General features: G+C 68.3%; 107 protein-coding genes, 1 tRNA gene and 1 pseudogene. 63 read left to right on the top strand and 46 right to left on the bottom strand.

The features are described from left to right. Positions 1 to 58: 58 nt before the first annotated feature. Complete coding sequence (locus tag E3O18_RS09105; RefSeq protein ID WP_134417942.1) at positions 59 to 391, bottom strand: helix-turn-helix domain-containing protein; 333 nt, start codon at positions 389 to 391, stop codon at positions 59 to 61. 211 nt (positions 392 to 602) lie between these two features. Here E3O18_RS09105 and E3O18_RS09100 point away from each other — a divergent pair, with 211 nt between their 5' ends. Together E3O18_RS09100 and E3O18_RS09095 are read left to right on the top strand one after the other, a co-directional pair. Beyond that, positions 603 to 1,235 carry a hypothetical protein gene (locus E3O18_RS09100; RefSeq protein WP_134396001.1) on the top strand — a complete coding sequence of 211 codons (633 nt, stop codon included), beginning with the start codon at positions 603 to 605 and terminating at the stop codon, positions 1,233 to 1,235. A gap of 2 nt (positions 1,236 to 1,237) precedes the next feature. Beyond that, positions 1,238 to 2,494 (top strand): regulator, encoded by a 1,257-nt coding sequence (locus tag E3O18_RS09095; RefSeq protein WP_174722043.1) that lies wholly within the window; start codon positions 1,238 to 1,240, stop codon positions 2,492 to 2,494. An 81-nt stretch (positions 2,495 to 2,575) separates the two neighbouring features. Here the strand turns inward: E3O18_RS09095 and E3O18_RS09090 are convergent, their stop codons facing one another. Together E3O18_RS09090 and E3O18_RS09085 are read right to left on the bottom strand one after the other, a co-directional pair. Then, on the bottom strand, positions 2,576 to 4,282 hold the full coding sequence (locus tag E3O18_RS09090; protein ID WP_241978159.1) for a DUF5671 domain-containing protein: 1,707 nt from the start codon (positions 4,280 to 4,282) through the stop codon (positions 2,576 to 2,578). Then, the gene (locus E3O18_RS09085; protein WP_134396000.1) at positions 4,282 to 4,746 is read right to left on the bottom strand and encodes a hypothetical protein; all 465 of its coding nucleotides are present in this window, start codon (positions 4,744 to 4,746) and stop codon (positions 4,282 to 4,284) included. The genes E3O18_RS09090 and E3O18_RS09085 overlap by 1 nt, the downstream gene beginning before the upstream one ends. Before the next feature lie 76 nt (positions 4,747 to 4,822). Here E3O18_RS09085 and E3O18_RS09080 point away from each other — a divergent pair, with 76 nt between their 5' ends. Continuing rightward, a complete protein-coding gene (locus E3O18_RS09080; RefSeq protein ID WP_134395999.1) occupies positions 4,823 to 6,316 on the top strand; it encodes a PAS domain-containing sensor histidine kinase in 1,494 nt (497 codons plus the stop codon). Between the two features lie 153 nt (positions 6,317 to 6,469). Here the strand turns inward: E3O18_RS09080 and E3O18_RS09075 are convergent, their stop codons facing one another. Further along, on the bottom strand, positions 6,470 to 6,718 hold the full coding sequence (locus E3O18_RS09075; protein WP_035837005.1) for a WhiB family transcriptional regulator: 249 nt from the start codon (positions 6,716 to 6,718) through the stop codon (positions 6,470 to 6,472). Between the two features lie 183 nt (positions 6,719 to 6,901). On the opposite strand from E3O18_RS09075, the gene E3O18_RS09070 reads away from it, so the two are divergent. Next, positions 6,902 to 7,357, top strand: coding sequence for a hypothetical protein (locus tag E3O18_RS09070; protein ID WP_241976529.1), 456 nt, complete (start codon positions 6,902 to 6,904; stop codon positions 7,355 to 7,357). Positions 7,358 to 7,523: 166 nt separating this feature from the next. Here E3O18_RS09070 and bcp read toward each other — a convergent pair whose 3' ends face one another. From bcp to aroA, 3 genes are all read right to left on the bottom strand, one after another. After that, on the bottom strand, positions 7,524 to 8,003 hold the full coding sequence (gene bcp / locus E3O18_RS09065; protein WP_174722042.1) for a thioredoxin-dependent thiol peroxidase: 480 nt from the start codon (positions 8,001 to 8,003) through the stop codon (positions 7,524 to 7,526). A gap of 174 nt (positions 8,004 to 8,177) precedes the next feature. Continuing rightward, on the bottom strand, positions 8,178 to 9,227 hold the full coding sequence (gene rsgA / locus E3O18_RS09060) for a ribosome small subunit-dependent GTPase A (protein ID WP_134395998.1): 1,050 nt from the start codon (positions 9,225 to 9,227) through the stop codon (positions 8,178 to 8,180). Continuing rightward, the gene (gene aroA, locus E3O18_RS09055) at positions 9,224 to 10,582 is read right to left on the bottom strand and encodes a 3-phosphoshikimate 1-carboxyvinyltransferase (protein ID WP_134395997.1); all 1,359 of its coding nucleotides are present in this window, start codon (positions 10,580 to 10,582) and stop codon (positions 9,224 to 9,226) included. Before aroA ends, rsgA begins: the two co-directional genes overlap by 4 nt. A gap of 110 nt (positions 10,583 to 10,692) precedes the next feature. Between aroA and E3O18_RS09050 the strand changes: the two genes are divergently transcribed. Both E3O18_RS09050 and E3O18_RS09045 read left to right on the top strand, forming a co-directional pair. Continuing rightward, positions 10,693 to 11,298 (top strand): sigma-70 family RNA polymerase sigma factor, encoded by a 606-nt coding sequence (locus tag E3O18_RS09050; protein WP_241973274.1) that lies wholly within the window; start codon positions 10,693 to 10,695, stop codon positions 11,296 to 11,298. Next, positions 11,295 to 11,537, top strand: coding sequence for a zf-HC2 domain-containing protein (locus tag E3O18_RS09045; protein WP_134395996.1), 243 nt, complete (start codon positions 11,295 to 11,297; stop codon positions 11,535 to 11,537). Before E3O18_RS09050 ends, E3O18_RS09045 begins: the two co-directional genes overlap by 4 nt. On the opposite strand, the gene E3O18_RS09040 is transcribed toward E3O18_RS09045, so the two are convergent. After that, positions 11,534 to 12,370, bottom strand: coding sequence for a VOC family protein (locus E3O18_RS09040; protein ID WP_134395995.1), 837 nt, complete (start codon positions 12,368 to 12,370; stop codon positions 11,534 to 11,536). The genes E3O18_RS09045 and E3O18_RS09040 overlap by 4 nt on opposite strands. Positions 12,371 to 12,613: 243 nt before the next feature. Then, positions 12,614 to 16,426 (bottom strand): multifunctional oxoglutarate decarboxylase/oxoglutarate dehydrogenase thiamine pyrophosphate-binding subunit/dihydrolipoyllysine-residue succinyltransferase subunit, encoded by a 3,813-nt coding sequence (locus E3O18_RS09035; RefSeq protein WP_134417940.1) that lies wholly within the window; start codon positions 16,424 to 16,426, stop codon positions 12,614 to 12,616. A 132-nt stretch (positions 16,427 to 16,558) separates the two neighbouring features. Here E3O18_RS09035 and E3O18_RS09030 point away from each other — a divergent pair, with 132 nt between their 5' ends. The 3 genes from E3O18_RS09030 (at position 16,559) to E3O18_RS09020 (ending at position 20,692) form a co-directional block, all read left to right on the top strand. Beyond that, on the top strand, positions 16,559 to 17,998 hold the full coding sequence (locus E3O18_RS09030) for a GuaB1 family IMP dehydrogenase-related protein (protein WP_134397393.1): 1,440 nt from the start codon (positions 16,559 to 16,561) through the stop codon (positions 17,996 to 17,998). A 179-nt stretch (positions 17,999 to 18,177) separates the two neighbouring features. Next, entirely contained in the window at positions 18,178 to 19,638 is a 1,461-nt protein-coding gene (locus E3O18_RS09025) for a hemolysin family protein (RefSeq protein ID WP_134395992.1), read from the top strand. Then, the gene (locus tag E3O18_RS09020; RefSeq protein ID WP_134395991.1) at positions 19,631 to 20,692 is read left to right on the top strand and encodes a hemolysin family protein; all 1,062 of its coding nucleotides are present in this window, start codon (positions 19,631 to 19,633) and stop codon (positions 20,690 to 20,692) included. The genes E3O18_RS09025 and E3O18_RS09020 overlap by 8 nt, the downstream gene beginning before the upstream one ends. 22 nt (positions 20,693 to 20,714) lie before the next feature. On the opposite strand, the gene E3O18_RS09015 is transcribed toward E3O18_RS09020, so the two are convergent. Continuing rightward, the gene (locus E3O18_RS09015; protein WP_134395990.1) at positions 20,715 to 21,806 is read right to left on the bottom strand and encodes an NADH:flavin oxidoreductase/NADH oxidase; all 1,092 of its coding nucleotides are present in this window, start codon (positions 21,804 to 21,806) and stop codon (positions 20,715 to 20,717) included. A gap of 74 nt (positions 21,807 to 21,880) precedes the next feature. On the opposite strand from E3O18_RS09015, the gene E3O18_RS09010 reads away from it, so the two are divergent. From E3O18_RS09010 to E3O18_RS09000, 3 genes are read left to right on the top strand one after another with little or no spacing between them, the layout of a single operon-like run. Then, positions 21,881 to 22,741 carry an ADP/ATP-dependent (S)-NAD(P)H-hydrate dehydratase gene (locus E3O18_RS09010; RefSeq protein WP_134395989.1) on the top strand — a complete coding sequence of 287 codons (861 nt, stop codon included), beginning with the start codon at positions 21,881 to 21,883 and terminating at the stop codon, positions 22,739 to 22,741. A 57-nt stretch (positions 22,742 to 22,798) separates the two neighbouring features. Continuing rightward, positions 22,799 to 24,037: a glycosyltransferase 87 family protein gene (locus E3O18_RS09005; RefSeq protein ID WP_166784910.1), complete on the top strand. Its 1,239-nt coding sequence runs from the start codon at positions 22,799 to 22,801 to the stop codon at positions 24,035 to 24,037. A gap of 4 nt (positions 24,038 to 24,041) precedes the next feature. Continuing rightward, positions 24,042 to 24,377 (top strand): thiamine-binding protein, encoded by a 336-nt coding sequence (locus E3O18_RS09000; protein WP_134395987.1) that lies wholly within the window; start codon positions 24,042 to 24,044, stop codon positions 24,375 to 24,377. Between the two features lie 359 nt (positions 24,378 to 24,736). Here the strand turns inward: E3O18_RS09000 and E3O18_RS08995 are convergent, their stop codons facing one another. The 7 genes from E3O18_RS08995 to E3O18_RS08965 form a co-directional block, all read right to left on the bottom strand. Then, a complete protein-coding gene (locus E3O18_RS08995; protein WP_255570043.1) occupies positions 24,737 to 25,414 on the bottom strand; it encodes a response regulator transcription factor in 678 nt (225 codons plus the stop codon). 69 nt (positions 25,415 to 25,483) lie between these two features. After that, a complete protein-coding gene (locus tag E3O18_RS08990; RefSeq protein WP_134417939.1) occupies positions 25,484 to 26,779 on the bottom strand; it encodes a hypothetical protein in 1,296 nt (431 codons plus the stop codon). Continuing rightward, complete coding sequence (locus E3O18_RS08985; protein ID WP_134395985.1) at positions 26,776 to 27,945, bottom strand: ATP-binding protein; 1,170 nt, start codon at positions 27,943 to 27,945, stop codon at positions 26,776 to 26,778. The genes E3O18_RS08990 and E3O18_RS08985 overlap by 4 nt, the downstream gene beginning before the upstream one ends. Before the next feature lie 130 nt (positions 27,946 to 28,075). Continuing rightward, complete coding sequence (locus E3O18_RS08980) at positions 28,076 to 29,563, bottom strand: DUF4389 domain-containing protein (RefSeq protein WP_134395984.1); 1,488 nt, start codon at positions 29,561 to 29,563, stop codon at positions 28,076 to 28,078. A gap of 126 nt (positions 29,564 to 29,689) precedes the next feature. Continuing rightward, complete coding sequence (locus E3O18_RS08975; RefSeq protein ID WP_134397386.1) at positions 29,690 to 30,916, bottom strand: homoserine O-acetyltransferase; 1,227 nt, start codon at positions 30,914 to 30,916, stop codon at positions 29,690 to 29,692. A 274-nt stretch (positions 30,917 to 31,190) separates the two neighbouring features. Further along, positions 31,191 to 32,522, bottom strand: coding sequence for a bifunctional o-acetylhomoserine/o-acetylserine sulfhydrylase (locus E3O18_RS08970; protein ID WP_134417938.1), 1,332 nt, complete (start codon positions 32,520 to 32,522; stop codon positions 31,191 to 31,193). Positions 32,523 to 32,639: 117 nt separating this feature from the next. After that, positions 32,640 to 33,836 (bottom strand): acyltransferase family protein, encoded by a 1,197-nt coding sequence (locus tag E3O18_RS08965; protein ID WP_134417937.1) that lies wholly within the window; start codon positions 33,834 to 33,836, stop codon positions 32,640 to 32,642. A 26-nt stretch (positions 33,837 to 33,862) separates the two neighbouring features. On the opposite strand from E3O18_RS08965, the gene E3O18_RS08960 reads away from it, so the two are divergent. Continuing rightward, positions 33,863 to 34,642, top strand: coding sequence for an SDR family oxidoreductase (locus E3O18_RS08960; RefSeq protein ID WP_134395980.1), 780 nt, complete (start codon positions 33,863 to 33,865; stop codon positions 34,640 to 34,642). 18 nt (positions 34,643 to 34,660) lie between these two features. Here the strand turns inward: E3O18_RS08960 and E3O18_RS08955 are convergent, their stop codons facing one another. The 4 genes from E3O18_RS08955 to E3O18_RS08940 all read right to left on the bottom strand — a co-directional run bounded on the left by E3O18_RS08955 (position 34,661) and on the right by E3O18_RS08940 (position 39,866). Next, entirely contained in the window at positions 34,661 to 35,716 is a 1,056-nt protein-coding gene (locus tag E3O18_RS08955) for a 2,3-butanediol dehydrogenase (protein WP_134417936.1), read from the bottom strand. 137 nt (positions 35,717 to 35,853) lie between these two features. After that, positions 35,854 to 37,497 carry a cation acetate symporter gene (locus tag E3O18_RS08950; RefSeq protein WP_134395978.1) on the bottom strand — a complete coding sequence of 548 codons (1,644 nt, stop codon included), beginning with the start codon at positions 37,495 to 37,497 and terminating at the stop codon, positions 35,854 to 35,856. Further along, positions 37,494 to 37,853 carry a DUF485 domain-containing protein gene (locus E3O18_RS08945; RefSeq protein ID WP_104099874.1) on the bottom strand — a complete coding sequence of 120 codons (360 nt, stop codon included), beginning with the start codon at positions 37,851 to 37,853 and terminating at the stop codon, positions 37,494 to 37,496. The genes E3O18_RS08950 and E3O18_RS08945 overlap by 4 nt, the downstream gene beginning before the upstream one ends. A gap of 78 nt (positions 37,854 to 37,931) precedes the next feature. Beyond that, positions 37,932 to 39,866: an AMP-binding protein gene (locus tag E3O18_RS08940; RefSeq protein ID WP_134417935.1), complete on the bottom strand. Its 1,935-nt coding sequence runs from the start codon at positions 39,864 to 39,866 to the stop codon at positions 37,932 to 37,934. 87 nt (positions 39,867 to 39,953) lie between these two features. Between E3O18_RS08940 and E3O18_RS08935 the strand changes: the two genes are divergently transcribed. Genes E3O18_RS08935 through E3O18_RS08890 form a run of 10 tightly spaced genes read left to right on the top strand, consistent with a single transcriptional unit; the run spans position 39,954 to position 48,914 of the window. Next, positions 39,954 to 40,670: a GntR family transcriptional regulator gene (locus E3O18_RS08935; protein ID WP_134417933.1), complete on the top strand. Its 717-nt coding sequence runs from the start codon at positions 39,954 to 39,956 to the stop codon at positions 40,668 to 40,670. Between the two features lie 42 nt (positions 40,671 to 40,712). Further along, positions 40,713 to 42,248: an MmgE/PrpD family protein gene (locus E3O18_RS08930; RefSeq protein ID WP_134397382.1), complete on the top strand. Its 1,536-nt coding sequence runs from the start codon at positions 40,713 to 40,715 to the stop codon at positions 42,246 to 42,248. Next, the gene (gene prpB, locus E3O18_RS08925; protein ID WP_134397381.1) at positions 42,248 to 43,159 is read left to right on the top strand and encodes a methylisocitrate lyase; all 912 of its coding nucleotides are present in this window, start codon (positions 42,248 to 42,250) and stop codon (positions 43,157 to 43,159) included. The genes E3O18_RS08930 and prpB overlap by 1 nt, the downstream gene beginning before the upstream one ends. Positions 43,160 to 43,205: 46 nt before the next feature. Beyond that, positions 43,206 to 44,336: a bifunctional 2-methylcitrate synthase/citrate synthase gene (locus E3O18_RS08920; RefSeq protein ID WP_134395973.1), complete on the top strand. Its 1,131-nt coding sequence runs from the start codon at positions 43,206 to 43,208 to the stop codon at positions 44,334 to 44,336. Between the two features lie 36 nt (positions 44,337 to 44,372). Continuing rightward, positions 44,373 to 44,990, top strand: coding sequence for a phosphoribosyltransferase (locus E3O18_RS08915; RefSeq protein WP_104170202.1), 618 nt, complete (start codon positions 44,373 to 44,375; stop codon positions 44,988 to 44,990). Beyond that, on the top strand, positions 44,987 to 45,706 hold the full coding sequence (locus tag E3O18_RS08910) for a Type 1 glutamine amidotransferase-like domain-containing protein (protein ID WP_134417932.1): 720 nt from the start codon (positions 44,987 to 44,989) through the stop codon (positions 45,704 to 45,706). The genes E3O18_RS08915 and E3O18_RS08910 overlap by 4 nt, the downstream gene beginning before the upstream one ends. 10 nt (positions 45,707 to 45,716) lie before the next feature. Continuing rightward, on the top strand, positions 45,717 to 46,403 hold the full coding sequence (locus tag E3O18_RS08905; protein ID WP_134417931.1) for a uracil-DNA glycosylase: 687 nt from the start codon (positions 45,717 to 45,719) through the stop codon (positions 46,401 to 46,403). A gap of 26 nt (positions 46,404 to 46,429) precedes the next feature. After that, entirely contained in the window at positions 46,430 to 47,008 is a 579-nt protein-coding gene (locus tag E3O18_RS08900) for a GNAT family N-acetyltransferase (protein WP_174720098.1), read from the top strand. A 44-nt stretch (positions 47,009 to 47,052) separates the two neighbouring features. Then, positions 47,053 to 47,415, top strand: coding sequence for a hypothetical protein (locus tag E3O18_RS08895; RefSeq protein WP_134395970.1), 363 nt, complete (start codon positions 47,053 to 47,055; stop codon positions 47,413 to 47,415). A 44-nt stretch (positions 47,416 to 47,459) separates the two neighbouring features. Beyond that, positions 47,460 to 48,914 carry an amidase gene (locus tag E3O18_RS08890; protein ID WP_134395969.1) on the top strand — a complete coding sequence of 485 codons (1,455 nt, stop codon included), beginning with the start codon at positions 47,460 to 47,462 and terminating at the stop codon, positions 48,912 to 48,914. Between the two features lie 64 nt (positions 48,915 to 48,978). Here E3O18_RS08890 and E3O18_RS08885 read toward each other — a convergent pair whose 3' ends face one another. After that, the gene (locus tag E3O18_RS08885; protein ID WP_134417930.1) at positions 48,979 to 51,045 is read right to left on the bottom strand and encodes an MMPL family transporter; all 2,067 of its coding nucleotides are present in this window, start codon (positions 51,043 to 51,045) and stop codon (positions 48,979 to 48,981) included. A 61-nt stretch (positions 51,046 to 51,106) separates the two neighbouring features. Here E3O18_RS08885 and E3O18_RS08880 point away from each other — a divergent pair, with 61 nt between their 5' ends. From E3O18_RS08880 to E3O18_RS08870, 3 genes are all read left to right on the top strand, one after another. After that, entirely contained in the window at positions 51,107 to 51,631 is a 525-nt protein-coding gene (locus E3O18_RS08880; protein WP_241978158.1) for a MarR family transcriptional regulator, read from the top strand. Between the two features lie 92 nt (positions 51,632 to 51,723). Further along, positions 51,724 to 52,224: a Fur family transcriptional regulator gene (locus tag E3O18_RS08875; protein ID WP_241973268.1), complete on the top strand. Its 501-nt coding sequence runs from the start codon at positions 51,724 to 51,726 to the stop codon at positions 52,222 to 52,224. Next, positions 52,221 to 53,717 carry a catalase gene (locus tag E3O18_RS08870; RefSeq protein WP_134417929.1) on the top strand — a complete coding sequence of 499 codons (1,497 nt, stop codon included), beginning with the start codon at positions 52,221 to 52,223 and terminating at the stop codon, positions 53,715 to 53,717. Before E3O18_RS08875 ends, E3O18_RS08870 begins: the two co-directional genes overlap by 4 nt. A gap of 102 nt (positions 53,718 to 53,819) precedes the next feature. Here the strand turns inward: E3O18_RS08870 and E3O18_RS08865 are convergent, their stop codons facing one another. The 10 genes from E3O18_RS08865 to E3O18_RS08820 all read right to left on the bottom strand — a co-directional run bounded on the left by E3O18_RS08865 (position 53,820) and on the right by E3O18_RS08820 (position 63,889). Then, the gene (locus E3O18_RS08865; RefSeq protein ID WP_134417928.1) at positions 53,820 to 54,401 is read right to left on the bottom strand and encodes a hypothetical protein; all 582 of its coding nucleotides are present in this window, start codon (positions 54,399 to 54,401) and stop codon (positions 53,820 to 53,822) included. Positions 54,402 to 54,517: 116 nt separating this feature from the next. After that, positions 54,518 to 54,937 carry a DUF302 domain-containing protein gene (locus E3O18_RS08860; RefSeq protein ID WP_134395965.1) on the bottom strand — a complete coding sequence of 140 codons (420 nt, stop codon included), beginning with the start codon at positions 54,935 to 54,937 and terminating at the stop codon, positions 54,518 to 54,520. A gap of 619 nt (positions 54,938 to 55,556) precedes the next feature. Then, positions 55,557 to 56,399 carry an SDR family NAD(P)-dependent oxidoreductase gene (locus tag E3O18_RS08855; RefSeq protein ID WP_134395964.1) on the bottom strand — a complete coding sequence of 281 codons (843 nt, stop codon included), beginning with the start codon at positions 56,397 to 56,399 and terminating at the stop codon, positions 55,557 to 55,559. Between the two features lie 16 nt (positions 56,400 to 56,415). Further along, the gene (locus E3O18_RS08850; RefSeq protein ID WP_134395963.1) at positions 56,416 to 56,799 is read right to left on the bottom strand and encodes a Fe-S oxidoreductase; all 384 of its coding nucleotides are present in this window, start codon (positions 56,797 to 56,799) and stop codon (positions 56,416 to 56,418) included. Positions 56,800 to 56,924: 125 nt separating this feature from the next. Further along, positions 56,925 to 58,397: an NAD(P)/FAD-dependent oxidoreductase gene (locus E3O18_RS08845; protein ID WP_134397378.1), complete on the bottom strand. Its 1,473-nt coding sequence runs from the start codon at positions 58,395 to 58,397 to the stop codon at positions 56,925 to 56,927. 67 nt (positions 58,398 to 58,464) lie between these two features. After that, on the bottom strand, positions 58,465 to 59,271 hold the full coding sequence (locus E3O18_RS08840; RefSeq protein WP_241973267.1) for a crotonase/enoyl-CoA hydratase family protein: 807 nt from the start codon (positions 59,269 to 59,271) through the stop codon (positions 58,465 to 58,467). A 44-nt stretch (positions 59,272 to 59,315) separates the two neighbouring features. Beyond that, entirely contained in the window at positions 59,316 to 60,161 is an 846-nt protein-coding gene (locus E3O18_RS08835; protein ID WP_134395961.1) for an arginase family protein, read from the bottom strand. Between the two features lie 73 nt (positions 60,162 to 60,234). After that, positions 60,235 to 60,882 (bottom strand): NAD(P)-binding domain-containing protein, encoded by a 648-nt coding sequence (locus tag E3O18_RS08830; RefSeq protein WP_134395960.1) that lies wholly within the window; start codon positions 60,880 to 60,882, stop codon positions 60,235 to 60,237. A 60-nt stretch (positions 60,883 to 60,942) separates the two neighbouring features. After that, a complete protein-coding gene (locus E3O18_RS08825) occupies positions 60,943 to 61,674 on the bottom strand; it encodes a PspA/IM30 family protein (RefSeq protein ID WP_134395959.1) in 732 nt (243 codons plus the stop codon). Between the two features lie 151 nt (positions 61,675 to 61,825). Next, positions 61,826 to 63,889, bottom strand: coding sequence for a TPM domain-containing protein (locus tag E3O18_RS08820; RefSeq protein ID WP_134417926.1), 2,064 nt, complete (start codon positions 63,887 to 63,889; stop codon positions 61,826 to 61,828). 325 nt (positions 63,890 to 64,214) lie between these two features. On the opposite strand from E3O18_RS08820, the gene E3O18_RS08815 reads away from it, so the two are divergent. The 6 genes from E3O18_RS08815 to E3O18_RS08790 all read left to right on the top strand — a co-directional run bounded on the left by E3O18_RS08815 (position 64,215) and on the right by E3O18_RS08790 (position 69,243). Continuing rightward, positions 64,215 to 65,063 carry an aldo/keto reductase gene (locus tag E3O18_RS08815; RefSeq protein ID WP_134395957.1) on the top strand — a complete coding sequence of 283 codons (849 nt, stop codon included), beginning with the start codon at positions 64,215 to 64,217 and terminating at the stop codon, positions 65,061 to 65,063. 35 nt (positions 65,064 to 65,098) lie between these two features. Next, positions 65,099 to 65,671: a GNAT family N-acetyltransferase gene (locus E3O18_RS08810; RefSeq protein ID WP_134395956.1), complete on the top strand. Its 573-nt coding sequence runs from the start codon at positions 65,099 to 65,101 to the stop codon at positions 65,669 to 65,671. A 76-nt stretch (positions 65,672 to 65,747) separates the two neighbouring features. Further along, positions 65,748 to 67,079: a M20/M25/M40 family metallo-hydrolase gene (locus tag E3O18_RS08805; protein WP_134397374.1), complete on the top strand. Its 1,332-nt coding sequence runs from the start codon at positions 65,748 to 65,750 to the stop codon at positions 67,077 to 67,079. Positions 67,080 to 67,102: 23 nt separating this feature from the next. Next, positions 67,103 to 67,549: a DUF1294 domain-containing protein gene (locus E3O18_RS08800; RefSeq protein WP_134417925.1), complete on the top strand. Its 447-nt coding sequence runs from the start codon at positions 67,103 to 67,105 to the stop codon at positions 67,547 to 67,549. 393 nt (positions 67,550 to 67,942) lie between these two features. Further along, positions 67,943 to 68,890, top strand: coding sequence for a hypothetical protein (locus E3O18_RS08795; RefSeq protein ID WP_134395953.1), 948 nt, complete (start codon positions 67,943 to 67,945; stop codon positions 68,888 to 68,890). Further along, complete coding sequence (locus tag E3O18_RS08790; protein WP_134417924.1) at positions 68,887 to 69,243, top strand: GntR family transcriptional regulator; 357 nt, start codon at positions 68,887 to 68,889, stop codon at positions 69,241 to 69,243. The genes E3O18_RS08795 and E3O18_RS08790 overlap by 4 nt, the downstream gene beginning before the upstream one ends. 60 nt (positions 69,244 to 69,303) lie before the next feature. On the opposite strand, the gene E3O18_RS16860 is transcribed toward E3O18_RS08790, so the two are convergent. Both E3O18_RS16860 and E3O18_RS16855 read right to left on the bottom strand, forming a co-directional pair. Further along, the gene (locus E3O18_RS16860; protein WP_347232341.1) at positions 69,304 to 69,639 is read right to left on the bottom strand and encodes a hypothetical protein; all 336 of its coding nucleotides are present in this window, start codon (positions 69,637 to 69,639) and stop codon (positions 69,304 to 69,306) included. Positions 69,640 to 69,767: 128 nt separating this feature from the next. Further along, positions 69,768 to 69,932, bottom strand: a pseudogene (locus E3O18_RS16855) (AAA family ATPase); the annotation flags it as partial. A gap of 77 nt (positions 69,933 to 70,009) precedes the next feature. Here E3O18_RS16855 and E3O18_RS16790 point away from each other — a divergent pair. Together E3O18_RS16790 and E3O18_RS08780 are read left to right on the top strand one after the other, a co-directional pair. Continuing rightward, positions 70,010 to 70,135, top strand: a complete 126-nt coding sequence (locus tag E3O18_RS16790) for a hypothetical protein (RefSeq protein WP_277870890.1) — start codon at positions 70,010 to 70,012, stop codon at positions 70,133 to 70,135. Positions 70,136 to 70,261: 126 nt separating this feature from the next. Next, positions 70,262 to 70,459 (top strand): hypothetical protein, encoded by a 198-nt coding sequence (locus E3O18_RS08780; protein WP_134417923.1) that lies wholly within the window; start codon positions 70,262 to 70,264, stop codon positions 70,457 to 70,459. Between the two features lie 93 nt (positions 70,460 to 70,552). Here E3O18_RS08780 and E3O18_RS08775 read toward each other — a convergent pair whose 3' ends face one another. Beyond that, a complete protein-coding gene (locus tag E3O18_RS08775; RefSeq protein ID WP_134417922.1) occupies positions 70,553 to 71,461 on the bottom strand; it encodes a hypothetical protein in 909 nt (302 codons plus the stop codon). A gap of 474 nt (positions 71,462 to 71,935) precedes the next feature. Next, positions 71,936 to 72,199, bottom strand: a complete 264-nt coding sequence (locus E3O18_RS16580; RefSeq protein WP_241976526.1) for a hypothetical protein — start codon at positions 72,197 to 72,199, stop codon at positions 71,936 to 71,938. A gap of 82 nt (positions 72,200 to 72,281) precedes the next feature. Between E3O18_RS16580 and E3O18_RS08765 the strand changes: the two genes are divergently transcribed. Beyond that, positions 72,282 to 73,742 (top strand): DUF222 domain-containing protein, encoded by a 1,461-nt coding sequence (locus tag E3O18_RS08765; RefSeq protein WP_166784909.1) that lies wholly within the window; start codon positions 72,282 to 72,284, stop codon positions 73,740 to 73,742. A gap of 714 nt (positions 73,743 to 74,456) precedes the next feature. On the opposite strand, the gene E3O18_RS08760 is transcribed toward E3O18_RS08765, so the two are convergent. Both E3O18_RS08760 and E3O18_RS08755 read right to left on the bottom strand, forming a co-directional pair. Further along, positions 74,457 to 74,528 (bottom strand) — tRNA-Arg (locus E3O18_RS08760). A 168-nt stretch (positions 74,529 to 74,696) separates the two neighbouring features. Next, complete coding sequence (locus E3O18_RS08755) at positions 74,697 to 75,350, bottom strand: iron ABC transporter ATP-binding protein (protein ID WP_134395759.1); 654 nt, start codon at positions 75,348 to 75,350, stop codon at positions 74,697 to 74,699. A gap of 53 nt (positions 75,351 to 75,403) precedes the next feature. Here E3O18_RS08755 and argS point away from each other — a divergent pair, with 53 nt between their 5' ends. From argS to pdxH, 10 genes are all read left to right on the top strand, one after another. After that, positions 75,404 to 77,080, top strand: coding sequence for an arginine--tRNA ligase (gene argS / locus E3O18_RS08750; RefSeq protein ID WP_134395757.1), 1,677 nt, complete (start codon positions 75,404 to 75,406; stop codon positions 77,078 to 77,080). A 2-nt stretch (positions 77,081 to 77,082) separates the two neighbouring features. Beyond that, entirely contained in the window at positions 77,083 to 77,862 is a 780-nt protein-coding gene (locus E3O18_RS08745; protein WP_134395756.1) for a DUF2993 domain-containing protein, read from the top strand. 131 nt (positions 77,863 to 77,993) lie between these two features. Further along, positions 77,994 to 78,281: a hypothetical protein gene (locus tag E3O18_RS08740; protein ID WP_134395754.1), complete on the top strand. Its 288-nt coding sequence runs from the start codon at positions 77,994 to 77,996 to the stop codon at positions 78,279 to 78,281. 207 nt (positions 78,282 to 78,488) lie between these two features. Continuing rightward, positions 78,489 to 79,949, top strand: a complete 1,461-nt coding sequence (lysA, locus tag E3O18_RS08735) for a diaminopimelate decarboxylase (RefSeq protein ID WP_134395752.1) — start codon at positions 78,489 to 78,491, stop codon at positions 79,947 to 79,949. Further along, the gene (locus E3O18_RS08730) at positions 79,946 to 81,283 is read left to right on the top strand and encodes a homoserine dehydrogenase (protein ID WP_134397573.1); all 1,338 of its coding nucleotides are present in this window, start codon (positions 79,946 to 79,948) and stop codon (positions 81,281 to 81,283) included. Before lysA ends, E3O18_RS08730 begins: the two co-directional genes overlap by 4 nt. Further along, a complete protein-coding gene (gene thrC / locus E3O18_RS08725; protein WP_134395748.1) occupies positions 81,283 to 82,404 on the top strand; it encodes a threonine synthase in 1,122 nt (373 codons plus the stop codon). The genes E3O18_RS08730 and thrC overlap by 1 nt, the downstream gene beginning before the upstream one ends. Further along, a complete protein-coding gene (gene thrB / locus E3O18_RS08720; protein WP_134395746.1) occupies positions 82,401 to 83,354 on the top strand; it encodes a homoserine kinase in 954 nt (317 codons plus the stop codon). Before thrC ends, thrB begins: the two co-directional genes overlap by 4 nt. A gap of 400 nt (positions 83,355 to 83,754) precedes the next feature. Next, a complete protein-coding gene (rho, locus tag E3O18_RS08715) occupies positions 83,755 to 86,238 on the top strand; it encodes a transcription termination factor Rho (protein ID WP_134417919.1) in 2,484 nt (827 codons plus the stop codon). Then, positions 86,238 to 87,317, top strand: coding sequence for a peptide chain release factor 1 (prfA, locus tag E3O18_RS08710; protein ID WP_104194084.1), 1,080 nt, complete (start codon positions 86,238 to 86,240; stop codon positions 87,315 to 87,317). The genes rho and prfA overlap by 1 nt, the downstream gene beginning before the upstream one ends. 106 nt (positions 87,318 to 87,423) lie before the next feature. Beyond that, positions 87,424 to 88,065 (top strand): pyridoxamine 5'-phosphate oxidase, encoded by a 642-nt coding sequence (gene pdxH / locus E3O18_RS08705; RefSeq protein ID WP_241978157.1) that lies wholly within the window; start codon positions 87,424 to 87,426, stop codon positions 88,063 to 88,065. 54 nt (positions 88,066 to 88,119) lie between these two features. On the opposite strand, the gene E3O18_RS08700 is transcribed toward pdxH, so the two are convergent. From E3O18_RS08700 to cysK, 3 genes are read right to left on the bottom strand one after another with little or no spacing between them, the layout of a single operon-like run. Continuing rightward, on the bottom strand, positions 88,120 to 89,130 hold the full coding sequence (locus tag E3O18_RS08700) for a 2-oxoglutarate and iron-dependent oxygenase domain-containing protein (protein WP_134395742.1): 1,011 nt from the start codon (positions 89,128 to 89,130) through the stop codon (positions 88,120 to 88,122). Positions 89,131 to 89,143: 13 nt separating this feature from the next. Next, positions 89,144 to 89,722 carry a serine O-acetyltransferase EpsC gene (gene epsC, locus E3O18_RS08695; protein ID WP_134395740.1) on the bottom strand — a complete coding sequence of 193 codons (579 nt, stop codon included), beginning with the start codon at positions 89,720 to 89,722 and terminating at the stop codon, positions 89,144 to 89,146. Positions 89,723 to 89,751: 29 nt separating this feature from the next. Beyond that, positions 89,752 to 90,690, bottom strand: coding sequence for a cysteine synthase A (gene cysK / locus E3O18_RS08690; RefSeq protein WP_134417918.1), 939 nt, complete (start codon positions 90,688 to 90,690; stop codon positions 89,752 to 89,754). A 140-nt stretch (positions 90,691 to 90,830) separates the two neighbouring features. Here cysK and prmC point away from each other — a divergent pair, with 140 nt between their 5' ends. From prmC to E3O18_RS08620, 14 genes are all read left to right on the top strand, one after another. Further along, positions 90,831 to 91,712: a peptide chain release factor N(5)-glutamine methyltransferase gene (prmC, locus tag E3O18_RS08685; RefSeq protein WP_241978160.1), complete on the top strand. Its 882-nt coding sequence runs from the start codon at positions 90,831 to 90,833 to the stop codon at positions 91,710 to 91,712. A 40-nt stretch (positions 91,713 to 91,752) separates the two neighbouring features. Then, positions 91,753 to 92,556, top strand: coding sequence for an L-threonylcarbamoyladenylate synthase (locus E3O18_RS08680; RefSeq protein ID WP_134395737.1), 804 nt, complete (start codon positions 91,753 to 91,755; stop codon positions 92,554 to 92,556). Positions 92,557 to 92,558: 2 nt separating this feature from the next. Beyond that, the gene (locus tag E3O18_RS08675) at positions 92,559 to 93,782 is read left to right on the top strand and encodes an MraY family glycosyltransferase (RefSeq protein ID WP_134395735.1); all 1,224 of its coding nucleotides are present in this window, start codon (positions 92,559 to 92,561) and stop codon (positions 93,780 to 93,782) included. Beyond that, the gene (locus E3O18_RS08670) at positions 93,779 to 94,264 is read left to right on the top strand and encodes a hypothetical protein (RefSeq protein ID WP_134395734.1); all 486 of its coding nucleotides are present in this window, start codon (positions 93,779 to 93,781) and stop codon (positions 94,262 to 94,264) included. The genes E3O18_RS08675 and E3O18_RS08670 overlap by 4 nt, the downstream gene beginning before the upstream one ends. Positions 94,265 to 94,443: 179 nt before the next feature. Next, entirely contained in the window at positions 94,444 to 95,226 is a 783-nt protein-coding gene (atpB, locus tag E3O18_RS08665) for a F0F1 ATP synthase subunit A (RefSeq protein WP_104099701.1), read from the top strand. Between the two features lie 51 nt (positions 95,227 to 95,277). After that, on the top strand, positions 95,278 to 95,508 hold the full coding sequence (gene atpE / locus E3O18_RS08660; RefSeq protein WP_174720104.1) for an ATP synthase F0 subunit C: 231 nt from the start codon (positions 95,278 to 95,280) through the stop codon (positions 95,506 to 95,508). Positions 95,509 to 95,519: 11 nt separating this feature from the next. After that, positions 95,520 to 96,062: a F0F1 ATP synthase subunit B gene (locus tag E3O18_RS08655; RefSeq protein ID WP_134395733.1), complete on the top strand. Its 543-nt coding sequence runs from the start codon at positions 95,520 to 95,522 to the stop codon at positions 96,060 to 96,062. After that, entirely contained in the window at positions 96,062 to 96,859 is a 798-nt protein-coding gene (locus tag E3O18_RS08650) for a F0F1 ATP synthase subunit delta (RefSeq protein WP_134395732.1), read from the top strand. Before E3O18_RS08655 ends, E3O18_RS08650 begins: the two co-directional genes overlap by 1 nt. A gap of 86 nt (positions 96,860 to 96,945) precedes the next feature. Continuing rightward, positions 96,946 to 98,583: a F0F1 ATP synthase subunit alpha gene (gene atpA / locus E3O18_RS08645; protein ID WP_104099721.1), complete on the top strand. Its 1,638-nt coding sequence runs from the start codon at positions 96,946 to 96,948 to the stop codon at positions 98,581 to 98,583. Between the two features lie 103 nt (positions 98,584 to 98,686). Beyond that, the gene (locus tag E3O18_RS08640) at positions 98,687 to 99,589 is read left to right on the top strand and encodes a F0F1 ATP synthase subunit gamma (RefSeq protein ID WP_134417917.1); all 903 of its coding nucleotides are present in this window, start codon (positions 98,687 to 98,689) and stop codon (positions 99,587 to 99,589) included. An 18-nt stretch (positions 99,590 to 99,607) separates the two neighbouring features. Further along, entirely contained in the window at positions 99,608 to 101,071 is a 1,464-nt protein-coding gene (atpD, locus tag E3O18_RS08635; protein ID WP_104099706.1) for a F0F1 ATP synthase subunit beta, read from the top strand. Positions 101,072 to 101,073: 2 nt separating this feature from the next. Then, the gene (locus E3O18_RS08630) at positions 101,074 to 101,340 is read left to right on the top strand and encodes a F0F1 ATP synthase subunit epsilon (RefSeq protein WP_134395731.1); all 267 of its coding nucleotides are present in this window, start codon (positions 101,074 to 101,076) and stop codon (positions 101,338 to 101,340) included. 5 nt (positions 101,341 to 101,345) lie between these two features. Next, positions 101,346 to 102,116 carry a peroxide stress protein YaaA gene (locus E3O18_RS08625; RefSeq protein WP_134343227.1) on the top strand — a complete coding sequence of 257 codons (771 nt, stop codon included), beginning with the start codon at positions 101,346 to 101,348 and terminating at the stop codon, positions 102,114 to 102,116. A gap of 44 nt (positions 102,117 to 102,160) precedes the next feature. Next, on the top strand, positions 102,161 to 103,141 hold the full coding sequence (locus E3O18_RS08620) for a malate dehydrogenase (RefSeq protein ID WP_134395762.1): 981 nt from the start codon (positions 102,161 to 102,163) through the stop codon (positions 103,139 to 103,141). A 484-nt stretch (positions 103,142 to 103,625) separates the two neighbouring features. Here E3O18_RS08620 and E3O18_RS08615 read toward each other — a convergent pair whose 3' ends face one another. From E3O18_RS08615 to E3O18_RS08605, 3 genes are all read right to left on the bottom strand, one after another. Beyond that, positions 103,626 to 104,246: a DNA-3-methyladenine glycosylase I gene (locus E3O18_RS08615; protein WP_134395728.1), complete on the bottom strand. Its 621-nt coding sequence runs from the start codon at positions 104,244 to 104,246 to the stop codon at positions 103,626 to 103,628. Beyond that, positions 104,243 to 104,743 carry a methylated-DNA--[protein]-cysteine S-methyltransferase gene (locus E3O18_RS08610; RefSeq protein WP_104099711.1) on the bottom strand — a complete coding sequence of 167 codons (501 nt, stop codon included), beginning with the start codon at positions 104,741 to 104,743 and terminating at the stop codon, positions 104,243 to 104,245. The genes E3O18_RS08615 and E3O18_RS08610 overlap by 4 nt, the downstream gene beginning before the upstream one ends. A gap of 96 nt (positions 104,744 to 104,839) precedes the next feature. Further along, positions 104,840 to 105,958, bottom strand: a complete 1,119-nt coding sequence (locus tag E3O18_RS08605; protein WP_198410908.1) for a N(5)-(carboxyethyl)ornithine synthase — start codon at positions 105,956 to 105,958, stop codon at positions 104,840 to 104,842. Between the two features lie 83 nt (positions 105,959 to 106,041). Between E3O18_RS08605 and E3O18_RS08600 the strand changes: the two genes are divergently transcribed. From E3O18_RS08600 to E3O18_RS08585, 4 genes are all read left to right on the top strand, one after another. Further along, positions 106,042 to 107,004: an aldo/keto reductase gene (locus E3O18_RS08600; RefSeq protein WP_134417915.1), complete on the top strand. Its 963-nt coding sequence runs from the start codon at positions 106,042 to 106,044 to the stop codon at positions 107,002 to 107,004. A 68-nt stretch (positions 107,005 to 107,072) separates the two neighbouring features. Further along, positions 107,073 to 107,663 carry a TetR/AcrR family transcriptional regulator gene (locus E3O18_RS08595; RefSeq protein WP_134417914.1) on the top strand — a complete coding sequence of 197 codons (591 nt, stop codon included), beginning with the start codon at positions 107,073 to 107,075 and terminating at the stop codon, positions 107,661 to 107,663. Between the two features lie 8 nt (positions 107,664 to 107,671). Then, positions 107,672 to 109,405 carry an ABC transporter ATP-binding protein gene (locus tag E3O18_RS08590; RefSeq protein ID WP_134417912.1) on the top strand — a complete coding sequence of 578 codons (1,734 nt, stop codon included), beginning with the start codon at positions 107,672 to 107,674 and terminating at the stop codon, positions 109,403 to 109,405. Further along, on the top strand, positions 109,402 to 111,366 hold the full coding sequence (locus E3O18_RS08585; RefSeq protein WP_134417911.1) for an ABC transporter ATP-binding protein: 1,965 nt from the start codon (positions 109,402 to 109,404) through the stop codon (positions 111,364 to 111,366). The genes E3O18_RS08590 and E3O18_RS08585 overlap by 4 nt, the downstream gene beginning before the upstream one ends. 127 nt (positions 111,367 to 111,493) lie before the next feature. On the opposite strand, the gene E3O18_RS08580 is transcribed toward E3O18_RS08585, so the two are convergent. Together E3O18_RS08580 and E3O18_RS08575 are read right to left on the bottom strand one after the other, a co-directional pair. After that, positions 111,494 to 111,886, bottom strand: a complete 393-nt coding sequence (locus E3O18_RS08580; protein WP_134395716.1) for a TraR/DksA C4-type zinc finger protein — start codon at positions 111,884 to 111,886, stop codon at positions 111,494 to 111,496. 190 nt (positions 111,887 to 112,076) lie between these two features. After that, a partial coding sequence (locus E3O18_RS08575; protein ID WP_241978156.1) for a molybdopterin-dependent oxidoreductase occupies positions 112,077 to 113,598 on the bottom strand: 1,522 nt, incomplete at its 5' end.

The following is a 113,598-nucleotide window of genomic DNA, read 5'->3' as shown; positions in this document are numbered from 1 at the left end:
AGCCCTGACCCTCCGGGAGCGACACAACCACACGACGATATTTATCAATCTCGCCGGGTCAGTCGTCGGGACGGATGATCGTGCCGCCGGACAGCTCGGGGATGTTCCCGAAGTCGGACTGCTGCCACAGCGACATGCGCCGCGCCTCCTCGTACTTGGCCTCGATGAAAGACTCGAGCACGACCCGTTCGACCCGCCACACGCCCGCCCTGCCGAACCCGATCGTGCCCGCGCCGCCCGCCGGGGTGCTCTGGGTGCCGAGCCGGATGGCCGGCAGCTCACCGGTGCGCACCAGCTCCAGTACCTCGGCCACCGTCAGCAAAAGGATCTCAGCGGTGTCGGCCAGGGTGAGGAACCGACCCACACTGGGGGCAGCCTCGGAATCGTTCATGGATCGATTATCCGTCGGCGGGCGGGCCCTAATCGGGGCGGAGTGAGGCTGTGGATAACTTTCCCGCGTGGGGGCGAAGACGACCACGATGGAGGTCGAGGCGGATTCCCGGGTCAAACGGAGTTTCGAGTCGAAACTATTGAGTCGGCTCCATCGATCCAGCTCCATCGAGTCAGCACCAATTGAGTCAGTATTGGGGAGGCAGGCGCCCGTGAACACGACCGCCAGGAACGCACGACCGAGATTCTGGTTCGACCCGCGATTCGCGATCGGGCTGGTGCTCGTGGTCGCCGCCGTCGGAGGCGTCTATCTGATCGTCTCCGCCGCCGACCGGACCACGGCGGTGTTCACCGCGCGCTCGGCGCTCGCCGTGGGGGACCGAGTGGAGGCATCCGACCTCGTGGCCACGCAGGTGCGGCTTGGTGTAACGGGAGACCTGTACGTGACCCCCGACGGGCTGCCGGATGACGGGCTGGTCGTCACCCGCACGATCGCCGCCGGGGAACTCGTGCCGGCGTCCGCGGTCGGGAGCACCGCCGGCACCGAGGTCACGAGCGTGGTCGTTGAGCTGACCAGCGCCCTGGCCTCGAACATCGGTCCCGGCTCCGTGGTCGACGTCTGGTCCGCCCGCAAAACGGACCCGAACACGTTCGGGCCGCCGACGGTGCTCGTCGACCAGGCCGCGGTCGTGCGTCTGGTCGAGCCCACGGGGCTCGTGGCGGGCGGCGGCATCCGAACACTTGAGATCCTGGTGCCGAAGGGAGCCGTCGCGGCGGTGCTGGAGTCCATCGCGAACCGTGATGCCATCGCGGTCGTGCCCGTCAACGCACCGCTGGAGAAGTAAACGTGGCCACCATCGCACTGGCACTCGACCGGAACACCGAAGACCGTCTGCTGATCGACATCATCGAGCAGGGCCATGTGATTGTGGCTCGTTCGACGACTGCTGGCGAAGTGATCCTCGCCCTGCGGCAGCGCGCGCCCGAGGTGGTGATCGTCGGAGCCGGCCGCAGCACGCTCACGGCCGAGCTGATCACCGCCTGCGACGCCCATGGCGCCCGGGTGATCGCGCTCGCCGCCAACGACCAGGACCGACGCAATGCGGCCGTGCTCGGCCTCTTCGACGTGGTCGACGCCGCCGCCGACTGGGCCGAGACTGAAGCGCTGATCGGCGCCGGGGTCGCCATTCCGCTGCGTGTCGGTGATCCGGCGGGCTTGCCCGGCACAAAACGGCAGGGCACGGTCATCGCCGTCTGGGGGCCGGCCGGCGCCCCGGGGCGCACCACCCTGGCGATCAACATCGCGGCGGAAATCGCCGCTGCCGGGCATACCGTCGCCCTGGCGGACATCGACACCTACAGCGGTTCGGTGGCGCCGTGCCTGGGGATGCTCGACGAGGCGCCGGGCTTCGCCGCCGCGTGCCGCCTGGCCGGCTCGGACAGCTTCACCCGGTCCGAGTTCGAGCGCATCGCGCAGCGCTACAACTCACCGCAGGGAGCCTTCTGGGTGCTCACCGGCATCGGGCGGCCATCCCGCTGGCCCGAGCTCTCCACCGAGCGGGTGACGCGCACCATCAACGCGCTCCGCATCTGGGTCGACTACGTCGTGCTCGACACCGGTTTCAGTCTTGAGAGCGACGAGGAGATCTCCAGTGACCTGTTCGCCCCGCGCCGCAACGCGGCCACCCTGACGGGCCTCGGACTGGCTGACCACGTCGTCGCCTGCGGCCTCGCCGACCCGGTCGGGATGGCCCGGTTCCTGCGCGCCTGGGTGGACCTGGCCGAGGTGGTCACGACCGAACAGGTCAGCGTGGTCATGAACCGGGTGCGCCGGGGTGCGGTCGGGCTGGATGCGAACGGGCAGGTCGTGTCGGCGCTCCGCCGGTTCGGCGGTATCGAGTCGCCGATCCTGGTGCCGCAGGACCAGGTGTCCACGGATGCGGCCATCGTCGCCGGGCGCACGCTGCGGGATGCCGCGCCGAAGTCCCCGGCGCGCACCAGCATCCGTCGCTTCGTGCGCACTGAGCTGCTGCCGGTGCCCGCGCCCGCCACGGGGCGACGGCGCCGGGAATCGAGATGGCGCCGGCCGGCGGTGGCCACCTGAGCCCACCGTCGGCGTCGAACCCCGCGTCGAACCCCGCGTCGACTTGTGCGCCGACCCCGGTGCGGGAGGCCGCACCGCCGCTCATTCCTGAAGCGGGATCACCTCAACCCGGTCGCCGGGGCCGGTGACGACCAACACCCGCTTTCCGGTTACGCCGGTGAGGGCCTGGGCGAGATGCTCCGCCGTTGCCGAGCTACCGGCGCCGTCGGCGCGCTTCAGCACCGAGACGGCCGCGCCTCCGGTCGCTGCGCAGATTGCGAGGCTGAGGGGTTCCGGGTCGACGTCCGTGACCAGGAGCACGCGGCCGATGGTGCGCGCCGGCTGCGGGGCCTCTGCACTCACCGCGCGGTCGCGTCGCCAGACAGAGAAGTGGTACCCGGCTGCGAGGCCGGTGGCTACCAGCAGCCCCAGCGGGGCTCGCACCCGGTCGATCAGGCTGTCTCCGGTGAAGTCACCGAGGGCGAACTCGAAGAGCCGGTAGCCGATCACCAGAAGCGTCACGATGGCGACGACCGCGCTCACGCCGAACACCAGGATCAGGTACACCCGTCGTACCGCGGAGCGGACCTCCGCGGGGGAGAGCGGCGTCGTCGGCTGCCAGGCCAGCCACCATACCGGGCCGCCGACGATGAGGGCGCTGATGCCGCCCAGCAGGAGGGTTCGGGTTCCTGAACCGGCGAGCGGGGTGGTCGTGGCGGCGAGGATCGCGTTCACGACCACGCCCAGCCCGGAGGCCGCGGCAACGAGACCCACGCCGGAGGTCATAAGCTTCGTCGCAACCCTCGTCGTGTCCGACCGGGCCAGGGTCAGGCCCCGGTGGTAGCTCCAGACGAGCGCGCCGATGAAGGCGACCGAGATGCCGAAACCCAGTAGGTCGAGGATGTCGGTGACCGGTTCGGTGCGGTCGAAGGCCAGTCTGAGCAGCAGGAACAGTACGGTTCCGGCCCCGCTCAGCGTCAGGATGGCCGCCCCGGCCACGCCGACGGCCACGACCGCCAGATCGGCGAGGCCGCCGCGCAGGTCGCGGGCCTGGCTGCGGATCCAGTGCCACCACCAGATGACCAGCCCGCCGGCGAACCAGATGAGCGCCTGGAGGGTCAACTCCCACCAGGGTTCGCCCGGGGTAAGGCTCGGTGCGGCGTTGACGACGGCGTCGACGGCGGCGTCGAGCAGAGGGCGGAGGGCCGTGACGGCGCCGCCCACCGAGATCACGAGACCGAAGACGGAACCGAGGATCGGGGCCACGGTGACCAGCTGGGTGGGGCTCTTCTCCTGGTGCCGGGACATCCACAGGTGCCAGACCCACACGCCGGCCCAGACCACTCCGGTGGCGAAGAGACGCGGTTGCCAATCCCCGCGTACGAGCACGGCCGCCGTGGTCAGCAGGGCGGTGCTGAACGTGACAAGGGAGACCGTATACAGGCCGGCCAGGTAGAGCCCCCAGGCGAAGGATGATCGTTCCGCGCCGTCCATTCGGCGCCACAGCACCCACCAGAGTACGGCCGCGAACGGGCCGGCGATGAGGGTGAACGCGAGTGAGCGGGCGAGCCCGGTGACGTCGCTGGAGGCAAGTGCGTTGCCGGCGTCGAGGAGGCGCCCGAGCAGCCCGCTCACTCCGATAGCGGCAATCACGACCAGGGCGAAGAGCAGAATGTATACGATCACCCGGCGTACCGTTGGCTGGGCCGCACTCTCCCCGGACGGCGTCGATTTGCGCACCGCGATGACGATGCCGGCGATACCGCCGCCGATCACGAGGACGGCAACCAGCAGCACCACGCTGACCATCAGGAACCGGCCTTCGGGTTCGGGCAGATGCTGAGTTCGTAGGGGGCGTCATCGATCAACCACGTGCCGTCGACGGCCACCAGGTCGAAGACGCCCTGGGTCTCGTACTCGTCCGCTCCGAAGGGGCCGCTGCCGTAGGAGGTGACGATGGACACCTTCACGTCAGCGGACTCGGCCCGCTCGGTGGTCGACACGAGGGTGACCCGCATGTTGTCGGTGGGGCCCCGGTCGAAGTCCTCGCAGCCATCGAACGCGTCCTCGGTGAGGTACGCGCCTGCGGCCTGCTCGTCGCCGTCGATGACGGCCGCGGAATAGTCCTGGACGAGGCCTTCCGGGGTGTCGGCGTCAAGCTGTTCGGGTTCGCCGCCGGAGAAGACGATGATGAGGGCGATGACCACCAGCGCTCCGATCACGGACAGTAGGACAACCAGGGTCCGATCGGGCTTTCCACTTGCTGTGCTCATCTGTTCAGCATGGCCCAAACTAAGCGACGGCACCACGACGACGGTGGCACGTGTCCGGGGGACCTAGGCTATTGCTGTGTCGACGCTCAGTAATCTTGTACTTGCCCAGGGCCGCAGCAGTGCGGAGGATGTGGACTGGCTCCATATGCTCGTCGCGGATGGCCAGCTCCTGGCCGACCTCGCCTTCGCGGACATCGTCGTGTGGGTGCCCAGCAGTACCGGGAGCTTCGTGGCCGTGGCCCACGCCAGGCCGTCGAGCGCCGCCACCCTCTTCTATCGTGACTTCGTCGGGCAGAGCATCAAGGTCGAGTGGCGCCAGCAGGTCACCGAGGCTTTCGAAACGGCGAAGATCGTCGACACCACGGCTCCCGACTGGTACGAGGAGACCCCTACCCGGGTGCGCGCGATCCCGGTGCGGCGGCGGCTCAGTTCCACGGGTTCCCAGATCTCGGACAAGCCGGTGGCGGTGCTCACCCGGCACACCAACCTGAGTGAGGCGCGCACGCCGAGCCGACAGGAGCTGACCTTCAACGACTGTGCCAATGACCTCTTCGCCATGATCGCGTCCGGCGATTTTCCCGATCTGGGCGCCCCCACCGGCCCGAGGCGCGGCGCCCCGCGCGCCTCGGACGGACTCATCCGTCTCGACGTCGACGGCGTGACCACGTTCGCGAGCCCGAATGCCCTCTCCGCCTTCAACCGGATGGGGTTCGCCGACGAGCTGGAAGGCGAGTCCCTCGCCGAGGTGACCACGAGCCTGCTCACTGGAACGGCGGTTGTCGACGAGACCCTGCCGCTCGTGGTCACCGGCCGGGCGCCATGGCGCACCGACGTGGAGGCCCGCGGCGTGACGGTCTCGCTGCGCGCCATCCCGATCCGCAACCGGGGCGAACGGATCGGAGCCATCGTCCTCTGCCGGGACGTCACCGAGCTGCGGCACCAGGAGCGTGAGCTGATCACGAAGGATGCCACCATCCGGGAGATTCACCATCGGGTCAAGAACAACCTGCAGACGGTGGCCTCGCTCCTGCGGATCCAGGCGCGCCGCACGCATTCCGACACGGCCAGGGAAGCGCTCAACCAGGCGATGCGCCGCGTGGCCGCCATCGCCGTCGTGCACGACACACTGTCCGAGGGCCTCAGCCAGAAGGTCGACTTCGACGTGGTGTTCGACCGGGTGTTGCTGCTGATCATGGAGGTGGCGTCCGCGCACAACACGACGGCGCATCCGAAGTCGTCCGGCAGTTTCGGCATCCTGCCCAGCGCCTACGCGACACCGCTCGCCCTCGCGCTGACAGAGCTCGTGACGAACGCCGTCGAACACGGGCTGGCCGGACGCGAGGGGGAGGTGTCGATCGAGGCCGAGCGTAACGAGGAGACCCTTACCGTGCGGGTGCGGGACAACGGCACGGGCCTGCCGGAGGGCAAGGTAGGGTCGGGACTCGGAACCCAGATCGTGCGCACCCTGATCCAGGGAGAGCTCAGCGGCAGTATTGACTGGCACACCATGATGGGCAGCGGCACCGAAGTGACCATCGAGATCCCGCTGCGGTACATGCGCGAAGCGTAGCGCCGGGGGCGGGGTGGCGCCTCGGAATGTCGCCTCAGCGTGGCGCTCGGGTGCCGAGCACGTCGCGCGCAACAAAGAAAGGCCCGGCTGTTCAGCCGGGCCTTTCTCAGTGATCTTGTGGAGCGGGGGAGCAGTGGTGCGGGGGGCGCCGTGTTAGGACGCGCGCCGGGCCCGGGCCGCGCGTCGCTTGAGCGCGCGACGCTCGTCTTCGCTCAGTCCACCCCAGACGCCGGAGTCTTGACCGGTTTCGAGGGCGTACTGCAGGCACACCTCGGTGACGTTGCAGCGGGCGCAGACCGACTTGGCCTTCTCGATCTGGTCCACAGCGGGGCCAGTGTTCCCGACCGGAAAGAAAAGTTCCGGGTCGGCGGTGAGGCAGGCAGCTTTGTCGCGCCAGTCCATAGGGGTGCTCCTTTATTGCGGGGATGCCTGGCCGATTGGCCGAAGATGAGAGGCTGCCGATTGCAGGGAGGGTACTGGATCTAATCGTTCAGATCGACTCACGTCCCTGTGAGCGTCAACCGGGCCTCAAAAATGATCGCATAATGGTGGAGTCAAATCAATAGTTTTGAATGGGATATCTCTGTGAATGCACGGTCAGACCACAGCGGCGACGACGAGAACCAGGCCGGCCGGGTGCGTCGGCCGCGGGCCCTGCTTCTCCTCGCCGCGATCCTCTGCGCGGAGGCCGCCCTCCTCTGGGTCGCGGTCGCGTGGCTCATTCTCGAGTTGCTGATCGCGGCGCCGACCTCCCTGGCCACGGCCCTCGCCATGCTGGTGCTGGTGCTGATCGCCGCGTTCTGGGTGACCGCCATCGCGGTCAACTCCCTGCGGCGCCGGTCCTGGATCCGGGGCGCGGCCGTCACCTGGCAGCTGGTGCAGATCGCCGTCGCCATCGGCTCCTTTCAAGGGCTCTATGCCCGGCCCGACCTCGGCTGGGCGCTTCTTCTGCCGTCGGTCGTGGTCCTCGTGCTGCTGTTCCAGCGGCGCGTAATCGCAGAAACGACGTCGGCGCGCTCCGAGGACGGCTTGCCGCAGTAGCGGCGCAGCAGGGCCGCTCCGGCGGCGGCAGCGGCGGGGTGGTCCTCGACGCGCGGTCGAGTGCTCCAGGGGCCGGTATGGGCCACCTGCGGCCGGTGAGGGCAGCGCCGGGACTGTGCCGGGACTGTGCCGGGACTGTGCCGGCCGCGTGGCGGCATCCGTGTGGTCAGGCCGGCAAGCCGAGCCTCTTGCGTAGGCTCGCGACATGGCCGGTGGCCTTCACGTTGTAGAGGGCCAGCTCGACCATGCCGGTCTCGTCGATCACGACGGTGGAACGCAGCACGCCCGTGACGGTCTTGCCGTAGAGGTTCTTCTCGCCCCAGGCGCCGTAGCCCGTGTGCACCGCGAGGTCGGTGTCGCTGAGGAGCGCGAACGTGAGCTGCTCGGTCTCCTGGAACTCCTTTAGCTTGACCGGGGCATCCTTTGACACGCCGAGCACTTGGTAGCCGGCCGACGCCAGTGAGCTGAGGTTGTCGCGGAAGTCGCAGGCCTGCTTCGTGCAGCCGGGCGTCATCGCCGCCGGGTAGAAGTACACGACGACCTTCGAGCCGGCGAAATCGGCCAGCGAGACGGCGTTCCCGTCCTGGTCGGACAGGGTGAACGGAGGGGCTTGGTCGCCGGCCGCGAGCCGCGTGGAATCGATCATCCCCCCACGCTACTGGTCCCGCCTGTACCCATTTTCCGCCCATCCCTGACGAATTCGACGGAGATTGGGGGTCAAACACCCGTTTTTTGGCCCTGAGCGCTTTCTAGAGCAAAATCTCCGTCGAATTCGTTCAGTGCAGGGGCTGCCGGCTCGGAAGTGGCGGGTGACAGGGGGCTAGTGGGTGGGGGCGGAGGCGAAGGTGGCGAGCAGGCGCTGCAGCGAGTCCAGGCGCACCTTGCCGGTCTCGCCGAGCTTGCCGGCGCTAACGGCCTCATTGATCGCGCAGTCGGGCGAGTTCGGCAGGTGGGTGCAGCCGCGCGGGCACTTTTGGGAGATCAGGGCCAGGTCGGTGAAGGCCTTGAGGATGTTGTCGGTGTTGATGTGGCCGAGACCGAAGGAGCGCACGCCGGGGGTGTCGATGACCCAGCCCCGGCCGGCATCCGTTTGCAGTCGCAGCGAGATGGTCGACGAAGACGTGTGCCGGCCGCGGCCGGTCACCGTGTTGACGACTCCGACGGCACGGTGGGCGCTCGGCACGAGGGCGTTGACGAGGGTGGACTTGCCGACGCCGGAGTGACCGACGAAGACCGTGTCGTGGCCGACCAGGGCGGCGGAGATCTCCGCCAGCGGCATGGCGTCGTCGCGGCTCTCGAAGACGGGCAGGTCGAGGCCGGCGAAGTTGCGGAGGAAGGCGGTGGGGTCGGCCAGGTCGGTCTTGGTGATGCAGAGAATGGGATTCACGCCCGCGTCGTAGGCGGCGACGAGGTAGCGATCGACGAGACGGATGCGCGGCTCCGGGTTGGCGGCGGCCACCACGATCAGCATCTGGTCGGCGTTGGCGACGATCACTCGCTCCACGGCGTCGGTGTCGTCTGCGCTGCGGCGCAGCAGCGTCGTGCGCGGCACGATCCGCACGATCCGGGACAGGCTGCCCGGTGCTCCGGTCGTGTCGCCGACGATGTCGACGCGGTCGCCGGTGACGACGGCCTGCTTGCGCAGTTCACTCGCCCGGGCGGCGGTCACCCGGCGCTCGGCAGGCAGGTTCTCGTCGAGCATGACGGTGTACCGGCCTCGGTCGACCGAGAGGATGCGTCCGGTCAGCGCGTTCTCGTGGTCGGGGCGGGTCTTGGTGCGCGGTTTGCTGCCCTTTCGGTTGGGGCGCACACGCACGCTCGACTCGTCGAACTCGGGCTCATCGTCGTCGGCACTCGCCCACCACGTCACGACGGGGCTCCGGAAACGAGCGTCGACCAAAGGTCGGTGAACTGGGGGAGGGTTTTCGCGGTCGTGCCGATGTTCTCGATCAGCAGGCCGGGAACGCGAAGCCCGATCAGCGCGCCCGCGGTTGCCATGCGGTGGTCGTCGTAGGTGTTCCACGGCCCGCCGTGCAGCGGGCGCGGGTCGATCCGCAACCCGTCGGGCAGCTCGGTGACGGCGCCGCCAAGCCCGTTGATCTCCGCGGCGAGGGCCGCCAGCCGGTCGGTCTCGTGGTGGCGGATGTGCCCGATCCCGGTGATCGTGCTTGGGGACTCGGCCAGGGCAGCCAGGGCCACGAGCGTGGGCGCGAGCTCTCCGCCGGTCGACAGGTCGAGCTCCACGCCCCGGATGCAGCCGGTCCCGGAGACCGTGAGCCGGTCGCCCTCCCGGGTGACCGCGGCGCCGAAGCGCGGTAGCAGTTCGGCCAGGTCGGCGCCGACCTGGGTGGTGGTCTCGGGCCAGCCGATGATGGTCACGCTGCCGCCGGCGACGAGGGCCGCGGCGAGGAACGGCGCCGCGTTGGAGAGATCGGGTTCGATGTCGACCTCGACACCCTGGATCGGGCAGGGCGCGACGATCCACTCGCCGACGGCGGGACTCTGAACGGTGACGCCGCGCCGGGCCAGCGTGGCGATGGTCATCTCGATGTGCGGCATGCTCGGCAGGCGCTCGCCGGAATGACGAAGGTGCAGGCCTAGCTCGAAGCGGGGCGCGGCGAGCAACAGGCCGGAGACGAACTGGCTTGATGTGGACGCGTCGATGGTGATCTCTCCGCCGGCCAGCGTGCCGGTACCGTGCACGGTGAAGGGCAGGGCGCCGCGACCGTCGTCGTTGATGTCGGCGCCGAGGGCCCGCAGGGACGAGATGGTGGTGCCCATCGGGCGACGGCGTGCACCGGCGTCCCCGTCGAAGGTGGTCGGCCCGAGTCCGAGCGTCGCGACCGGCGGCAGGAAACGCATCACGGTGCCGGCAAGACCGCAGTCGACGGTCGTCGACCCGAGTAGCTCCCCGGGGGTGATCCTCAGGTCGGCGCCGAACTCCCCGGCTCCGGGGACCTCCTCGATGACGGTGCCCAGCTGACGCAGCGCCGCGACCATCAAGTCGCTGTCCCGCGAGTGCAGCGGGGCACGCAACAGCGACGGATGCGCGGCGAGGGCGCTGAGAACCAGCTCCCGGTTGGTCAGCGACTTCGACCCCGGCAGGGACACGGACGCGCAGAGCGGGCCGGCGGCCGTCGGAGCGGGCCAGCGGGCATCCGTCACCTCGGGCGACGTGTCGCCGTAGGGATCGAACTCAGGCTTGGAATATCTCGAGATCAACATCGGTTATCAGAATAGTCGGTGATGAAAGAGAGAGGGAGGCCCGGGTGACGCTGTCCATGGTGCTTGAGCGACCTGCGGTCGTTTCACGCGACGGCTTAGGATTGTCCGTGATGACAACCGATGCGATCGAAATGCGAGACCTGTTCGAAGAGCAGGCACTGCCCTTTATCGACCAGCTGTACGCCGCGGCCATGCGCATGACGCGCAACCCCTCCGACGCCCAGGATCTGGTTCAGGAAACGTTCGTGAAAGCGTTCGCTGCGTTCAAACAGTTCGAGCAGGGCACCAATCTCAAGGCCTGGTTGTACCGCATCCTGACCAACACCTTCATCAACACGTACCGCAAGAAGCAGCGTGAGCCGTTCCAGGGCACCATCGACGATCTCGAGGACTGGCAGCTCGGCGGCGCGGAGTCCCGCACGGCGACGACGAATCGTTCGGCGGAGGCCGAGGCCATCGACCACCTGCCGGACAGCGCCGTCAAGGACGCGTTGCAGTCCATCCCGGAGGACTTCCGGCTGGCTGTCTACTTCGCCGACGTGGAGGGGTTCTCCTACCAGGAGATCGCCGAAATCATGAAAACACCCATTGGCACCGTGATGAGTCGCCTGCATCGTGGCCGGCGCCTCCTGCGCGACCTGTTGGCCGGTTACGCCATTGAGCGCGGCCTGGGAACAGCGGCGGGCCAGACTCGAACCGGGAGCACACCAGCATGACCGATTGTGGCTGCGAGAAGGCCAAGGCCGAACTCGAGGAATACCTGCACAACGAACTGTGCGGCGAAGACGCGTCTGACATTCAGGAGCACCTCGCCCACTGCATCGACTGCAGCGACGAGCACCTGGTCGGGCGCACCCTGACCGAGGCCGTGCAGCGCGCATGCCGTGAAATGGCCCCCGAAGACCTGCGCGACCAGGTGTTGCTGAAGCTGCGCACCATCCAGTCCGCCCACTAGCCGATCGGTAGGTCGGCGTCCTCCTCACCGGCGTCGTCGATGTTCTTCTCCTCGGCGAGCGGCTCGTCGACCGAGCCGAGCACGAACAGGGCCCCGGTCGGGTCGGTGACCAGCGCGAAGGTGCCGAACTCCGCCGTCCACGGCTCACGGACGACCGTGCCGCCGAGCTCTGTCACGGTCGCCGCGGCCGCGTGCACGTCAGGCACCCCGAGATAGAGCTGCCAGTGCGAGGGAACGCTGTCGGGCAGGTGGTCCGCGGCGTCGAAGACGCCCGTCACCATCTCGCCCTCCGCCCCGATCGTGCTGTAGCGGAAGTCCTCCGTGTCGCTCAGGACGACCGGTTTCCAGCCGAACACCTTGGTGTAGAAATCGAGGGCGGCGGAATAGGAGCGGGTGTTCAGCTCGTGCCAGACCGGTGAGCCCGCCTCGCCGAAGACGTCGAAGCCGGTGAACTCGTCGGCCTGCCACACCCCGAAGGGCGCACCCGTCGGGTCCATCAGGATGGCCATGCGGCCCATGGTTCCCACCGTGATCGGCTCGGCCAGCACGTCTGCGCCGGCCGCGCGGGCGGCGGCGACGGCGGCGTCGGCATCCGTCACCGACAGGTAGGTGGTCCACGTGTCGGGCAGTTGGGAACCCGGCTCCTGTGAGCCCATGCCGGCGACGTCCGCGTCGCCCTTACGGAAGGTGACGTAGTTGCCGTCCTCCGAACCGGAATCGCTGGCCGTCCAGCCGAACAGCCGGGTGTAGAACTCCCGGGCGCGCGGCAGGTCGGAGGTCATCAGGTCGGCCCAGCAGGGCTGGCCGGTTCGGTTCGCGTGCGGTGCGGGCATGGCGGATCTCCTTGTCGGTGGCCGATGCGTCGGCGGGCGGTGCGGCCAGCCTAGATGAGTGAGTCCTGATAGCCGAGGGGTGATAGTGGTTCGCGGTTCCGAGACGGTTGTGCCCGATGCCCACGCCGGGCGATCAGGGGACCGTGACGCTGGATGAAGTGTGGACCGCCGTGTCTCTCGAGTCCGAAGCCGTGCAGTAGCGCTGTCTCGAACTCATTCGACGGTTCTGCTGGTCGGCGCAGGTTACAGGGTGAGCGCCTGGCGGAGCAGTTCGGCCTGCTCGACCGCGTGACGCTTCGCCGAGCCCGCCGCCGGCGACGCCGACGCCGCCCGGGAGAACAGGGTCACCGCGCGCGGGCCCAGCTTGTTCGTCTCGAGGTAGAAGAACGGCCACGCACCCTGGTTCTCCGGCTCATCCTGCACCCAGGCGAGTTCGGCGTCGGGGTACTGGTCGGCGACCTGCTTGAGTTCGACGGCGGGCAGCGGGTAGAACTGCTCCATGCGAACCAGCGCGATCTCCGGGTTCGGGTTCTTGTCGAGTTCGGCGAGCAGGTCGTAATAGAGCTTGCCGGCCAGGAACAGCACCCGCTTGACCCGCGACTTGTCGGTGATCCGGGCGTCGTCGATGACCGGTTCGAACCGGCCGGTGGTGAAGTCGGCCACCTCGCTGGTCGCGCCGCGCAGGCGCAGCATCGACTTCGGAGTGAAGACGATCAGCGGGCGCCGCGGGCGCATGTAGGCCTGACGGCGCAGCAGGTGGAAGTACGACGCGGGCGTCGACGGGCGAGCGACGGTCATGTTGTCTTCCGCGCACAGCTGCAGGTAGCGCTCGATCCGGGCGGACGAGTGGTCCGGCCCCTGGCCCTCGTAGCCGTGCGGTAGCAGCAGCACAACGGATGACCGCTGGCCCCACTTCTGCTCGGCGGAGGAGACGAACTCGTCGATGACCGTCTGGGCGCCGTTCGCGAAGTCGCCGAACTGCGCCTCCCAGAGCACCAGGGCGTCGGCGCGTTCCACCGAGTAGCCGTACTCGAAGCCCATGGCCGCGTATTCGCTGAGCAGCGAGTCATAGATCCAGAACCGGGCCTGGTCTTCGCTGAGGTTCGCCAAGGGCAGCCATTCCTGGCCGTTGATGCGGTCGTGCAGAACCGCGTGACGCTGCACGAACGTGCCGCGGCGGGCATCCTGGCCGGCGAAGCGCACCGGGGTGCGCTCGAGCAGTAGGGAGCCGAGGGCGAGGAGTTCGCCGAAGCTCCAGTCGATTTTGCCGTTGCGACTCATGTCGTTGCGCTTCTGCATCAGCTGCTGCAGCTTATTGTGCACGGTGAAGCCGGTGGGCTTGTTCAGGAAGGCGTCGCCGATCAGGTGCACGACCGCCTCGGGCACCCCGGTGGTGGCCGGTTCCCCGATCCCGTCGTCGTGCTTGTCGGTACCGTGCTTCTCGGCACCGATGCCCTGCGGCGCGGCACCGGCCGCGCTGACGACCGGGATCGACGAGGACTGCGCCGCGTGCGTCTCCATGAACGCGCGCTCAAGGCGGTCCTGGAAGTCGGCGTGGGAGGCCTCGTATTCCTCCTGCGTGATGTCCCCGCGACCGACGAGAGCCTCGGTGTAAAGCTTCCGAACGGAGCGCTTGGCCTCGATCAGGTTGTACATCAGCGGCTGGGTCATCGAGGGGTCGTCGCCCTCGTTATGGCCGCGGCGGCGGTAGCAGACGAGGTCGATGACGACGTCCCGCTTGAATTCCTGGCGGTAGGCGAAGGCGAGCTCCGCGACCCGCACCACGGCCTCGGGGTCGTCCCCGTTGACGTGGAAGATGGGCGCCTGGATGGTCTTGGCGACATCCGTCGAGTACACCGACGTGCGCCCGTCGCCAGGCAGCGTGGTGAAGCCGACCTGGTTGTTGACGACCAGATGGATGGTTCCCCCGGTGCGGAAGCCGCGTAGTTGGGACATCTGGAGCGTCTCCAGGACGATGCCCTGGCCGGCCATGGCGGCGTCGCCGTGCACGAGGACCGGCAGGGTGGAAAAGGTGCCGATCGGCTTACGGTCCTGTTTGGCGCGCACGATGCCCTCGAGGACGCCGTCGACGGCCTCGAGGTGGGACGGGTTCGCGGCCAGGTAGACCGGCATCTCCGTGCCGTTGGTGGCGCGGAAGGTGCCCTCGGTGCCCAGGTGGTACTTGACGTCGCCGGAACCCTGCACGGTGCGGGGATCCTGCGTGCCCTCGAACTCGCGGAAGATCTGGCCGTAAGTCTTGCCCGCAATGTTGGTCAGCACGTTCAGGCGTCCGCGGTGGGCCATCCCGATGCAGACCTCGTCGAGGCCGGCATCCGCGGCACCCTGCAGGATCGAATCGAGCAGGGCGATGGTGGATTCGCCGCCCTCGAGGCTGAACCGCTTCTGGCCGACGTACTTGGTCTGCAGGAAGGTCTCGAAGGCCTCGGCCTCGTTGAGCTTGCCGAGGATGCGCATCTGCTCGTCATGCGTGGGCTTGACGTAGCTCTTCTCCATCTTTTCCTGCATCCACTTGCGCTGGGCAGGGTCCTGGATGTGCATGTACTCGATGCCGGTCGTGCGGCAGTAGGAGTCGCGGAGTACGCCGAGGATGTCGCGCAGAAGCATCAGGCGTTTGCTGCCGAAGCCGCCGGTGACGAACTCACGGTCCAGATCCCAGAAGGTCAGCCCGTGGTTCGAGATGTCCAGGTCGGGATGCGAGCGCTGCGTGTACTCGAGCGGGTCGATGTCGGCCATCAGGTGGCCGCGAACGCGGAACGCGTTGATGAGCTCCTGCACGCGGGCGGTCTTGTCGACGGCGCTGGCCAGGTCGACGCTGATGTCGGGGGCCCAGTGGATCGGGTCGTACGGGATGCGCAGGGCCGAGAAGATGTCCTCGTAGAAGTTGTGCTGCCCGATCAGGAGCTCGTGCACGATCTTGAGGAACTCGCCCGAGCCGGCACCCTGGATGACCCGGTGGTCGTAGGTGCTGGTCAGCGTGATGGTCTTGGAGATGGCGAGGCCGGTCAGGGTCTTGACGCTGGAACCCTGGAACTCGGCCGGGTAGTCGAGTGCGCCGGCGCCGATGATGCAACCCTGGCCCTTCATCAGGCGCGGTACGGAGTGCACAGTGCCGATGCCGCCGGGGTTGGTGAGGGAGACCGTGGCGCCGGAGAAGTCATCCGCCGTCAGTTTGCCCTTGCGGGCCCGGGTGACGAGGTCTTCGTACGAGGAGAGGTACTCGCCGAAGGTCATGGTGTTCGCGCGCTTGATGGCCGGGACCATCAGGGAGCGGGTGCCGTCGGGCTTGGGCAGGTCGATCGCGATGCCGAGGCCGACGTGCGCGGGGGCGATGACCGAGGGCTTGCCGTCGATCTCGTTGTAGTAGACGTTCTGGCTGGGGAACATCTTCAGCGCCTGGATCAGCGCCCAACCGATCAGGTGCGTGAACGACACCTTGCCACCGCGCGAGCGCTTCATGTGGTTGTTCATCACGATGCGGTTGTCGATGAGAAGCTTCGCCGGGATGGTGCGCACGCTGGTGGCCGTGGGCACGGTCAGGCTGGCCGCCATGTTCGCCGCGAGGCTCTTGGACATGCCGCGGAGCGGGGTGACGACGTCGACCTCGGTGGCCTCGGTGGCGGTCGGCTGCGAGTTCGTGATCGGGATGTCGGCCGGAACGGGAACCCGCTTGGGCGCGCTGGACGTCGTGCGCGCGGTGCGCTGCCCGCCGGCGACGGGGATGGGCGCCGTGATCGGGGCCGGCTCCGCCGCTGAGGCGGCCGGGGTTGCGGGAGCGCTTGCCGCGGGCGTGGTCACGTCGGGAGCGATCACGGCGGGCGCGTCGCCTGCGGGTGCGTTGCTCGCGGGAGCCTCTGACCCGTCGCTGCGGCCGTTCGCGGTCTGGTGGTAGCTCTCCAGGACGGGCCACCAGGACTCGTCCACCAGCTTCTTGTCGACGAGGTACCGTTCGTATAGTTCGTCGACGAGCCACTCGTTCGCTCCGAATTCACCCGACGTCGTCTCGTCGGATCCACTACCGGTCAACTGGCTTGACACAGCCGGTTCCCACTCTCTACGTTGATTTTGAATGTCCCGAGCGGTCGTGCACGCCCGGCGCGGTCTGCCCGTCCAGCCTAATCCCCTCGGGCCTGGCTGCGGGCATCCGCGCGGAGCGCTAGCGTTATTTCCATGCAGTTCTATGGAGCGGTACCCAGCCACGACCTCACGTATTCCGACGTCTTCCTTGTGCCGAGCCAATCGGATGTGAGCAGCCGCCTCGATGTCTCCCTCGCCCCGGGCGACGGCAGCGGCGCCACCATCCCCATCGTCTCGGCGAACATGAACTCGGTCACCGGGCCGCGCCTGGCGGCCGCGCTCGCTCGCCGCGGCGCGCTCGGCGTGCTGCCGCAGGACATGCACCTGCAGGATCTCGACGCCGCGATCCGCTGGGTCAAGGCCCAATCCACCCGCTTCGACACCCCCTTCAACTTCGCCCCGGCGGACACCGTGGCGCTCGCCCTGCGGCAGGTGCCGGCTGTGGCCGGCCAGGGATTGGTCATCAACGACCACAACGGCGAGTACCTGGGTGCCATCGACGCGTCCCGGCTGGCGACGGCGCTGCCTGACGCGCTCCTCGGAGATCTCCTGCACGGCACGATGACCTCCCTCGACGCCGACGATATCGAAGGCCCGCGCCGCGCGTTCGACGTGATGACCGCGGCCGAGCTCGACTTCGCCACCGTGCAGCACCACGGTCGGGTGATCGGCACCCTCAGCCGCAAGAGCGCGCTTCGCTCCACCCTGTATCAGCCCGCGCTGGACGCGCAGGGCCGGCTGCGCGTGGCCGCGGCGGTCGGCATCAACGGCGACATCGCGGCCAAGGCTCGGGCGCTCGTCGCCGCGGGGGTGGACGTCCTCGTGATCGACACCGCGCACGGGCACCAGGGCGGCATGACGCGGGCGATCAGGATCGTCGCCGACCTGGGCCTCGGCATCCCCATCGTGGCCGGCAACGTCGTGACCGCGGATGCCGTGGGTGACCTCGTCGGCGCCGGCGCCACCATCGTGAAGGTCGGCGTCGGTCCCGGCGCCATGTGCACCACGCGCATGATGACGGCGGTCGGCCGCCCCCAGTTCTCGGCCGTGCTCGAGACCGCGGCCGCCGCCCGGGAACTCGGAGCGCACGTCTGGGCCGACGGCGGGGTGCGCTACCCGCGCGACGTGGCGCTCGCGCTCGCCGCCGGCGCGGCATCCGTCATGATCGGATCCTGGTTCGCCGGCACGATCGAGGCACCCGGCCTGCTCGACCGGGACGCCGCCGGCGGTATTTACAAGGAGAGCTGGGGGATGGCCTCCACCAGGGCTGTGCGCCAGCGGTTCGACCGCCTCGACGCCTACGAGCTGGCCCGCAAGACTCTTTTTGCCGAGGGGATCTCCAGCTCGAAGATCTACCTGGACCCGCTGCGACCGTCCGTCGAGGACCTGCTGGACATGATCACCTCCGGCGTGCGTAGCTCGTTCACCTATGCGGGCGCGACCTCGGTCGCGGAGTTCCACACCCGTTCGCTGGTCGGGATCCAGTCGGCGGCCGGCTACGAGGAGGGCAAGGCCCTGCCCGTCTCCTGGTAGAGGTGGGGGGCCCGACACCCGGGACCGACTCGTGGCCTCGGTGCCGGGCGGTAGACTGGGCGGAATAATGGACGACCCCCCTCCTGCGCATGCGCCCGGTTTCTCGCCCGGAAATTCTTCCCGTCACCCGAACGGCGTCTCGGTCATGATCTTCGGTGCCGCCGTTGTCGAGGTCCGCCATGTATGAGTGGATCATGCTCGCCGCGGGCCTTTTCCTCACCGTCGGAACCGGCCTGTTCGTCGCCAGCGAGTTCGCCCTGGTCAATCTGGACCGGTCGGAGCTCGAGGCCCGCCGCGATCGAGGAGAGACCCGACTCGGCCTGACCATCGCCGCACTCAGGATCACCTCGACGCACCTCTCCAGCGCCCAACTGGGCATCACCCTCACCACCCTGCTCACCGGTTACACCATGGAGCCGGCTCTGACCATGCTGCTGTCGCCGTCGCTGATCGGCCTGGGGCTGTCCCCGGCGGTGGTGCCGGTCGTCGCGGTCACGACCGCGGTCATCGTCGCCACACTCGCCTCGATGATCATCGGCGAGCTGGTGCCGAAGAATTTCGCCCTCGCCCTGCCCGTGCAGACCGCGAAGCTGGTCATCCCGTTCCAGACACTGTTCACGACGGTGTTCAAACCAGCCGTCGTCGTGCTCAACGGCAGCGCCAACGGTGTGCTGCGGTCGATCGGGATCGAGCCGAAGGAAGAGCTGTCCGGGGCGCGCACCGCGGAGGAGCTGTCCTCCCTCGTGCGGCGCTCGGCCAGTGCCGGGCTGCTGGAGAAAGACACCGCCACGCTCCTGCACCGTACGCTGCTCTTCTCCGGGCATACCGCCTCGGACGTGATGACGCCCCGCCCGCGGGTGGCCAGCATCGAGCGCACCGCCTCCGCCCAGGCCGTCATCGACCTCACCCGCCAAACCGGGTATTCCCGCTTTCCCGTCGTCGACGAGGGCGTCGACGACATCGTCGGGATCGTGCACGTGAAGCAGGCCGTGGCCGTTCCCCGACGCCGCCGGGCGGATGTCCCGGTGTCGGCCCTGCAGTCCGAGGCCATCCGGGTGCCCGAGACCATGAAACTCGACGGACTGCTGGTCGAGCTGCGCGGCCGCGGTTACCAGATGGCCATCGTCGTCGACGAATACGGCGGCACGGCCGGAGTGGCCACGCTCGAGGACCTGGTCGAGGAACTCGTCGGAGAGGTTGCCGACGAGCACGACCGCACCCGCGCCGGCGTGGTGTTGTCTACCGACTCTCTGACATTCCCCGGCATGCTCCGTCCGGACGAGCTGCTCGACCGAACCGGCATCGTGATCTCGGAGGACGGCCCCTACGAAACCGTGGGCGGGTTCGTGATGAGCGAATTGGGTCGCCTGCCCGTCGTCGGCGACGTCGTGCAGCTGGCCGGCGGCGTGCTGTCGGTGGAACGCCTCGACGGTCGCCGGATCGACCGGCTGCGCTTCACACCCTTCGTCGAACCCGTCGAGCCCGAGGAGGGCGGCGAGCCCGTCGAGCCCGAGGAGGGCGGCAAGCCTGCCCGGGGCGACCGCGGTACCAGGACCGACACGAAATCCGAAAAAAAATCGGACAAAAAGGGTGACCGTAAGAAGAACGGCACGGAGCGCAGGGTGAGTGACCATGAGTGACTGGGCAGGGCTGGTCTGGCTGGTCGTGCTGCTCGCGGCCAACGCCTTCTTCGTTGCCGCGGAATTCGCGGTTATCTCCGCGCGCCGGTCCCAGATCGAACCTCTCGCCGAGGCAGGCAAGAAGCGCGCAATCACAGCGCTGTGGGCGATGGAACACGCCACCCTCATGTTGGCGACCACCCAGCTGGGCATCACGGTCTGCTCGCTGCTCATCCTGAACGTCTCGGAGCCGGCGATCCACCACCTGCTCGAGATCCCGCTGGGCCTGACACCGCTACCGGTGGAGGCCATCGGAGTGATCGCCTTCGTGATCACGCTGCTGCTGGTCTCCTACCTGCACGTCGTGTTCGGTGAGATGGTGCCGAAGAACCTGTCGTTCTCCATCCCCGACCGGGCCGTGCTCGTGCTCGCCCCGCCGCTCGTCTTCTTCGGCCGCCTGGTCAAGCCCGTGATCGTGACGCTCAACGCCACCGCCAACCTGGTGGTGCGGATGTTCGGGGTCCAGCCCAAGGAGGAGGCCACCAGCACTTACACGTTGGACGAGGTGGCGACCATCGTCTCCCAGTCGACCCGGGAGGGCGTGCTGCGGGACGGCACCGGGGCACTCAGCGCCACGTTCGAGTTCACCACCCGCAAGGTGCGGGACGTCGCGGTGAACCTCGACGGCCTGATCAGCCTGCCCGAGGCGGCCACCCCCGCAGACGTGGAGAAGGCCGTCACCAGACACGGTTTCTCCCGCTATGTGCTGGTGAACGAGTCCGGTGAACCGACCGGGTACGTTCACCTGAAGGACGTCATCGACCTCGACGGCGACACGGCCACCTCGGTCGGGCAGGGCAGCTACGCGGAGCCGATCCCGGGCAAGCGCATCCGTTTGCTGGCGTCGATCTTCGAGGACACCGACCTCGAAGATGCCCTGGCCACCATGCGGCGTTCCGGCGCGCACCTGGCGCGCTCGTTCACCGCGACCGGTGAGACCGTGGGGGTACTGTTCCTGGAGGACATCATCGAAGAGCTGGTCGGCGAAGTGCAGGACGCGACCCGCCGCCTGTAGCCGCTCTCAGGTGTAGCCGTTCTCAGGAGGCCGGCCACCGGGCGCGCAGGTACTGCGGCGGCCAGTAGTCCACGTCGGCGCCGAGCTCGTGGGCGGCCCGCAGCGGGAAGTGCGGGTCGCGCAGGAGTTCGCGGCCCAGCAGGACCGCGTCGGCCCGGCCGGATGCCACGATCTGCTCGGCCTGGTGCGCGGTGGTGATCAGCCCGACGGCACTGACCCGCACATCCGCCGCCGTTTTCACGTGCTCGGCGAGCGGCACCTGGTAACCGGGACCCAGCGGGATGCGCACCCCGGTCACGTTGCCGCCGGAGGAGATGTCGAAGAAGTCGGCGCCGGCGGCCGCGGCCCAGCCGGCGACCTCGGCCGTCTCGTCTTCGGTCCAGCCGCCCGGGGTGTAATCGGTGGCGGAGAACCGCACGAACAGGGCGCGCTCCTCGCCGATGACCGCGCGCACGGCGGCCACGACCTGAAGCAGCAGGCGGGCCCGGTTCGGCAGCCCGCCGCCGAAACCGTCGGAGCGCCGGTTGCTCAGCGGGGACAGGAACTGGTGCAGCAGGTAGCCGTGCGCCGCGTGCAGCTCCACGACGTCGAACCCGGCCTCCACCGCGCGGAGCGCGGCGGACGCGAACCCGTCAACGATTCCCTGGATGCCCGCGGCATCCAGGGCCACGGGCGGTGCGTAGCCGGGGAACGGCACGGCCGAGGCCGACACGGTCGGCCAGCCGCCGTCATCCGTCGCCATGGTGCCGTGCCGGTCTTCGCCCCAGGCCGGCCAGACGGAAGCCTTACGCCCCGCGTGGGAAAGCTGGATGCCGGCCTTCGCGCCCTGCGCATGAAGGAAGGCCACGATCGGTGCCCAGGCGGCGGTCTGTTGCGCGTTCCAGAGGCCGGTGTCGGCGTCGGAGATGCGGCCCTCCGGGCTGATCGCGGTTGCCTCGGCCAGGACCAGCCCGGCGCCGCCCGCGGCCAGCGCGCCCAGGTGAACGAGGTGCCAGTCCCGAGGGACGCCGTCTTTCTCCCGCACCGCGTACTGGCACATCGGCGCCGCCCAGAGGCGGTTGCGCAGGGTGACGCCGCGTACGGTGAACGGTTCGAACAGGGCGGCAACAGCCACGGATTTCCCCCAAGGGTCGAGTGGGCGGGCGGAGCGGCCGGCCCGACGCTCTCAAAACAACCTATCGTGAGTGCATGAGCGAACCACGGGGATGGCTGGAATGGGACGGCGCACGGGCGCGCGAGCGGATCGCGGTTCCCCGGGCGGACGACGACAAGTACCGCCGCGGCGTGCTGGGCGTGCGCACGGGCTCCGACGAGTACCCCGGGGCCGCGGTGCTCGGAGTCGAGGCGGCCCTCCGCACCGGGGTCGGGATGGTGCGCTACCTCGGCCCGAGACGGGCGTCCGACCTGGTGCTGCAGCGCCGCCCCGAGGCCGTCACCGCCCCCGGGCAGGTGCAGGCCTGGCTGCTCGGCTCGGGTCAGGACGCCGCCGCGCGCGACCGGGTCACCGAGGCCGCGCTGCTCGGCGCCCTGGCCGAGGGGCTGCCCGCGGTGTGCGACGCCGGGGCCCTCGACCTGGTCGGCCGGGCGACCGGGCCCGTCGTGATCACCCCGCACTACCGCGAACTCGCCCGGCTGCTGACCCGACTGCTCTCCCCTCAGGGCGAGTCGGTGGCCGGTTCCGAGGTGGCGGCTGCGCCGGGGGAGTGGGCCGCGCGCGCCGCGTCCGGCCTCGGCGTCACGGTGCTGCTCAAGGGGAGCGTCACCTGGATCGCGGCGCCCGACGGCACCCGGCTGACGGTGTCGAAGGCGCCCTCCTGGCTGGCGACGGCCGGATCCGGGGACGTGCTCGGCGGCATCCTTGGCGCCCTCTTGGCCACGCATTCACGGGCGATCCAGACGGATGTCGCCGCGCCGGCCCATCTCGCGGCGACGGCCGCCCTGGTGCACGCCCGGGCAGCGGCCCGGGCGTCCAACGGAGGGCCGATCACCGCGCTCGACATCGCCGGCGCGGTGCCGGCCACGATCGCGGATCTGCTCGGCTCGCGCTGACCCTCGCGCTGACTGTCCCGGTGCGGCGGCGGAGCCGTGGGCGTGCGAAGGTGGAGCGTGCCCCAATCCGTCGCAGAACACCGGGCCGCCGGAGCCGGCGTGCCGACATCGCGAACGCTGCTCTGGGCCGGCTTCGCACTGGTGCACGGCGTGCTCTGGTGGCTCTGTTTCGCGTCCCCGGGCTGGCCACTGGGCGATGTGGAGGTCGTCTACCTCGGCTGGGCGACCGACGCGGCATCCGGTGCCGACATCGTGGGCATCACCACCGGCTTCGTCTACCCGCTGCTGGCCCTCCTGCCCATCCTGGCGCCGCTCGCGTTCGGACCCGACCTCTACGCCACCGGCTGGCTCGGGCTGGTGACCCTGCTGAACGCGGGGGCCTTCGCGCTGCTGCTCGGGCGGGGCCGCAACCGGCGTGCCCTGGCGGCGGCGGCCTGGTGGCTGGGTTTCCTGCTGCTGCTCGGGCCCGTCGCCCTCGCCCGGATCGATGCGGTCACCGTGCCGCTGGCGATCGCCGCACTGCTGTTCGTCGGCGCCCGGCCGGTCTGGGGCACAGTGCTGCTGACTCTGGTCACCTGGGTGAAGATCTGGCCGGTGGCCCTGGTGATCGCGCTATTCGTCGTCTCGAAGGACCGCTGGCGGGTGCTCGTCGCCGCGGCCGGGACGAGCCTGGGCATCGTGCTGGTGGCGCTCGGGCTCGGCAGCGGGGCGAACGTGCTCAGCTTCGTCGGCGAGCAGACGAACCGCGGCATCCAGATCGAGTCCCCGGTCGCCGGCCTCTGGATGTGGCCGGCCGCGCTGGGCCTGCCGGGCAGTTACCTCTACTACGACCGGCAGATCCTCACCTTCCAGATCATCGGCACCGGCACGAACGTCGCCATCGTGGCGATTACCCCCCTGCTCGCCCTCTGCGGGCTGGCCGTGGTGCTCCTGGCCTGCCAGCGGATGCGTGCAGGCGCCGAACCGGCCGGCCTGTTCCCGCCGCTGGTGCTGGCCCTGGTGCTGACCCTGATCGTCGTCAACAAGGTCGGCTCGCCGCAGTTCACGACCTGGCTGGCCGCGCCCATCATCCTCGGGCTGCTGGTGCGGGGGCGTGCCTGGTGGCTCCCGGCCGTGCTCGGGCTTGTCATCGCGGCCCTGACCCAACTCGTCTACCCACACTTCTACGACCTCCTGCTCGTGGCAGACTCGACCCTGGTGCTGGTGCTGACCGTGCGCAACGCGCTGGAGGTTGTGCTGCTCGGCTGGGCCGTGTGGCAGATCCTGTTCCCACCCACCCCCGATCAGAAGGAGTAACCCCATGCTGGTTGCATTCTCCGTCGCCCCGTCCGGCTCCCACGATGACGAAGGGTCGGTGCACGACGCGGTCGCCGCGGCCGTGCGCATCGTGCGCGCGTCGGGGCTGCCCAACCACACCGATTCGATGTTCACCACCATTGAGGGCGACTGGGACGAGGTCTTCGCGGTGGTCAAGGCCGCCACTGAAGCCGTCGGCGCCTGGGGGCCGCGGGTGTCCCTGGTGCTCAAGGCCGACATCCGGGGCCGCCGCACCGGGGAGCTGACCGGGAAGGTCGAGCGCCTCGAGGTGGCGCTGGCCGAGACCGCAGCAGCGGCGGCCTCCACACCGGCCGCGTAGCCAGGTGAATCCCCTCTGGATGCAGCGCGCTCCGGGAGTCAGAGCCGACCATACCGCGGGGCGCCGTTCGACCCCGGCGGAACGCCGTGCCGGGCGTCTAACCAATGCGACGGAGATTCTGGGTCAAACCCGTGTTTTTTCGCTTGAACGCGCTGTTGAGAGCGATATCTTCGTCGACTTTGTTCGGGCCGCCGGCCTCGGCGCGGTGTTGCCGGTAGGGCCTCGCCATCGCGGGTGACCTCGGCTACGTCGCCCCGGTCTGGATCGGCGTGGTGCTCGCGGAGGCACCTAGGCGATCCGCGTGGTCGGCGCGAGGCAGCCGGGCCCTTCGGCAGCCGGGCCCTTCGGCAGCGCCGAAGTCAGTCGCCCTGGAGCAGGATGCCGTCGTGGATGGCGCGCTTGCGCAGGGCGACCTTGGTTCCCACGTCGAAGCCCGCGAGGCGGTACTTCTCCCGGATGCGCTTGAGGTAGCTCTTGGCGGTCTCCTCGGAGATGCCGAGCTGGTGCGCGACGGCCTTGACCGGCTCGCCCGCGCCGTAGAGTGCCATCACCCGGCGCTCCTGCGCGCTGAGGCGGGGAGAACCGCCGTTCGCGCCGTTGTTGAGGGCCTCGTCCAGTTCGGCCGAGATGAAGGAGTCGCCGTCATAGGCTGAGCGGATCGCCTCGACGATCATCGTCGCCTCTTCGCTCTTCACCAGGTAGCCGAGCGCACCGGCAGCCAGCGCCTCGCGCACGAGCCCGGCCTCGGAGTAGGTGCTCATCAACACCGTCTTCACGCCGGCCGTCTTGAGCGTCGAGATCTTCAGTGAAACCGGGATGTTGTCCTTGAGGTCGAGGTCGAGGAGCACGACGTCGACGGGAAATTCGGGGTGGGTGAGCAGCTCGGGCCAGGTGGTGACGGCGGCGACCATGTTGATGTCGTCTGCGGCCCCCCGGATCCACTCGGTGAGGGCTCCCAACAGCATGCGGTGGTCGTCGACGAGGGCCAACCGGATGGGGTTGTCCTTGTTCGGCGCCTCAGTGCTCAACGTGGTTATGTTCGTCACTTCTGTCTCCTTGTGCTTCTGGCCCCGAATGAGAAGCTCAACAGCGTAGTTCCACGGACCCTAAGCATCCGCGGGATTGTCGATACTGCATTCGATTTCCAGATGCAGACTTCCGTCCCGGCTGGAATCGACGTGAGGGCCGACTATTCGGATAGCTTGCCACGTCTCGGGGTCCACTCGACGCCGTGGCACACCCGTCGTGGTCAATTCGATCGGAAATCGTAACTTCTGACGAGCGGAGACGCCGTGCGTGGGTCGGATCGGGCCGAGAGAGAGCGAAACGGATGCCTCGTCGCGGGTTGTGTCGCTGATCAGCAGCCAGATCGTGCGCAGAAGGGCATCGCGCTGGTCGGGGTCGAGCAGGCCGGCCAACCCCGCCGGGTCGTGCAGGCCGACGGACGGTCCCAGGAACTCGGACTCGGTGATCGCGTGGTGCAGCCAGGTCTCCCGGCGGCCCCGGATCAGGTGCAGCCGCAGTTGCGTGGCGAGGTCTGCCGCCGTCGTCGACTTCTCGGAACTCAGCGGCAGCGCCGTGCGACCCTTCGCGACGTCGTCGAGCAGAGTCTCCGCGTCGAGGTCGATGCGGGCGAGTTCCTCGGAGGCGAACATCCCCACCGCGAACCGCGGCTGGGAGATGGTGCTCTGCACCAGCACCAGGTCGAGTTCGCGCTGGGCCATCCGGCGGAAACCCCGAACCGTGGCGACGCCGAGCAGCGGAGGCAGGATGGCGAGGCTGATCGCAAGGAGGTCGGAGGCGAAGGTGAGCGCGTCGGCGCGCTCCTCGGTGAGCGCCCCGAGGAAGAGCAGCAGGCCGAGCGCCGTCGCGGCCGAGACGAGGTCGCGCCCGCGGCGCACGGTGGCCAGGGAGATGAGCAGGGTGCCGACGGCGGCGGCGGCGGTCGGGTAGACGCCGGAGTCGGTTTCGCCCCACGACCCGATTAGGTCGAGCACCACCACGGCGGCGCCGGCGGCGATGGCCGTGGCGAACAACCAGTCCGGCATCCGAGCCGAAAGGCGCTGCACCGTGATCAGTGCCAGGACCGTGGTCGCCATCAGGAGACCCCACGCGATGAGGCTGGGCGTCGGGTCGGGATATTCGGACCACTGAACGACGAACTGCCCGAACAGGAACAGGGTGATGAAGCCGCCACTGAACGTCAGGCCGATGCCGAGGTGACGGCCACCCAGGCCGCTCTGGTTGGCGCGCGTGGTCTGCTCGGTGCGTTCGGGGCGCCGGAAACTGCGCCGGTGTGCCCGGCGTTCCTGGCGGTCCTGGGTGCTCGGCTGGGCGGACCCGCCCGCCGCAGCGCGGCGCGCGTCACGGCGGCGGGCGCCGACGATGCCGGGCACGGTCACTTGGGCACCTCGAGCACGACCGTGGTGCCGGAGCCGGGGGAGGAGAAGAGGCGGGCGTTGCCGCCCACGTCGCGCAGGCGTGCCACGACCGATTCGGCGAAACCGAGGCGTTCGGCGCTGACGCCGCTGAGGTCGAAGCCGACCCCTGCGTCGGTGACCATGGCGCGCACGGTTGTGTCGTCATCAGTGATCGTCACGTCGGCGCGGGCGACGCCGGCGTGACGTCGCACGTTCTCGAGGCACTCGCCGAGGGCGAGGAGGAAGGAGTCGAGCACGTCGCTGGGCAGAAGAACCTGTCCGCTGCCGTGCCAGTCCACATCGAGGCCCATCCGCCCGAACCGTTGCTTGACCGATTCGAGGGTGCTTCCGAGCATTGACTCGGTGGCCGGCTCGAGCGTGTACACCCCGGAGCGGCGCGGGGTGGGGAGGCCGCCGAGCCGCAGCTGCCGCAGCAGCCGGGCGTCGTCGCCGGCCTGCTGGCGCAGTGCGGCCGGGCTGACGCCGACGCCGGAGTGCGCGAGGAGGGTGAGGGTGGCCAGCACGGTGTCGTGCAACAGCCGGGCATCCTGCCGGCGCTGGGCTTCGAGCTCGCTGGCATGGCGCTCGGCGAGGTGGGCCCGGCCGATGAAGGCGATGCGCGCCATGACGCGCGGCACGCTCTGGGCCAGCCACCAGGCCACCAGGGCGATGGCAAGCCAGGCGCTGAGGGTGAGCAGGAGGGGCAAGGTGGCGTCGGACGAGGCGCGGGTGGCGGCGAGCACGCTGGCTACGGTCGCACCGAATGCCAGGAACAGCACCAGCAGGCGGGCGGCGCTGACCACGAGCACGAGGGCGACGCAGCTCAGGGCTCCGGCGGCGATGCCGCCGATGATGGCCTGCTCGACGAGGTTCAGGCCGGTGGCACGCTGGCCCGACCAGCCCACGAGCAGGATCACGGCGATGCCGGAGACCAGGATCAAGGCGACCCAGCGCATCCGGCCGGACCGGCCGAGCAGATACTGGCCGGCCACCAGCAGCAGCAGCAGTGGCAGGCTCCGGGCCAGGGTGCTCACGGTCAAGCCGCCCGGGACGAGCATCGCGAGAAGCGCGGCGGCCGAGCCGGCCAATCCGCACAGGCGAGCCGCTCTGCGGAGCAGACGGTCACGTTCCTTGTAGATTCGTCGCATAGCGGCGCTCTCACCCCATTTGCCCTCTATACAGAACCCTACCGGCCCGGTGTCCGTTCCCTCGCGCGCTCCGTGGCATCCGTCGCCGTCCGCGCGGCCGAAGGCATTCCCGACGGGAGTGACCGGCGACTCAGGGCGTGCTCGACGCCGCTCCGCCGGCAGGGGCGGCGGGTGCGATCGGTGCTGGTGCGACCGCGGTCTCCGGGGTGTCGGCGCCGCCCTGGTCGAGGCGGAACGGTGGGTACTCGTCGCGGAACAGGGCGGTGTAGACGGCCACCCGGAAGATCCAGCGGTCGATGCCGAGGATCAGATCGAACAGGCTGCGCCGGTACCGACCGGTGAAGAGGAGAATGACCGCGGCGATCAGCACCAGCACCCCGATCAGGGACGGGACCGCGTTCGAGACCGAGTCGCCCTCGTCGTTCCGCCAGATCGTCGCACTTCCGGTGAGGGCCGCCACGACCAGCAGGTGCGGAATCGCCAAGAGCCACCATTTGACCAGGACGAGCCCGTGCGAGAGACGCGTAGGATAATCGACCTGCAGATCGGCGGGATAGTCGGCCGACGACGCCAGGCTGAACGGGGGGTACCGGTCAGTGCCGAGCGCCGAGTAGGCGTAGAAGGACACCCGCCAGCTCCAGCGCAGCACCCCGACGTTGAACTGGAAGAGGGCCGTCGGGTATCGACCGGTGAAGAGGATGGCGAACCCGGAGACGATGGTGGTGACGACGAACCCGAACCAGAGGAATAGCAGCACCACCACGTGCGGGAAGATCAGGATCCACTTCACCAACCACAACCAGCGGGACAGCCCCTCGTCGAGGGTTCCGGTCAACCGGGCGGGGAACGCCCGCTCACCGGTATGGGCAGCGGCAGCGGTGGCCCCGGGTGGGCCTGCTCCGACGAAAGTTGCTGCTCCGGGCGGTGTGTCGGGTGTGGCGCCGGGCACGGTTGAGGGCGGTGTGCCACGGCCCAGACCGATTGCTCCGAACACGGTCAGCACCAGGCCGATGAGAAGGATGAACAGGCCGACCAGAAGCAGCCCCACCGCCAGCGGGGCGAGGAACCCGAGGCGAATGCCGGCTTGCAGGGCGACCGAGACGCCGGGACTGGCATCCTCGTTCATTACGACGACCGCCCAGCTGCCGCTTGTCAGGTCCCAGTCGATCTCCTGAGTGCCGGGACCCTCGGCGGAGGACACCCAGAAGTCCTGGGCGCCGGGGGCCTCGGGAGCGCGGCTGCCCGGAGTGTCGTGGTACACCGCCTGGAAGGGATTGATGTTCAGGTCGCGCAGCTCTGTGGCATTCACCCCGGCCAGGTAGCGGTCGACGTCGGCCTGAGGCGCGACGCCGATGAAGACGTCCGCTGTGGAGGTGGAGACCGCGCGGAGCCGGAGACTGCCGATGTTCGCCGGGACGTCCTGGAGCTCGATCGAGCCGATCCGGGGGGAGGTGAGCGCGAACGACTGTACCGAGAACGAGCGGGCGGGGCTGGTGAGGTAGCCGTCCTCGCCCTGCGCGCTGACCACGGCGGTCGTCGCCCCGGCCAGGGCCAGCGAGAAGCCGAGCAGGGAGAGGACCGCGCCAAAGATCAACATGATAACGGAACCGGGTTTCATGGCGCGTGTCCTCTCATCGGGTACGTCTCGATTCAGGGTACGTCGCATTCACGGGCACGACTCGGTTCACGAGGGGTGTCGCGTTCCGTGGCCTTCCGGTCGACGTCGTCTTGATCCGGGACCGTGTCACGCACGATGCGAGGAAGCGGGACGGGTCAGAACGCGCAGAAGTTGCGCGCCGATCGCCTCGTTCTCGATCAAAAAACCGTCGTGGCCGAAGCCGGAGTGGAGCGTGACGGCATCCGTGCCGTCGATGTTGCCCTGCAGGTGGGCGGCGATGACCTGTTGGCCCTCGAGAGGGAAGAGGCGGTCACTGTCGATGCCGACGACGACGCTGAGCGCATCGATGCGGGAGAGGGCGGATGCGACACCGCCGCGGCCGCGGCCGATGTCGTGCGAGTTCATGGCCTCGACCAGCACGATGTAGCTGTTCGCGTCGAACCGCCGGGTGAACTTGTTGCCGTGGAAATCGAGGTAGGACTCGACGGCGAACCGGCCGCCCGCGCCGAGCGGACTGATCTCGCTTTGCCAGCCGCGCTCGAAGCGCAGGTTGAGCTCCTCGGAGCTGCGGTAGTTCAGCAGCGCCATCCGCCGGGCCAGGGCGAGGCCGCGGGTCGGGCCGTCGCCATCCGCGGCGTCGTAGTAGTCGCCGGAGCGGAAGAGCGGGTCGCTGCGGATGGCTTCGATCTGCACCGAATTCAACGCGATCTGGTCGGCGGTCGTCACCGGCGGTGCCGCGAGGATTGCCAGGCGGGCGACCCGGGACGGATGCTCGATGGCCCACTCGAGCGCGTGCATCCCGCCCATCGAGCCGCCGACGACGGCGGCCCAACGGTCGATGCCGAGACGGTCGGAGAAGGCGACCTGCGCTGCTACCTGATCGCGAATGGTGAGGTAGGGAAAGCGGGTGCCCCATTCGGAGCCGTCCGGGGCGAGGGAGGCCGGACCGGTGCTGCCCTGGCAGCCACCGATCATGTTCGGGGCAACCACGAACCAGCGGTCGGTGTCGATGGCCAGGCCGGGGCCGACGACCTTGCTCCACCAGCCCGCGGTCGGGTGGCCGTGGCCGGCCGGGCCGATCAGGTGGCTGTCGCCGGTGAGGGCGTGCAGCACGAGCACGGCGTTGTCGCCGCTCGGGGACAGTTCGCCCCACGTCTCGTAGGCGATCCGCACGGCGCCGAGGCTGCTGCCCGCCTCAAAGTGCAGCGCACCGACGTCGAGGAAACGACGGTTCCCCACGGGGTCGCCGTCGCGCCACGCACCCGTCGCCGGGGGTTTGCCGAGCAGGGACCGCGCCTGGGCTTCGGTCACAAAGCTCGACGGGACGGTGTCTGCCGAATATTGCCAGTCCATAGGCTCCCTATTCTGCCGGGTGAACAGCCTTTCCGGCTCATTGTCACCGCACCGCCTGGTCAGCGCACCGCACGCCCGGCCGTCGCCGCGGAGTCCACTCTGTTCGCACTCGGCGGAACCGAATCAGCCCGCCACCCGAACGCATTCGACGGAGATTTGGCCGATTCTGCCCTGAAACGGGCCGAAACCGGGTGTGGAAGGCAAAATCTCCGTCGAATTGGTTACCCACCCGCTCGGGGTGGTCACCCATCCGGACTGGCAGCGGCTGGACGTGTCAGGCGTTGGCGCGGGATGCCTGCACAACCGCGCGGGCGGCCGCCAGGCCGGTCTCGAGGTCGGCCTTCAGATCGGCGATGTTCTCGATGCCGACGGAGAGGCGCACCAGGCCCGGCGTCACACCGGCCGTGAGCTGCTGCTCCGGGGTGAGCTGCGCGTGCGTGGTCGAGGCCGGGTGGATGACGAGTGACCGCACGTCGCCGATGTTGGCCAGGTGGCTGAACAGGGAAAGGTTGTCGACGAGAGCGCGGCCGGCATCCACTCCGCCCTTCAACTCGAAGGACAGCACGGCGCCGACACCGCGGGGCGCGTAGGTATTCGCGGCGGCGTACCAGGGGCTCGACGGCAGACCGGCGTAGTTGACCGAGGCGATGTCGGGGTGGTTCTCGAGCCACTCCGCGATGTCCTGGGCGTTCTGCACGTGGCGTTCGATGCGCAGGCTGAGAGTCTCGATGCCCTGGATGAGCTGCCAGGCGCTCGCCGGGGCGATCGCGGATCCGAGGTCGCGCAGCAGCTGCACGCGCGCCTTGATGATGTAGGCGATGCCGTCGCCGACCGCGCCCGTGTAACTGACCCCGTGGTAGGACGGGTCCGGCTCGGTGAGGCCGGGAAACTTCTCCACGTTCTTGGACCATGCGAACGTTCCGCCGTCGACGATGACGCCGCCGATGACGGCACCGTGGCCGCCGAGGAACTTGGTCGCCGAGTGGACGACGATGTCCGCGCCGTGCTCGAACGGGCGGATCAGGTAGGGGGTGGCGATGGTGCTGTCGACGATGAGCGGCACCCCGCCGGCGTGCGCCACATTGGCCACGAGACGGATGTCGAGCACATTGATCTTGGGGTTGCCGATGGTCTCGGCGAAGAAGAGCTTGGTGTTGGGGCGCAGCGCCCGGCGCCACTCTTCGGGGTCGTCCTGGTTCTCGACGAAGGTCGTCTCGATGCCCAGCTTGGCCAGCGTGTACTTGAACAGGTTGTAAGTTCCGCCGTAGATCGAACTCGACGAGACGATGTGGTCGCCGGCCTGGGCGATGTTCAGCACCGCGAACGTGGAGGCGGCCTGGCCCGAGGCCAGGAGCAGGGCTGCGGTGCCCCCTTCGAGGGCGGCGACGCGCTCTTCGACGACGGCCTGGGTCGGGTTCATGATCCGGGTGTAGATGTTGCCGAATTCGGCCAATGCGAACAGGTTCTGCGCGTGCTGGGCGTTGTCGAACACGTAGGACGTGGTCTGGTAGATCGGGGTGGCCCTGGCATTGGTGGTCGGGTCGGGCTGGGCACCGGAGTGCACCTGCTTGGTTTCGAACTTCCAGTCTGCAGCGTTGTCGCTCATGAGGTGATCTCCCGGGTGATCCTCGACGAGCGTGGACCTTCCAGCGCTCTGCCAGCGATTCTAGGCAAGGGGTTGTCGAGCTGGCAACGGACACCGCAACACAGCGTCACGAAGCGGTCAGCGCGGCGTTCCGGCGGCAGGGTCTGCGGTCGGCGCGTCTGCGGGAGGCTCGGCGGGCGGCTCCACGGGAGGCTCGGCGGCGAGCGTCCCGGCAGGCGCGTCGAGGTGCGGAAGCACGATCGTGCCGGTGTCGGTGCGCGCCTTCTTGCGGAACAGCCAGCGGGCGCGCGGCTCGATCAGCGGGCGGAACACCCGGCGCACGATCCGCTGCGAGAGGGCGATGGAGATCAGCACGCTGAACCCGATCATCGCGGGCAGCACCCAGCCCGGCTGGGGTCCGCCGAGCACCCCGCGCTCGCGCAGGGGGAACAGCACGAAACTGTGCAGCAGGTAGATGTACATCGTGGCCGCGCCGTAGGGGGTGAACCAGAGCCGTCGCCGGGGCACGAGCACCAGGAATGCCACGATAAGGGCGAACGCGAGCAGCAGCAGACCCAGACGGATGCCGCCGGCCCAGAGCTGGTCGTAGCCGAACGCCGGGTAGGACTCGTCGTAGAGCAGGAACTGGCGCACCTGCGCCTCACGAAGGGCGTCGATGTTCGCCACGATCACGCCCAGCAGTGCCGTGAACAGGGTGACCGCGCCGATCCGCCAGCGCCACACCGCGGCGGCGTGCAGCCCCAGCCAGCGGTTGGTGACCTTCCACTGGCGTAACTGCCAGCCGAAGACGAAGAACGGCAGCAACCCGAGCGTGCGCGACAGCGCGAAGGTGCTGTCGATCGACGCGAAGTACCCGGCGCCGACGGAGATGATCACACTGATCAGCAGCGGATGGCGCAGCAGCACGAGGAAGGGCAGGGCGAGGCGCCAGGCCAGGAGGGCGATCAGGAACCACAGGGTCCAGGAGGGGGACGAGTAGTCCAGGCGGAATTCGCCGCCGAGTAGCCAGTGCACGACTGTCCAGATCGTCTCGAAGATCGCGTAGGGGAGCACGATGTCGGTGACCAGGCGATGCAGCTGGCGGGTGCCGAGCGGGCCCGACCGGGCGAAGTACCCGCTGACGGCGACGAACAGCGGAACGTGGAAGGCGTAGACGAACAGATAGAACTCGTAGGCGACATCCGACTCGGCGATGAGTTTCAGGATGGCGTGCCCGAGCACAACCAGGGCGATCGCGATCCAGCGCGCATTGTCCCAGAGCGGCACGCGTCGTTTCTGCACGTGCAGTATTCCGGTGGCGCGTGGGCTCATCATGCTGCTTCTCCGACCAGAATGGAGCCATGGGTACAAAAAGAGTCGTTGTGACCGGTGCGAGTTCGGGGATCGGTGCCGCCACCGTGCGCCTGTTCCGCCAGCGGGGCTGGGATGTGGTGGGGGTGGCTCGTCGCGCCGACCGCCTCGCGACGCTGCAGGCGGAGACCGGGGCGCAGGTCTTCACGGCCGACCTCACCCGGCAGGCCGACGTGGACGCGCTGCGCGACTATCTTGCGGCGTCCGGGCCGGTGCACGCACTGGTCAACAACGCGGGCGGCGCGGTGGGGCTGGACACCGTCGAGGACTCGAAGGTCGAGGACTGGGCCTGGATGTTCGAGATCAACGTGCTCGCGGTCAAGCGGGTCACGAGCGCCGTGCTGCCCTTGCTGCGGGCCGGGATCCGGGCGGAGGGCGGCGGCGCCGACATCGTCACGGTCACGTCCATTGCGGGTCATGTCGCCTACCTCGGAGGTGGAGGGTATAACGCGGCGAAGTTCGCTGCGCACGCCCTGATGGAAGTCTTGCGCCTGGAATTGAATGGCGAGCCGATCCGGGTGATCGAGGTTGCCCCCGGGATGGTGCAGACCGAGGAATTCGGGCTGGTGCGCTTCAACGGTGATGCGGAGAAGGCCGCCGCGGCCTACGCCGGGGTGCCGAATCCGCTCACCGCCGAAGATATTGCCGAGACGATCGTGTCGAGCGTCGAACGCCCGGCCCACGTCAACCTGGACCTGATCGTGATCAAGCCGGTCGCGCAGGCGGCCCCCACACGAGTCGCGCGGGGGCCGCTGGCACCCAAAGACTGACGCACTCAAGCGTTCTGCCTAGGGGTGGACCAGGATCTTCACAGCGGTGTCGTTGTGGTTGATCAGGGTGTCGAAGCCCTCGCTGATGAGGTCGTCGAGCGCGATCCGGCCGGTGATGAACGGCTTGAGGTCGATCTTGCCGCTCGTCACCAGTGAGATGGTCTCCTCGTGGTCGCGCGCGTAGGCGATGGTGCCGCGCAGGTCGATCTCCTTGAGCACGATCTTCTGCATGTCCACCGTGGCCGGGTGTCCCCAGATGGAGACGTTGACCAGCACGCCGGCGGGGCGCAGCGCGTCGAGCAGCGTGTCGAGCACGATGTTGACGCCGGCGCACTCGAACGCGACATCCGCGCCGACGCCGCCGGTGAGCTCGAGCACGCGGGCCTTGACGTTCTCGGTGGTCGGGTCGACGACGTAGTCGGCGGCGCCGCTCGAGAGGGACTTCTCCTTGCGGGCAGTGCTGAGCTCGCTCATGATCGTGGTCACGCCGATCCCCTTGAGGATGGCCGCCGTCAGCAGGCCGATGGGCCCGGCGCCGCCGATGAGGGCGACGTCGCCGGCCTTCGCGCCGCTGCGGACCACGGCGTGGTGCGCGACCGACAGTGGCTCGATCAGCGCGGCCTCGTCGAGGGGGAGGTCTCCGATCGGGTGCACCCAGCGCTGGTCGACGACGATTTTCTCGCTCAGGCCGCCGCCGCCGCCGGCGAGTCCGATGAAGCCCATCTTCTCGCAGAGGTGGTAGTTGCCGGCCTTGCAGGGCGGGCACTCGTTGCAGACGAAGTACGGTTCCACGACGACGTTGTCGCCGACCGTGAGGCCCTCCACGCCGTCGCCGACCTCCTCGATGGTGCCGGAGAACTCGTGCCCCATCGTGACCGGGAGGGATTCATGCGAAAGCGGATGCGGGTGGCCGGGCGCCGAGATGAAGATCGGGCCGTCGAGGTACTCGTGCAGGTCGGTGCCGCAGATGCCGCACCAGGCGACTGCGATCTTCACTGTGCCGCTGCGGGTCTCCGGCTCTTTGATGTTTTCAATGCGGACATCTTTCTGGCCGTGGAAACGTGCAGCTTTCATTGAGAATCTTCTCCAGTCGTGCGTCAAAGGCTCGGCACAGGCGGATGGTCTGGCCCTCTAGCCCGCGGATGACACTACTCCCCCCGGCTGGGGTGCAGCCGGGGGGAGTGGTGGTCATGCAAGTCGTACGGTTTCGATCAGTGCTCGGAGGCCTTCTCGGCGCCGAAGCCGGTCATGGACCGCACGGACATTTCCGCGGCCAGCAGCGGGTCTTCCTTGCGGGTGCTGGTGACCGAGCCGAGCCAGCCCAGGAAGAACCCGATCGGGATGGAGATGATGCCGGGGTTGCTCAGAGGGAACCAGGCGAAGTCGACGTTTGCACCGAACATCGACGTCTCCGTGCCGGAGAAGACCGGCGAGAAGATGATCAGACCGACGGTGACCGCAAGGCCGCCGTACATGCTCCACACGGCGCCGCGGGTGGTGAAGCCGCGCCAGAAGAGCGAGTACAGGATGGTCGGCAGGTTGGCGCTCGCCGCGACGGCGAAGGCCAGGGCCACCAGGAAGGCGATGTTCTGCCCCTGCACGCCGATGCCGCCGGCGATCGAGAGGATGCCGATGATGACGACGGTACGACGTGCGACCTTGACCTCGGCGTCGGGGTCACCCTTGCCCTTCTTGATCACGCTCATGTAGATGTCGTGAGCGAAGGAGGTCGCGGCGGTGATCGTGATCCCGGCCACCACGGCCAGGATCGTGGCAAACGCAATGGCCGAGATGAAGCCGAGCAGCAGCGGTCCGCCGAGCGCGAGGGACAGCAGCGGCGCGGCCGAGTTCACTCCGCCGGGAGCGGCGAGGATGACATCTGCTCCGACGAGCGCGGCGGCACCGAAGCCGAGCACCAGCGTGAACAGATAGAACGCACCGATCAGCCAGATCGCCCAGACGACCGAGCGACGGGCTTCCTTGGCGCTGGGCACCGTGTAGAAGCGCATCAACACGTGCGGCAGGCCCGCGGTGCCGAGCACCAGAGCGATGGCGAGCGAGACGAAGTCGAGCGGGTTCTCGCCGTATTTCAGGCCGGGCACCAGGATGGCGTCGGCCGGCACACTCGTCGAGGCGGCGATGGCCGAGTCGAGAAGCGCCGAGAAATTGAAGCCGTTGATGGCCAGCACCCAGACGGTCATCGCGAAGGCGCCGATGATGAGCAGGAACGCCTTGATGATCTGCACCCAGGTGGTGCCCTTCATGCCACCGATGAGCACGTACATGATCATCAGGCCGCCGACCACGGTGACCACGACGGACTGCCCGACCTTGTCGTCGATGCCCAGGAGCAGCGACACGAGGCCGCCGGCTCCGGCCATCTGGGCGAGGAGGTAGAAGAAGCAGACGGCAAGGGTGGTCGTCGCCGCGGCCACGCGCACGGGACCCTGACGCAGGCGGAAGGAGAGCACATCCGCCATGGTGTACTTGCCGGTGTTGCGCATGAGCTCGGCCACCAGCAGCAGGGCGACGAGCCAGGCCACGAGGAAGCCGATCGAGTACAGGAAGCCGTCGTAACCGCTGACCGCGATCGCCCCGACGATGCCGAGGAACGACGCCGCGGAGAGGTAGTCGCCGGCGATGGCGAACCCGTTCTGCGGGCCGGTGAAGGACCGGCCGCCGGTGTAGTAGTCGGCCGCGGTCTTGTTGTTGCGCCCGGCGCGAATGACGACGATCAGGGTGACCGCCACGAAGGCGAGGAAGATCGAGATGTTCAGCACGGGGTTGTTTTCCGCGGGTTCGACGGCTTGGGCCAGGCGGCCCGGCAGGGACTGCAGAATGCTGGTTGCGATCATTTCTTGTCCATCTCCTCAAGCTCGGCACGCAGCTCGGCCCCGAGGGGGTCGAGACGGCGGTTCGAGTACGACACGTACCACATGGTGATGGCGAAGGTGGTGACGAACTGGCCGAGGCCGAGCACCAGTCCGAGGTTGAACTTGCCGAAGACCGGGATTGCCATCACGTCGGGCAGGTAGGCCGCGACGAGCACGAAGGCGAAGTACCAGATGAAGAAGAAGGCGGCCAGCGGCAGCACGAACCCGCGGCGCTGCTTCTTCAGCTGGATGAACTTCGGCGTCTTCTCATACGCGATGTAGTCGATGGTGGACGGTTTTACTCCGTCCGGGAGTTTGTCTTTCAGTGATTCCGCCATGCGGGCTCCTTTGCTCCGGTGAAGGGATGTGACTGTGTGGGATGGTGCTGGGGTGATCTGTGGGGGTCGACTGGTGCTTCAGGCGTTCGGGCCGACTCCATGCACGGCCTGCTTGAGGGCGTCGAGAACCGTGGGATCCTCGATCGTCGGCGGCACGGTGTAGGGCTCGCCATCGACGATCTGCCGGATGGTCTTGCGCAGGATCTTCCCCGACCGGGTCTTCGGCAGCCTGTCCAGGATGGTCACGTCTCGGAACGCGGCCACCGGCCCGACGTGCTCCCGCACCAGCGCGATGAGCTCTGCGCCGAGAGTGTCGTGGTCGATCGTGGCCCCGGCCTTGAGCGTGACGAAGCCGGCCGCGCGCTGCCCCTTGAGCGCGTCGCGCACGCCGAGCACCGCGCACTCGGCGACCGCGGAGTGCAGGGTGAGCACCTCCTCGAGCGAGCCGGTGGACAGTCGGTGCCCGGCGACGTTGATCACGTCGTCGGTGCGGCCCATCACATAGAGGTAGCCGTCCTCGTCGAAGTGGCCTGAATCTCCGGTGGCGTAGAAGCCGGGGAAAGCCGACAGGTAGGAGCTTTCGAAGCGGTCTTCGCTGCCCCAGATCCCGAGCAGGGTGCCGGGCGGCAGCGGGAGGCGGATGGCGATGTTGCCGTCCTTGCCGGCCTTCGCGACCGGCTTGCCCTGGGAGTCGAGGATGGCGATGTCGTAGCCGGGCACCGGGAACGTGGCCGAGCCCGGTCTCGTCGGGATGTCGGCGATGCCCCGCGGGTTCGCGCAGATCGCCCAGCCGGTCTCGGTCTGCCACCAGTGATCGACCACCGGGCAGTGCAGCCCGTCATTGGCCCAGTGGTATGTCTCCGGGTCGAGGCGTTCGCCGGCCAGGAACAGCCCGTGCAGGCTGCGGATGTCATGCCCCGCCAGTTCGACCAGGTCAGGGTCGACGCGGCGGATGGCACGGATGGCCGTGGGCGCCGTGAACAGGACTGACACCTGGTAGTCCTCCACCACGCGCCAGAACGCCCCGGCATCCGGGGTGCCGACCGGTTTGCCCTCATAGATGACCGTGGTGGCGCCGACCAGCAGCGGGGCATAGACGATGTAGGAGTGGCCGACCACCCAGCCGACGTCAGAGGCCGCCCAGAAGACGTCGCCGGGCTTGACGTTGTAGATGTTGGCCATCGACCAGGCCAGCGCCACGGCGTGGCCGCCGTTGTCGCGGACGATCCCCTTCGGATTGCCGGTCGTCCCGGAGGTGTACAGGATGTAGAGCGGGTCGTCGGAGCGAAGGCTGATCGGCGCGGCCGGGGAGGCCTCGTTCTCCTCGTGGGCCCAGTCCAGCCAGGCCACGTCGCTGGTGCCGGCGTAGTCGGCGGCGCAGCCGGGGACCATCTCCCGGTCGCGCACGATGACGGTGTGCACCGAGCCCTTGCTGCGAGCGAGGGCGCGTTCGACCAGAGGCAGGTATTCGACTGCCCGGCCCGGTTCGAGGCCGCCGGAGGCGGTCACGATCACGGACGGTCGCGCATCGTCGATCCGCACGGCGAGCTCGCTGGCGGCGAAGCCGCCGAAGACGACGGAGTGGATGGCGCCGATGCGGGCACACGCCAGCATGGCGACGATGGCTTCCGGGATCATCGGCAGGTAGACGATCACCCGGTCGCCCCGGCCGACGCCGCTGGCGCGGAGCACGCCGGCGAAGCGCTCGACGCGTCCCAGAAGTTCGCGATAGCTCAGGCGCACCCGGGTTCCGGACATCGCCGAGTCGTAGATGACGGCCGTCTGTTCGCCGCATCCGGCAAGCACGTGGCGGTCGAGCGCGTTGTAGCTGGTGTTGAGTTCGCCGTCCGGGAACCAGCGCCAGGCACCGGGGAAGCGTTCCTCCAGCGCTACCGTCGGCGGCACGGTCCAGTCGATTGCCCGGGCTGCCTGCAGCCAGAACGCCGAACGCGTGTCGTCATCGATGCTTCTCTGCCACAGGTCGTGATACCCCGCCGATGCTTCCCCTGACATTCGAACCTCTCCGTTGAAGTTCCTATGTATACATTGAATTCGTGAAGTCTGGCACAAATCCCGCAATAAGGGAATAACATGTGATTTGTGTATACAGAAACCCCAACGACGGGGACCACGGCTCCGGTTCGCGCAAGTGAACGCGCCTACCGGCAGCTGCGCGGCGAGATTCTCGACGGCATCCTGGCGCCCGGCACGGGGCTGCTCGAGGTGGAGCAGGCCGCCCGGATCGGGGTGTCGCGCACCCCTCTGCGCGCGGCGATCGCCCGGCTGATCGCCGACGGTCTGGTGGCCGGCCGCACCGGCCGTGGGTTCATGGTCACCGAGATGAGCGTGGACAGAATCGGGGAACTCTACGAGGTGCGACGGGCGTTGGAGGAACACGCCGCCCGGATCGCCGCCGAGCGCCGCGACCCGGCGGTCTTCGAGGCTCTCCGCACGCAGTTCCTTGCGGCCCCGGAGCTGCTCCGGCACGGCAAGGCGGGACTACGCCGCTACTACGAGCTGATCGACGAGTTCGACCTGGCCCTTGACGTGGCCGTGGCGAACCCCTTCCTCGTGGGTGCGCTCGCCGGGGTGCGCACGCACCTCGCCCGCATCCGTCGCCTGGCCCGGGACAACCCGGACCGGCTCCGAAGCGCCGCCGCCGAGCACCTGCTCATCGTGGACGCCGTTCTGTCGGGTGACTCGTCGCTGGCCGCCCACGCCACGCACGTGCACCTCCACCAGAGCCTCACCAGCGTTCTCGCGACCCTCCGGGGATCGTCGGCCGTTCCGGCCGACCCATCGCCTCCACCGCGCTGACCGCACTATTCGAACCGATCGAACCAATCGAAGGGATCCACCGTGCAGCTCCACCACGTTCGTGTTCACCGCAGCGACGAGAACCTTGCCCGCACCGACCAGCTGGCCTGGAAGATCGCCCTGTGCGCCGCCGACCCGGTCGCGGTGAGCGACGAGGTGACCGAGATGATCGTCAACCGGGTGATCGACAACGCCGCCGTCGCCGCGGCGTCGCTGACCCGGCGCCCGGTGGTGTCGGCCCGCTCGCAGGCGCTCGCGCATCCGCGTTCGTTCAACGGCGTCGGGGCGACCGTGTTCGGTGAGCAGCGCTCCCGCCGGGTGTCACCGGAGTGGGCGGCCTGGGCCAACGGGGTCGCCGTGCGTGAGCTCGACTACCACGACACGTTCCTCGCGGCCGAGTACTCACACCCCGGCGACAACATCCCGCCGGTCGTCGCGGTCGCCCAGCACCTCGCCACCGCCCGCGGATTGACCGGTCGCGACCTCGTGCGCGGCATCGCCACGGGCTACGAGATCCAGATCGACCTGGTCAAGGGCATCAGCCTGCACGCGCACAAGATCGACCACGTGGCCCACCTCGGCCCGTCGGCGGCCGCCGGCATCGGCACCCTGCTCGGGCTCGACCCCGAGACCATCTTCCAGGCGGTGGGGCAGGCGCTGCACACCACGACGGCCACCCGGCAGTCCAGGAAGGGCGAGATCTCCAGCTGGAAGGCACACGCCCCGGCCTTCGCCGGCAAGATGGCGGTGGAGGCGGTCGACCGCGCTATGCGCGGCGAAACCAGCCCCACCCCGATCTACGAGGGGGAAGACGGCGTGATCGCCTGGCTGCTCGACGGCCCGGATGCCGCCTATGAGGTGTCGCTGCCGTCGAATGGTGAAGCCAAGCGCGCCATCCTGGACAGCTACACGAAGGAGCACTCGGCGGAGTACCAGGCGCAGGCGTGGATCGACCTGGCCCGGAAGCTGCACCGGGAGCACCCGACCCTGTCCGATCCGGCCAACGTCGTATCCGTCGTCATCCACACCAGCCACCACACCCACTACGTGATCGGCTCGGGCGCGAACGACCCGCAGAAGTACGACCCCACGGCCAGCCGGGAGACCCTCGACCACTCCATCCCGTACATCTTCACGGTCGCCCTGCAGGACGGCAGCTGGCACCACGTCGACTCCTACCGGCCCGAACGCGCCGGCCGGGCCGACACGATCGCCCTCTGGAACAAGGTGACCACGACGGAGGACAGCGAGTGGACCCGCCGGTACCACTCGCTCGACCCGGCCGAGAAGGCCTTCGGCGGTCGAGTCGAGATCGAGCTCACCGACGGCAGCCGGGTCGTCGACGAGATCGCCGTCGCCGACGCCCATCCGCTCGGCGCGAAGCCGTTCGGGCGGGACGAATACGTGCACAAGTTCCGCACCCTCGCGGCGGACGTGGTCGAGGAGGGCGAGATCGTGCGCTTCCTCGCCGCGGCCGAACGCCTGCCGCGGCTTGGCGCCGGGGAGCTCGGCCAGCTCACCATCGTGGCCCGTAACGGGTTGCTCGCCTCACTTCCCACCCCGAACGGAATCTTCTGATGTTGTACTCGACCGTCACCCCTGCCGCCAAGCGGGCCGCGTTCCGCGAGGACCTGGCGAGCGGCCGGCTGTTGCGCTTCCCCGGTGCGTTCAACCCGCTCTCGGCCCGACTGATCGCGGCAAAGGGCTTCGAAGGGGTGTACATCTCCGGCGCGGTGCTCTCGGCCGACCTGGGTCTGCCCGACATCGGCCTGACCACTCTCACCGAGGTGGCCGGCCGGAGCCAGCAGATCGCCCGGATGAGCGACCTGCCCACGATCGTGGACGCCGACACCGGCTTCGGCGAGCCGATGAACGTGGCACGCACGATCCAGACGCTCGAGGATGCCGGCCTGGCCGGCATGCACATCGAGGACCAGGTCAATCCGAAACGCTGCGGTCACCTCGACGGAAAGCAGGTCGTCGACGACGACACGGCGGCCAAGCGCATCCGGGCGGCCGTCGACGCCCGGCGCGACCCGAACTTCCTGATCATGGCGCGCACGGACATCCGTGCCGTCGACGGCCTGGCTGCCGCGGTCGACCGGGCGAAAAAGCTCGTCGACGCCGGGGCCGACGCGATCTTTCCGGAGGCGATGGCATCGCTGGCCGAGTTCGCGGCCATCCGCGCCGCCGTGGACGTGCCGGTGCTGGCGAACATGACCGAGTTCGGCAAGGGCGAGCTCTACACGGTCAAGCAGCTGGCGGATGTCGGCATGAACATCGTCATCTTCCCGGTGTCCCTGCTGCGCCTCGCGATGGGGGCGGCCGAACGCGGCCTCGACACCATCGAGGCGCAGGGCTCACTGACCGGCCTGCTGCCGGAGATGCAGCACCGGGCGAGGCTTTACGAGCTGCTCGACTACGAGTCGTACAGTCACTTCGATTCCGGCGTCTTCAACTTCACCCTCAACCCGGATGTTGCCTCGTAGCAGCCCGGCCCCGCACGCAGATCCAGTCTCAACGCAAGGGAGCGACATGAGTCAGAACGAACCGATCATTTACAAGGGCCTCGCCGGCGTCGTGGTCGACCATACGCAGGTGTCCAAGGTCAACCCCGAATCGAACTCGCTGCTGTACCGGGGCTACCCGGTGCAGGAACTCGCGGCACAGAGGAGCTTCGAGGAGGTGGCCTACCTGCTCTGGCACGGCGAGTTGCCGACCGACGTCGAGCTGGGCGAATTCGAGGAGCAGGAACGCTCCCTCCGGCACCTGACTCCTGCGGTGAAGCGCGTCATCGACGAGCTGCCGACGACGGCGCACCCGATGGACGTCGTGCGCACGGCGGTCAGCCTGATCGGCGCGAACGACCCCGATGCGGCCGACGCGTCGCCGGCGGCCAACCGTGCCAAGGGCCTGCGGCTCTGGGCCCAGATGCCGGCGATCGTGGCCTACGACCAGCGCCGCCGCCACGGCCTCGAGCTGATCGAACCGCGCGGCGATCTCGGCTACTCGGCCAACTTCCTGTTCATGACGTTCGGCGAGGTGCCCGAACTCGTGGTCGTGAATGCGTTCGATGTGTCCATGATCATGTATGCGGAGCACTCCTTCAACGCGTCGACGTTCACCGCCCGCGTGATCACCTCGACCCTGTCCGACCTGCACTCCGCGGTCACCGGAGCGATCGGCGCTCTCAAGGGCGCGCTGCACGGCGGGGCGAACGAGGCCGTGATGCACATTTTCGACGAAATCGGGCTCGGTTTGGGCGCCGGGGAGCGCGCCGAGACGTGGCTGAACGAGACCCTCGCCGCAAAGCGGAAGGTGATGGGCTTCGGCCACCGGGTGTACAAGCACGGGGACTCGCGGGTGCCGACCATGCGCACCGCGCTGGTCACCCTGGTCGAGCATTATGACCGGCCGGACCTGCTGGAGCTCTACGAATCCCTCGAGGCGGGGATGACGACGCGCACCGGCATCCTGCCCAACCTGGACTACCCGTCGGGACCGGCGTACAACCTGATGGGATTCGACACCCTCACTTTCACGCCGATCTTCGTCGCGGCGCGACTGACCGGTTGGACCGCGCACATCATCGAGCAGACCGCATCGAATGCCCTGATCCGTCCGCTCTCGCTGTATAACGGCCACGAGGAGCGACACCTGGCCTGAGCTCACCGTCACCGCGCCGTGACCTACCATTGGGAAATGGGATTCGACGCGGACGACGCTGCACGTGATGTGACCGGAATTGAGCGGGAAGTGCTGGGCTGGGACGTGTTCGCGGATGCGTCCCGCCAGCTGTCGAAGGCGGTGCTGTCGAGTGGTTTCCAGCCGGATGTCGTGATCGCCATCGCCCGCGGCGGGCTGCTGCTCGCCGGCGCGATGTCGTATGCGCTGGGCACCAAGAACTGCGGCAGCATCAACGTGCAGTTCTACACCGGCGTCGACGAGCGCCTGCCCGTGCCGGTCCTGTCGGGACCGATGCTCGACGCGCCTTCGCTGACCGGCCTGCGGGTGCTGCTCGTCGACGACGTCTCCGACTCCGGGCACACCCTCGCGATGGTCGTCGCGCTGCTGCGGGAAACCGCCTGCGAGGTGCGCACCGCCACCCTGTACACGAAGCCTCGCACCGTGCTGGTGCCCGATTTCACCTGGTGTGAAACGGACCGCTGGATCGTGTTCCCCTGGTCCTCCCTGCCGCCCGTGGCGGAGAGCCTCACCGGTGCGAGCCTGCCGGGCGGCGCACAGCTCGATGACGCTCTGCCTGTCGCGAGCCTGCTCGCCGCCAGCCTGCCCCTCGTGGCCCGGGGCGCCCTGCTGTGAGCGTGCACCTGGTCGGCGGCGGTTGGAACCCCCGGACAGACGCGGCCGTCTTCGGACCCTTCCTGGCCGAGGCCACGGCGCGCGGAGTCGCTGCAGGCCGCGCGGAGCCAGGCATCGCGATCCTCGTCGTGCGTGCCGAAGACGCCGCCGACCACGCCGCGAACCTGGTCGCCGCCGTCTCTGCGGCCGGCGAGTTCGAGCCGAAGGTCACCGTCGTCGCCCCGGGCGACGTCTTCACCCTGACCGCGGTGTCCGAGGCCGACGGAATCCTGGTCGGCGGCGGAGTCACCCCCGCCTACCTGGCCGCCGTGGCCCCGATATTCGGTGAGATCCGCCGTCAGGTGGCCGCCGGCACCCCCTATCTCGGATTCTCTGCCGGCGCGATGATCGCGGCCGAGCGTGCCCTGATCGGCGGCTGGCGCATGGGCGGCGTCGAGGTCAGCGGCGAACACGCCGCCGAGGGGCTCGACGAGATCACCGTCGAACCAGGCATCGGGCTGCTCGACGTCACCGTGGAGGTGCACGCCGCCCAGTGGGGCACGCTGTCCCGGCTGGTCGCGGCTACCGAGGCCGGCCTGATCGACGGCGGCCTGGCCGTCGACGAGAACACCGCGCTGGTCGTCGGCGAGGGCGCGCTCAGCGTCGTCGGAGCCGGCAGTGTCTGGCGGGTCAGCGAGGCCGACGGCGGGGTGCTCGTGAGCACCTTCGGGGCCTGAGCCGAGCATCATGCCCGTCACCCTCGCCGCGCTGACCGAGAGCCGGGCCATCGATCTTGGCTGGGCCCAGGCGCTGGCGCCGGTGGCGTCGGAGATCGACCGGATGGGCGAGCACCTGCGCGCCGAGACTCTGGCCGGCCGTATCTGGCTACCGGCCCCGGAGAATGTCTTCCGCGCCTTCGCCGAGCCGTTCGACGCCGTGCGGGTGCTCATCGTCGGGCAGGACCCATACCCGACCCGGGGACATCCGATCGGGCTCGCCTTCGCGACCGAGGCACACGTGCGGCCGCTGCCGCGCAGCCTGGCGAACATCTGCCGGGAGCTACACGACGACGTGGGCGTCACCGCCGCCACCGGAGACCTCTCGCCGTGGTCGCGGCGGGGGGTGCTGCTGCTCAACCGCGTACTCACCGTGCAGGCCGGCCTGGCCGGGTCGCATCGGCGCCGCGGCTGGGAAAGCGTGACCGAGCAGGCCATCCGTGCCCTCGTCGCCCGGGACCGGCCGCTCGTGGCGATCCTGTGGGGGAAGGATGCCGGCGCGCTGCGGCCGCTCCTCGGGGACACGCCGGTGATCGAGTCTGCTCATCCGAGCCCGCTGTCGGCCAGGCGCGGATTTTTCGGGTCGAAGCCGTTCAGCCGGGCCAACGAGTACCTCGGCCGCGCCGGGGCGGCCCCGGTTGACTGGTCCCTCGGGTAATCTGGAGCTCTCTGGAGGAGTTAGCTGTGCTTGAAGAGGAATACCAGCCGCGTCGGCAATTGCCCCGGCACCTTCGACCGACGCCCGCGGAAGAGGCGCCGTTCGGATTCACCATGCGTGAGGCCCAAATCACCGATCTGCCGTATATCCGGGAGGTCTACAACTACTACGTCGCCAACAGCACGGTCACCTTCGACGTTGACCCGATGACCCTGGCCGAGTGGCGCAGCAAGTTCTACTATCTGGGCAAGCTCGGGATGCCGTTCATCGTGGCTGTCTCCCCGGCCGGCCAGCTGCTCGGTTACGCCCTGGTCGGCCCGTGGAAGCAGAAACGCGCCTACCGGTTCACGGTCGAGAACTCGATCTACCTCGGAGCGGCCTCCACCGGCAAGGGACTGGGCCGGATGCTGCTCGGCGAACTCATCGAGCGCTCCCAGGCCGCCGGGCTCAAGGAAATCATCGCGGTCGTCGCCGACCAGGGCGCCGACGCATCGATCAAGCTGCACCGCGACTTCGGATTCGCGGAGATCGGCCGGATGGGCAAGGTCGGCTTCAAGTTCGACCGTTGGCTCGGCACCGTGCTCCTGCAGAAGAGCCTCAAATAGGCGAAGCGGCGAGACTGCGGCCGGCGGACGCCTAAAATCGAGGGATGACCGATGCCCTGCCCACCCTGCCCGAGCGCCACACCGTGTTGCGCTCGTTCGCAGGACACCTCGAGGCCGGCCCCGACGCCGTGTTCAACCGGCTCGTGACGGCGATGGCCTCGGGGGCGGCCGGCGGGGGCAACGTGCACACCGACCGGGACCGACGTCGACTCGTGCTGCGGCGCGGCTGGTGGTACCGCGGCGAGTACCAGGTGCTGCCCGAGGAGCAGGCCGGGTCGCTCGTGCAGTACGAGATCATCAACGTCGCGCAGCTGCTGCCATGGGCCGGGTCGTGGGCGGCGGCATCCGTTCTCCGCGCCGCGCCGCGGGCGTTCCAGGCGTTGCTGACCGGGCTGTCCCACTCCTGAGCGTCTCGCCGCTGCCCGGCATCCCGGCTGGCTAGGCTCGGGGGATGGCCGCTCCGCATGAACTGACCGCTCTCGAACAATGGCAGGCGCTGCAGCGCGGTGAGATCAGCCCCACGGAGCTGACCGAGCACTACCTGGGCCGGATCGAGGCGCAGGACTCCGGCCTCGGCGCGTTCGTGAGCGTGACAACGGATGCCGCGCGGGAGCGGGCCCGCTTCGTCGAGCAGCTGATGCCGCGCAGCATGCCGCTCTGGGGTCTGCCCTTCGCCGACAAGGACCTGCAGAGCCGCGCCGGCGTGCCAACCCGGTTCGGATCGCGGCTGATGCAGGATTACGTGCCCGCCGAGTCCGACGATCTCGTGCTCGCCCTGGACGCGGCCGGCGGCGTGAGCCTCGGCAAGACCAGCACGCCCGAGTTCGGGCTGCCGTCGTACACCGAGACACTGGCCGGGCCGCCCGCGCGCAACCCGTGGGACCGCTCCCGGGGCGCGGGCGGCTCCAGCGGCGGGGCGGCGGTGGCCGTCGCCGCCCGGCTGCTTCCCTTCGCTCCGGGCTCCGACGGCGGCGGCTCGGTGCGGATTCCCGCGGCAGCCTGCGGTCTCGTCGGCGTGAAACCGTCGCGCGGCCGGGTGCCCTCGTCGTCCGGGATCAACGCGCTCGGCGGTCTCAGCGTGGCCGGACCGCTGGCACGGACGGTGGCGGATGCCGCCCTGCTGCTGGACGCCATGATCGCGCCGCGAGGCGGGCATCCGCAGCACCTGTACTCGCTCCGGCCCCCCGGCGACGATGCACCTCTGCTGGCCGCCGCCGTGCGCGCCGAGGGTCGGTTCCAGCTCGGAGTGATGACAACCTCCGCCTGGGATGACGCCTACCCGATCGAGATCGCTCCCGAGGCGTTGGCGGCCCTGATGGTGGCCGTCGACGGGTTCGCGAATATGGGCCATGGCCTGGAGGAGACGGCGCTCGAACCCGACGACAGCTATGTGCCGGCGTTCCGCACGATCTGGCAGGCCGGCGCTGCGGGCATCCCCGCCGACACCCCGGAGCAGGAGCAGCTGCTCGAGCCGCTCACCCGCTGGCTGATGCACCGCGGCCGGGAGCTGTCAGCCCGGGATCTGGCTCAGGCGCTCGCGGCCCTGTCGGCTTACGAGCGGTCGTTCATCCGCCAGTTGTCCCGATTCGACGCGGTGCTGACCCCGGCGCTCGCGCTCACGCCGCGCCCGCTGGGCTGGTACGACGCGGTCGACGGGGAGCGCAACTTCGCCCAGCAGGTGCAGTACACCCCGTTCACGTCCATGGTCAACGTGAGCGGACTGCCCGCGATCGTGCTGCCCGTTGCCGAAACCGAGGCTGGACTGCCGATGGGAGTGCAGCTGATCGGCCGGCCGGGTGGGGAGGCCACGCTGCTGGCGCTCGGTGCCCAGCTCGAACGGAGGCTGCGGTGGCAGCACCGCACGCCGCCCGAGGCCGGCGGCCTCGGACTCCCGTGCGCCCGCTGAGTGATTCCGAGCGCGCGGCGTCGAATTCGTTCGGGGTTCGACACGGATTCTCGCCCGCGGTGCGCTAGACCAGCGGGGCCTTCGCGGCCGGACGGGACGGCCACCAGAACCTGTCGCCGGTGAGGAACACCAGCGCCGGCACCACGAGGGTGCGCACCACGAGCGTGTCGAGCAGCACGCCGATGCAGACGATGACGCCGATCTGGGTCAGAGCCACGACCGGCAGCACGCCCAGCACGGCGAAGACCGCCGCGATCAGGATGCCGGCGCTCGTGATGACTGCGCCCGTCGACGACAGGGCGCGCACCATGCCCTCCTTCGTGCCGAACCGGATGCTCTCTTCCCGGGCTCGGGTGGTGAGGAAGATGTTGTAGTCCACCCCGAGGGCCACCAGGAAGAGGAACGCGAAGAGCACCACGTTGGTGTTGAAGGCGGGGAAGCCCATCAGGTTCTGGAAGATCCAGTTGGAGGCACCGAGGCTGGCGAAGTACGTCGCCAGCACGCTGAGGATCAGCAGAACGGGTGCCACCAGGGAGCGCAGGAGCAGGGCGAGGATGGCGAACACGATCGCCAGGATCATCGGGATGATCAGGGCCTGGTCGGCCTGCGCACTCGTCCTGTTGTCGAACGCCGTGGCGTCGCTGCCGCCGACCAGTGCCTCGGACACGTCGCCCGAGGACTCGGCATAGGTGCCGCGCAGTGTGTCGATGACGGAGAAGGTTTCGTCGCTGCCCGGCTCGCTGGACAGGGAGAGGTTCAGCCGGGTCAGGCCGTTCGCGCTCTCGCCGGCCAGCACGGACTCGACGCCGGGCGTGTCGGTGGCACGCGTCGTGGCCTCGGCTGCCGCGGCATCCGGTACCAGCACGATGGTCTGGCTGGTCAAGCCGGCCGAGAAGGATTCCTTCACGATGGCCTGCGCCTGCACCGACTCGGGCTTGCCGAGGAGCTGGTCGGCCTGCGACAGACCCACGGAGGCGCCGATCAGGCCCAGGCTGAGGGCACCGATCGCGGCGACGGATGCCGCGGTGACCACGATCGGACGGCGCTCTACGCCCCGGCCGAGGCGGGTCCAGAAGCCGGGACGCAGCTCGGCGCCGGCGCCCGGCACGAAGCGGGGGATGAACGGCCAGAACAGCCCGCGGCCGCAGACCACAAGGGCAGCCGGCAGCACGACCAGCGCGAAGGTGATGGCGATGACGACACCGATGGCGCAGGCGAAACCGAGCGCGCGGTTGCCGGACAGCTCGGCGAACAGCAGGGTGAGCAGGCTGAGCGCGACCGTGCCGCCACTGGCGGCGATGGCCGGGCCGGCACCGCGCACCGCGGCCAGCATGGCGTCGTTGCGGTTATCGGTGCGGAGTAACTCCTCGCGATAGCGGGCCACGAGCAGCAGGGCGTAATTGGTGCCCGCGCCGAAGACCAGCACGGACTGGATGCCGGCGACGGAGGGATCGAGGGTGATGTCGAACGGCTCGGCCAGGGCGCCGACGACGACCCCGGACAGGCAATCTGCGATGCCGACGACGACGAGCGGAACGATCCAGAGCACGGGACTGCGGTAGGTGACGATCAGAAGCACGGCGACGACGATCACGGTGACGAGCAGCAGCCGGAAGTCGGCACCGGCGAAGGCGTTGGTGATGTCGGACTGAAAGCCGACGGCGCCGGTGACATAGGCGTTCAGGCCGCTCGGCAGTGCGTCGGACGCGGCGTCACGGATGCCGGCGGCCGCCCCGCCGATGTCGGCGTTGGCCTCGTCCGCGTCCAGCGGAACGATGCTGATCGCGGCCTGCCCGTCATCGCTGAACCGCGGCATGGTGGCCTGCGGCACGATCGACTGCTCGGCGAGGGCGGTGCCGCGTTCGGCGATGGCCGCGATGTCGGCCCGGGTCAGGTCGGCACCCTCCCGGGTCCAGACCACGATCGCTGAGGTCTGCTCGGCGGAGGGGAACTCGGCGAGGAGCGCATCGACCTGTGCGGCCTGGCTGGACGTGGGCAGCCCGGAGGTGGGGAACTCCTCGGAATCGTCCGAGGGGAGGAGGGAGAAGAGCAGACCGACGGCGACGATCGTCGCGATCAGGACGATCCAGGCCGTGCGTCGACCGGTGATGAACCGCTGAATCGCGAGCAAAATTCCTCCAAGAAACCTGATTGCTAGGCGTCCTAGCAATATTGGTAATAGTATGGCTCCTATGGAAGAGCGTCGCAAGTTCGCTCCCGGCTCCGAGGTCGGGGTCGTCGGCGCGCCAGGGGGCGGCGAAAGTCGGGAGTCCGGTCTGCCGGTTTCGGACCGGATCGGCTTCCAGCTGCACGACATCGTGCACTTGTCCCGCGCCTTCGAGCGCCAAGTCGGGCAGGCGCTCGAGGTGAACGCCACCGACCTGTCCGCGATGGAGCACCTGATCCAGGAGGGGTCGCTGACCCCGGGCGAGCTCTCCCGCCGCCTGGACATCTCCACGGCGGCAACCACTCTCGTGGTCGACCGGCTCGTGGCCCTGGGGCACGCCCAGCGTCATCCGCACTCGTCGGATCGGCGAAAGGTGGTCGTGGTGCCGGCTCAGGAGTCGGTTTCGCGGGCATTCCAGCAACTGCTTCCGGTGATCGGGGGAGTGGCGGCGCTCACCCAGGATCTCTCTGATGGGGAACGAGAGGTCATCGAGGCCTTCCTGGCCCGGGTCGTCGACGTTTACCAATCGGCACTCGGCTCGCCGTCCTGAGCCGGTGATCCGCGCAGAGCAACCCGCGTGCGCCACGCCCGGTGGTCGCCAGTTGTTTTGAGTAATTCAAAACAACTGTTAGCGTGGGGTGCATGACGGAAACAGGGCGGATGCGGGCGGTTGAGGCGTCCGGCCCGCTCGCCGACAGCATCCGGGCGTCTGGGCTCAAGGTCACCGGGCCCCGCTTAGCGGTGCTGCGTGTTCTCGACCAGGCCCCGCACTCGACCGCGGAGCGGCTCTACGCCACGGTTCGAGCCGAGCTGCCGGGCACCTCACTGCAGGCGGTCTACGGTGTGCTCGCGGCCTTCACCGGCGCAGGGATCGCCCGCAAGATCGAGCCGGCCGGCTCCCCGGCTCTGTTCGAACGCCGGGTCGGCGACAACCACCACCACATTGTCTGCACCCGGTGCAGCGCCGTGCACGACGTCGACTGCGCCGTGGGTGCGTCCCCCTGCCTAACGCCCTCGAACACCTCCGGATTCACCGTGCACACCGCCGAGGTCACCTACTGGGGTCTCTGCCCCGCCTGTCAGACCGCCACACTTACCGCGCTTTCCACACCTGCACCGCTGTCCAACGAAGGAGCACGATGACAATCAAGCCCACCACCACGCAGACGGGAACGCCCGTCGCCAGCGACGAGCACTCCCTGACCGTTGGAACCGAGGGAGTCACTGCCCTGCACGACGTCTACCTGGTCGAGAAGCTCGCCCAGTTCAACCGCGAGCGCATTCCGGAGCGCATCGTGCATGCCAAGGGAGGCGGAGCGCACGGCCTCTTCGAGGTGACCGGAGACGTCTCCGCGTATACCCGCGCCGCGCTCTTCCAACCGGGAGCGACCACCGAGACCCTGCAGCGCTTCTCCAGCGTCGCCGGCGAGCAGGGCAGCCCCGACACCTGGCGCGACGTGCGCGGCTTCTCGGTGAAGTTCTACACCTCCGAGGGCAACTACGACATCGTCGGCAACAACACACCGGTGTTCTTCATCCGCGACGGTATCAAGTTCCCCGATTTCATCCACTCGCAGAAGCGCCTGCCGGGCTCCGGCCTGCGCGACGCGACCATGCAGTGGGACTTCTGGACCCTCTCCCCGGAGTCCGCGCACCAGGTTACCTACCTGATGGGCGACCGCGGCCTGCCGCGCTCCTGGCGCGAGATGCCCGGCTTCGGCTCGCACACCTACCAGTGGATCAACGCAGCCGGTGAGCGCTTCTGGGTCAAGTACCACTTCACCTCCAACCAGGGCAACATCGAGATGGAGGGCTCGGAGGCTGAGCTCATCGCCGGGGCCGACGCCGACTACTACCGGCGCGACCTCTTCGACGCCATCGATGCCGGAAACTTCCCGTCCTGGGACGTCTCGGTGCAGATCATGCCGTACGACGACGCCAAGGCCTACCGGTTCAACCCGTTCGACATCACCAAGGTGTGGCCGCACGCAGACTACCCGCTGGTCAAAATCGGCACGCACACCCTGAACCGCAACCCGGAGAACTTCTTTGCTGAGATCGAGCAGGCCGCGTTCTCCCCGGCGAACTTCGTGCCCGGCATCGCGGCGAGCCCCGACAAGATGCTGATGGCGCGCATCTTCTCCTACCCGGACGCGCAGCGCTACCGTGTTGGCACGAACTTCAGCCAGCTGCCGGTGAACGCAGCGAAGTCCCCCGTGAACAACTACTCGCAGGATGGCGCCGCCCGCTATCACTTCAATGCGACGGATGCCCCGAACTACGCTCCGAACTCGCTGGGCGGCCCGGTGGCCGACCCGCAGGCGGCAACCGACGGAAGCTGGGAGAACGACGGTGAGCTCATGCGCGCCGCCGCGCAGCTGCGCAGCGAAGACAGCGACTTCGGCCAGGCCGGGACGCTGTACCGCGAGGTCTACGACGACGCCGCAAAGGCGCGCTTCCTCGACACCATCACCGGCGCGATCAGCGGGGTGGAGCGCCCCGAGGTGACCGAGCGGGCCATCTCATACTGGACCAGCGTCGACGCCGACCTCGGCGTGAAGCTGCGCGCGAACCTCGCGACCTGGGCCGAAGCCGACCTGCTGGCCGAGGCCGCAGCCGGGTACGCCGCCCCGTAGCAGCATCCGCTTGACCGAGAAAGCCCGACCACGTCGAGGTGGGGCTTTCTCGTGTCCCGCTCCCGTGTCCCGCTTCCTATCCGGTGCGCCGGTGGCCCGGCGTCAGCAGTAGAAGGCGCGCGTCGTGTCCGGCGCGACGATCGCCTTCACGACACCGCCCGGCTGGAGCAGGGCCACTCCGCCGAAGGCGGAGCCGTCCTCACCCCAGGGGGCACCGTCAGCCACCTTGTCGTAGACGAAGGGTCCTGAACCGTCGTTGTATTCATCGTGCGCCTGATCCTCCGGGAGCGCATCGAAGAAGGCCTGGGCATTTTCGCCGACCGCGAATCCACCGCTGCTCCGAAGGGCTATCCCCGCTACGGAGGGGCCGCTGAACCTGACTGTGAACCCGATGGACGACACGGAGAGCATTGCGTCGTCCCAGACATAGTGGGTCGAAGGCGCATCACAGGCTTCGTCCCGAGTCATCTCGGTTTGGATCGGCGACGTTCCGAAGGCGTTCGTGAGCAATACGATGGCCGTGTCGGGGCCGTCGTCCAAGTCCGCGGTCTGCACGGTCTGCCCGTCGGGGGTCTGGCTGACCAGTCGGGAGCCGCTCATCACGATCGTCGACACGGTGGGCGTGGGGGTGGACCCCGGTGCGGGGGTCGAGGAGCAGGCACTCAGCAGCAGTCCCGCCAGCACTGTCAGGGCGACGCCGCCCCGGATCCTGGACCGGGTCCGATCACCTGTTCGGTGCGTTCGTTCATTGATTCCCCCGCCGGTCAACGTTTTCCCGCCTGATCAGGCCTGGCCCAAGGTTACTGCGCGGCGCCGGCGAGCACGGCGGCGAGGGCCGCGCGCAGCCGGGCATCCGCTTCGATGGAGACCTGCTTGATCTCCGGTTTCGTGCTGAGCTGCGCCATGATGGCCGGGTCGAGGGCTTCCACGGTGGTTTCACCGGCCCCCGCGTGGCGGCGCACGACCACGTTGCAGGGGAGCAGAGCGCCGATGCCAGGGTCGGCGGTCACGGCCCGCTGGGCCAGGGCGGGATTGCAGGCGCCGAGAATCAGGTAGTCGCCGACGGCGTCGGCGGCCTCCTGGCCCAGCTTGGCGGCGAAGGTGGACTGCATGTTGATTTCGGTCAGTATGCCGAATCCTTGGTCGGCCAGTGCTTCCCGGGCCATCCTGACCGCTTCGTCGAACGAGACATTGACCGTGACGGTGTGTGCGTAGCTCATGCTGTTCCTCCACTGGGGTGACATTTATTGGGGACCGCGACGCCCCCAGACCATCATGCGCGCCACCGGCCCGATCTGCCACCGTGAACCGGTGGATTCTCGTAAGGTCAGGCATTTCATACCTGGGACTTGCTTACCTCAACGGATGCGCCCGGCGCCACCCGCCCCCGCGCGAGCTGCCGACCATTCTGCGCCACTCGGCCGCGCACGTGCTCCGGCTGTCGTCCCCATTCATCCGGGCCACGTTTACCGGCCCCGAGCTGCACCGGTTCGGCCACGAGGGAGCTCAGGGTGGGCGCCCGAACCATACGGGTGCCGCGGCACGTCCGGCTCGTCGTGTGGCCAACTCAGGAGATCCGTCCGGGCCTCCCGGACATCCGTGCGGATCCTGCACTGCTCCGCACCGGCGGGTAACTGCAGGTGACGGATGTCCTGAGTTGGCCACACGCGCACGCGGGCCGCCCTGACCCGGGGAGGCAGGACGCAGGGTGGCAGGGCCCATCGTCCGGAGCAGTGGCGAGCCCGGTGCGCAGCCGAAGTCTCTCCCGTTTGGAGTTCCGCACCGCGACCCGAACCCCGCACGAATCCGACACCGGAAGCCTCGTGCCGGAGGCTCCGGCTAGGAGGCCAGAGGCGCCGAGTGCGCGGCGACCAGCGCGGAACTCTGCTCCCAGAGGGCGGCGGCCAGCTGGGAGTCGTAGGCCTGCTTATTCGCTTTCTGGATGCGGCGTTTCTCGTAGTACTCGCCCGATGCCCAGTCGGTGCCCGGCGTCGCGGTGGCCAGCCAGACCAGGGTGTCGGCTCCCTGTTCAGCGCCGAGCAGCAGGCGTTTGAGCGGAGTCTGGTAAATGAGGCGCATGAGGGTCGTCGACCCGGTGGAGAAGCTCGTTGCCACCACACCGGGGTGGAAGGCTGCAGTGGTGAGTCCCTCGTCGCTGTAGCGGCGGTGGAGTTCCCTGGTGAAGAGGATGTTCGCGAGCTTGGCGTCGCCGTACGCCTTGTTCGCAGAATACTTCGTCTCGCCCTGCAGAACGTCGAGGTCGATCTTGCCGAAGAGCTGGTTGGCGGCGCTGGACGTGTTGATCACCCGGGCCCGACTGGCGACGAGCCGGTCCATCAACAGCGTGGTGAGCAGAAAGGGAGCCAGGTGGTTGACCTGGAAGGTCTTCTCATAGCCGTCAACGGTGGTTACGCGGTCGCCCATGATGCCGCCGGCGTTGTTGGCGAGCATGTCGATGCGCGGATAGTGCTCCTGCAGCTCGGCGGCAAGGGTGCGCACCTCGTCGAGGCAGGCGAAGTCGGCCACGAGGAAGTCGGCACCCAGTGCCTCGGCGACCGCGGCGGTCTTGGCTGGCGAGCGGCCCACGATCACGACTCGGTCCCCGGACTGGCTGAGGGCGCGGGCGGCGGCGGCGCCGATCCCGTCGCTGGCGCCGGTGATCACGATGGTGCGTGCGGTCATTCTGGGTCCCTCCGGGTTATTTGACATAGCCGCCTTTTTTGAGGCCGGCCTCGATCTCGAAGCGGTTCTGCAGCGGATTGAGGCCGGCCGCCAGGTAGAGCAGCGGAAAAACCATCCCGAAGCGTTGCCACTGGCGTTTGTGCACGGCCTCGTGTTCGAGGATGGCCATCGACACGTTCTGGTTGGTCAGGTAGCAGCCGCCGACACAGGCTCCGCCGCGTCCGAATGCCCAGGCGGGCATCCCGCGAAAAACGATGAGGCCGCCTCGGCGCTCGACCGTGCCCGTGCTCCAGATGCAACCCCAGATCACGCCGACCGTGGTGGCGTAGAGGTAGCCGGCCCGGCTGATGGGGGAGTCGAAGAGGATGCGCCGCACTCCTCTAGCGTAGGTGGCCCCCACGATAGAAGCCTGGGTTTCCCATGATCGATTCACGGCGAAGGTGGCGCGGGGCAGGTGGTGGAAGGTGGCGCGGGTTGGAAAGTGCGCCAGCCTCCACCGAGTGCGCCGCGAGGGCGAAAGTGCGGCTACGGACGACCGTACTCCTCGAGCAGCCGCAGCCAGACCTCGCTCAGCGTGGGGTAGCTCGGCACGGCGTGCCACAGCCTGCGGATGGGCACCTCGCCGACCACGGCGATGGTGGCCGCGTGCAGCAGCTCCGCGACATCCGGCCCCACGAAGGTGACCCCGATCAGAACCTCACGGTCGAGGTCCACGATCGCGCGCGCCGACCCGGTGTAGCCGTCGGCGTGCACGGATGCCCCGGCCACCTGGCCCAGGTTGTAGTCCAGCACCCGGGTGCGGAACCCGGCCTTCTCGGCAGCAGCCTGGGTCAGTCCCACAGATGCCACTTCGGGGTCGGTGAAGGTGACCTGCGGCACGGCGGCATGGTCGGCTGTGGCGACGTGCGATCCCCACGGGGCGTCGTCGACGGGCCTGCCGGCGGCCCGGGCCGCGATCACGTCACCGGCCGCGCGGGCCTGGTACTTGCCCTGGTGGGTGAGGAGGGCCCGGTGGTTGATGTCGCCGACGGCATACAGCCAGTCCCGGGTCAGGTCCGGCGCGGTGCCCCGCACCAGCAGGGTGTCGTCGACCTCGAGCCAGTCGCCCGGTGTGAGGCCCACGGTCTCGAGCCCGACATCCGCGCTCCGGGGAACCCGGCCGGTGGCCACGAGTACCTCGGTCGCGGTGACCCCGCTGCCGTTGGAGAGGGTGAGGGTCACGTCGCCGCCGGCGGTGCGGGCCGCCCCGGTGGTCGACACCCCGGTCAGCACGGTGACGCCCGCCCCCCGGAGGGCCGCGAGCACGAGTTCACCGGCGAAGGGCTCCTGACCGCCGAGCAAACCGCTCCGAACGATCATCGTGACCTCGGCGCCGAGCCCGGCGTAGGCGGTGGCCATCTCGGCGGCGACCACGCCGCCGCCGATGATCGCCAGACTGTCCGGGATTCCGGGGGCGCTGGTGGCCTCGCGGCTGGTCCACGGCGACACGGCTGCCAAACCGGGAATATCGGGCAGCAGCGCCGCCGACCCGGTGCTGACGACCACGGCGTGCGCCGCGACCAGCACGGTCGTGGTGCCGTCGTCAGCGGTCACGGTCACCTCCCGCACGCCGGTGAGGCGGGCGTGGCCGCGCATCAGGGTAATGCCGGTCTTCTCCAGCCAGCGCACCTGGCCCTCGTCGGACCAATTGCTCGTGAAGGAGTCGCGGCGGCGCAGAACGGCCGCGATGTCCAGGTCGCCGGTCACGGCCTCGGCCGCACCGGCGACGCGCCGGGCTGCGGCGAGGGCCGCTCCGCTGCGCAGGAGCGCCTTCGACGGCATGCAGGCCCAGTAGGAGCACTCGCCGCCGACCAGCTCGGCCTCGATGATCACGGTGCGTAGGCCTGCCTGCGTCGTGCGGTCGGCGACGTTCTCACCCGCCGCGCCGGCGCCGATCACGATGACGTCGTAACTCTTGGCGGCAGGGTCAGATGGGGTGGTGCTGGCGGCGGCAGACATCCGTCTCTCCTTTGGTCAGTGGTGCAGCTGAGTGGTGCTGTAGTTCCGATGAGGTGGTGCTGCCAGCCTAACGACCCACGAAAGTAGCCGGCCGGCGGCTGACGAATGCCTCCATGCCGATGCGGGAATCTTCGGTTGCGGCCAGGCGGGCCAGGGCCGGCTGTAGCCCCGCCTCGGCGGCCGCGGCACCCTCCCGCGCGGCCGTGCGGGCGTTGGCCAGCGTGGCTTGCACGGCCAGCGGGGCCTGGGCGGCGATCCGCTCGGCCAATTCCAGCGCGCGCTCGAACTGGGTGCCGTCCGGCACGACCTCCTGCACGAGCCCGATGCGGTGGGCCTCGCGGGCGTCGAACATGTCGCCGGTGAGCATCCAGCGCATGGCGTTGCCCCAGCCGGCCGCGCGCGGGAAGCGGATGGTCGCGCCGCCGAACGGCAGGATGCCGCGCGCCACCTCGATCTGGCCGAAGCGGGTGGACTCTGACGCCACGGAGATGTCGCTCGCGAGCATCAGCTCGATGCCGAGGGTGAGGCAGGTGCCCTGCACGGCCATCACCACGGGCTTGGACACGCTTGGCCCGTCGACCTGCCACGGATGGATGCCGCCGGGCGGCACCATGTCGAGGCCGTCGGGGCCAAGCCGGGGGCCGATGTCGGCCAGGTCAAGACCGGCGGTGAAGTGGTCGCCGACCGCGTAGACGAGGCCGACCCGCAGCTCAGGGTCGCGGTCGAGTTCACCGTAGGCGAGGGCCAACTGCATCAGCAGCGCCAGATCGGCGGCGTTGCGCTTCTCCGGGCGGTTGAACCCGATCAGCAGCACGTGCCCGCGCCTCTCGGTGATGATCCTCGACGGATCGGAAACGGAGTGCTGCTCGTTCACGGATGCCTCCCTTGGCCTCGTGACGCTGGCGCGTCGCTCCCATGCTATGGCTGAGCAGGTCGGGTCAGCGCGCCGATGATGCGCAGGATGCTCGGCAGGTCGTCGGTGGCGGCCTCCGGCGAGGCCGGGGCGAAGCCGGCGATGGTGGCGCCGGCCAGTTCGAATTCGGCGCGCAGGGCGGTGATCAGCCGGTTCAGGGTGTCGACGCTCAGCCCGAACGGGTAGAGGTCGGCCAGGCCAGCCAGCGCCGACGGGTCGAGCACGTCCAGGTCGAGGTGTAGGTAGAAGGTGCCCACGCCCGTGGCGCGCAGGGCCGCGACGAGCGCGTCGGGAGGGTCGAGGTCCTCGACCGGGAGGCTCACTATTCCGAGGTCCCGGATCAGGGCGTCCTCGGCCGGGTCGATGGCGCGCGCGCCGCCGATCACGACGCGTTCCAGAGGAACGCGCTCACCCGGGTCGAGGGTCAGGCCGGCGGCACCCTCGCCGGTGATGGCGCGCAGCACCATCCCCGTGAAACCTCCGGACGGTGAGGTGTCGGGGGTGTGCAGGTCGGGGTGGGCGTCGAGCCAGACCACGGCCAGGTCATCAGGATGCTGCCGCGACGCATGCTCGACGGCCGCCAGGGACACCCCGTTGTCGCCGCCGATCGTGACCACCGGGCCAGCGCCGCCGTGCAGTGCAGCCGTGAGGCGTTCGCGCACCATCATCAGGGTGGAGAAGCGGTCGATGCCGGTGTCGAGAGAATCGCCGGCCTCGACCGGCACCGGCACTTCACGGGTGACGGAGTAGGGAAGATCACCTCGGATCGCCTCCGCCCCGTCACTCAGGCGCATCGCGCGCGGAGAAACCGAACCCTGCCACTGTGGCACGACAACGAAGGAGGGAGCCATACTTCAGTATGCTCCCAGAGCTTCCCCGCGCGTGGGATTTTCGTGCTGGATCGGGCCGATCTCCGCGCAGCGCCTATTGGTCGCGGTAGCGCGCAGCGGCGTCCGTCGCGTCCCGCAACTCGGCCGCGTTCAAGCGCGGGCCGTAGCCGGGGGTGTCCCGCTGGATGCGCCAGCCCTCGCTGAGCGCGCCGACGTTGACGGTGTCGTAGCCGAAGCGGTCCAGCAGTGCGGTCACGGTAGCGGCGGCGGAGGCGTCGTCGCTGGCGATGACCAGGGCGCGCCGGTTGACGGACCCGGCCGGCTGACCGTGCTCCGTGAGATCGGCAGCATAGATGTGGTTAAACGCCTTCACGATCGTGGACTCCGGCAGGCGATCGCGGAGCAGCTCGGCCGTGGTGGTGCTCTCGTCGTCGAGTGCGGCGATGTCGCCGTCGCGCTGCGGGTAGTAGTTGTTCGTATCGATCACGAGCTTGCCGGCCAGCTCCGTCGTGGGCAGGGTGTGGATCTGGTGCAGCGGGATGGTCACGACCACGAGGTCGCCGGCCGTGGCGGCCTCGGCGGGGGTCGCGGCGCGGGAGTGCGGGCCGAGCTCGCCGATCAGGTCAGTGAGGGTTTCGGGGCCGCGCGAATTGCTCACGACCACGTCGTATCCGTTGGCCACGCCGAGTCGTGCGAGCTGACTGCCGATGTTGCCGGCGCCGATGATTCCAAGAGTTGTCATGCTAGGAACAACGCAGGGCGCCGACGGGATGTTCCCGTCGGCGCCCGGTTGCGCTGGAGGCTACTGCGTGATGGAGCCGGCGCCGCCGGATTTGAGCGCGGCGAGGCGGGCGTCGACCTCGGTGAGCTCGCCGAGGTCCTCGAGGCTCTCGAACTGGGCGTCCAGGCTCGACGCGGCCAGCTCGCTGGCGCCCCGCACGCGGGCCTCCTCGCGGCGGATCTTGTCCTCGAAGCGGCTGACCTCGCTGGTGGGGTCCATCAGGTCGATGCTCTTGACGGCATCCATCACCTTGGTCTGCGCCTCGGCGGTCTTCGACCGGGCGATCAGTTCGCTGCGCTTGGCGGAGAGCTGGTTCAGCTTCTCCTTCATCTTGTTGAGGCCGTCCTTGAGCTGGGCCACGACGGCCGTCTGCGAGGCAATCTGAGGCTCGGCCAGCTTCGCCTCTTTCTCCGACTGCAGCTGACGGCCGAGGGCGACCTTGGCGAGGTTGTCGAAACGGTCGGCGTCGGCCGCGTTTCCGGCGGTGCGCAGCTGGTCGGCCTTGCGGCTCGCGGCCAGGGCTTTGCCGCCCCACTCGGTCGCTGCCTCGACGTCTTCCCGGTAGTCGTCCTCGAGCAGGCGCAGGTTGCCGATCGTCTCGGCGATCGCGCTCTCCGCGTCGGCGATGCTGTTGGTGTAGTCGCGAACCATCTGGTCGAGCATCTTCTGCGGGTCTTCTGCGGAGTCCAGAAGCGCGTTGATGTTCGCTTTCGCCAACTGGGAGATACGGCCAAAGATGGACTGTTTCGTCATTGTGCGGTGTCCTTTCGAGTTCCGGAGCATCGGCTGACCTCCAGTGTGTCGGTTTGTGCTGGTCAAGACGTGTGGGCCGCCGTGCGGGCTGACACGGCGGCAACGGCTGCGACGGCTGCGACGGCCGAAACGGCTGCGACGTCGCCGGTTTCTAGAACCGCCCGCCCCCGCCCCGGCGTGAGCGGGAACCGGCACCGCCGAAGCCGCCGGGCATGCCGAAGCCGCCGCCGCCGCGCCGGCCGCCGCCACCGAACATGCCACCCCCGCCGCCGGAGAGGAGTGTGTTGATCAGGATTCCTCCGAGCACGGCCCCCATGACCCCGTTCCCGCCGCTGCCGCCTGCTCGGTAGCCGGGACCGTAGCCGCCCGGAACCTGACCGGCGAACCCGTCGACGTCGTTCCGGGCGCCCGCGATGGCGGCCGCGGCCAGGGAGTTGGCCCGTTGCGAGGCGGCGAGTGCGGCATTCGGGTCGGTGGCGGCCAGCGATTCGGCCTCCACGAGAACCCTGCCGGCCTCGGCGACCCGGGTGCGCGCCTCCGCGCCCACCGCCCCGCGCCGAGCGCCGATGAAGTCTTCCGCGGCCGACACCTGAGCGCGCGCGGCGAGCAGGTTCTGGTTGAGGGCGGCCCGGGCGCGCTGGGCCTGCGCCTCGGCGTCCCGCACGCCCTGCAGTGCGGCATCCATCGCGGTGTTGGCGGCGTCGAGCATCGCCATCACCTCGAGTGGGTTGATCCGGCCGGCCGCGGAGCGAGCGCGCACCTCGGCGAGAATGTGTTCGGTCTGGCTGATCACTCCCGGCAACGCGGCGGCGGCCTCGGTCGATGTAGGCAGGCTGCCCGCGGTCACCAGATCGGTCTGCAGCTCGGCGACCGTGGCCGCCAGCTGCCGGGTCGCGCCGGCGAGGTCGGTGCCCAGACGGTCCACGGCGTCCAGGAGCAACCGCGCCTGGTCGACCGATTCCTCGGCCGCACGGATGTCCACGGCCGCGGCCGCCGTATCGCCGGCACCCAGCCGGGTGGTGGCCCGGGCCAGAGCGGTCTCCGTGAAGGCGAGACGCTCGCGGGCCTCGGCCGGGTTGTCGGCAACCGTGCCGAGCGCCACGTCGGTGTACCGGGCGGCCAGGGTCGCCAGGCTCTCCTCGCTGCCGGCGAGCCGGGCCCGCACGGCCTCGGCACCCTGGGACACGGCAGCGGCGACCTCCGGCGCGTTCTTCTCCAGCTGGCGCAGTTCGTCGAAGTCGTCGGCCTGCGCATCGAGGGTGAGGTTGGCCTGGCTGCAGAGGTCGATGATCGCGGCGTACCAGGCGCGCGCCTGCTCTTCGGAGTCGGGCTCGGCGTCGTCGAGCTTCTGCTGCAGGGTGAACGCCTGGCTGAGCTGCTTCTGCGCCGTTTCGAGCGCGGCCCGGAAGGCGGCGGTGACCTCCGTGCCGTACTGGGCGACCGCGAAGCCGAGCTCCTGCTCACTGGAACGGATCGCGTCGTCGGTCTGTACGAGGGTGCTCGAGGCGCGCCGCTTGAGCTCGGGCGTCGGCAGGGCCTGCAGCCCGGTCGGCGCCCCGGCGCCGGCTGGCACGGCACGTCCTCGTCCGCGTCGGGCGAGCAGAATGACCGCTCCGACGACCAGAAGAACCAGCACGGCGATGACCACGAACACGACGATGAGGAACCCGCCCGCACCGCCGCCGGGGCTTTCGTCCCCGGGGGTGATCTCGCCGATCGAGACCGGCTCGCCCCGCAGAGCCGCGGAGAAACCCTCGGCTGCGGCGATCGCGGCGCCAGCCCAGTCGTTCTGGCGCAGAGCCGGCTCGATGGCGACGGTCTCGATCTCCTGGAGCTGGGCATCCGTCAGGGCGGAGTCGGGGGCCACGGAAAGTTGGTACTGGCGGTCATCCGTCGCCACGGCCAGCAGCACGTCGTTGGTGCCGAAGCCGTTGTTGTCAGCCGTCTGGTCGGCCCACTGCTCGCGGTCCTCGACCCCGGTGAAACTGTCGACGTAGGCCACGAAGAGGTCGGCCCCGGTCTCGGAATAGAGCTCGTCGAACGCGGCCGTGACCTCGTCGGCGCGGGCGGTGACGGCGTCGACCGTGTCGACGATGTGGCTGGCGCCGAAGTCGACCGGGTTTTGCGCCCAAGCCGCCGTGGGCGCCGACGCGCTGGACATCGCAAAGCTCAGAACCGCCGCAACCGCGACCGGAATCAACCACCGTGACCGCATGGACCCCATCCTCACACCACCATCGACACTCCGGCGTTCCCAGATCGAGCATAGGACGGCGACGCAGGCCCGTCCACCGCCCAGGCAGGAGTATCACGGTTGCCCACTGTCACGGCCGGCCGGCTGGGCATCTGCCGCGGGCTGCAGATCATCGACGTTGCCCCGACGGTCAGGTCGAGGTCGTCGAGCACCTCGCCGGCGCCCGCCGGGTCTCGAGCCTGTCGATCGGCCTTGAAGGGGAATTCGCGTCACCGTGCGCCGTTGAGGTCAAGGTGGGGCGCGCAGTCTTCTCCGTGCGCCTCGTCGACAAAAGGAGCTCTACGACATGACCGCAGCACCGACGACATCCGTTCCCCGCATCACCCTCAACAACGGAGAGACGATCCCGCAGCTCGGGTTCGGCGTGTACCAAATTGAGCCGGCCGACACCAGGCGGTCGACGCTCGCCGCCCTCGAGGTGGGCTACCGCCACATCGACACCGCCGAGATGTACGGCAACGAGCAGGGCGTCGGCGAGGCCGTGCGCGAATCCGGCCTGGATCGGGCCGACGTGTTCGTCACGAGCAAGCTCAACAACGGCTTCCACTCCCGATCTGATGCCCTCGCCGCCTTCGAGCAGACGCTCGAGACCCTCGGCTTCGACTACCTCGACCTCTTCCTGATCCACTGGCCGCTGCCGGCCGTCGGCGACTTCGTCGAGACCTGGAAGGCGTTGGAGGAGATGCACGCCTCCGGGCGGGTGAAGACCATCGGCGTCTCCAACTTCCAGCCGCAGCACCTGCGGCGCCTCCTCGACGAGACCGGCACAGTGCCGGCCGTCAACCAGATCGAGGTGCACCCGTACCTGACCCAGGACAACGTGCGCGCGTTCAACACACAGCACGGCATCGTGACCGAGGCGTGGTCGCCCATCGCGCAGGGCAGGGTGCTCGGTGACCCGGTGATCACGGCCATTGCCGGCCGCCTGGGCCGCTCTGCCGCTCAGGTCACCCTGCGCTGGCACCTGCAGCGTGGCGACATCGTGTTCCCGAAGTCCGTCACCCGCAGTCGGGTCGAGGAGAACTTCGCGCTCTTCGACTTCGAATTGACTGCCGACGACCTGGCTGCGATCACGGCGTTGAACCGCAACGAGCGCACCGGCCCCGACCCGGACGAGTTCAACTGGATTCCCTGACCACCCGCGGGGGTCCGGGTCACTAGTCTGGACGGATGCCGCTCGAGACCCGCACCGCCCGCCTCCTGCTGCGCCGCTGGCGGGAGTCAGACCTGGCGCCGTTCGCCGCGATGGGGGAGGACCCGGAGGTGATGCGGTACTTCCCGTCTCGGCTGACCCGGGCCCAGAGCGACGCGCTCGCCGGCCGGGCCGACCGGCTCTTCGAGACGCACGGCTACGGGCTCTGGGCGCTCGAGAAACGGTCGACGGGTGACTTCATCGGCTTCACCGGGCTCGCTCCCGTGCCCGCGTTCATCCCCGGACCCGGCGGGCTCGAGGTCGGCTGGCGGCTGGCCCGCTCCTTCTGGGGCCAGGGCTACGCCACCGAAGCCGCCCGTGCGGCCCTCGATTTCGCTTTTGGGCGGCTCGAGCTCGAACAGGTGCAGGCGATCACGGCGGTCATCAACGAACCGTCGCGGGCCGTGATGGAACGACTCGGGATGACCGCGACCGCCGAGTTCCAGCATCCGAAGATTCCCGTCGGTTCACCGCTCCGGGTGCACATCCGCTACGCGGTTTCCCGGGCGGCCGCCGCCCAGGCGTGCGCCGCGGCCGATCTCACCCGGTAGAGTTCAGGCACTTTACAAAAGGACTGGCCGCCACCATGGAATCGATTGTCGCGCACCATCTCCGTCCAGCGTGCGCATGAGCGACCATGAAGCCCTGACCCGCCAGACGGTAGACCTGCTGCGCGACCTCATCCGCAACGCCTGCGTCAACGACGGCACTCCCGATTCGGGCGGCGAGATTCGCAGCGTGCGTACGCTCGAGGGGTTCTTCGCCGGGTCGGGACTCGACCTCGAGGTGGTCGAACCGCATCCGGGCCGCGCCTCACTGATCGCTCGCATCCGGGGCACCGATCCCACGGCGCCCACGCTCGCCCTGGTCGGCCACCTCGACGTGGTGCCGGTCGACGACGGCGGCTGGAGCCGCGACCCCTTCGGCGCCGAGATCATCGACGGCGAGATCTGGGGACGCGGCGCCCTCGACATGCTCTACCTGACCGCCAGTTACGCGGTCGTCACCCGGGCCATTGCGACCGGACCGTTCCGGCCGCGCGGCGACCTCATCTTCGCCGCGGTTGCCGACGAGGAAGACGGCAGCCACTTCGGCGTGGAATGGCTCACCGAGCACCGGCTCGATCTGATCGACGCGGACGCCGTGCTCACCGAATCCGGCGGGGCCATGGTCGGGCCGCGGCCGCTGATCTCGACGGCCGTCGGCGAAAAAGGTATCGCCGGTCGGCGGCTTTCCGTGCGCGGCACCCCCGGCCATGGGTCGGCCCCGTGGGGCGCGCGCAACGCCGCGGTGATCGCGGCGGATGCCGTGGGGCGCCTGGCCCGCTACCGCGCCCCGGTGCAGATCACCGCCGACTGGCGCCGATATGTGCAGGCCCTCGAACTGGAACCCGACCTTGCCGCGCGCCTGCTCGACCCGCACCGGATCGATGGCGCCCTGAACGAGCTCGGCAGCCTGGCCGGGTTCGCGCACGCATCCACCCACACCACCATCTCGCCCAACATCGTGACGGCAGGGGTGAAGGACAACGTCATCCCCGCGCTCGCCACGATCACCCTCGATATCCGGGTGCTGCCCGACCTGTCAGCCGCCGACGTCGACGCCTACCTGCGGGAGGCGCTCGGCGACCTGGCCGACGACGTCACGATCGAGGGCGACGAATTCGCCGCGGCGACCCGGTCCGCGGTCGACACGCCGCTGTTCCACTCGCTCGGCCGGGCCGTGCGCCGGGCCTACCCCGATGCCGACCTGCTCCCGGTGCTCAGCGTCGGCGGCTCCGATGCGCGGTTCTACCGCCGCCGCGGCGTCCCTGCCTACGGTTTCGCCCTGCTCAGCCGGCACTGGGACTACGGCACCTTCCGGCAGCTGTTCCACGGCAACGACGAGCGCATCGACATCGGCTCGATCGCGTTGACGGTCGCGGCCCTCGACACCGTCGTTCGCGACTTCCTCGACTGAGCCGCTGCCGCGAGGAGACACAGATGAGGCAGACCAGGCCCAGGCGGCAGAGCTCACGAACGAGGCAGACCGGCACGCGGCGACGGATGCCCGCCCGCACCGGTTCGGGAGCCGGCGCCTACCTCGCCATCGTCGCCTTCACGTCGATCTATCTCGTCGTCGACGCCTACCGACCGGTCTCGATCTGGGTGGCTGCGTTCTATTTGGCCGTCAGCCTCGTCTGCTTCGTCGCCTACGCCATGGACAAGTCCGCCGCGGTCGCCGCGCGCTGGCGGGTGCCGGAGAACACCCTGCTGCTGCTCGGATTCGCCGGCGGCTGGCCGGGCGCGATCGTGGCGCAGCAGGTGCTGCGGCACAAAACCAAGAAGGCCGGTTTTCGGCAGGCGTTCTGGGGCACGGTGGCCCTGAATGTGCTGGCTTTCGTCATGATCTTCTCGCCGCTGCTGCTGCCGGACATGCTGGCCCGCTGAACCGAGCCGAGCCGGGCGGTGCGTGCCCGGCCGCGGGTTGCTCGTTCGATGTCAACGACGGCGACGGATCACGCGCACGATTCCGTCGTGGGCGAACTCTGTACCGTCTCCTGCCCTGACATCCTGCCGACCGGACCGCCCGACCTGAAGGCGGGCAAGGGAATGCCGACCCGGACTCCCCGGTGACGCCGGCGTACACGAGACCGTTCTGGTTCACCGGCACGATCCGCGAGGTGACCGTGGACGTCAACGGGGAATCACCCCAGCTCCGGAGGTCGAGCTCCGAGCTCATATGGCGCGGCGATAGAACAGCAGCACGCCGGGATCCCTGTTGTGTATTCATACTTGTATTGATAAGATAATACAAAACTTAGAACACAAAGGGGGGATCTGATGCTCGGTGACGTCTGGTCCAACATGATCTTCCACGTCGCCGTGTCCACGTGGACGGCAGCCGGTCTGCTCGTGGGATCGTGCGTGCTGCTGTGGGTCTTGACCCACGTTCCCGCCGTGCAGCGTCGGCTCGTCGCCCACGCGTCAACGGTCGCCGGGCTCGGCCTTCCGCACGCCTCGCATCCGATGGTCTTGGCGGCCCAGGTGCGGAGAGTACGGGGCTTCTCCGGCGGCGGCTTCCTCGGCGTGATCGTCTCGATTTTCCTCGTGTACTTCATCGGGGCGGACCGCAGTGGTCCGGCCACCGTGTTCCTGCTTGGCGGTTTCGTGATCGTCGGGGTGCTGGGTGGCGCGATCGCAGCCGTGGCCGGCGAGGTGGCGAGGACCGGTGAGGGTGAGCGGGTTGCCCATGGGCGGCGCACCCGCTTGGCCGATTACGTTCCGCGGTGGGAACGCGTCGGCGTTCGTGGCACCGTATTCCTCAACCTGGCGGTCGTCGGTGTGCTGGTAGTGCTGCCTGTTTTTTGGACGCTGCAGCTCTCCGTCTTCCCGCAGTCCTTCAGCGTGGCGGTCGTCGTGGCCGGGCTGGCCGTTGCGGCGCTCGCGGCCTTCGAAATCGGCGGTCGCATCGTCGTCGCGCGTCCCCAGACCATGGCGTCGGAGCAGGAGCTGGCCTGGGACGATGCGATGCGCTCGGCCGCGATCCGGGATCTGGTCGCCGCCGCGTTCTTCCTCGGTGCTTTTGGTGTCTTCTTCGGCGTTCAGGAGATCGCGATGGCGGTGCGACCGGGAATCGGTGGCGGCGTAGCCTCCGTGGAGGCGTTCAACCTGTTCGGGCTGGCCGTGCTGGGCGCGGGTGCCGCCGCATCCGTTCTCACCTCGTCACGGCGTCACTTTCGGCGAACCCTCCACACGGATGCCGGTTCGCGCCCGGTCGGCCCGCAGTGATCCTCGGCATCGACCCGCGCTCGGCGACACCGCCGTTCGACCAGCTGCGCGTGCAGGTCATTGCGCACATCCGGAGCGGGGCCATGGTCGCGGGAACACGCCTGCCCACGGTGCGCAGGCTCGCCGCTGACCTGGTGCTCGCGCCGAACACCGTGGCGCGCGCCTACAAGGAACTCGAGGCTGGGGGGTTCATCGAGACCCGCGGCAGGGCCGGTTCCTTCGTCAAGGCCGCACCGGACTCGGTCGAACAGCAGGCGCTCGGCGCGGCAAAGACCTATGTCGAACGGCTGCGGGAGCTGGGGGTCAGCCCGGCCGACACGGTGGCGTACGTCACCACGTTCCTGCAGAACTGAGGCCCGGCCGATGGTGAGAGCGGGTGCCGGTCGCGGCCGGTGGCCGTCGGTTGCCCCGGGTCAGATCAGGTGCCGCAGGTAGCGCTCCGGGGCCGCCAGGAAGGAGCGCCAGTCGCGCACCAGGTCAAGATCTTCCCAGGCGCACGGGCGGTAACCCCAGGGCCCGACCTCGTAAATGGCGGCGCCCGGGAGCGACGCCAGGATCGGGGAGTGCGTCGAGAGGATGACCCGGGCTCCGCCCGCGTTCAGGATGTCCTGCAGGCCGCGGATCAGGGCGAGAGAACCGGTGAAGGAGAGGGCAGACGCCGGCTCGTCGCGGATCCACAAGCCCGGGTAGCGGGACCGTGCCGTGACGAGGTGGAGGAAGGATTCGCCGTGCGAGCGCTCGTGGAACACCGGCTCGCTGCCGCCGCGGCCGGCGCCGAGCCCCGGGTCAGCCGCAGGTGGTCGGTGAGGGTGGATTCGCTCCGACGGGTGGTGTGCCGGGACCCGGTCGATCCGCCTTCCGGGCCCATCCCGTAGGCGCCCGCGATGGCCTCGACGAGGGTCGACTTGCCGACGCCGTTCTCGCCGACGAAGACGGTCAACGGGCCCAGCTCGAGGCCGCTGTCCAGGAGCTGCGCGATCGGGGCGAGGGTGCCGGGCCAGGCGCCGCGCGGCAGCGCAGGTGCGTCCGGGTCCTGGCTCACAGAGCGCAGCGGTCACTCGTTGTTTGGCATGCGATCATTCTGCCTGACTCGGAGGGCCGCCGAAGTGCGGCCGGGGAATGCCGGTAGCGCCACGGTCGAGGGTCGGGATCGTCTTCGTCGGGGCCGTCGTGACGGTCGTCGGTCTCGTCGTGAACGCATCCGTGGCCTGCCCGGCCGGTGATGTCGGCGGCGGTGCGCGCTAGGCCGTGCTGGCCGTTATCTCGGAGATTTTTCGGGAAACACTGGGTCACCCCAGCCAGTCTGTGCGGCGTGGCGCGAAAATCTCCGAGGTTGGTGCCGCGGGCACACCGGATGTCCCGCGGCAGCCCATGCCTCCGCACCGCTCCTGCGAGATCCCGTTCGCGCTGCTCACCGAGTGGATCGCCACCGGGTATCCGTTAGTGGCGGAGCTGGCCCGCCTGCACTTCGGCGAGTACGTGGACCTGCCCGCCGGGCACTGGCTCCAGTTCACCAGGCCGGCCGAGCTCGGCGCCGCGATTCTGGCGGGCGTGGGGCGCACCGCCTGATCTGCGGCGCGGGCGCCCACGACGGAAAGTCCAGGGCATCAAACCGCAGGTCCATGCATCCGAGAAAGCGCGCTCCCGACCGGGCCGGTACCGTCAGCCGCCAATCCAGGCGTCCACGCTGATGTCGAACCCGGCAGCGCTGCAGGCCGCGCTGACACGGGCGAGAGCCTGCCCCCACTCTGTCGACAGCGGATCGATTTGCTCGCTGGCCGACGACGGCAGCAGGCCCTTCAGGGCCTCCACCTGGTCCGCCACCGCGGAGCCGGGCACGGTGTCCACGCGGGCGCTCAGCCGCGCAACGAGCCGTGCGGCTCCCTCGAACTCCTGCTGGGTTGAGGGCTCTGCGAGCAGCGAACCGTACGCATTGTGCATCAGTGTCACAACGTCACTCACCTGGCCGCAGGTGTCCTCCGCGTTCACGGGATCCGCGGAAGGCGATGCGGTGACGAGTGAGGCATTCGTTTGAGTGCCGACGACGAAACCGACACCCAGTGCGACAAGGATGCCGAGAATCAGGAGGGAGTTGCGGTCGCGTCCCCCGGCGGGCAGCGCAGTCTCGTCGAGTACCTCCTCGAAAAACGGTTGGAGCGAACCCTCGTTCGTCCCCTCGTGCATCGTTCGGGGACCCGTCTCCCTCGGTGCCGTCGACTCACCGGGGGAGCGGGGCGGCTGGGTGTCGACCTCGAATTCGGCCGCACGGATCGCGGCGGCGATCGCGGCGCGGTCGGCGGCCACCGTGGCCTGCAGCTCCCGCAGTGCGGCGGTGGCCCTCGGATCGCCGACGGAGTCGCCGTTCGCCGAGAAGACGCGCTTCTGGAGGTCGCGCAGCTGGTTTGCCGGGGACGGTGAGCCATCCGGTGCCGCCTCGGAGGGGTGAGTCGCCCACCACAGGGCGTTGAGCACGTTCTTCTCTCCCGAGTAAGCGACCCGAACCGCCGCGAGGTAGGCCGGATCGCGCTGGGCCAGCGAGTACGCGTCCTCGGAGCCGTGGTCACGCACCACTGAGAGCCCCCGATCGTCGATTCGGCCAGCATGGCACAGTGCCCGTTCGTTCCCCTTTCCGCTTCGCGTGCCGATTCCTGTCCGCGTCGCCGCCAGTCGGCGTCGCGCCGGAACTGCGCCGGAGCTGCGCCGCTGCGCGCCTTGCGTGCCACGCGCGCAACGGCGCACGATGCGCGCGAGACGGTTGCCGCGGCACCGGCCCGCACGGACGCCGCAGACTGGGGTTATGGAAGAGTTCGCTTTCGACGGTGACGGCCCGGTGTGTCCGGCGTGCGGGGCCGAAATGACCCCCGACGGTGTGGACACCGCTCAGGGGCTCGAGTCCTGTCACCGATGTCCACGCTGCAAACTGGTCGTCGTCGTTTCGGGCAACTGGGCGGAGTAGGTGTCAGCCGGTAGCCATCCGGCTCGGGGCGTCACCGCATCCGCGTGCCCAGGGATGCGCCGCGAGAACGGGAGAACGCCGCTGCAGACCTAGTGGCCGGGAGCCCGATACGCCGGCGTCTTCTTGGCGGCGTCGTCGAGATCCGTCACTGTCAGGAGCGGCTTCGAACGCACGGTCACGGAACCCGTCGAATTGATCATGAGTGACAGGGCGGCGCCGAAGCGGGGCTGCGACGGATGGTAGGCCCGACTGATCCCGGGAGCAATGGTGCGGCCGCCCAGCCTCAGAGGGCTCCCGACCCGGTGGTCGCGCTGGGCGAGACCCGGTGAGGCACTCCCTGAATTTGTGAACAAACCTTCTAAACTTACAGTGCATTGAGTCGTCAAATACTGCCAAACTCTCGACTCTGTGTTCGCAATGAGGTATCCTCGTAACATGATCAATCTCGCGGATGACCTCAGGCAGGCGGCCGATGCCGTGGCCCGGCTGGGTTCCTCGAGTGCCGACCTTTCGGCCCTGCCCGATGCCGAGGTGTTGGCCGGCCAGAAGCGAATCGCTGCGATCCGTCGTCTCGTCGAGACCTATGCCGCCTGGATGGCGGCGACCATCGCCGAGCGTTCCCGGCCGGAGCNCGAGCGTTCCCGGCCGGAGCTCGGGCACTCGGGTTTGGCGGCGCGGCAGGGGTATCTCTCCCCGGAGGCCCTGATCCAGAACTCGACCGGCTCGTCGAAGGGCGACGCGTACAAGCTGGTCGCGGTCGGCACGATGATGGCCGATGCCGAGGCGGCCGACAGGCTGGTCGAGGCGGCGCTCTCGACGCCCGACGCGGATGCCGCCGAGGTCGCCGAGGTCGAGGCGAAGGTGCCCTGGCAGGCACCGATCGCCCGGGCCGTCACCGCCGGCACCCTCTCCGTCGACGCGGCCGAGTCGATTCGCGCCGGGCTCGGCCAAATCGATACCTCGGTCACCGCCGAGAAGCTCGCGGTGGCGCTGGAAGCGCTCCTGGCGGAGGTGTCAGCGTTGAATGCCGACGAGGTCTTCAAACGGGCCCGCCGGATGCGCGACTGGCTCGACGAGGCGGGCATCGCCGCCCGCGAGAAGCAGGCCCACGACGACCGCTACCTGCGGGTCTACCGGCTCGCCAATGGCAACGTGCGCCTGAACGGGCTCTTCGCGCCCGAAGACGGCGAGTTCGTGCTCTCCACCTTCGACTCCATCACCAGCCCCCGCCGCGGTGGAGTGCGCTTCGTCGACCCGGACCGCGCCGCCTGGGCACAGAAGATGCAAGACGACCCCCGCACGACCGAACAGATCAACGCAGACTCCCTCGTGCAGCTGCTGAAGATCGCCGGCGAGGCCGACCCCGGCCGGGTCTTCGGCGGCCGCCGCCCCTCGGTGCGGGTCATCGTGACCGAAAAGGCGCTCACAGCCGAGACCGGCGAGCCGGGTGCCACCGAACCCGCCGCTCACGGGCAGATCGAGGGCAACCCGGTCCCCATCTCGCAGGAGACCATCGACCGGTTGCTCTGCGACACCGGCACCCGCGGCATCACATTCGACGACAACGGCCAGATCATCAACGTCGGCCGCGACGAACGACTCTTCACCGAGCACCAGCGCGCCGCAATGGGAGTACGTGACGGCGGATGCCTCTGGGTCGACTGCGACAGGCCACCGGCGTGGGCAGAAGCCCACCACATCAACGAATGGTTGCAAGACAACGGCGACACCGACCTCGCCGACGGGGTACTCCTCTGCCACCCCCACCACCTGCTGCTGCACAACCAGCACTGGACGATCAGCCGCACCGGAACGCAGTACTGGCTTAGGCCACCGGTCGAGGTCGACCCGAAGCAGACGCTGATCGCACTGCCGAGCAAGCGGGCAGCGCTGTAGCGGTGGTCTCGACGGGCTCGCCCGCGACGCGGGATAAGCGTGGGTTCCGCGACTTCTGAGGGAGCGGTCCGTGGTTCCTGAGCGAGCGTTCCGTGACTCTCGTGACTCTCGTGACTCCCGTGTCTCCTCGTCACAGGTTGAGCTGCGACTCTCTCCCGAACGAATTCGCTGGAGATTCTGCTCGAAACTGTCCCAGGAAACCCAAATATGTGTTTTCAGACCAGAATCTGCGTCAAATCGGTCTACCACCGGGCCCGGAGCTGCAGAGGCGGTAGCGGTGTTCTCCGCGTTGCACGCGATTCCCGAGGGGCCGGGGCGCAGCAACCTCGCTGCCTCCGGATTCGAACGGGGGAAGGTCTTGGTGGCAGCCCTTCCCCGGCCATCGTCTGTGAGCACCGCGGTCTCGAGTCGTTGCGGTGGGGTCCGACGACCAGACCCGACCGGCCGCCGCGGGCACCGACGTCCACGTGATCCCGTCGCGCTCCGCAGCTGATCTGCGTGCCCATCGGATGGCGGCGGTCCCGTCCCGGTGGGGCTCAATGGTTATCGCTGACCTGTCGGTGGTGCGGGTGACCGGTGCGACCACGGCATAGCGACGCCGAGCTTCGTCGGAGAGCAGCTGTGGGCCAGTGTGGGCAAACGGCGCGGCAAAGCCTTCAGATCGTGTCACCGATCAGTCCGCGACCCGAGTGTTCGCACGGACTCTGACAGTTGTGCCCCCAGGCAGATTCGAACTGCCGCCCCTGCCTCCGGAGGGCAGTGCTCTATCCCCTGAGCTATGGGGGCCAGGGAAAACACTAGGTTATCAGCATCCGGGCAGGCGATGTTCCGCATCGAGTTCGACGGATGCGGTCGAGCTCGCCCGGCACACCACCCGAACTCGACCGGTAGTGCCGAATTCGGCAGGTTCGGGCAGGTTCAGGTGGGTTCCGCCGCGCGGTCCGCCCGGGCGTGTTACTGCAGGTTCGCGATCGCCGCGGAAACGAGTGACTCGGCGTCGCCCGGCTCGACGAACTCGCTCGAGCCCACCGTGATCCAGTAGGTGGAGGTGAAGACCTGAGCCACACCAGTCCCGCCGGCAGCCGAAAAATAGCCCTCGACGTCGGGCGGCGTGCCATATGTGGGAACGATCTTGCTGGAGCTGCTGGCCTCGTTCTTCAGCTGCGACAGCAGCACGTCGTTGGGCTGGGTCACCGAGACCTCGATCGTTCCGTCGCTCGATTGATTGAGCAGTCCGCAATTCAGCCCCTGGTACTCTGCCGCCATCTGACCCGCGGCGATGGTCGGCTCGAAACCGGGGGCCGTGCCGTAGCTCGGGTTGAAGGCGTAGACGTCGTCGAGGGTGAGCACCTGGTCGCAGGTAAGTGTGACCGGGGTGCCTGCTGCCGTGGGGGTGGGTGTCGGCGTCGCGGTGGGCCCCGGTGTCTGCGTCGCGTTCGACGTCGACCCGGGAGTGGCTGATGGCGACGCTGCCGACGGGCTGCTGTCCGGGGTGGAACCCGAACCGCAGGCAGCCAGCGCCACGACGGCGACCGTGCCGGTGGCAAGGAGAAGGGTGGTGCGCAGGAGCCGTCCGCGCGGGAGTCTGGGCGAGAGGGAGTGAGTCACGCTTGACCTTACCAAGAGGGTTGTCTGTGACCGGGCCGGTAAGCTTGCTTGTCGTGACTCCCGCTGAGCTTTCCCAATCCCTGTTCGACCTCATCCTCCAGTTGAGCGAGCGTCGACGCGAGGCCGGAATCGACGTGACCGACGTCAAACTGACCGGGGCGGATGTCACCCTCGAGCGTCCGAGAAACCGCGACCACGGTGATTGGGCCTCCAGCGTCGCGATGAAGATTGCCAAGCCACTAGGCTCCAACCCGCGCGAGGTGGCCGCCGAACTGGCTGCCGGCCTGGAACAGCTTCCCGACGTGGCCTCGGTGGACGTCGCCGGACCCGGCTTCATCAACATCCGTCTCGAGGCCGCCGCCGCCGGCGCCCTCGCCAAGACCATCGTCGATGCGGGCCCCGCTTACGGCACCGGGCACCTCTACGACGGCCTCAAGATCAACCTCGAGTTCGTGTCCGCCAACCCCACCGGCCCCATCCACATGGGCGGCGTGCGCTGGGCGGCCGTGGGTGACAGCCTGGCCCGGGTGCTGCAGGCGGAGGGCGCCGACGTCACCCGCGAGTACTACTTCAACGACCACGGCTCGCAGATCGACCGCTTCGCCCGCAGCGTGCTCGCCGGCTACCTCGGCGAGCCCACCCCCGAAGACGGTTACGGCGGCGCCTACATCGGAGACATCGCCGACCAGGTCGTGGCCAGCCACGAAGGCGACATCGCGGTGCTGGCCCGCGACGAGCAGCAGGAAGTCTTCCGCAGCGTCGGCGTCGATTTGATGTTCACCGAGATCAAGGAGAAGCTGCACGGCTTCGGCGTGGATTTCGACGTGTACTTCCACGAAGATTCCCTGCACGAGTCCGGCGCCGTCAACCGGGCCATCGAACGGCTGCGCGAACAGGGCCACATCTTCGAAGAAGACGGGGCCATCTGGCTGCGCACGACCACGTTCGGCGATGACCGCGACCGCGTCATCATCCGTTCCAACGGCGAACCGGCCTACATCTCCGGTGACCTCGGCTACTACCTCGACAAGCGTGAGCGCGGTTTCGACCAGAACCTGATCATGCTCGGCGCCGATCACCATGGCTATGTCGGCCGCATGATGGCCATGGTCGAGGCGTTCGGCGACGTGCCCGGCGTGAACCTGCAGATCCTGATCGGCCAGATGGTCAACCTGCTGCGCAATGGCGAACCGGTGCGGATGAGTAAGCGCGCCGGAACGATCGTCACCCTCGACGACCTCGTCGACGCCGTCGGCGTGGACGCCGGCCGCTACTCCCTGGTGCGCTCCAGCAGCGACACCCAGCTCGACATCGACCTCGACCTGCTCGGCAAGCGCACCAACGAGAACCCGGTCTTCTACGTGCAGTATGCGCATGCCCGTACCTGCTCGGTCGCCCGCAACGCGGCCACCGCGGGGGTGGAACGCACCGCATTCGCCCCGGAGCTGCTCACCCACGACAGCGAATCGGCCCTGCTCGGCGTGTTGCAGGAATACCCGCGCGTCGTCGCGCAGGCCGCCGAACTGCGCGAGCCCCACCGTATCGCCCGCTACATCGAAGAGGTTGCCGGCTACTACCACCGCTGGTACGACAGCTGCCGGGTGATCCCGCTCGGCGACGAACCGATCACCGACCGGCACCGCACCCGGCTCTGGCTCAACGACGCCACCGGCCAGGTCATCCGCAACGGCCTCGGCCTGCTCGGCGTCTCCGCACCGGAACGCATGTAGGCATGGACGCGTCCGCCAGGAAATCCCGTCGTCGCGGGCTCGGGGCGTTCATCGTCGCGGGTCTGGTCGTGGTCGGGCTCGTCGCTGCCTTCTTCTTCGTCGACGGGGGACTGCGCAGCTACGCCGAGGGCCAGATCGAGCGGGAGATCGCCTCGAACCTGCCCGACACCGTGACCGGGGACGTGGCCGTCTCCATCGGAGGCCTGTCGGTCATCGCGCAGTACCTCGGCGGCAGCTTCGACCGGGTGGCCCTGGAATCAGGCACCCTGACCGTGGACGGCGTGCAGGCATCCGTGCACGTCGTGGCGACGGATGTCCCGCTTGACCAATCCCAGCCCGTCGGCGACGTGCGCGGCATCATCGACCTCGAACCCGACGCCCTCAACACCCTGCTGAGCCAGTCTCTGCCGAGCAATGTCCCCGATGCCGGCGTCGAACTCGGGCAGGACGAGATCAGCTACAGCGGCAGCCTGGAGGTGCTCGGCTTCCCGATCGGCTACCGCGCCTCGGCGACGCCGAGCGTGGACGCCGACGCACTGCTGCTCACGCCGAGCGGTGCCAGCGTCACCTCAGGCGGCGGCAGCATCGACGCCGGCAACCTGCTGTCTCGTGTTCTGGGGGAGGAACCGCTCCGCATCTGCGTGGCCCAGTACCTCCCCGAGGGGGTCACCCTTGCCGGAGTGAACGTGACCTCGGATCGAGCGCGACTCACGCTGCAGTCGAGCACGTTGACGCTGAGCCGCCAGTCGCTGACAACCCTTGGCAGCTGCGGAGCAGGCTGAGCCGTGAGCGGCACGCCGCGCCGCTCGCGGACCGTTCGAACCGCGACCAAACCGGGGCCTGACAGGGTGACCGCGGGGTCGTAGGCTGGAAGGTACCGCCGGTCGCGCATTCGCTTGTCCGAGGAGGCTCCATGACTGTCCTGCGCATTCAACACCCCGTGCCCGACTATGACCGCTGGAAACGCGCCTTCGACCTGGACCCGGCCGACCGCCGCGGATCCGGGGTGATCCGCTACACGATCCTCCGCTCGGTGACTAATCCGAACTTCGTCATGGTCGACCTGGAATTGGGCTCCGTCCGGGAGGCGGAGAAGATGCTCCTCAAGATGCGGCGCATCTGGACTAGCAGCGGCTCGTCGGTCATGATCGACCCGGAGGCGTGGATCGTCGACGTGGCCGAAACCGCCGCGCTGGTCTGATCGCGGCCCGCCCCGCTGCTCAGCCCGCGCCTCTCACCACGCAGCGGGACGTAACGCGATTCGGCGCGCACCGGCGGCGTTCGCTACACTCGGGACAGGTCTCCGGTCGCAGCCGACGGCATCCTTTCACTGGCTTCAGGGACCAATCCGGGTTCGCTCGCCACTCAGTGAGACACCCACTCGACATTTCCCGTGAGGTTTTCACCCGTGGCCACCAACCCGCTCGCCCCCGACTGGCTTTGCCTGCCCGACGACGCCAATGCGCTTGCCGACGGCCTCTGGCCGGCCACCATCGACCGCACCCCGCAGGGTGAACTCCTCATCGGCGGCTGCACCGCCTCCGCCCTGGCCGCCGAATACGGCACTCCTCTATATCTGGTCGACGAAACGGATGCCCGCGCCCGCGCGGCCTCGCTCCGCGCCGTCTTCGAGGCCGAGTTCGCCCGCATCGGCACGAGCGTGCACATCTACTACGCCGGCAAGGCGTTCCTGTCCACCGAGATCGCCCGTTGGATGCTTGCCGAAGGCCTCAACATCGACGTCTGCAGCGGCGGCGAACTCGCCGTGGCGCTGGCGGCCGGCAGCCCGCCGAACCGGCTCGGCTATCACGGCAACAACAAGTCCCTGGCCGAGATCGACGAGGCCTGCCGCGTCGGCGTCGGCACCATCGTGATCGACAGCCTGGTCGAAATCGGGCGCGTCGCCGCGGCCGCCGCCCGGCACGGCATCGTGCAGGCCGTTCGGCTACGCGTGAACAGCGGCGTGCACGCACACACCCACGCATTCCTCGCCACGGCGCACGAAGACCAGAAATTCGGCGTGACGCTCGATGACGCCGCGGCGCTGGTGGGCCTCATCCGGGCCGAGCCGGGCCTAAGCTTCCGCGGCCTGCACTGCCACATCGGCTCGCAGATCTTCGGCGCCGACGGCTTCGCCGAATCCGCGTCGCGCCTCCTCGCCGTGCACGCCGCCCTGCTCGCAGGCGGCCCCGTCCCCGAGCTGAACCTCGGCGGCGGCTTCGGCATCGCCTACACGCTGGCCGACACCCCCACCCCGATCGGTGAGCTCGCGGCCAGCCTGGCCGACATCGTTGCCGCGCAGTGCAGCGCCCTCGGCATCCCGGTGCCCGTGGTCGCCTTCGAGCCGGGACGTTACATCATCGGCCCGGCCGGAATCACCCTCTACGAGGTCGGAACCACCAAGTCCGTCGACGTGGCCGGCAACCCGCGCCTCTATGTCAGTGTCGACGGAGGCATGAGCGACAACGCCCGCCCCGCCCTCTACGGCGCCGACTACACCGTGCGGCTCGCCGGCCGCGTGTCGGCGGCCGACCCGGTGCTGGTGCGCCTCGCCGGCAAGCACTGCGAGAGCGGCGACATCGTCGTCGACGCGGACTATCTCCCCGGCGACGTGGCCCCGGGCGACCTGGTGGCCGTCGCGGCCACCGGCGCCTACTGCTGGTCGCTGTCGAACAACTACAACTTCCTCGGCCGGCCGGCCGTGGTCGCGGTGGCCGACGGCATCCCGCGGATGCTGGTGCGCGGCGAGACCATCGCCGACCTGCTCGCCCGCGACACCGGGGTCTCGGTCTCGACCGGCTCGATCCCCGGCTCGAATCCCGGCTCGACCACCGGCTCGACCGATCTACCGAAGGAACCCGCCCGATGATCGAATACCGCAATCTGCGCGTCGCACTGCTGGGCGGCGGCTCCGTCGGCGCCCAGGTCGCCCGGCTGCTGCTCGAAAACAGTGAAGAACTCGCCAACCGGGTCGGTGCCAGCCTCGAGCTCGTCGGCATCCTGGTGCGCGACATCGACGCCGAGCGCACCGTCGACCTGCCCCGCGAGCTGTTCACCACCGACGCCGAGACCCTGATCCTCGGCGCCGATGTCGTGATCGAGTTGATGGGCGGCATCGAGCCCGCTCGCTCATACATTCTGATGGCGATCAACTCGGGGGCGGATGTCGTCACCGCCAACAAGGCGTTGCTGGCCACCCACGGGCCAGAACTCTTCGCCGCCGCCGACCAGGTCGGCGCACAGCTCAAGTACGAGGCGGCCGTGGCCGGTGCGATCCCGATCGTTCGGCCGCTCGGCGAGAGTCTCGGTGGCGACCAGGTCAACCGCATCCTCGGCATCGTGAACGGCACCACCAACTTCATCCTCGACCGGATGGACACTGAGGGGGACACCCTCGAGGAGGCTCTCGCCCTGGCCACCGACCTCGGCTACGCCGAGGCCGACCCGACCGCCGACATCGGCGGGTACGACGCGGCGCAGAAGGCGGCCATTCTGGCCAGCCTCGCCTTCCACACGACCGTGCCGCTCGCATCCGTCTACCGCGAGGGCATCACCGCCATCACGCCCGCGCAGATCGACTCGGCCCGCAAGGCCGGCTACGTCGTGAAGTTGCTCGCCATCTGCGAACGCCTCGTCGACGCCGAAAGCGGCCAGCAGGGCGTCTCCGCCCGGGTCTACCCAGCCATGGTTCACCGCAGCCACCCGCTCGCCTCCGTGCACGGCGCCAACAACGCGGTCTTTGTCGAAGCCGAGTCGGCCGGAAGCCTGATGTTCTACGGCGCCGGCGCCGGGGGCGTGGAGACGGCGTCCGCCGTGCTCGGCGACCTGGTGTCACTGGCCCGCCGCCACATCGCCGGTGGCCCCGGCGTTCCCGCGTCCCAGCACGCCGACCTGCCGGTCTTCGACATCGGCCAGATCGTCACGCGCTACGCCGTGACCCTGGAAGTCACCGACGAGCCCGGCGTTCTCGCCACGCTCGCCAGCGTGTTCAGCGACCACGGCGTGTCCCTGGCCCTGGTCGAGCAGTCGATGACGCCGGCGCAGCCGGGCACCGCGAGTCGCTCCGCCGTCTCCGCCACGGCTACCCTAGTCATCGGAACGCACGAGGCCACGGAGGCCGCCCTGGCGGCCACCGTGACAGACCTCGCCGCGAACAGATTTGTCACCAATGTCGCATCCGTTTTGAGAGTTGAAGGAGCCTGATGTCCAGCGAACGAGAGACTCTGCCGAAACCAGCCGCGAAGACGGCTTCCCGGCAGTGGCGCGGCGTGCTGCGCGAGTACGCGGACCGCCTCAACATCACGGATGCGACGCCGATCATCACGCTCGGCGAGGGGGGCACCCCGCTGATTCCGGCTCCGGCGCTCTCCGTTCGCACGGGCGCGAAGGTCTGGATCAAGTACGAGGGCATGAACCCGACCGGTTCCTTCAAGGACCGCGGCATGACCATGGCCATCTCCAAGGCCGTCGAAGACGGTGCCCAGGCCGTCATCTGCGCGTCCACCGGCAACACCTCCGCGTCGGCCGCCGCCTACGCGACCCACGCCGGAATCCAGGCCGTCGTGCTGGTGCCCGAGGGCAAGATCGCCATGGGCAAGCTCAGCCAGGCCATCGCGCACAACGCGCAGCTGCTGCAGGTGCAGGGCAATTTTGACGACTGCCTCGACATCGCCCGCGACCTCTCCGCGAATTACCCCGTGCACCTAGTCAACTCGGTCAACCCCGACCGGATCGAGGGCCAGAAGACGGCCGCCTTCGAGGTCGTCGAGGTGCTGGAAGACGCGCCGGACATCCACATCGTCCCCGTCGGCAACGCCGGCAACTACACCGCCTACACACGCGGGTACACCGAAGAGCTCGAGCGCGGCGCCACTACGAAGCTGCCGCGCATGTTCGGGTTCCAGGCTGCCGGCAGCGCCCCGATCGTGCTCGGCCACCGCGTCGACCACCCGGAGACCATCGCCAGCGCCATCCGCATCGGCAACCCGGCCTCCTGGGACCTCGCCCTCGCCGCGCGCACCCTGACCGACGGCTACTTCGGCGCGATCAGCGACGACAAGATCCTCGAGGCCTACCGCATCCTGTCGGCCGAGGTCGGCATCTTCGTCGAACCGGCCTCCGCGATCAGCGTCGCCGGCCTGCTCGAACGCGCCGAAGCCGGGCTCATCCCGGCCGGCTCCACCGTGGTTCTCACGGTCACCGGCCACGGTCTGAAGGACCCGCAGTGGGCGCTCCGCACCGCGGACGGCTCCGACGTCAAACCGACCATCGTGCCTGTCGACACCGCCGAAATCGCCAGCGTCCTCGGGCTGGTCCAGAAATGACCATCGCCGAGGCCCTCTCGGGCAAGTCGGTGCTCTCGGGCCGTTCCGTCACCGTGCAGGTGCCGGCGACCACGGCCAACCTCGGCCCCGGCTTCGACACCCTGGGTCTGGCCCTGGCGCACCACGACCACCTCGAGGCCTCCGTTCGCGATGAGCCGGGCGTCACGGTCGAGGTGCACGGCGTCGGTGAAGGCGTGGTGCCCACCGATGAGACCAACCTTGTCGTGCGCGCCCTCATCCACACCTTCGCCGCCTACGGCCAGGAACTGCCCGGACTGAACCTCGTTGCCCACAACGAGATCCCGCACGGCCGCGGCATGGGCTCGTCCGGCGCCGCCATCGTCGCCGGGATCATGGCCGCGAAGGGCCTGCTCGAGGGCATCGTCGACATCGATGCGGAGGCGCTCCTGGCCCTCGCGACTGAGATGGAGGGGCACCCCGACAATGTGGCGCCGGCACTGTTCGGGGGTCTCACGATCGCGTGGATGACACCCGACGGACCGCGCCACAAGAAGCTGATGGTGCACCGCGGCGTCAAGCCGCTCGTGTTCGTTCCGGAGCACGCCATGTCCACGGCGCTCGCCCGCAGCCTGCAGCCCGAGAGCGTGCCGCACGAAGACGCCGTCTTCAACCTGTCGCGCTCGGCCCTCCTGATCGCCGCCCTGATCCAGAGCCCCGAGCTGCTCCTCGCGGCCACCGAGGACAAACTGCACCAGAGCTACCGTGCCGCCGCCATGCCGGAGACCAACCGGCTGATCACCCTGCTCCGGGAGCACGGCTTCGCCGCCGTCGTCTCCGGCGCCGGCCCATCGATCCTGGTGCTGGCCAGTGACCCAGGGCAGCGACTCGTCGCGGCCGAGCTCGTCGCCGCCGAGTCCGAAACGCCCTGGCAGGCGCTGATGCTGGCCGTCGACGTGCTGGGCGCAACCGTCACCCGCACCGAGCGTTAGAGAGCCGAGTCCGAATCGATTGGGTGTGTCGCTCCCGGTCGGTCAGCCGGCTGCACCGCCCGGGCGGTGTTCCTCGCCGTCGCAGTGCCCGCTCCGGTTGGACCCGGTAGCGGTGACTCATCGCTGACGGCTGTGAGGGCTCACTCATGTCACGGAGTAACTGAAAGCCGAGGACACGCCGTATCCGGGCGGTCCTCGGCGTTCTCACGTTCTGCTACAGTGAACGTGCACCCGATGGAACCGCGTAACGCCCGGCTCCCTTCTCCGGTGCATTCCCTGTAACTCACTGCTATCGCATCATCTATGCGTAGCTGTGTGTGTTCACTTCAATCCACATCACTTTGGGATTGGACCACCCGCAGCGCGTGAGACGCTGCAACAGCTTCCCTGGCCAGCACGCATGACGCCAGGGGAAAGGACAATTTTCGTGACTGACGTCAACCTCCTCACCCCCGGTGCGGATTCCTCGCACCTCACCACCCTTCGCGTCGCCGAGCTTCTGGCTCTGGCGATCGAGCTGGGTATCCCGGGTGCATCCAAGCTTCGCAAGGGAGAGCTCGTAGGAGCAATCACCGCCGAGCAGGCCAAGAGCGCATCCTCGGGTGTCTCCGCCGAGGCCACGCCCGCCGACACCACGCCCGCCGACACCACGGCCGCCGATCCCGTCGAAGAGGCGACTCCCACGGCCGACGCTGCGACCGACGCGGCCTCGACCACCGACGTTGCTGCCAACGTCACCGGCGCCGCGCCGCGCAAGCGCGCGTCCCGCCGCGCCTCCACCGCGACCGCGGCTCCCGCCGTGGCACACGTCAACGCTGACGGCGACCTGGGCATCGGCATGATCGTTCCGGATGACGCCGCGACCCTCCGCCGCACGACCGCCCCCACCACCTATGCCGGCACCGTGCCGGAGTCACCCGCGACCGAGACCGTAGCCCCGGCCACGAAGCCGGTCCGCCAGGCTCGCAAGCGTGCCACGTCGGTCACTGTGAAGGCGGCCGCCGAAGCGGCCGCCACCCCCATCGTGGACACCGAGGCCCCCACCGTTCAGACTGAAACAATCACCGAGGCTGCCGGCGAGACCGCAGTCGTGGCCGAGGAGACCCCCGCCATCACCGAGTCGGCGCCCGAGGCCACCGGTTCCGGCCGGTCGCGTCGCGGTAGCTCACGCGGTGGCCGCAACGGCGGTGCCCGCAACAGCATCGACGCCCGCAACAACGCCGACGAGCTCGGCACCGAGACCGGCACCGAGACCGGAACCGAGCAGCACGCCCGGGTCGAGAACGCCGTCACCGATCAGGCCGAATCGACCGAGCAGGGCGAGCACGCCGGTCAGGGCGAACTGTCCGAGCAGACGGAACAGCCCCGACAGGGCCGCAACCGCAACCGCAGCCGTGGGGGCGACCGCACGCAGGGTGCCGAGCGCGGCGAGGAGACCGCCCGCCAGCAACGCCAGACCGGCAACCGCGGCCAGGGCCAGAGCCAGGACAATCAGAATCAGGACCGCAACCAGGGTCAGGATCGAAACCAGGGTCAGGACCGCCAGGACCGCAACCAGGGCCAAGAGCGTCAGGGTCAGGATCGTCAGGGTCAGGACCGCAACGCCGGTCCCGACCGCGCCGGACTCGAAGACGACCTGAACGGCCGGAGCAACCGCAACCGTTTCCGTGACCGCAAGCGTCGCGGCGTCACCACCGGCGACGACTTCGAGCCGGAGCTGAACGACGACGACGTGCTGATCCCCGTCGCCGGCATCCTCGACGTCCTCGACAACTACGCGTTCGTGCGCACCTCCGGCTACCTGCCGGGTGCCAGCGACGTCTACGTCTCGCTCGGCCAGGTCAAGAAGTACAACCTGCGCAAGGGAGACGCCGTCGTCGGCTCCATCCGCCAGCCCCACGAAGGCGATCAGAGCGGACGCCAGAAGTACAACGCGATCGTCAAGGTCGACTCCATCAACGGCCTGACCGTCGAAGAGGCCGCGAACCGCGTCGAGTTCCAGAAGCTCACGCCGCTGTACCCGACGGAGCGGCTGCGCCTCGAAACCGAGCCGGGCAAGCTGACGCAGCGGATCATCGACCTGGTCGCCCCGATCGGTAAAGGACAGCGCGGCCTGATCGTCGCACCGCCTAAGGCCGGCAAGACCATCGTCATGCAGCAGATCGCCAACGCCATCGCCACGAACAACCCCGAGGTCCACCTCATGGTCGTCCTGGTCGATGAGCGTCCCGAAGAGGTCACCGACATGCAGCGCACGGTGAAGGGTGAGGTCATTGCCTCCACCTTCGACCGTCCCGCCGAAGACCACACCACGGTCGCCGAGCTCGCCATCGAGCGTGCCAAGCGTCTCGTCGAACTGGGCCACGACGTCGTTGTGCTGCTCGACTCGATCACTCGCCTGGGCCGCGCCTACAATCTGACGGCCCCGCCGTCGGGCCGGATCCTCTCCGGCGGCGTCGACGCGTCCGCGCTGTACCCGCCGAAGCGTTTCTTCGGAGCGGCGCGCAACATTGAGAACGGTGGCTCGCTCACCATCCTCGCCTCCGCCCTGGTGGAGACCGGATCCAAGATGGACGAGGTTATCTTCGAGGAGTTCAAGGGCACGGGCAACATGGAGCTCCGCCTGTCGCGCCACCTGGCCGATAAGCGCATCTTCCCCGCGGTGGATGTCAACGCATCCGGAACCCGTCGTGAAGAAATGCTGATGAGCGCGGACGAAGTCAAGATCACTTGGAAACTGCGACGCGCCCTCGCCGGGCTCGAACAGCAGCAGGCACTGGAGATCATCCTCGGTCGCCTCAAGGAGACCACGTCCAACGTCGAGTTCTTGATGCAGGTTCAGAAGTCGATGCCGACCCTCGGTGGGTCAGACAAGGATCACTGATGTTCGAGTCTGTCCTGACTCTGCTGGCTGAGCACGATGAGCTCCAGTCTCAGCTGGCGGATCCCGAGCTGCACGCAAACCCGGCCCGATCGAAGAAGGTCAACCGTCGTTATGCCGAGCTCAGCCGCATCATCGCGGCCTGGCACGAGTGGAAAGAGATCGGCGAGAACCTCGATGCCGCGCGGGAACTCGCGGACGAGGACGCCGACTTCGCCGCGGAGATCCCCGGTCTGGTGGAGCAGCTGGAAAACGCGGCCGAAAAGCTGCGGCGCCTGCTGATTCCGCGCGACCCGCTCGACGCCCGTGACGTGATCATGGAGATCAAGATGGGGGAGGGCGGTGCGGAATCCGCACTGTTCGCCGCCGACTTGCTCCGCATGTACCTGCACTATGCGGAGTCGAAGCGCTGGAAAACCGAGATCATCGAGCAGACCACGAGCGACCTCGGCGGCATCAAAGACATCCAGCTCGCCATCAAGGGTAACGCGAGTGACCCTGCCGAGGGCGTCTGGGCGCACCTCAAGTACGAGGGAGGCGTGCACCGCGTTCAGCGAGTGCCGGCCACCGAGTCGCAGGGACGCATCCACACCTCCGCCGCCGGCGTGCTCGTCTTCCCTGAGGTCGACGAGCCCGAAGAGGTCGAGATCAGTGCGAACGACCTCAAGATCGACGTGTACCGGTCGAGCGGCCCCGGCGGCCAGTCCGTGAACACGACCGACTCCGCCGTGCGCATCACCCACCTTCCGACCGGCATCGTCGTGGCCATGCAGAACGAGAAGAGCCAGCTGCAGAACAAGGAAGCCGGCATGCGCGTTCTGCGTGCCCGCGTTCTGGCCCGGCAGCAGGAAGAAATCGACGCCGCCGCCTCCCTCGTGCGCAAGGGCCAGATCCGCACCATGGACCGGTCCGAGCGCATCCGCACGTACAACTTCCCGGAGAACCGGATCGCGGACCACCGCACCGGCTACAAGGCCTACAACCTGGACACGGTCATGAACGGCGCCCTCGACGCCGTGATCGACTCCTGCATCACGGCCGACGAAGCCACCCGGCTGGCCGAGATCGGTGATCACGACTGACCAACCCTGCACGCAGCGGTTGCCCAGCCGCCGGTCTCTCGTAGTCTGGAGAGAACGGCGGCTGGGCTTTTCGCATCCACCGTTCGACAACGAGGCGAGGATGCTGATGGAATCCCTGACGAGTCACACCGACTACGGCGCTGTGGGCCTGACCGAGGCGCAGGTGAATTCTGACCCGATGCTCGAGTTCGCCACCTGGTTGGCGGCCGCCGAGGGGGCCGGGCTGTATGAGCCGAACGCCATGGTCGTCGGCACCATCGACCCCGACGGGCGGCCGAGCAGCCGCACGGTGCTGCTCAAGGGGCTCGACGGCAGCGGGTTCGAGTTCGTCACCAACTACGACTCGCGCAAGGGGCGCGCGCTCCGGAAGAATTCCGGTGTGACGCTGCTATTCCCCTGGTACCCGATGCAGCGCCAGGTGATCGTCTACGGCACGGCCCACGCCACGGATGCCGCCGTCAGCGACGCCTATTTCGCGCGTCGTCCGCGGCCCGCCCGGATCGCCGCCCTGGCCAGTGAGCAATCGGAACCGATCGCGAGCCGCGAACTGCTCGAGGAACAGGTGCGCGCGGTCGACCGGCGGTACCCCGACGACGCGGAGATCCCGCGGCCCACGGACTGGGGCGGGTTCCGGGTCATTCCGCACGCGATCGAGTTCTGGCAGGGCCGCACGTCCCGGCTGCACGACCGCCTGCATTTCACGGCGCTGGCGGGCGGCGGCTGGAAGCGGGAGCGCCTCCAGCCGTAGCACCCGCCAGGGCGGCCACGATCGCTGCGCGGGCAGCGGCGGCGGCTGCGATGGCTACTCGGCCAGGTCGGAGTAGTGGATGGCGGCCACGTCCGGGTGCGCGCGCAGTCGGCTCTTCAAGGCATTCTCCCCGTAGGTGGAGAAGATCGGGTTGTCCGGGTCGGCCGTGACCCCGGGCGCCTCGAGGGAGTCCGGCAGGGTGAGCAGCGGGATGGTCGCGTCGAGCGCGGGGCCGAAGAAGAACGGAATCGAAACCCGGTCGTCGCCGATCAGAGGCGAGATCACCCGGTGCACGGTGGCCTTGAGATAGCCGTTCGTGGCCACCTCCAGCAGCTCGCCGATGTTGACCACGAAGGCGCCGTCGAGCGGGGGAGCGTCGAGCCAGTCGCCATCCTTCTCCACCTGCAGGCCACCCTTGCCGGGTTCGACGAACAGGAGGGTCAGCACCCCGGAGTCCTTGTGCGCGCCGACGCCCTGCCGGGGAGTGGGATCGGATTTGCCGGGGTAGCGCACGATCTTGATCAGGGTGAACGGCTTCTCGGCGAAGGCCGCGTCGAACACGTGCTCGTCGGCACCGAGAGACAACGCCCAGGCCTGCATCAGGCGGAGGGCGACCGCGGTGAGCTCGTCGCGCCAGAGGGTCATCACGTCTCGTAGCGCGGGGAGAGTGGACGGCCACTGGTTCGGTCCCTCGAGACGCAGGTAGTCGGCATCCGTGGGACGCGGAAGTGCCGGGCGTTCCGGCCCGATGTCAATCTGCTCGCGCCAGTCAACCGTACCCTGGGTGAGCTCGCCGCCCACCCGCGTGTAGCCACGGAAGTGCGGGCTCCGCAGGTTCTCGATCGCCATCTTGTCGGCTTCGGGGAGGGCGAAGAAGGCTCGGGCGGTGTGCATGACCCGATCCGTGAGGTCCGCGGGCACGCCGTGACCGGTCAGGTAGAAGAACCCGAAGGAGTGGGTGGCCTCCCGCAGATCGGCCCGAAAAGCCTCCGCCTCCGCCTCGCCCCGGTCGAGCCGCGAGAGGTCGAGTACGGGGAGGGTGAGGGCGGCGGTATCGGTGGTCATTGGTCTCTATCCCTCAGTCGTCGCCGGGCAGCAGCCCGCGGGCGGATTCGATGGTGTCGGTCTTGGCCGGCTGCACGATGGCCGGGATCCCCAGCAGCAGCGACTTGGGTGGGGCATCGCGGGTCACCACCGCGTTGGCGCCGATGGTACTCCAGGCGCCGATGACGATGGGCCCGAGCACCTTGGCGCCGGCGCCGATCGTCACCCCGTCGTGCAGGGTGGGGTGCCGCTTCTCCCCCCGGGCCACCCCGTGCCGGGTCTTCCCGCCGAGGGTGACTCCGTGGTAGAGCATCACGTCATCGCCGATGTCCGAGGTCTCCCCGATCACCACGCCCATGCCGTGGTCGATGAACAGCCTCCGGCCGATGCGGGCGCCGGGGTGGATCTCGATCCCGGTCAGGAACCGGGTGAACTGCGACAGGAGCCGGGCCGGAAGCCGCAATCCGGCCTCCCACAGCCGGTGGGACACTCGATACGACCACACGGCGTGCAGACCGCTGTACGCCAGGAACACCTCGATGTTGCTGCGGGCGGCCGGGTCGTGGGCGCGCGCCATAGCCAGGTCCTCACGGATGCTCGACAAGACACCCATTCGCTGCGTCGCCTGCCCGGTTCCGCCGACTAGTCCAGCAGGTCCTCGTAGAGCACCGTGGAGAGGTACCGCTCGCCGAAACTCGGCATGATAGCCACGATGGTCTTGCCGGCGTTCTCGGGGCGCTTGGCCTGTTCGATGGCCGCCCAGACAGCCGATCCGCCGGAAATGCCGGAGAGGATGCCCTCATCCGTTGCCAGCGCGCGCGCCGTGGACACGGAGTCGGCGAGCGTGACGTCGGTGACCTCATCGTAGACGTGCGTGTCGAGAACGTTCGGTATGAAGTTGGCGCCGAGGCCCTGGATCTTGTGAGGTCCGGGCTTGCCACCGGTGAGGATGGGGGAGTCGATCGGCTCGACGCCGACGATGCGCACGGATGGCTTGCGTTCCTTGAGCAGCTGACCGGTGCCCGTGATGGTCCCTCCGGTGCCGATTCCGGCGACGAGGATGTCGACGGCTCCCGCGGTGTCGTCCCAGATCTCGACGCCGGTGGTCGCGTAGTGGATGGCCGGGTTGGCCGGGTTGTCGAACTGGCGGGCCAAAATCGCCCCGGGGGTGGCGGCGGCGATTTCCTCGGCCTTCGTGACCGCGCCGCGCATGCCGTCGGAGCCCGGCGTCAGCACGATCCGGGCGCCGTAGGCGCGCAGCAGCTGGCGGCGTTCGCGGCTCATGGTCTCCGGCATCGCCAGGATGACCGTGTACCCGCGGGCGGCGCCCACCATGGCGAGGGCGATCCCGGTGTTGCCGCTGGTGCCCTCGACGATGGTTCCGCCCGGAGCCAGCTCGCCCGAGGCCTCGGCCGCATCGACGATCGCGATCCCGATCCGGTCCTTCACACTGCCCGAGGGGTTGTAGAACTCCAGTTTCACCAGAACCGTAGCGTCGAGGCCGGCGGTGAGTCGGTTCAGCCTGACCAGAGGGGTCTTGCCGACTGCAGCAGTGATATCGGAGTAAATCTGTGCGGGCATCGGTGGTCGCCTTTCGATCGGGGTCAGGAACCTCGCCCAGCCTACGGCTCCGGCAGAGGGCGCGTGCGTGCGTTACATTTCAATACGTGACAACTCCGCACGGCCACCATTCCATTCCCATCAGCTCAATTCCTACCGACATTGTTCCCACCGACATTGCCGAATTGCGTACCCGGGCCATCGACTCCCTTTCCCAGGCGGGGATCAGCGACCCCGACGTCGACGCCGATCTCCTGATCGGTCACGTTCTCGCCCAGAGCCGCGGCCAGGTGCAGGCCGCCGCCATCCTGGGCACCGCCCTGGACGCCGCGGATGCCGCGACCATCCGTGAACTCGTTCGTCGCCGCTGCCTGCGCGAGCCGCTGCAGCACATCACCGGGCGGGCACCCTTCCGCTCCCTCGAACTGTTCGTCGGACCGGGCGTGTTCGTTCCCCGCCCTGAGACTGAGCAGGTGGCGCAGTTCGCCATCGACGCGCTCCGGGCACTGCCCGACGCGGAGCCGATCGTGGTGGACCTCGGCACCGGCAGTGGCGCGATAGCGCTTTCCCTGGCGGTCGAGGTGCCGAACGCGCGCATCTGGGCGGTCGAGAACTCGCCGGAGGCCTTCCCCTGGACCTCCCGCAACTTCGAGCAGGTAGCCGCGCCGAATGCCACGCTGGTGTTCGGCGACCTCACCGACGCGCTCACCGAACTCGACGGAACCGTGGCCGTGGTCATCTCCAACCCGCCCTACATTCCGACGGATGCGATCCCGCGCGACCCCGAGGTACGCCTCTTCGACCCGGCCCGCGCCCTGTTCGGCGGCCCCGACGGGCTCGACGTGGTGCGGCACGTCTCCCGCACGGCCCTGCGCCTCCTGCGTCCCGGCGGCCAGATCGTGATCGAGCACGGTGAGCTGCAGGGGGCGCAGATCCGTGCCCTCCTGGCCGCCGACGGCTGGCGCGTCCCGGCCACTCACCGCGACTACACCACCCGCGACCGCGCCACCACGGCCCTCGCCCCCGTTCCCGCCGATCGGTGAGGGCGGTTCCCTCTGGGCGGCTGCAGTAGAATCAGGCACAATGACTCGCATCTATGACTGCTCGGTTGACACGGAATACGCGGCCGGCATGAGGCTCGCGCGCTCGGCCATCGGCCGCGGCGCGCTCGTTGTCATCCCCACCGACACTGTCTACGGCATCGCCGCGGACGCCTTCGACCCGGAGGCGGTCCAGCGCCTCCTCGACGCCAAGGGCCGCGACCGTTCCTCGCCGCCGCCCGTGCTGATCCCCGGAATTCCCACCCTCGACGCCCTGGCCCAGAACATTCCGCAACCGGTGCGCGAGCTCGTCGCCGCGTTCTGGCCCGGTGGTCTGACGGTGGTGCTGAACGCCCAGCCGTCGCTCGCCTGGGATCTCGGTGACACCCGCGGCACGGTGGCCCTGCGGATGCCGAGCAACCCGGTTGCCCTCGACCTCCTCTCCGAGACGGGACCCTTGGCCGTGTCATCCGCCAACACCAGCGGCCGGCCCTCCGCGATCGACGCGGAAGGCGCCGAAGAGATGCTCGGCGGCAGCGTGGCCGTCTACCTCGACGGCGGAACGGCCGGACTCGGCTACGAACCCATCGGCGACCGGCCGGGGGACACCTCGTCGACCATCGTGGATGCCACCGGCTTCGACTCCAACGGCGGCAAGGTCGTCATCGTGCGGAACGGCGTGATCTCACGGGAGACCATCGAAGCCGTGATCGGAGAGGCGCTCGCGCCGATCGGGTTCGGCGCGCCTGAGGACAAGCCCGCTGCCGAAACCACCACCGAGCCGACCACCGAGCCCGGCACCGCAGTGAGGACCGAACCGGTCGATCCCGCTGCAGACGCACGCTAGCAATGACCGTCTTCGTCCTGCTCAGCCTGGTCTCGGCCCTGGTGACCCTCGGGTTCTCCGTTCTTGTACTCAAGCTCAGTCACCGCTACCGCCTCTATCCGAAGATCCGCGAGCGCGATGTGCACACGCGGCCCACGCCCCGCCTCGGCGGAATCGCGATCTTCGTCGGCATCGTCGCCGCCTTCGGTGTGGCCTACCTGGTTGCGGCCCGCTTCGCGCCGCTGCGACTCATCTTCAGTGACCCCCAGCAGATCCTCGCCATCCTGGGTGCAGCCCTGCTGATCGTGCTGCTGGGAGTGGCCGACGACCTCTGGGACCTCGACTGGATGACCAAACTGGCCGGGCAGTTCATCGCTGCCGGCCTCATCGCCTGGCAGGGCGTGCAGGTGTTGTCGCTGCCGATCGGCGGGCTGACCGTCGGGTCCTCCTGGATGTCGATCCTGATCACCGTGATCGTGATCGTGATCGTGATGAACATGATCAACTTCATCGACGGGCTCGACGGGCTCGTGGCCGGCGTCGCGCTCATCGCGAACGGCGTGTTCTTCCTCTACAGCTACCTGCTGGCCCGGGACACCTCCCCGAGCAACTACTTCAACCTCGCCTCACTGATCGCTGCCGTCCTGGTGGGTGCCTGCGTCGGCTTCCTGCCGCTCAATTGGCGGCCGGCGAAACTGTTCATGGGTGATGCGGGCGCCCTCCTGGTGGGTCTGCTGATGGCTACGTCCGCGATCGCGATCACGGGCCAGGTCGACCCGACCGCCGTAAACCGGTCGCAGCTCTTCCCGGCGTTCATCCCGATCATCCTGCCCGTCGCCATCCTGATCATTCCGCTCCTCGACTTCGGTCTGGCGGTGTTCCGGCGCGTCCGGGCCGGTAAATCACCCTTCAGCGCCGACCGCAAGCACCTGCACCACCGGCTACTGGACATGGGCCATTCGCACCTGCATGCCGTTTTGATCTTCTACGGCTGGACCGCGGCGGCATCCGTCGGTTGCCTGCTCTACTTTCTGCTCCCGGTGTATTTCGGGCTGCCCACCTGGTATGCCACAATTTTCCTGATCGTCGCGCTGCTGATCTGCACCCTCGTCACGCTGGCTCCGTTGAGTCGGCGCAAGGCCGTCGAGTCCGCCAGCCAGCTCGCCCGAACGGCCGAACACAGAGAAGAAATCGCCCGACTCGACCGCCTCGATGAGGCGTCCGCGACGGTGGAGGAAAACGTATGAACGCACCCGATCCCACCAGCTTGCCCACCACGCTCCGAGCGGTGCCATCGAACGCCAGGGGGGTCCTGACCGCAGTCCTTCGATACACAGGCTTCCTCGCGATTGCCATCGCGATCGTCGGCGGCGGACTCGGCTACCTTTTCGCGTCAACCGAAGGCCTCATCAGCGCCCTCATCGGCACCGCTCTTGCCGTGCTGTTCGCTTCGATCACTGCCGTGAGCATCATCGGGGCCATGCGGTTCGACATTGCCGCTTTTTTCGGCATCGTGATGGGGGCATGGCTGCTGAAAATCGTCGTGTTCATCGTGATACTCGCTCTGCTTCGGGATGCTTCCTTCGTGCAGACGACAGTTCTGTTCATCACCGTCATTGCCGGAGCCATCGGCACCATGATCGTCGACGTCCTGGTGGTCTTCCGCTCCCATCTGGGCTACGTGAGTGACGCCGTGCTCCCAAAAAAATCCGACCACCCCAGGTCCTGACCGGAACAGGGGCGGTCGATTAGTCGCCGTGAGCGAAAGTTGATAGAGTCAAAAAACTGTCACCGGCCGCAGTGTGATCCACTGTGCCACAGACCACACTTGACCATTGTCGCCGTTGTGCATCCGCACAGAAACAGGAGATAGCGCTGTTGTATTACGCTGCGAACTTACTGGTTCCCATGGCTACCGGCGATGAGTTTCAGGCTCCGGGCATCAGTGAGTTCCTTGGTCTCCCCGCGTTGTTCTTTGAGGGAACGCCCTTCGAGATCAACCGGATCATCCTGGTCCGCATCCTCGCCGTAGCCGTGATGCTCCTGCTCTTCTGGCTCGCCCTGCGCAAACCATCCCGGGTCCCTGGCCGCGGTCAGAGCATCGCCGAGCTTGTACTGGGTTTTGTCCAGGTGCAGATCGCCGATCAGATCCTCGGCAAGGAGATGGGTCGCCGTTACCTGCCCCTGTTAGCCGGCATGTTCTTCGGCATCCTTGCGATGAACGTCACGGGCGTAATCCCGGCCCTGAACATCTCGGGCACGGCACTCATCGGCATGCCCCTGCTGCTCGGTCTCGTCGCCTACGTCGTGTTCATCTACGCGGGTATCAAGCAGCTCGGCGCCGCCAAGTTCTTCAAGAACTCGCTCTTCCCGGCCGGTGTGCCGTGGCCGATCTACATCTTGCTCGCCCCGATCGAGTTCATCAATATCTTTATCGTGCGGCCGATCTCGCTCGCTTTGCGACTCCTGCTCAACATGATGGTCGGACACCTCCTGCTCGTGCTGTGCTTTGGGGCGACGAGCTTCTTCATCTTCACTGCAGGTGGCTGGTTGGGGCTCTTCGGAATCGGGACGCTGGCGTTCGGGTTCATCTTCACTTTCGTCGAGTTCGCCGTGTTCATCCTCCAGGCGTACATTTTTACCCTCTTGACCGCGGTGTACGTCCAACAGGCCGTGGCTGAAGAGCACTGACACACACAACTGCGTCGACCGACGTCGTTTTCGATTGAAAGGACACACATAGTGGAATCCACCATTCTTGCCGAGATCACCGGCAATATCGCCACCGTAGGCTACGGTCTTGCCGCGATCGGCCCGGGTATCGGCATCGGTATCGTCGCCGGAAAGACCGTTGAAGCCATGGCTCGCCAGCCCGAACTCGCAGGCCGTCTCCAGGTCACCATGTTCCTCGGCATCGCGTTCACGGAGCTCCTTGCATTCATCGGTGTTGCCGTCTTCTTCATCTTCGTCTAGGGATCGCCACCATGCCTGAGCTTGTTCTGGCAGCAGAAGCGGAAACGAATCCGTTCCTTCCTGCCATCTACGACATCACCTGGTCGGCTGTTGTCTTCCTGGTCGTCATGGTCTTCTTCGTGCGCTTCGCGATCCCGCGCTTCCGCCAGATCCTCGACGATCGTGCGGAGGCCATTGAGGGCAACATCGCCAAGGCAGACGATGCCCAGCGCAAGGCCGAAGCTGCTCTCGAGCAGTACACGACCCAGCTGGCCGAGGCGAGGGCCGAGGCCGGCAGGATCCGCGACGCCGCCCGCGTCGACGGACAGACGATCGTGAACGAGCTCAAGGAGCAGGCCGTCATCGCCGCCGCTCGGGTAACCGCGACGGCGAAGGCTCAGATCGTGGCCGAACGTCAGGCCGCAGTGATCTCCCTGCGCAGCGAAGTCGGCACACTGGCCATCGACCTGGCCTCCGGCGTCATCGGCGAAAGCCTGACCGACGACGAAAAGGCCAGCGGCATCGTCGACCGATTCCTGGCTGACCTCGAGGCCTCGGAGAAAGTGGTCCGGTAATGGGTAGCGCCACCAGGGAAGCCTTAGCCTCAACACGGGCGGTTCTGTCCCGTCCCGGGGGAACGCACGACCTCGCGACCGGCGTCAATTTGTTGAACTCCGGTCGTGTCATCGGCCACACGTCACAGCTTCGGTCGGCTTTGGTCGACCCGTCAGCGGATGCGGCGGCGAAGGCCACCCTCGTGAGCGCAATCTTCTCGGGCGCAATGACGCCGACCGCGCTGGAGTTGCTTCAAGCCGCCTCCGCCGCACGCTGGTCGAACCACACCGATCTTCTGGCCGGCATCGAAGACCTCGGCCTGCGGGTGATTGCGTCTTCGGCCACGGTCCCCGGGCAGGTGGCGGAGGAACTGTTCGCGTTCGGCAAGACCGTGTCGTCCAACGGCGAACTCGAACTCGCCCTCGCCTCAAAGCTCGGCACCACAGCGGCCAAGGTGAGTGTTGTTGACGCCCTCCTGGCCGGCAAGGTCTCCGAACAGACGCTCGCGATTGTTCGACACCTGGTGCAGCAGCCCCGCGGTCGCCGCATCGGGGATTTGCTGCGCTACGCCGCATCCATCGTCGCGGACCAGTCGGATAGCTCGATCGCCACGATCACGTCGGCCGCCGCGTTGGCTCCGGAGCAGGTTGATCGCCTTCGAGCCAGCCTCACGGTGCGCTATGGGCGTCGGCTCACGATCAACGAGGTTGTCGACCCCGAAATTGTCGGGGGCGTCCGCGTTCAAATCGGTGACGACGTCATCGATGGCAGCATTGCCACCCGTCTTAAAGATCTGAGAATCCAGCTCGCTGGCTGACCGCTTCAGTCAGTACCACACACCTCGGGACGGCAGCGTCTCGTGCACGACAGAACCTGTACACCCAGTACAGAAAAGGGAAGATGATGGCAGAACTAACGATCAGCCCCGATGAGATCCGTGACGCTCTCCAGGACTTCGTGAAGTCCTACGAGCCGAACAAGACCGCGACGACCGAGGTTGGCTACGTCACCACGGCCGGCGACGGCATCGCGCACGTCGAGGGCCTTCCCAGCGTGATGGCGAACGAGCTCATCACGTTCGCGGACGGCACCCTCGGCCTCGCCCAGAACCTGGACGAAGACGAGATCGGCGTCGTCGTTCTCGGCGAGTTCGCCGGAATCGTCGAGGGCATGGAGGTGCACCGCACTGGTGAGGTCCTCTCCGTACCCGTCGGCGACGGCTACCTCGGCCGCGTCGTCGACCCGCTGGGGGCGCCCATCGACGGGCTCGGCGAGATCAAGAGCGAAGGCCGCCGCGCGCTGGAGCTACAGGCACCCGGCGTGATGGACCGCAAGTCGGTTCACGAGCCCATGCAGACCGGAATCAAGGCCATCGACGCCATGATCCCGATCGGCCGTGGCCAGCGTCAGCTGATCATCGGAGACCGCCAGACCGGCAAAACCGCGATCGCGATTGACACGATCATCAACCAGAAGGCCAACTGGGCGACGGGCGACGTGAACAAGCAGGTTCGATGCATCTACGTAGCCATCGGTCAGAAGGGTTCCACGATCGCCGCCGTCAAGGGTGCGCTCGAGGATGCCGGAGTCATGGAGTTCACGACCATCGTCGCGTCCCCGGCCTCCGACCCGGCCGGCTTCAAGTACCTCGCCCCGTACACCGGCTCGGCCATCGGTCAGCACTGGATGTATGCCGGCAAGCACGTCCTCGTCATCTTCGACGACCTGTCCAAGCAGGCCGAGGCCTATCGTGCGGTGTCGCTGCTTCTGCGCCGCCCGCCGGGACGTGAGGCGTACCCCGGTGACGTGTTCTACCTGCACTCCCGTCTGCTCGAGCGTTGCGCCAAGCTGTCCGACGCCCTCGGTTCCGGATCGATGACCGGCTTGCCGATCATCGAGACCAAGGCGAACGATGTCTCTGCCTACATCCCGACCAACGTGATCTCGATCACCGACGGTCAGATCTTCCTGCAGTCCGACCTGTTCAACGCCAACCAGCGTCCCGCGGTCGACGTGGGCATCTCGGTCTCCCGAGTCGGCGGTGACGCTCAGGTCAAGTCGATCAAGAAGGTCTCCGGCACTCTGAAGCTCGAGCTGGCGCAATACCGTTCGCTCGAGGCCTTCGCGATGTTCGCCTCCGACCTCGACGCGACGAGCCGTCGCCAGCTCGGTCGTGGCGCACGCCTGACCGAGCTGCTCAAGCAGCCGCAGTACTCGCCGTACCCCGTCGAAGACCAGGTCGTCTCGATCTGGGCCGGCACGAACGGCAAGTTCGACGAGGTGCCCGTGGCCGACGTCCTGCGCTTCGAGCGTGGTCTGCTCGACCACCTGGGCCGCACCACGAGCGTACTCACGACACTGCGCGACACCAACGTTCTCGACGACGCGACCATCGCGACGCTCGAGATCGAGGTCGACAAGTTCAAGCAAGGATTCCAGACGGGCGAGGGCAAGCCGCTCGCCTCGGTGGGCAAGGAAGTCTTCGAGGCGATTCCCGCTGACAAGGTCAACCAGGAAAAGATCGTCAAGCACCGCCGCTAAGTGACATCGGCCGCGCTCCCGACTCGTTCGAGCCGCGGGGCGCGGCCGGCATCACTCGATCGCCCGCACCAATTCAGCACTGACAAGGAAGCACAGGAGACACATGGGAGCGCAACTTCGGGTCTACCGGCAGAAGATCAAGTCTGCCCAGACGACTAAGAAGATCACTCGGGCCATGGAGTTGATCTCTGCCTCGCGCATTCAAAAGGCCAAGGCTCGCGTCGCCGCGTCAACCCCGTTCGCTCGTGCCGTCACGCAGGCGGTGTCCGCGGTAGCGACGTACTCGAATGTCGCCCACGTGCTCACGACCGAACCGGAGAAGATCGAGCGCGCTGCGGTCGTCATCTTCGCCTCCGACCGTGGTCTCGCGGGGGCGTTCAGCTCGCAGGTGCTGCGTGAGGCCGAATCGCTCAGCGAGCTGCTGCGCAGCCAGGGTAAGGACATCGTCTACTTCCTGGTGGGTCGCAAGGCCGCGTCGTACTTCAATTTCCGCCGCCGCGTCTCCGAGCGCATTTGGACCGGTTCCACCGATCAGCCGCAGTACGAGACCGCATGCGATATCAGCGACGCGCTGCTCGAGGCCTTCCTCCGCGAAGCGGACGACGGTGGCGTCGACGAGATCCACGTCGTCTACAACCGGTTCGTCAGCATGGTCACCCAGCTTCCTCAGGTTGTCCGGCTGCTTCCCCTCGAGGTCGTGGAGGGCGTTGAGGAGCCTGGTGACAACCAGGTCCTGCCACTCTATGAGTTCGAACCGGACGTTGAAACGGTGCTGGACTCGCTCCTGCCCGTCTACATCGAGAGCCGTATCTTCAACTCCATGCTGCAGTCCGCCGCAGCCGAGCACGCCGCACGTCAGAAGGCCATGTCATCGGCCTCCGACAACGCGGACAAGCTAATCAAGGACTACACCCGGCTGTCCAACAACGCCCGGCAGACCGAGATCACGTCGCAGATTTCCGAGATCGTGGGTGGAGCCGACGCGCTCTCATCCGCCAAGCACTAAACCAGAGAAGAGAGAGCTATGACTGACACCGCAACCGCGCCAGTCCATGCACCGGTCGAGACCGTGGCCGTGGGCCGGATCGCCCGGGTCACGGGCCCGGTCGTCGACATCGAGTTCCCGCACGACTCGATTCCGGGCATGTACAACGCATTGAAGACCACCATCGTCATCGGTGATGTGTCGACCGTGATCACGCTCGAGGTTGCCCAGCACTTGGGCGACGACCTCATTCGCGCCATCGCGTTGAACCCGACCGACGGTCTGGTTCGTGGCCAGGAGGTCCGGGACACCGGCTCGCCCATCACGGTTCCCGTCGGGGACGTTACCAAGGGGCGCGTGTTCAACGCCATTGGCGAGGTGCTCAATGCGGAGCCCGGCGAGAAGATCGAAATCACTGAGCGCTGGCCCATCCACCGCAAGCCACCGCCCTTCGACCAGCTGGAATCCAAGACGCAGCTGTTCGAGACCGGCATCAAGGTCATTGACCTGCTCACCCCGTACGTTTTGGGTGGAAAGATTGGCCTGTTCGGTGGTGCCGGCGTCGGCAAGACCGTTTTGATCCAGGAAATGATCCAGCGTGTCGCGCAGGACCACGGTGGAGTGTCCGTGTTCGCCGGTGTCGGTGAGCGCACCCGTGAGGGCAACGATCTCATCCACGAGATGGAAGAGGCGGGCGTCTTCGACAAGACCGCCCTCGTGTTCGGCCAGATGGATGAGCCGCCGGGGACGCGTCTGCGCGTCGCCCTCTCCGCGCTCACCATGGCCGAGTACTTCCGCGATGTTGCCAAGCAGGACGTGTTGCTCTTCATCGACAACATCTTCCGGTTCACTCAGGCTGGCTCTGAGGTGTCGACCCTTTTGGGCCGTATGCCCAGCGCTGTGGGCTACCAGCCGACCCTGGCCGACGAGATGGGCATCCTGCAGGAGCGCATCACGTCGACCCGTGGCCACTCGATCACGTCGCTCCAGGCCATCTACGTGCCTGCTGACGACTACACCGACCCGGCCCCGGCGACCACGTTCGCCCACCTCGACGCCACCACCGAGCTGTCGCGTGAGATCGCTTCGAAGGGCCTCTACCCGGCCGTCGACCCGCTCACCTCGAGCAGCCGTATCCTCGACCCCCGCTACCTGGGTGCCGATCACTACAACACGGCCGTTCGCGTCAAGGCGATTCTGCAGAAGAATAAGGAACTGCAGGAGATCATCGCGATCCTCGGTGTCGACGAGCTTTCCGAGGAGGACAAGGTCACCGTCTCCCGCGCACGCCGCATCCAGCAGTTCCTGTCGCAGAACACCTACATGGCCAAAAAGTTCACGGGTGTCGAGGGGTCCACGGTATCGCTTAAGGACACCATCGAATCCTTTACGGCGATTGCCAATGGTGACTTCGACCACGTGGCCGAGCAGGCTTTCTTCAACGTCGGAGGCATCGCCGACGTCGAAGAGAAGTGGGCGAAAATCCAGAAGGAGAACGACTAGTCATGGCCGATTCTTCGCTCAAGGTCAGCGTCGTCGGGGCGGACCACGAGGTGTGGTCCGGCGAGGCGAGCATGGTTGTCGCCCGCACCGTCGAAGGCCAGATCGGAATCCTCCCCGGGCACGAGCCCATGCTGGCCATCCTGGCCAGCGGTGAGGTGCGCGTGACCCTGAGCGGCGGCGAGAAAATCATCGCCGAGGCGGCGGACGGCTTCCTGTCGGTCGCCAACAATGTGGTCACGATCGTCGCTCGCAAGGCAGAACTCGTTTAGTCAGTGTGCTGATCCTTCTGCCGCCGTCCGAGACGAAACGTCACGGGGGCATCGAATTACCGCTTGACCTGCAGAGCCTCACGTACCCGTCGCTTGGACCCAAGCGGCGGGTACTTGTGCGTGCGCTGCAGTCGCTTGCGAAGCATCCGGATGCGATGATGTCGGCCCTAAGACTGGGTCGCACGCAGTCCGCGGAGGTGGAGCGCAATCGCGTGCTGTCCTCCGCCGCCACAATGCCGGCCATCGACCGGTACACCGGCGTCGTCTATGACGCCCTCGACGCCGCCAGCCTGTCCCCGTTGGAACGCGACTGGGCAGGCCGGAACGTCCTCGTGCATTCCGCCCTGTTCGGGCCGGTCGGCGCTCTCGATCTCCTCCCGGCCTACCGGCTGTCCTGCGATTCCAGGCTGCCGGAGCTGCCGCTGAAGAAGCACTGGGCGGGCGCTGTGGGTTGCGTTCTGGCGGGGTCAGCGGGGCTCCTGCTGGATCTCCGCTCGAACGGGTACGTGGCGCTCGGCCCCGCGCCGGTGCGGCCCGACGCGGTGTTTCTGCGCGTGGTCACGGAGACGGCGGACGGCCAGACGCGAGCCGTGAACCACTTCAACAAGACGGCCAAGGGGAACTTCACCCGGGCTCTGATCCGGCACGGTCGGTCCTTCGACACCGCCGTAGAGCTGCTCGACTGGGCACCGGGGGCAGGCTTCGATTTGCGCCCGGGAGCGGTCCGGGAGCTGAATCTGGTCGTCGCCGCCGAGGTTGCCGCAACCCGAGGCTGACGCGGGCACATTCCGGCCCTAGGCTGGCTTTCGTGTCCACACCAATGAATGTCACCGTCACCGGCGCCGGCGGACAGATCGGCTATTCGCTGCTCTTCCGGATCGCGTCCGGAGACCTCCTCGGCCCGACCGTTCCCGTCAACCTGACCCTGATGGAGATCCCCTCGGGGCGCGCAGCAGCCGAGGGCACCGCCCTCGAACTGCAGGACTGCGCGTTCCCTCTCCTGCGCTCCGTGACGGTCACCGAAGACCCCGTGCGCGCCTTCGACGGCGTCAACATCGCCCTCCTGGTCGGATCCCGCCCTAGAGCCGTCGGCATGGAGCGCGTCGCGCTGCTCGAAAGCAACGGCCGCATCTTCGGTCCGGTGGGGGCCGCCCTCAACGCGGGCGCGGCATCCGACGTGCGCGTGCTGGTCGTGGGCAACCCCGTCAACACCAACGCCCTGGTGACCAGTGCCTTCGCCCCCGACATCCCCGCCGACCGGTTCACCGCCATGACGCGACTGGACCACAACCGCGGCATCGCTCAGCTAGCAAGCCGGCTGCAGGTGCACGTCGCCGAACTCGACGGTCTCACCATCTGGGGCAATCATTCCGCCAGTCAGTACCCGGATGTCTTCCACGCCACCGCCGGGGGACGTCCGGTCTCCGAGCTGGTGGCGCAGGACTGGCTCGTCGACGATTTCATCCCCCGAGTGGCGAACCGAGGCTACGAAATCATCCAGGCCCGCGGTGCATCGTCCGCGGCCTCCGCGGCCAGCGCAGCCATCGACCACGTTTACGACTGGGTCAACGGGACCGGTGAGCGGTGGACCTCGGCGGGCGTCAGCTCCGACGGCTCCTACGGCGTGCCGGAGGGGCTCGTGTGCTCCTTCCCGGTTCGGGCTGTCGACGGCCGCTGGCAGATCGTGCCGGACCTGGCGATCAACGCGTTCTCGCGGGCGAGGATCGACGCGTCCGTCGCTGAGCTGATCGAGGAGCGCGAGGCCGTACGCGCATTCGGCCTGTTGCCGTCCCTCCGATAGACGCGCGAGTCCCGAAGGCTGGGGGCGATGAGGATTCGCGGATTGGGGGCTCCGAAGCGGTCGTTTTCGATGACCACGTCGGAGAGACGTGACCGCGAGTCGGAGGGGGATGAACGTGCGCTCCGACCGCCGTATGTCTGAGTCCGAGGCCTCGCGGCGACTCCGTCCCGAACGAATTCGACGGAGATTCCGCCCGAATATCCCCTAAATCCCAGAAATGTGCTCATTTTCGGCAGAATCTCCGTCGAATTGGTTCGACACCGGACACGGCGCTCCGCCCGTGATGAACGGCGTCCACACGGTGCAGTCAGGGCTGTAGTGCGGGCGCGCCAGAACCAATCGTTCAGGACTTACTCGCCTCGAGGAGCACCTCACGCACAACAGCCCGCGGTCGGGCAGCCCGTGGCAGTCAGGGCGGCGGTTGGCAGCGTGGCGGCTGGCAGGGCGGCGGTCGGCATAGCGTCAGCCGTCGGCGTTGGGGTGGTCAGGCGTCGTTCGACCGATGGCATCCGCTCAGGTGGTCGTCGACGAGGCCGGCCGACTGCATCAGGGCGTACATGGTGGTGGGGCCGACGAACGTGTAGCCCCGGGTGCGCAACTCCCGGCTCAGTGCCATCGATTGCGGTGTGGTCGCCGGGACCTCGCCGCGCTCCCGCAGCCGGTGGCGACGGGGTTCGGGCGCGAAGCTCCAGATCAGCTCGGTCAGGCTCTCGCCGAGGTCACGGGTGACCTGGGCGTTCCGGATGGCGGCCTCGATCTTGCCGCGGTGCCGGATGATGCTCGCATCCCCGAGGAGCCGGGCGACGTCGACGTTGTCCATCACGGCCACGCGGTCGACGTCGAAGTCGTAAAAGGAGGCCCGGAAGGCCGGCCGACGTCGCAGGATGGTGATCCAGGACAGGCCGGCCTGGAACCCCTCGAGACACAGCTTCTCGAACAGCAGCCTCTCGTCCCGGAGCGGTCGCCCCCACTCTTCGTCGTGGTAGCGCTGGTATTCTGGGTCGCCGCCGACCCAGCCGCAGCGGGCGAGCCCGTCGTCACCGAGCTTCAGTGAGGCGGATGTCGTGGCCTCGGCTGGCAGCGCGCCGGTCGCCGGGGTGCTCATGAGCGGTGCTCGATGCCCTCGTGGTCGAGGAGCCAGACCTTGGTGGGCACTCCGCTGCCGCCGCTGTAGCCGGTGATGCGACGGTCGGCGGCGAGCACCCGGTGGCAGCCGATCAGGATCGGAACGGGGTTCGCCCCGACGGCGCCGCCCACGGCCCGGCCGGACCCCGGCTTGCCCAGCGATCGTCCCAGCTCGCCGTACGAGGTCGCCTCGCCGAAACCGAGCTCGGACAGTCGCTGCCAGACGCCCTGCTGGAACGCAGTGCCCCCGCTCGGCGCCACGGGCAGGTCGAAAACCGTGCGGGTGCCCCCGAAATACTCCGCCAATTGGCGCGCGGCCCGGTCGAGCAGGGGCGACGGGGCTTCCGGGGTCTCGTCGAGGGGCAGCTGTCCGTCGCGTTCGATGGAGAGAGAGAGGATGCGCTCGGCGTCACTCGTGAGTTCCAGCCGCCCAATGGGGCTGGGCAGCCGGATCAGGAAGGTTCCGATGGTCGTCATGCCTCGACTGTAGTCGGCGGCGCCCTGCGCACAGCGCGGGTTTCGGACCTGGCGTGGGAACAACGCCGGGCCGGGCTGGGGAGGAACCGGCCGGCTTCAGGCGAGCCGAGTGTGGGGATACTCGGGGGAGCGGTGCTGGAATGCCAGGATGTTGGGATTCCGGATGATCCCCTCGTGGATCTCGATGGCCCGCCGAAGGGTCTCGTTGGCGGTCCAGGCGACCTCGCCGGCAAGGACCTCGCGCAGGTACGGCAACAACGCCTCGCTGATCTCCCAGGTGGCGGAGCTCCAGAGGTACGACGGGCTGTGGTCGACCGCGTAGTAGGTGACGTTGGTGCCGACCCGGAAGGTCGGTTCGTCGAACGTCGTCGATTTCGCCCAACTGAAACCCATGCCGGTGTCACAGGACACGTCGATGATCAGCGACCCCGGGGCCACCATCGGGAGGTCGTCGTCGCTCAGGAAGATGAGCGGGGCGTTTGGGTCCTGCAGCACGCAGTTCACGATGATGTCGTGGCCGGCGAGAAACTCGGGTAGCGGCACCCGTTCGTTTCCCGGCAGGGCGAAGTTCCCGTTCGTGCCGTCGCCGTGGTCGAGCTGCACGATCTGGGCGGAGTGGATCGGGGAGCTGACCGCGGTCACGTCGCGATTGGTCAGCACCGTGACGTCGTAGACACCGAGGGCGTTGAGCGCCGTCACGGCGCCCCGGGCGGTGGCCCCGAAACCGATCACCGCGGCACGCAGCTTGCGGCCGTAGTCGCCCGTCGAACCGATCAGGAACAGGGCGTGCAGCACAGAGCAGTACCCCGCGAGCTCGTTGTTCTTGTGCAGCACGTGCAGGTGGAACTCGCCGCCTCCGGTCCAGTGGTTCATCGCCTCGAACGCGATCAGGGTCAGCCGCTTGTCGATGGCAAGCTGGGTGAGTTCCTCATCCTGCACGCAGTGCGGCCAGCCCCAGAGCACCTGTCCATCGCGCAGCGCCGCGACATCCGCCAGCAGAGGCTTGGCGAGCAGGATGACGTCGCACTCCCGGATGAGGTCCGCGCGCGAGCGCAGCCCTCCCACGAGCGGGACCAGCTGCTCGTCCGACACGCCGAACTGCTCGCCGTAGCCGAGTTCGAGGAACATCTGCTCCCGGAGGTCCGGATCGATCCGTTCGACATGTGACGGATGAATGGGCAAGCGCCGTTCATTCGGCTTACCGGAACGGGACATGACTCCGAGTGTGAAACGACTCACTGGTACCCCTTCGTGGTTGAGTCCTGTCTAGCACAGGCCGGCGAGCCTAATGTGGAGGGATGGAGCAGATGGAGTACCGCAGACTGGGCAATTCGGGGCTCATGGTGTCCACGATCGGGTTGGGCTGCAACAATTTCGGACGCGCCGGAACCGCGACGGAGAGCCAGGCCGGAACCACCGCCGTCGTCAACGCGGCCGTCGACGCCGGGATCACCCTGTTGGACACGGCCGACATCTACGGCGCGGAACGCGGCCTCAGCGAGACGCTGATGGGTTACGCGCTGCGGGGCAAGCGCGACCAGATCGTGCTCGCCTCGAAGTTCGGCATGGACATGAACGGTCGGAACGGACCCGACTGGGGCGCCCGCGGCTCACGTCGCTACATCCGACTGGCCGTCGAGGCGTCCCTCCGGCGCCTGCAGACCGACTGGATCGACCTGTACCAACTGCACCAGCCTGACCCGAACACCCCGATCGAGGAGACCCTGCAGACCCTCGACGACCTGATCCGCGAGGGTAAGGTGCGCTATATCGGCCACTCCAACCTGGCCGGCTGGCAGATCGCCGAGGCGGAGTTCACCGCCCGGCTGACGGGGCATCCGCGGTTCGTTTCGGCGCAAAACGAGTACAGCCTGCTGGTGCGTGACGCCGAAGACGACGTGCTGCCGGCCGTCAATGCGTACGGGCTCGGCTTCCTACCCTTCTTCCCCCTCTACAACGGGCTCTTCACTGGCAAGTTCTCCCGTGCGGGCGGCCCCGCCGACAGCCGCATCATGATGGTCCGGCCGCACCTGACCCGGAACGCGCCCTGGGACGTTATCGAAAGGTACGAAGCGTTCTGCGACCAGCGCGGCGTGACCATGCTCGCCGCCACCTTCGCCTGGCTGTTGGCCCAGCCGGGGCTCACCAGCGTCATTGCCGGAGCGACCCGCCCGGAACAGATCCTGCAGAACGCCACCGAGGGCAGCGCGTGGAGGCCGTCGCCCGAGGATGTGGCCTGGATCTCGGACCTCTTCGCCTGAACCGTCCTCCTGGAACCCGAACCCCCATCCACCTTGTGAGTGAGTGCTCACTCAGATAGATTGGGGGGATGTCCGTCAAACCTGCGCGCGCGAAAGCCCTATCCGTCGAGGACCGGCAGTCGATGATCCTCGACGCGGTCACACCGCTGCTGATCGAGCACGGTCAGACCGTCACCACTCGGCAGATCGCCCAGTGTGCCGGGATCGCCGAGGGCACCATCTTCCGAGCCTTCGACAGCAAGGACAACCTGCTCCGGGCGGCCATGGACCGTCAGCTCGACCCCGAGCCGTTCCGTCTCGAACTTGCCGCGCTCGACCGTGAGCTCCCGCTCGAGGAACGGGTGCGTGCCATGGTCTCCCTGCTACGCCGCCGCTTCGCGCAGGTCTTCGCGCTGATGACGGCGGTGGGCTCGATGGGCAGACCCCACACCCACGACGTCGCGCACGAGTTCACCGTGCTGCTCGCCGACGTGCTCGCGCCTGACCTCCTGCGCCTCACGGTTGCCCCGGAGCGGGCAGGGCAGGTCATCCGGATGATCGCGCTTGCGGCATCCGTGCCCCACATCACGGCCGGCCCCGACTTCGACGACGATGAGCTCACCGCCCTCATCCTCTACGGCATCATCGGCTCCCCGACGCCGACGAACGCCCCCCGCTAGGAGATCCGATGCTCCGAAAACTGCTCGTGACATACCTGCGGCCGTACCGGCGGCTGCTGGCGGCCGTCGTCGTGTTCCAGCTGGCCCAGGCGATCGCCTCGCTCTATCTGCCCACCCTCAACGCCGACATCATCGATGAGGGCGTCGCCACGGGAGACACCGAGTACATCCTGCGCATCGGTGGCCTGATGCTGCTGATCACCCTGTTCCAGATCGTGTGCGCGATCGTCGCCGTCTACTTCGGCGCGAAGGCCGCCATGGGGCTCGGACGCGACCTGCGCGGCGCTGTCTTCTCCCGGGTCGGCGAGTTCTCCGAGCAGGAGGTCACCCGGTTCGGCGCCCCGTCGCTGATCACCCGGTCGACCAACGACGTGCAGCAGGTGCAGATGCTCGTGCTGATGACCGCCACCATGATGGTCACCGCACCGATCCTGTCCATCGGCGGCGTGATCATGGCCATCCGGCAGGACGTGCAGCTGTCTTGGCTGATCGCCGTGAGCGTGCCCGTGCTGTTGATCGCGGTCGGGCTGATCATCGCGCGGATGGTGCCGTTGTTCCGCCTGATGCAGACCCGCATCGACACGGTGAACCGGGTACTGCGGGAACAGCTCACGGGCATCCGCGTCATCCGGGCGTTCGTGCGCGAAGACGTCGAGTCCGTGCGGTTCGGCAAGGCGAACACGGATGTCACCGACACCGCCCTTCAGGCCGGCCGCCTGATGGCCCTGATGTTCCCGGTCGTCATGCTCGTCCTGAACGTCTCCAGCGTGGCCGTGATCTGGTTCGGGGCGTTCCGGATCGAGGACGGGTCCATGCAGGTCGGCACCCTGGTTGCCTTCCTCAGCTACCTGATGCAGATCCTGATGGCCGTGATGATGGCCACGTTCATGGCCGTGATGATCCCGCGGGCGACCGTGTCGGCCGACCGGATCGGCGAGGTGCTCGAGACCGAGTCCAGCGTGCGCCCGCCGCGCCACCCCGTCGTCGACAGTGTCGGCCGCGGCGAGGTGGAACTCGTGGACGTGGGCTTCGCCTACCCCGGCGCCGAGCAGCCGGTGCTCTCCGGCGTGAGCTTTACCGTGCATCAGGGGCAGACCACCGCGATCATCGGCAGCACGGGTTCGGGCAAGACCACCCTGGTCAACCTGCTGCCGCGCCTCTTCGACGCCACCAACGGCAGCGTGCGGGTCGACGGGGTGGACGTGCGCGAGCTCCACCCCGACCTGCTCTGGGGCAGCATCGGGCTGGTGCCGCAGAAGCCGTATCTGTTCTCCGGCACCGTGCGCAGCAACCTGCTCTACGGCAAGCCCGACGCCACTGAGGCGGAACTCTGGGAGGCACTGACCATCGCGCAGGCCCGCGACTTCGTGGCGGAGATGCCGGACGGACTCGATGCCCCGATCGCGCAGGGCGGCACGAATGTGTCTGGCGGGCAGCGGCAGCGCCTGGCCATTGCCCGGGCCCTGGTCAAACGGCCCGAACTCTACATCTTCGACGACTCGTTCTCCTCGCTCGACCTGGCTACGGATGCTCGGCTGCGCCAGGCACTGGCCGTCGGCACGGGCGGCGCCACCATGGTGATCGTCGCCCAGCGGGTGTCGACCATCGTCGGCGCCGATCAGATCCTGGTGATCGAAGGCGGCCGCATCGTCGGCCGCGGCACCCACGACGAGCTGCTCGAATCGAACGAGACGTACCAGGAAATCGTGTCGTCCCAGTTGGCGGCGGAGGAAGCAGTATGAGCCAGACATCCGGGGCCTCGGCCCGCCCGCCCGCGCGGGGCCCCGGCCACGGTCCGTTCGGCGGTATGAACGCCCCCGCCGAGAAGGCCATGAGCTTCGGCCCGTCGGCGAAACGGCTGCTCGGCACGCTGCGCCCCGAGCGTCTGTGGCTCGGTCTGGTCCTGGTTCTCGCCGTCGCGAGTGTCACGTTCTCCGTGCTCGGACCCCGTCTGCTCGGCGAGGGCACGAACCTGATCTTCTCCGGCGTCATCTCCCAGGACCTGCCTGCCGGGGTGAGCCAGGCCCAGGTGATCGACCAGCTGCGCGCCTCCGGCGACACCGGCAGGGCCGACCTGCTCAGCGGGATGACGCTGACGCCCGGCCAGGGCATCGACTTCGCGATGCTCTCCACCGTGCTGCTCTGGGCGATGGCGCTCTACCTGCTGTCCTCCGTGTTCGCCTACGTGCAGGCCTATGTGCTCAACGGCGTCGTGCAGCGTACCGTGTTCCGGCTCCGCAGCGAGATCGAGGCGAAGATCAACCGCCTCCCGCTGCGCTACTTCGACACGGTGCAGCGAGGCGAGCTGCTCAGCCGTGTCACCAACGACGTGGACAACGTTTCACAGAGCCTGCAGCAGTCGCTGAGCCAGGCCGTCACCTCACTGCTCACCGTGGTGGGCGTCATCGTGATGATGTTCCTGCTCTCGCCTCTCCTGGCCCTGATCGCCCTGGTCACGGTGCCGCTGACCCTGGTCACGACCGTCCTGATCGCCCAGCGCTCGCAGAAGTTGTTCGTCGCCCAGTGGACCCACACCGGCGAGCTGAACGGCCAGATCGAGGAGACCTTCACCGGCCACGCCCTGGTCACGGTGTTCGGTCGCCGGAAGGAGGTCGAGCAACGCTTCCGAGCCAAGAACGACGAGCTCTACGAGACCAGCTTCGGCGCCCAGTTCGTCAGCGGCCTGATCATGCCGGCGATGACATTCATCGGCAACCTCGTCTACGTCGGGATCGCCGTCGTCGGCGGCCTCCAGGTGGCATCCGGGGCCATGCAGCTCGGCGATGTGCAGGCGTTCATCCAGTATTCCCGCCAATTCACTCAGCCGCTGGCCCAACTCGGGTCGATGGCGAACCTGCTGCAGTCCGGCGTCGCCTCCGCCGAGCGGGTCTTCGCCCTGCTCGACGCCGATGAGCAGAGCCCCGACCCGGAGCGCGCCGAGGCCCCCACGGCCGCCCACGGCCGACTGGTCTTCGAGAACGCCTCGTTCCGCTACACGGAGGACAAGCCGCTGATCGAAAACCTCAGCCTGGTGGCCGAGCCCGGTCAGACCGTGGCCATCGTGGGCCCCACCGGGGCAGGAAAGACCACGCTGGTGAACCTGATGATGCGCTTCTACGAGCTCGACGCCGGCCGGATCACGCTCGATGGCGTGGACGTGCGCCGAATGACCCGCGATGACCTGCGTGGACGCATGGGCATGGTGCTGCAGGACACCTGGCTGTTCGGCGGCACGATCCGCGACAACATCGCCTACGGGCATCCGGATGCCACGGAGAAGGAGATCCTGGACGCGGCGCGCGCGACCTACGTGGACCGGTTCGTGCGCACGCTGCCCGACGGCTACAACACCGTGCTCGACGACGAGGGCAGCAACGTCAGCGCCGGCGAGAAGCAGCTGCTCACCATCGCCCGCGCGTTCCTCGCCAAGCCCAGCGTGCTGATCCTGGACGAGGCGACCAGCTCGGTCGACACGCGCACCGAGGTGCTCGTGCAGAAAGCGATGAGCGCCCTCCGCGCCGAGCGCACCAGCTTCGTGATCGCGCACCGGCTCTCCACGATTCGGGACGCCGACCTGATCCTGGTGATGGAGGCCGGCCGGATCGTCGAGCAGGGCACGCACGAGGAACTGCTGGCAACGACTGGCGCGTACCACGCCCTCTACACCGCCCAGTTCGCGGCGGCGGTCGCCGACGAGGTCTAGGGGCCGTCTCCGAGACCGACCCGCAGGTGCTCCGTCCGGAACGAATTCGACGGAGATTTTGCCCAAAGCGGCCCCAGAATGACCAAAAACCGCTCTGGAGACCAGAATCTCCGTCGAATCGGTTCGGTCAGGCCCGGCGGTGCGCCTCCAACTCGCGCGCGCAGTCGATGCACAGCTCCGCGGACGGCCGGGCCTCGAGTCGTTCCCGGCCGATCGGTTCGCCCCGGCGGGTGCAGAACCCGTAGCTGCCGTCCGCGATGCGCGCCAAGGCCTGGTCGATCGCCGCGGACTGCGCCGCCAGGTCGCTGTGCACACCCGAGATGCGCGACCACTCCATGGTCAGGGTGGGTCCTTCGGGGTCGTGCTCGTCGTCGGCGGTGCCGGCGTTTCTGGCCTCGAGCACACCGTCGAGGGTGGTGCCGATCCGGCCGAGCGCGATGTCGAGGTCGTGGCGCTGATGGCGGAGCAGCTTCTCGAAGTGCCGCCGGTCGGCGGGGGTCAGTTTCGTCTGGGTGGGCATGGGCGTCTACTCCGCTGCCGGGGGGCGACGTGAGCCGCCGGCGCGCGCTGTCGAGCCGTCATTCCGGTGCATGATTCCCGTCCTCTCAAGCTGGGCACGGCAATGCGCCGGCACGCTGCGTGGTTTTCGCTGTTGAGGATACGCCCGCGCCGGCCGGCTGTCGCGGGGCGGTGAGGGGTGAGGGGTCGCTTCAGGCGACCGTGACCGGGATATCGTGCAGGCCGGTGGCCCCATCGGGGATCACGTCCCGGTGCACGGAGGTTTGCACCAGACCCGCGGCATCCGTCGCCCGAACCCGCAGGGTGTGGCGCCCGGCCGATGCCGGCCAGACCCAGCTCCACTGCCGCCAAGTGTCGGCCGAGATCGCGTCGGCCAGGGTCGCGTCGTTCCAGGCTCCGTCGTCAACTTGCACCTGCACACCGCGGATGCCCACGTACTGCGACCAGGCCACGCCCGCCACGATCACCGGTCCGGCAGCGACGTCGGCGTTCCGGCTCGGCACATCGATCCGGGAGGAGAGCTTGACCGGTCCTCGGTCGGTCCAGCCGCGCGTCGTCCAATAGGCGGTCTCCCGGTCGAAACGGGTCACGTTCAACTCGATCACCCACTTCGTGGCCGACACGTAACCGTAGAGCCCAGGCACGACCATGCGCACCGGGTAGCCGTGCTCGAGGGGAAGCGGCTCCCCGTTCATCCCCACCGCGAGGATCGCGTTGCGGTCGTCGGTGAGCACCTCCAGTGGGGTGCCCGCGGTCCAGCCGTCCTCGCTGCGGGAGAGCACCATGTCGGCCCCGGCCAGAGGCCGGGCGCGCGCCAGCAACAGCCGGATCGGGTAGCCCAGCCAGGTCGCGTTGCCGATCAGGTCGCCGCCGACGGCGTTGGAGACGCAGGCGAGAGTGGTCGTGCTCTCCTCGAGGGGCAGGGCGAGGAGCTCGGCGAAGTCGATCTCGATCTCCCTCTCGACCATCCCGGTGACCGTCAGCGTCCAGGTTCCCGGGTCGATCCGGGGCACCTGAAGGGCGGTGTCGATGCGGTAGAAGTCGGCGTTCGGGGTGATCAGCGGAGTGAGGCCGGGGATCTCCAGCGCGGCACCGGCCGGGATCGGGGCACCGGGTACGGCCGCGGCCGGCAGCGTGAAGCGCGCGCGCGCGGCATCCGTCGCCCGGATACCGGCCGAGATCAGCTGCCCGCCGGCCGCGGCGAGCACGCCCAGGCCGGCGCTGGCCCCGGCCCAGGCCAGGAACCGACGGCGGTCCGGGGCGGATGCCTCGGCGCCTGCGGGCGTGCGGCGCAGCTGGGCGACCATCACCGTGAGGAGCACGGCCGAAACGACCATCGCCAGCACTGCGGGTATCGCGTCGAAGGCGGCGGTATTCTCCCGGGACAGCACCGCGAAGACGGCCAGCGCGCCGGCCAGGGCCACGAGGACCCGCCCGATCGGCGGCCGCCGGAACTCCAGCACCCCGGCGGCCGCGGCCAGCACCACGGCACCGAGCGCGACGCAGAACACCAGGACGACCTTGTCGGCCGTGCCGAACAGGGCGATGACGAGTTCCTTCAACCAGGCCGGGGCACGGTCGATGACGAGCGCGCCGACGGCGAAGATCGGGCTGCCCACCGGGGCGAGCAGGGCGGCCGTCAGCTCGGCCGCGCCGAGGCCGGCCAGTGCGGCGGCCACGCCGGCCGTCGCGGGCCGCCCGAGCCGTGCCGAG

The organism is Cryobacterium sp. TMT2-42-4, assembly GCF_004402645.1.
Lineage (GTDB): Bacteria > Actinomycetota > Actinomycetes > Actinomycetales > Microbacteriaceae > Cryobacterium > Cryobacterium sandaracinum.
The sequence above is the reverse complement of the archived record's forward strand: the minus strand, read 5'-3'. Positions and strand labels throughout refer to the sequence as shown.

Coding starts and splice junctions, on each gene's coding strand:
- E3O18_RS09105 (WP_134417942.1), bottom strand. CDS start 391: ATGAACGATTCCGAGGCTGCCCCCAGTGTGGGTCGGTTCCTCACCCTG.
- E3O18_RS09090 (WP_241978159.1), bottom strand. CDS start 4,282: ATGGTCAGCGTGGTGCTGCTGGTTGCCGTCCTCGTGATCGGCGGCGGT.
- E3O18_RS09085 (WP_134396000.1), bottom strand. CDS start 4,746: ATGAGCACAGCAAGTGGAAAGCCCGATCGGACCCTGGTTGTCCTACTG.
- E3O18_RS09075 (WP_035837005.1), bottom strand. CDS start 6,718: ATGGACTGGCGCGACAAAGCTGCCTGCCTCACCGCCGACCCGGAACTT.
- bcp (WP_174722042.1), bottom strand. CDS start 8,003: ATGATCGATTCCACGCGGCTCGCGGCCGGCGACCAAGCCCCTCCGTTC.
- aroA (WP_134395997.1), bottom strand. CDS start 10,582: ATGTTGATCTCGAGATATTCCAAGCCTGAGTTCGATCCCTACGGCGAC.
- E3O18_RS09050 (WP_241973274.1), top strand. CDS start 10,693: ATGACAACCGATGCGATCGAAATGCGAGACCTGTTCGAAGAGCAGGCA.
- E3O18_RS09045 (WP_134395996.1), top strand. CDS start 11,295: ATGACCGATTGTGGCTGCGAGAAGGCCAAGGCCGAACTCGAGGAATAC.
- E3O18_RS09040 (WP_134395995.1), bottom strand. CDS start 12,370: ATGCCCGCACCGCACGCGAACCGAACCGGCCAGCCCTGCTGGGCCGAC.
- E3O18_RS09030 (WP_134397393.1), top strand. CDS start 16,559: ATGCAGTTCTATGGAGCGGTACCCAGCCACGACCTCACGTATTCCGAC.
- E3O18_RS09025 (WP_134395992.1), top strand. CDS start 18,178: ATGTATGAGTGGATCATGCTCGCCGCGGGCCTTTTCCTCACCGTCGGA.
- E3O18_RS09020 (WP_134395991.1), top strand. CDS start 19,631: ATGAGTGACTGGGCAGGGCTGGTCTGGCTGGTCGTGCTGCTCGCGGCC.
- E3O18_RS09010 (WP_134395989.1), top strand. CDS start 21,881: ATGAGCGAACCACGGGGATGGCTGGAATGGGACGGCGCACGGGCGCGC.
- E3O18_RS09000 (WP_134395987.1), top strand. CDS start 24,042: ATGCTGGTTGCATTCTCCGTCGCCCCGTCCGGCTCCCACGATGACGAA.
- E3O18_RS08985 (WP_134395985.1), bottom strand. CDS start 27,945: ATGCGACGAATCTACAAGGAACGTGACCGTCTGCTCCGCAGAGCGGCT.
- E3O18_RS08980 (WP_134395984.1), bottom strand. CDS start 29,563: ATGAAACCCGGTTCCGTTATCATGTTGATCTTTGGCGCGGTCCTCTCC.
- E3O18_RS08975 (WP_134397386.1), bottom strand. CDS start 30,916: ATGGACTGGCAATATTCGGCAGACACCGTCCCGTCGAGCTTTGTGACC.
- E3O18_RS08970 (WP_134417938.1), bottom strand. CDS start 32,522: ATGAGCGACAACGCTGCAGACTGGAAGTTCGAAACCAAGCAGGTGCAC.
- E3O18_RS08965 (WP_134417937.1), bottom strand. CDS start 33,836: ATGATGAGCCCACGCGCCACCGGAATACTGCACGTGCAGAAACGACGC.
- E3O18_RS08960 (WP_134395980.1), top strand. CDS start 33,863: ATGGGTACAAAAAGAGTCGTTGTGACCGGTGCGAGTTCGGGGATCGGT.
- E3O18_RS08955 (WP_134417936.1), bottom strand. CDS start 35,716: ATGAAAGCTGCACGTTTCCACGGCCAGAAAGATGTCCGCATTGAAAAC.
- E3O18_RS08950 (WP_134395978.1), bottom strand. CDS start 37,497: ATGATCGCAACCAGCATTCTGCAGTCCCTGCCGGGCCGCCTGGCCCAA.
- E3O18_RS08945 (WP_104099874.1), bottom strand. CDS start 37,853: ATGGCGGAATCACTGAAAGACAAACTCCCGGACGGAGTAAAACCGTCC.
- E3O18_RS08940 (WP_134417935.1), bottom strand. CDS start 39,866: ATGTCAGGGGAAGCATCGGCGGGGTATCACGACCTGTGGCAGAGAAGC.
- prpB (WP_134397381.1), top strand. CDS start 42,248: ATGTTGTACTCGACCGTCACCCCTGCCGCCAAGCGGGCCGCGTTCCGC.
- E3O18_RS08920 (WP_134395973.1), top strand. CDS start 43,206: ATGAGTCAGAACGAACCGATCATTTACAAGGGCCTCGCCGGCGTCGTG.
- E3O18_RS08915 (WP_104170202.1), top strand. CDS start 44,373: ATGGGATTCGACGCGGACGACGCTGCACGTGATGTGACCGGAATTGAG.
- E3O18_RS08905 (WP_134417931.1), top strand. CDS start 45,717: ATGCCCGTCACCCTCGCCGCGCTGACCGAGAGCCGGGCCATCGATCTT.
- E3O18_RS08895 (WP_134395970.1), top strand. CDS start 47,053: ATGACCGATGCCCTGCCCACCCTGCCCGAGCGCCACACCGTGTTGCGC.
- E3O18_RS08890 (WP_134395969.1), top strand. CDS start 47,460: ATGGCCGCTCCGCATGAACTGACCGCTCTCGAACAATGGCAGGCGCTG.
- E3O18_RS08880 (WP_241978158.1), top strand. CDS start 51,107: ATGGAAGAGCGTCGCAAGTTCGCTCCCGGCTCCGAGGTCGGGGTCGTC.
- E3O18_RS08875 (WP_241973268.1), top strand. CDS start 51,724: ATGACGGAAACAGGGCGGATGCGGGCGGTTGAGGCGTCCGGCCCGCTC.
- E3O18_RS08870 (WP_134417929.1), top strand. CDS start 52,221: ATGACAATCAAGCCCACCACCACGCAGACGGGAACGCCCGTCGCCAGC.
- E3O18_RS08860 (WP_134395965.1), bottom strand. CDS start 54,937: ATGAGCTACGCACACACCGTCACGGTCAATGTCTCGTTCGACGAAGCG.
- E3O18_RS08855 (WP_134395964.1), bottom strand. CDS start 56,399: ATGACCGCACGCACCATCGTGATCACCGGCGCCAGCGACGGGATCGGC.
- E3O18_RS08845 (WP_134397378.1), bottom strand. CDS start 58,397: ATGTCTGCCGCCGCCAGCACCACCCCATCTGACCCTGCCGCCAAGAGT.
- E3O18_RS08835 (WP_134395961.1), bottom strand. CDS start 60,161: ATGGCTCCCTCCTTCGTTGTCGTGCCACAGTGGCAGGGTTCGGTTTCT.
- E3O18_RS08830 (WP_134395960.1), bottom strand. CDS start 60,882: ATGACAACTCTTGGAATCATCGGCGCCGGCAACATCGGCAGTCAGCTC.
- E3O18_RS08825 (WP_134395959.1), bottom strand. CDS start 61,674: ATGACGAAACAGTCCATCTTTGGCCGTATCTCCCAGTTGGCGAAAGCG.
- E3O18_RS08820 (WP_134417926.1), bottom strand. CDS start 63,889: ATGCGGTCACGGTGGTTGATTCCGGTCGCGGTTGCGGCGGTTCTGAGC.
- E3O18_RS08815 (WP_134395957.1), top strand. CDS start 64,215: ATGACCGCAGCACCGACGACATCCGTTCCCCGCATCACCCTCAACAAC.
- E3O18_RS08810 (WP_134395956.1), top strand. CDS start 65,099: ATGCCGCTCGAGACCCGCACCGCCCGCCTCCTGCTGCGCCGCTGGCGG.
- E3O18_RS08805 (WP_134397374.1), top strand. CDS start 65,748: ATGAGCGACCATGAAGCCCTGACCCGCCAGACGGTAGACCTGCTGCGC.
- E3O18_RS08800 (WP_134417925.1), top strand. CDS start 67,103: ATGAGGCAGACCAGGCCCAGGCGGCAGAGCTCACGAACGAGGCAGACC.
- E3O18_RS08795 (WP_134395953.1), top strand. CDS start 67,943: ATGCTCGGTGACGTCTGGTCCAACATGATCTTCCACGTCGCCGTGTCC.
- E3O18_RS16790 (WP_277870890.1), top strand. CDS start 70,010: ATGCCGGTAGCGCCACGGTCGAGGGTCGGGATCGTCTTCGTCGGGGCC.
- E3O18_RS08780 (WP_134417923.1), top strand. CDS start 70,262: ATGCCTCCGCACCGCTCCTGCGAGATCCCGTTCGCGCTGCTCACCGAG.
- E3O18_RS08745 (WP_134395756.1), top strand. CDS start 77,083: ATGGACGCGTCCGCCAGGAAATCCCGTCGTCGCGGGCTCGGGGCGTTC.
- E3O18_RS08740 (WP_134395754.1), top strand. CDS start 77,994: ATGACTGTCCTGCGCATTCAACACCCCGTGCCCGACTATGACCGCTGG.
- E3O18_RS08730 (WP_134397573.1), top strand. CDS start 79,946: ATGATCGAATACCGCAATCTGCGCGTCGCACTGCTGGGCGGCGGCTCC.
- thrC (WP_134395748.1), top strand. CDS start 81,283: ATGTCCAGCGAACGAGAGACTCTGCCGAAACCAGCCGCGAAGACGGCT.
- thrB (WP_134395746.1), top strand. CDS start 82,401: ATGACCATCGCCGAGGCCCTCTCGGGCAAGTCGGTGCTCTCGGGCCGT.
- rho (WP_134417919.1), top strand. CDS start 83,755: ATGACGCCAGGGGAAAGGACAATTTTCGTGACTGACGTCAACCTCCTC.
- prfA (WP_104194084.1), top strand. CDS start 86,238: ATGTTCGAGTCTGTCCTGACTCTGCTGGCTGAGCACGATGAGCTCCAG.
- pdxH (WP_241978157.1), top strand. CDS start 87,424: ATGGAATCCCTGACGAGTCACACCGACTACGGCGCTGTGGGCCTGACC.
- E3O18_RS08700 (WP_134395742.1), bottom strand. CDS start 89,130: ATGACCACCGATACCGCCGCCCTCACCCTCCCCGTACTCGACCTCTCG.
- epsC (WP_134395740.1), bottom strand. CDS start 89,722: ATGGGTGTCTTGTCGAGCATCCGTGAGGACCTGGCTATGGCGCGCGCC.
- cysK (WP_134417918.1), bottom strand. CDS start 90,690: ATGCCCGCACAGATTTACTCCGATATCACTGCTGCAGTCGGCAAGACC.
- E3O18_RS08680 (WP_134395737.1), top strand. CDS start 91,753: ATGACTCGCATCTATGACTGCTCGGTTGACACGGAATACGCGGCCGGC.
- E3O18_RS08675 (WP_134395735.1), top strand. CDS start 92,559: ATGACCGTCTTCGTCCTGCTCAGCCTGGTCTCGGCCCTGGTGACCCTC.
- E3O18_RS08670 (WP_134395734.1), top strand. CDS start 93,779: ATGAACGCACCCGATCCCACCAGCTTGCCCACCACGCTCCGAGCGGTG.
- atpB (WP_104099701.1), top strand. CDS start 94,444: ATGGCTACCGGCGATGAGTTTCAGGCTCCGGGCATCAGTGAGTTCCTT.
- E3O18_RS08655 (WP_134395733.1), top strand. CDS start 95,520: ATGCCTGAGCTTGTTCTGGCAGCAGAAGCGGAAACGAATCCGTTCCTT.
- E3O18_RS08650 (WP_134395732.1), top strand. CDS start 96,062: ATGGGTAGCGCCACCAGGGAAGCCTTAGCCTCAACACGGGCGGTTCTG.
- atpA (WP_104099721.1), top strand. CDS start 96,946: ATGGCAGAACTAACGATCAGCCCCGATGAGATCCGTGACGCTCTCCAG.
- E3O18_RS08640 (WP_134417917.1), top strand. CDS start 98,687: ATGGGAGCGCAACTTCGGGTCTACCGGCAGAAGATCAAGTCTGCCCAG.
- atpD (WP_104099706.1), top strand. CDS start 99,608: ATGACTGACACCGCAACCGCGCCAGTCCATGCACCGGTCGAGACCGTG.
- E3O18_RS08630 (WP_134395731.1), top strand. CDS start 101,074: ATGGCCGATTCTTCGCTCAAGGTCAGCGTCGTCGGGGCGGACCACGAG.
- E3O18_RS08620 (WP_134395762.1), top strand. CDS start 102,161: ATGAATGTCACCGTCACCGGCGCCGGCGGACAGATCGGCTATTCGCTG.
- E3O18_RS08615 (WP_134395728.1), bottom strand. CDS start 104,246: ATGAGCACCCCGGCGACCGGCGCGCTGCCAGCCGAGGCCACGACATCC.
- E3O18_RS08610 (WP_104099711.1), bottom strand. CDS start 104,743: ATGACGACCATCGGAACCTTCCTGATCCGGCTGCCCAGCCCCATTGGG.
- E3O18_RS08605 (WP_198410908.1), bottom strand. CDS start 105,958: ATGTCCCGTTCCGGTAAGCCGAATGAACGGCGCTTGCCCATTCATCCG.
- E3O18_RS08600 (WP_134417915.1), top strand. CDS start 106,042: ATGGAGCAGATGGAGTACCGCAGACTGGGCAATTCGGGGCTCATGGTG.
- E3O18_RS08595 (WP_134417914.1), top strand. CDS start 107,073: ATGTCCGTCAAACCTGCGCGCGCGAAAGCCCTATCCGTCGAGGACCGG.
- E3O18_RS08590 (WP_134417912.1), top strand. CDS start 107,672: ATGCTCCGAAAACTGCTCGTGACATACCTGCGGCCGTACCGGCGGCTG.
- E3O18_RS08585 (WP_134417911.1), top strand. CDS start 109,402: ATGAGCCAGACATCCGGGGCCTCGGCCCGCCCGCCCGCGCGGGGCCCC.
- E3O18_RS08580 (WP_134395716.1), bottom strand. CDS start 111,886: ATGCCCACCCAGACGAAACTGACCCCCGCCGACCGGCGGCACTTCGAG.